Consider the following 115343-nt stretch of genomic DNA (forward strand, 5'->3'; position numbering starts at 1 on the left):
ACCAGGCGTGGCTCTGCGGTGTGGGCGAGAGACCGCATCCGGTCTTCGGCGTGGGGGACCAGAACCATGAGGTAACCGCGTAACCGCTGGACGAGCTGTAGCAGGACCGTGCTTTCCGGGAGTTCGGCATCGTCACCGATGAGTTGTGCGGCGTCGGCGCGCATCGCGGCGGTGTCGATCCGAATAGGAGGGTGGGTGTCGGGGCGGTGGAGGGCCATCTCCAGCGCACGGCGGAGCGTGGCGATCGGAGTCAGGCCGCACGAGGGCGACAGCAGCCAGTAGGGGCCGGGAGGAGCTTCGCGGTGACCCGGCGGGAGCACCACGTGCGTGGTGCATTCGGTGCTGTTCAGGGCCGTGGTGTCGGGGACGTTCCAGTTGGCGAGAGTGCCCGCGGGGACGAAGAAGTACAGCATCGGCTCCGGCGAATGGGGATCGACGGCGACGGCGCCCGGTTGCTCGATGTGCTCGATCGCCTGGAGGCCGAGGAACCGGCGCATCTTGACGACGTCCCACCTCACGCCGGTTTGCACGAGCCGCATGCCGGCCGCAGTCTCAACTCGGTCGTTGAACACGGTGAGTCCTTTGTCGTCGCGGTGCTGTTCCGCAACCGTAGACCCGCTGCGGACCGTCAACCCGAACTGTGAGTTCGGGCGAACCAGCAGTTCGGGTCCGGTGGTCAGCCAAGTTCCAGCCGTTCGATGAGGCCGGAGACCTGCCGGCGGAAGACGGGCCTGATCCGCTGCTGCAGTTGGAGGATCATGTCGCGGGCGAACGGGCTGCGTACCAGGTCTTCCGGGGCGAGGTCTTCCAGATCGAGCAGGTGCACCAGGACGGCAGCGTCGTCGCGGCGCAGGGCGTGGCAGCTGGCGAGTTCCAACTGGTGCGTGAACTGCCGCTCTCGGCTGGGAAGTTGCCCGATGTTGACCTGATCGGCCAGGCGCAGCCCTTCGGCAGCGTCACCGGCGAGCATCTCGACGCTGATAGCGTGCAGGGCGACGTTGGCCGGGCCGAACACCGTCCAGGCGACGTTGCCCTCACCGACCCGCTTGGCCAGCGGGTCGGCGCGCTCGGCCAGGCGCCGGCGGGCGTCCGCCCAGCGGCGCCGCCGCGCGTCGGAGACGACCGCCACCAGTTCCAGCGCTCCTTCCACAGCTGCCGCCTCTCGCGACGCGGGGGCCTCTCGACGTAACTGGCCGGCCGCCTGGAGCGCGATGTCCTTGGCCTCCTCCACCGCGCCCGGGTCGGTGTGGGAGAGCAGCACATGGCCCATGTTCCAGGTGCCGACGGCGATGCGGATGGGATCGTCGGCGTCCTCTGCGGCCCGGATGGCGCGGTCGGCGACCATGAGTGACAGGTCAAGGCGTCCCGTTCTGCGGCAGTACGAGCGCAGCAACCCGTACAGGCCGGCGGCCACCCGCAGGATCTCGCGCCGTGGGGCGGGGTTGCCCCCGCTGCGGTGGGCGCGTACGGCGTGCTCGACGTCCGTGATCAGCGCGGGCAGGACGTCGGCGATCTCGGTGAAGCGGTTCTTGGAGGACTGCCAGGTCCGCCACGCGCTTTCCACCCGTTCACGCAGCTGGGCCGGACCGAGGACGGTGGCGCTTGCGGGTGTCGCGTAGCCCATGAGCGCGCGGGCGATGGCGGGTGCGGTGCTCACCGGCGTTGCCGGTTCGTCGACCGGCGCCTCGGTGAACAGGGCGGCGACCGGCACGCCGAGCTCGGTGGCCAGCCGGGCCAGCACGTCGGCCGACGGCACCTTGCTGCCGGCCTTGATCATCTCCAGGTAGCGCTCGGTGATGCCGCACAGCCCGGCGACCGCGGTGATAGTCCGGCCATCCCGGCGCCGGTAGTACCGCACGTTGCGGCCGATCGGCAGTTGCGAAGCCGGCACCGTCGCCCCCCTTCTCCGCGCGGTCCTCGTACCGTCAGCGTAGAACCGAAAGCACGAGTGCGTGCACGCTCCGCACACGTTCGTGTGACCGTTGTGACCCTGTAGCAGTGGGAAGTTGGGGAGGGCACATGGCGAGGCTGGTCCTGTGGGACATCGACCACACGCTGATCGACACCCGCGGCGTGGGACGCGAACTGTCCGCCGCCGCCTTCGAGCAGACGCTCGGTCAGCCCATGCAGCAGCAGGCCAGGATCGACGGCATCACGGAGCCGGTCATTTTCCGCGAGACCGCCAAACTCCACGGGCTGACCACGGACCGAGCCGACTTTGAGCGCTTCGCCCACGCGCTGACCGACGGGCATCTACACCGAGCTGCCGACCTGCGGGAACGCGGTCATGCCCTGCCCGGCGCGGCCACGGCTCTGGACGCCCTGGACGCCGTCGGTGTGCGGCAGACTGCGGTAACGGGCAACATCCGGCCCGTTGCCGAGATCAAGCTCTCCGTCTTCGGCCTCGACCGGCACATCGTGTGGGACATCGGCGCCTACGGCGAGGACCACGATGTACGCGCCGAACTGGTCCGCCTCAGCTTGCAGCGCGCCAGTACGGCGGCCGCGGCCGCCGTACTGATCGGCGACACCCCAGCCGACGTCGAAGGCGCGCACACCAACGGTGTTCGGGTGATTGCAGTCGCCTCGGGACGCAGCGACGAGACGGCGCTCCGGGACGCTGGTGCGGAGACTGTGCTCTCCGACCTTCACGACACCGAACTCCTCGTCAAACTCATACGCGGCGACGATCAATGAGGCTGCCCGCCAGCCCGCTGTCACATACGCCAGCGACACCATCGACACTTTCGTGTACCTCAGGGGCCCACAGCAGAAGAAGGCCGGCACATGCCAGGACCGAATCAGTCCTCAATCAGCCCGGCCCTGCAGGCCACTCCGGCCGGACCGCGTGAAATCGTGCGGGTGTGCGCTGACAGGACCCCCAGCATGCCTCACACCTTCGGAGCCCCCGCCCCGGATCACTGCCGCAGACCCCGCCTGACCAGCCGCAACGCGACCGCGTGGGCACACGCCTCCGCGGCTGTGTTCTCGCCGTTTCTGCAGTTCAATCCCCACTTTCGACGCATCTGGATGCCTACCAACTGCGGAACTCAGGTATCTGACGGCCCACGGTGTGCGGCTGCCCGCCCGCCACCGCGACCTCACGGAGGGTGACCTCGGAGTCGGACTCTTCCAGCAGCCATTGAGTCGCGGCCCACCTGAAGGCCCGGCCGGGAGACACTCGGTGGTGTGGCATCGCCCGGCCTCACATGTGGGAGGCCACGCTACGGATCAGCCACCCCCGGGCCTTGAGTGCGTCGAGATGGGGCTCGACGCGTGCGCGATGCGCGGCGAGGGCTAGCAGATGCGTGGGGCGGGTGATCCCCACGAACAGCAGCTGAGCCGCCTTGCGCAGGGTGGGTGTGGCTTCGGCAACGTCTTTCGACGTCGCCACGAGCGCCAGTGTCTCGTGTACGTCGTACTTGCGGCCCCGGCTGTCGAGGCACTCGAGTATGAGGGTGGCCGCGTGGGTTTCGCCTTTGGCCCGCTGAATGGACGTGGCCACCGACATTATCGTGGCTGCATCATTCGCGACTGGGGCAACCGGCGTGACGGGCTGGGGAACGTGGCACAGGGCCTCGTTGAGGCGGTGCGGGGCCGGCAGCGGAGCGTCTGCAAGTTGCGGTAGCACTTCTCGCAGGCGGTGTGTCAGGGCATTCCACTCCGTCGAGTCGTCGAGATCGGCGGTGAGCAGGTCGTGTAGGAGCATGCGCATGCGCAGACCGGCCGATGCGGCGCTGCGCTCGATGCGCTGGATCGGGGGCAGGGCGCTGCCGGATCCCTGCCGGAGGGCTCTGCGTATAGCGTCCCAGGTCTGGACGGTTGCGGTGCGCCGATCGCCGGTAGTCAGGTGGGTGCGGGCTGCGCGGAGGGTGGTGATCAGTTCGGGGGCGGTCTGTGCGGTCGACTGGGCGCTGAAGGTGGGCAGGTAGCAGGAAAGCGACTGGGGGAAGGCTTTGGCCGTTCCTGGGGTGAGCCGTGATGCCAGGACCCGTGGTGGTGTTGTGGCTAGCAGGTGGTCGGGGACGGTTTCGCGGGCAAGGCGTTCGAAGGCGGGGATGACGCCGGGGATGCAGTCGTCGTCGAAGAGCAGGAGCGCGACGGTTCCCTGGGGCCGGCGCCGTCGATGGTCTGGCGGCGCTGGACGGTGAGCAGGCTGGCCAGGTCGGCGATCTGGGTGCCGAAACGGCGGCTGACGGGCAGCTGGGCTGCGGACGGTAGGGGGAAGGTCGAGGCCCGCGGAGGGGCTGAGGTGCGGTCGGTGAAGATGCCTTGGTTGACGTCGCCGACTCGCTGCACAACGGTGCCAGGTCCGCCGAAGATCTGGTCCAGGAGGTGCTGTTGGAGGTCGCTGGTGTCCTGCATTTCGTCGAGCAGGACGAACGGGAAGCGGTGGGCGGTGGCCTTGGCGATGTCGGGGTGGTGCACAAGGTGGTGTTCGGCGATCGCGAACATGTCGCTGTAGCGGAACAGGCCTTGGTCGGCGAGGTCGTTTTTGAGGCGGATCAGTTGCTGACCGCTGGGGCTGGTGCTCTTGAAGGGCAGGGTCCCGGTTGGTCCGGTGACGGTGAGTTTGCCGGCGTCGTAGACGTAGTGGGCGCCGGCGACGAGGTCGCGTCCGTCATGGCGGCGTTCAGTGTATGCCTTCAGCGTGAAGAAGCCGCGGTGGTTGTCTAGCAGACGCAAGGCTGCATGTTCGTAGGCGGTGTCGTCGATGGCCTGGATGTCGATGTCGCGGGAACGCAGGGCGGGCAGCGCGAGGAAGGTGTTGGTGAAGGACTGGATAGTTCCGATGAAGTGCGGGAATCTCAGCAGGCGGCGTCCGGCCGGGGAGTCGGAGAGGCGGTGGGTGATCTCGTCCTTGGCCGTGTTGGTGTGGGACAGGACGCAGATACCTCGGGTCGCTGAAGACCACCCTTGTGCGAGGAGGGTGAGTTTGAGGCCGATGAGGCTGGTCTTGCCCGAGCCGGGGGCAGCTTGCAGATCGAGCGACTCGGCGCTCTGCAGGAAGTCCCATTGCTGCGGGTGGGTGAGTTCAAGGCCGTGCTGTGCGGCCAGGGCCTCGGCCTTGTCCTTGGCGAAGGTGTCAGGGGCGAAGGGAAGAGTCATGGGTCAGGTCGCCGGGGTGCACAGGTAGTCGAACGCAGCCACCAGGTAGGGCGGAAGGTCGTCGTCCTTGACCGGGGTGGACTGCAGGAGCCGGGCGGCGTACTGGGCGGCAACGGTCTTGCTGGCTCGGTTCAGGCGCAGGGGCTTGTAGATGTCCAGGGCAGCATGGGCTAGCGACGTGCCGTTGTTCTTCCACTGCTGGACCTGGAGCCGGGCTTTGCTGTCGATGTCGGCGAGCCTGTCTGCGGTGGGCCACTTATCTCGGGAGGCAACGGCGCAGCGGACGGCTTGGTGCATGAGGGTGGCCATGGTCCAGGAAGCTGCTGCCAGGTCGTATTCGAGGGTCCAGTGGTCGGAGACGAAGGTGCGGACGTTTCCGCTGTCCTCGGCCGTCAGCGTTTTCACGTGCTCCTGGATCTGTTCCTCGCTCATCTCGGCCGAACAGTCCAGTTCTCCGCACATTTCCTTGGACGTGCCCGCGGGCACGAGGTCGCGGTCGCGGATGCAGGCCACGGTAATGGGGATCTGGGCGCCATCGCGCTGGAAGATGCGGCTGTAGCGGAACAGGCCGACGCTGCCGACGTTGACGATGCTCGCGCCGCGTTCGTTGAAGGACCGGCCCACCGCCTTAGCGAGGGCTGGTAGGAAGATGGCCTCCGCATCGCCCTCCACGATCGCAACGCCGCGGGCGAAGAACAGGTTGGCCTTGGTGACGTCTAGGAAGCGGGAGAGGAAAGCGTAGTCATCGGGGTCCAGGCGGGTCTGTCCCGGGGCTAGGCTGAAGGTCGCGCCGTGCGAGACGAGCGTGAGGTGCTCCACCGGTGTGGCGGAGGCGAGGTTGGGGCTGTGGGTGGTGCAGATGACCTGTACCGGCAGGGCCGGTCTGTCGTCGGTTTCGCCGGCGCGTTCGCGCAGCAGGTCCATGATGCGGGTCTGCAGTTGAGGGTGGAGATGGGCCTCGGGCTCCTCGATGAGCAGCAGCGGGGCAAGTTCGCTGTTACCCAGTAGGAGCAGCTCGGCCGCCATGAACAGCGCGTTGCTGTAGCCGAGTCCGTGTCGAGTCCATTCCTTGGTACCGGCGAACAGCCGAAGTTCCAGGCGTTCCAGGGCCCTGGCCAGGGTGGCGTCGCCGGAGACGCCGATCTCGCCGCGCAGAACGTCGCTGCCGATGGCGAACTTCTGCAGGTAGCGGGTGTTGATGTCGTTGCGGGCCGCGGTGATGGCCGTGTTGCGGCTGAGGTGGTGCTCGGTACGTTGCAGGATGCCGACCAGGGTCGTGGCGGTGTCTTCGACCGGGTCAAAGTCGCTTTTCTCCTGGTCCTGGATGGCGGGGTAGTCGGCGAGGATCTGCGACAGTCGCGAGCCACGGCCAGAACGCAACTCGGCTTCGGCATCCCGCAGCGGGCGCAAGTAGGTGGCTTTGAGTAGTTCTCGGGCGGTGCCGTCGAGGGTTGGCCCCTTGCCGTCGGGGCCAGTGCGGGTGACGAGGGAGACCCGGCTCGAGCGCAGGGGGTCGATCATCTGGGCTCGCACGGTGACGTACAGGGAGCTGCTGCCGTCCTCTTCGGTGGTCAGCAGTTCCAGGAAGACGGCCTGCTCTTGTGGCGTGAGGTCCTTGAACCCGCAGGTGAGAGTGAAGGTGTCGGCACGGTGGCCGCCACGGATGTGGAAGTCGTCGGCAGTGATCCGGTAGTAGTCCCCCGCCGTGGTCTGCAGACACAGGCGGATGGCATCGATGACAGCGGTCTTCCCGCTGCCGTTCTCACCGACCAGGACGTTGGTGGCGGGGCCGAAGTCCATCCGCAGACGGGTATCCGTCTCACCGTCCCGATTGGGAGCGGGACCGAAGATCCGGAAGTTTTCGGCATACAGACATGCCAGGTACATGAGACGGCCCCCCGATGGTTCTTACGTTCCCGCGTCCGGCACAACACAGGTGTTCCAAACCGCCCCGACTCCCCGTTTCCCGTCTGAGCGGATATCAACGCATCATAAACACAGCCTCTTCACTCTGTGCACACATTCCTGAAATCGCGTCACCTACTTCACACGCCACACCTGGCAACGTCCGACCCTCTCCCCGCCGGGAGCTCCCGGTGCTCGCGGCCCCGAATCCGGCGCCGCGAGCACCGCGCCGCCTGTTCTGACCCATGCGGGTCTCAGGGCTACAGGGGTCGATCACCGGCTGACCAGAGCGTTCCGCCACACCACGTCCAGGGCGGCGACCTTGAGGTATGGCTAACGGCGGGGCAGTCGCCCAAGGTGGGGCGGACAGAGCGACAAGTGCTCCGTCGAGCTCACTGACGAGATGTGCCAGGCTATGGACACCGTCCGGCGGAGGGACTGCAGAAGGCCGGCACGACGGCGCGGAGCCCGAGTGGCGGGCCGGAGTCGAGTGGACGCTGCTGTGGATCGAGAACACCACCAGCCAGCTGACCGAAGGCAGACCGTAGCCAAAGGCGTCGGCAGACGAGCAGCACGGTGACCTGCCGTGGTCGGGCTGATGGTCGGGGCTGGGGGCAGAGCGTGTCGCCGGAGCAGTAGAAGCGGCAGCTCACACCCGGGCCCGACATGCGGGGTTCGCCGGGCCGTGAATCGTGCAGGGCGCGGCCACCAGGCCACCACGACAGCTCGGTGGCCAGGGCTACGCCGTCGTCGACTTCCTCCGGCCGCCAGCCCGTGATGTCCAGCAGCAGCCCGTCCAGCAGCCTGCCTATGAGCGCGGCGTACGTCCGGTGCGGAAGCGGGCCGGGGTTGGGGTCGTCGTGGTCGTGGCCCTAGACCCGGCCGCGCAGCGGCTGGCCCGAGGGCCCGGAAGCTGGTGCGGACGGCGAGACGGCCGACGGCGAAGGCCAGGAGCAGGATGCCGAAGGATGCGGGGGCGTGGGTGAGTGAGGCGGCCGCTGGACTGCTGCGATCTGCCGAGCCCCGGAAGTCCGCCGTACTGGAGCAGTTTGTGCAGCTGCGGGTCATCGACCCTGAGAACTCCTTGGCCGTACGCCGGTACGCGGCGGGACGCCTATGAGGTGGTGCGGGGCCGGCCAACTCCTCGTCGGCACTCCCCGCACCGCTGCTCAGCTCTCGGGCACGGCCTCCTACTTCTGGGGCGCGAGGTCCGGGCCCAGGGAGGAGAACTTCTCCTGGGAGACGACCCGCTGGGGCGGCCAGGTGATGTTCTTCGGGGGCCACTTCTGGCCGGTTCTCTTCAGGAACCACTCCGGGGGCTCGTACATCGGCGGCTCGTACCCGCCGGGCAGTGCCGTCTTCCACTGCACCCCGCGCGTACGCTCCTTGAACTCGTCCTTGATCGCCTTGAGCCGGTCGGGCTGGGTGACGAGGTCGACGGCGGTGGCCGCCAGATAGCGCGCGGCCGCGAGCACGGCGGCCTGGCCGGGGGCGGCGGCGGCACAGGCCGCGGTGGACCAGGTGTGCATCTTGGTGCCGATGGGGGCGAGCGCCGCGCCCATCGAGACGGTCGGCACGTTCCAGCTGATGTCGGCGACGTCCGTGGAACCGCCGCCCAGGAAGACCGGGTTGGGCGGAGTGAGGTCGCCTATCGCGTCGTGCATGCCCTTCTGCGGCAGCCCCAGGGACGCCTGGAGGTCCTTCGCGAGCTTGTGCGCCTCGTCGGTGAACTGGGGCGGTCCGATCTGCCGCATGTTCTCGTGTAGCAGCTCCGCGAACGACTTGGAGGGCAGCTGGTTCCAGCAGGCCGAGGTGATGCGGTGGCGCACGCTGGTCTGGCTGGCCTTGGCCGCGGCCTCGGAGACCGCGATGACCTTGTCCAGGAGCACCTGCACGCGCGCGGGACTGCCCTCGCGGACGTAGTAGGAGATCTCGGCTATCTCGGGGGTGACGTTGGGGATGTCGCCGCCATTGTTGATCACCCAGTGGAGCCGCCCCGAGGGGGCCAGGTTCTCCTCCCGCAGGAACTCCGACATGGTCGCCATCATCACGGCCGCGTCCAGCGCGCTCTTGTTGCCGAGAGGGGAGCCGCCATGGCCCGCGACGCCGAGGAAGGTGAAGGTGACGGCGGTCATCGCGGTGGTGGAGCCCCACCCGGTGGCGTTGGCGGTCGACGGGTGCCAGTCGAGGAAGGCGTCCAGGCCGTCGTACACGCCCTTGCTGACGGCGTAGGTCTTGCCGATCAGCGCCTCCTCGGCCGTCGAGCCGAAGAACTTCACGGTCACCGGGAGCTTGTGCTTCTTCGCCGCCTGCGCGACGGCGGCCGCCGCGGCGGCCGCGGCCGTGCCGAGCGCGCTGTGCCCGCAGCCGTGACCGGGGCCATAGCTGGGTACGAAGGGGTCATGGACGTACTCGCGCGGGTCGTGGTGACCGACGCCCTTGTTCTGCGAGAGGCCGGGCAGCGCGTCGTACTCGCCGCTGAAGCCGAGCACCGGTCCGCCGCTGCCGGAGGTGAAGGTCGCGGTGAACGCGGTCGGGAAGCCCGCGGTGCCGAACTCGACGCGGAATCCGGCCTTCTCCAGGAACGCCGCCTCGGCGATCGAGGACTTCCACTCGCGCAGCGAGAGTTCGGAGTTTTCCCAGATCTCGGAGTTGAGCCCGGTGACCCGGTCGGTGTTGGCGCTGATCCAGGCGAGCGCGGACGCCTTGGCGGGGCTGTCCTGGGCGAGGCCCGTGGGGGCGTGGTAGCCGGCGGCCGGACTGTCGTCTGCGGCGGCTGCCATCGCGGGGTCGGCCTCCGCGGTCATCGCGGCGGCGGTCACGCCGGCGGCGCCGAGGAGCTGCATGATGCGACGTCTGCTGAGTGTGGGGCCGCTCATGGTCTGAGGTTCGTGCTCGTGCTCGTGCTGATCGTGCAGGTCACACACATGGCCCTCCGGGGGTGAGGTTAGGTGTAAGCGGCAAGCGAGCAGCAACATTGGCCCCAGAACTTTACTTCGTCAACATCCTGGGCAGACAAAGTTGTTACTCAGAGGGCATGAACGACCGCGTGGGGCTGTGGGATGGGAGCGCACAGCAGCCGGGAACGGTGAGCAGCGAGCGGGCCGGCGTCGACCTGCTGCGCGGGACGAAAGACCTCGTCATGGCCCGGGCTGTGGGCGAGGAGCTACTGATGTTGCAGGCGTGGTGTCGTCAGGGTGAGTCCGGTGCCAGCAGCACCGCATGCATAGGCACCTCCCCTGCGCAGTACGCGAGTTCGGCGCGACGCCGGAACGACTCAGGCCGACGCGGCATGAGTAATTTCAACCGATCCACAAGTCTTGACAATTAGCCTGCGGGTGGGCCCCAACACCGACATGATCGCGGCGCAAGTGTCCCTCCGGGAACGCAACCGGCGCGGCCGGTGGTCGCCCGAGTCGAACACCGCGGACACCGTCTACGACCGGCCCCACACTGATCCGCGCACCGACCCGCTGTCCAAGGTCCCCCTCGGGGGTCCGTGGAAGCCACCTGATCAAGGGACGACGAAGCCCCACCGCCCTTGAGCGGTGGGGCTGTTCGTGTACCCGCGGAGCCGACCGCGGGTACCGTTCTGATGTCGAAGCAGAACAGGAGCCAGTATGCACGCTCTGCCGCAAGACCACACCGGTACCCGAATCGCACGGCTACGCCGCGAACGGCACCTGACGCAGAAGGCCCTCAGCGAACTCGCGGCCATCCCGTACAGCACTCTGACGAAGGTCGAGCAGGGCGTCATCCTCGCCTCGCCCCACGTCGTGGCAGCCTGCGCCCGCGCACTGCGCGTAGAAGTGGCGACCGTCCAAGGCCAGCCCTACGCCCAGGAGCTGCGCGCCGACCAGCTCGACGTACTGATAAGGCCCATCCGCGAAGCTCTCGATGTCTACGACCTGGGCGCGGAACCCGACCTTCGCGCACGTCGGCCGGAAGAACTGCATCGCGAGGCCGAACAGCTCTGCGCCGACGTTCGAGCAGGTGACATCAAGAGCGCTGCGTCGCGCGTCGCGGGCCTCATCGAGGAAGGCACGACCGCCGCGCATACCGCTCAGACCCGCCAGGGCTGGCTGACCCTCGCGAGTTTCTACCGGACGGCCTACGATGTTGCGGCGAAGCTGGGATACCCCGACCTCGCCCAGCTCTCTCTGGCCCGGCTCGACTGGGCGGCCCAGAGGGGATCAGACGCCGTCCTTGGGGGCTTGTATCACTACCTGCGGGTACTGACCAACCTGCGCGAAGGTAAGTTCCGCACCGGAAGCCGCCTGGTGCGCCTAGGCCTGTCCACCATCGAACAGGCAGACGCCAGCCGTGAACGCCGGGTCGTCACCGGGCAACTCCATCTTGGCGCCGCGGTGCTGGCCGGCCGTGCGCACGACGCGGACCAGGCGCACGTCCACCTCGGCGAAGCTGAGCAGATCGCAGCCAACACCGGCGAGGCGATGAATGTGCACTGGCTCGCCTTCGGGCCGACCAATGTGGGCGTGCACCGTGTCTCCGTGCTTGCGGAGTTGGACCAGTACGGCGAAGCGGTGCAGGCAGCCGAGACAACGCACATCCCGCGGGACTGGCCCAACTCCCGCACCAGCCACCACTACGCGGAGGTCGCTCGGTCCCTTCTGTGGACGGGCAATCTCGACCGCTCCTTCGAGAATCTGCTCAAGGCGCGCAAGGCGGCCCCGCAGCAGGCGAAGTATCACCCAACCGTACGAGAGACGTACGCAGGCTTGGAGGCCGCTCACCGCCGACTCCCGGACAGCTTCCTGTCGTATGGTTCCTGGCTCGGTCCCGTACCTGCGCACTAGGTTGCGCTGAGTCAATCTCTGGCCTCAACTATCAACAGCTCTTGATAGTTGGGGCCTCTACGCGCCGCCACCATGTCGTCACACGCCATTTCGACATGGAGCCGACCATGACGACTGCCCACCTACCGGCCCTGGGGCGCACCCGTCGAAGCGCCGCCATGGACGCCGCTAATCCCTCCCTGCCAACCTCCGAGGTAGCAGATCACTTACGCCGCGATCGCCACCAAGCCAGGCGTGCGCCCCTGGCCCACGACCTGATGAGCGTGTCCTTCAAGGTGTCCCCGCGCCAGGCTGGAAACGGCCTCGCGGAACGCGACACGCGCCGTGTGCAGATGGCCCGACGGGTGACCGCGGCCCGGCTGCGGTACTGCGGCCTGGAGAGCCTGGTCGACGACGCCACGCTCATCGTCTCGGAGTTGGTCACCAACGCCATTCAGCACAGCGGCGGCGCACGGGTCACCTTCACCATGACGGTCCGCGACGGCTTCCTGCGCATCGCTGTGCACGACGAGATGCCCGGCCAGCCGGTCGTCCGCAATGCCGACGACAATGCCGAGGGGGGCCGCGGTCTCTTCCTCGTTGACTGCCTCGCCGTCGCCAATGGCGGTACTTGGGGGACCAGTAACGACGGGACCACCACCTGGTGCAACCTCGCCCTCCCCGGCGGCCAACCGTGACCGCCCCCGGCACCGTTCAACGCTTCACCCGCCCTGTACCGCGGTGGACACCGCCCCTATCCGGCGACGAACTAGCCACCGTCTTACACAGGATCCGCAGCTGGCAGGCATTCGACGGGGACGCCCTCCTCGACGACGTCGCGGCCGCCCTCGACGACGTCCCGCCGGCCGAAGAGGACGTCGAGGAGATCGCCCAGCGACTCCGCGGTCACCTCATGCGGCTCGTCACCATCGCCGTTGCCGCCGAGGCCGAGCAGGACGCCACCGCGGCACAGCTCATCGGCCAGGCCCGCACGCTGCGCGCCGAGGACGTCCCCGGCCACCACCGGAAGGCCATCGGGCACCTGCGCCGGATGGGCTGGACCGCCAACGAACTCCTCGAGCGGCTCGTCGCAACGAGGTGTCTGAAGGAGGTGGCATGAGCCAGTCCCAGGCGCCCGCCCGCTCCACTGCTCCCCACACGAGAGAAGGCAACGTGCGCACCGACCCGGCCCTGGTGCCGTTCGTCATCCAGCGAGAGGGCGAGGAAGCCGCTCCGGACAACCTCCGGTTGGTCACGGTGGGCCCGGACCGGTATCGCCTCCGCTACGCGGACGAGGACCCCCGGGACCGGGACCTGCGCGCCGTGCTGTGGGGCCGCTGCTCCTTCAACCCCGTCGACGAGCGCAAGATGCCGACGGGAAAGCCCCGGTGGCGGCTCATGCACCCCTTCCGGCAGCGGATGACCATGCAGGCCATGCGCTGCCAGGTCTGCACCGAACCCGCCCGCACCCCGCTCGGATACGTGTTCCTCGCCGGGCCCGGCACGGTGGGTGCCGAGCAGACTTCAGTGCTCACCGCCCAGCCGCCGGTGTGCGCCCGGCACGTCCGCGCCTCCGCCGAGCTGTGCCCGCACCTCCACGGCGGACCCATGGTGTTCCTCGCCCAGAGCGCCCCCCTGTACGGGGTACACGGCGTCCTCTACGGCTACGGCGGCCTGGGCGTGCAGGTCATCGCCCGCCCCGACGCACCCCTGCCGTACGGGCACCCCAACCTCTCGACGTTCCTCGCCTCCCAACTGGTCAGACGCCTCAGCTCCTTCCGCCTCGTGGACCTGGGCGAACTGGTCCAAGAGCTGAAGCGCGCCGCATAGGCCCCTGCCCGACGGTCCGGATGTCCCCCGGCCTGGGCCGCCGGGCAGGTCCAACTCCCGGCGCTGGCTGTCTGACGTGTTCCCCCACGGCTCACTGAATCCAGCGCCGGACTCCAGCCCCCTTTGCCGCCCCCGCTTCCCCGAGGGGGCGGCAAAGGGCACCCCCCCTCTCAAGGGAGGTACCTGTTGAACGCTCTACTCCCCGCCTTCGCAGATCAGCTCCTCCAGCAGGGCCGAGACCCCGCCGAGATCCCCGCGATCTCTTTGCCGGCTCCCACAGACTGGCTCGCGCCTCTCGCCACGCGCATCCTGAGTGCCCTGGCCATCGGCACGCCCCGGCCGGCCACCACGAGGAAGCCGAACAGGCGGGGCGGGAGGCTTACGACGAGTTCACCGCCAACGGCCCCCGGCAGTGGACCGCCCGCAGCCTGGAGATGCTCGGCCAGAGCATGGCCGCCGCCGGACGGGACGAAGACGCGGTTGCCCTCTACACACGGGCACTGGAGCAGTTCAGCAGCGTCAGTGCCGTGGACGCGGAGCGCGTCCGGCGGCTGGGGGCGGCCCAGTGAGCACCGAAGCCGTGGACTGGGTACGTCTCCTCGCCCACGCCAGGCGGCTACGTGGTTGTTCCGCCGGCACGGATAGGGCGGGCGCATCCCGCAGCGCCCTGGTCGGCCGGCACAACTGCACGAAGGTCCTCGCCCAACTGTTCCGTGACCGGCACGCGTGAGCTGACGGCCAACCAGATCCCGGGGGTAGCCGTATGAGCGGGTCTGCGTCGGTGCGCGGCGCCGCGCAGAGGAACGGGGAACTCGAGCGGATCGTGCTGGATGAGCTCAAGTGGTCGATGTCGGGGTTCGCCAAGAGGATCCGCGAGCATTGCGCGGCCACCGGCCGTCCCCGGTCCGTGAGCACGAGCACGGTGTCGCGATGGTGCGCGGGGGCGCAGCCGGGTCCGGAACTGGCGGCTGCGGCGTGCTACGTCCTGTCCCGGGCGTGCAAGCGCCAGGTGACCCCTGAGAGCCTGGGCTGGTCGTCCGAGGACACGGATGTCGCCGAGCAGGCGCTCCAGTACGGCGACTTGGGACACGCGGTGCGGATGCTGCGGCGGCTGTGGCAGATGGACGCCGTGCCCAGGAGTGCGGCGGTGCGAAGGATGCCGTTCGCCTCGATGCCCTCCGCGGTCGAGGCGCTGGTCATGCTGCCCGACACGGAGATCGCCGGGCGCGGACAGCGGCGGGTGACCGTGGCGGACATCGAGCTCCTGGACGCGCACACCGACCTGTACGGCAGGACGGACGCCCGGCACGGAGGCGGGCAGTTCCGCTCGGTGTTCGCCGCCTTCCTCGCCGCCCACGCCGTTCCGCTGCTCGAAGGGGGGTTCAACGCCGGGCGTGGCCGGCTGCTGTACGGCAGTGTCGCCGACGCGGTGCTCGCGCTGGCGAGCATGGCCTACGACGACCAGCTGCCGGGTCTGGCTCAGCGCTACGACCTGCAGGCGATGCGGCTGGCGCAGGCGATTGGGGATCGCGGCCGGCTGGCGCGCGGCTGCATTCACCAGGCCCGGCTGGCGGCGGTGCGGGGCGATGGCCAGGAGGTGCTGACCCATGCCCGCAGCGCGGTGGTCGTGGCGACTGGTGCGCCGGCGTTGGTGCGGGCCTACGTTGCGGTGACGGAGGCGAGGGCGTGGGCCTACAACGGTGACGGCGCGCAGTGCCGGGCGGCGGTGGAGCGGGCGCGTACCGCGTTCGATAAGGCCGGGCGCGGGTCGGACCCGAGGTGGCTGGCGTGGCTGGACCGCCCGGAGCTGGAGGGGCAGGCCGCGTGGGCGCTGGCGATGGCCGGGCTGGTCGAGGACGGTGAGCAGGCGCTGAAGGTGGCGATGGGCCTGCCGCCGGAGCGGACGCGCGACAGCGTGGAGTTGCTGATCACCGGTGCGGAGCTGGCGCGGCTGCGCGGCGACCGGGCCGAGTGGGAGGAGTTGCTGGCGAGGGCGACGGCGGCCGCTCAGCACCTCAAGAGCCGGCGTCTGGCGCGGCGCCTGGCTGACGCCGCCGCGGGCGGCCCGCTCCATGCCTTCTGACCCCGGTCGGGTCGGGTCGGGCCCGGCGCGAGCCGGTCGATGACATGGCGGCGTCAGCGGTCGGTGTCGCCGAGCCAGCTGAGCTTGGTGCCGACGTCGGCAGGGGCACGGGGCCGGGGCCCCTCACCGGGGACGGGGTGCCGACGTACAGGTATCCGAGCAGCTGCTCGCCGTCGCCGACGCCGAGGTGCTTGCGGACCTGGGGCGCGTCCGGGTAGGGCCCGCCGAACCAGACACCGCCCCAGCCGCGGGCGTCGAGGAGCAGCAGCAGCGTGGTGGCCATCGCGGACGTCGCGGCCAGCTGCTCCCAGCGCGGGACGGCCGGGTGGTCGCGGGGCTGGAAGACGAGGGCGAGCATCAACGGGGCACGCAGGTGTTTGGCGGCGATCCTCTCGGCCAGGTCGGCGGTGGACGCGGCCTGGGCCGCGGCTTCCCCGAGCCGGACGCGGGCGTTGCCGCAGATCGCGATCAGACGCCAGGGGCGCAACTGGCCATGGTCGGGCGCGGTGACCGCGGCCGCCAGGAGGTCGAGGAGTTCGTCCGGGCCCGGGGCGGGCTCGGTAAGCCGGATGGTGCTGCGCCGGGTGCGGATCGCCGTCTCGGCGTCGACCGCGGCGGCCCGTGCGGCGGGGACGGTGGTCATCGGGTCGCTCCCGGGGTGTTGGGCAACGCCGTGACCGGCACCCCACCGGGGGACGGGGCGGTGAGGTCGGGGGCGTTGCGAGTGAGGCGGTCGAGCAGTGGCGCGGTGGCGGCGGTGGTCACGACGGCCATGACGACCATGATCGTGAACAGGTTCGTGGAGATGACGCCGAGCTGGAGGCCGATGCCGAGGACGACGATCTCGGTGATCCCGCGGCAGTTCATCAGGGTGCCCAGCAGCGCCGACCACCGCCAGTCGCAGCCGGCGAGCCGGGCTGCTCCGGCGGCGCCGACCCACTTGCCCGTCACGGCGACGGCCAGGACGAGCGCGGCCCACCCCCATTGGCCGGCGGGGAGGGCGGCGAGGTCGGTGTGCAGACCGATGTCGACGAAGAAGAGCGGCAGCAGCACCGGGACGACCACCGCCTGGAGGCGAGCAGCGCTGCGTTCCACGGCTGGCACCCCGCGCGGCACGGTCGCGCCGACCAGGAACGCGCCGATCGCGGGGTGGACGCCGATCCGGTCGGTGGCGCACGCGGCCAGGAGCAGCCCGGTGACCAGCAGCACCGTCACCAAGTCGTCGGAGGTGCGGGCGGCGCGCTCCAGCGTCCGCTTCACGACGGGGCGCGCCGCCGCCAGCGCGGCGGTGAGGGCGGCGGCCAGGGCGAGGGCGGTGAGCGCGTCCAGCGGGGAGCCGGCGGCGGCCAGGGAGGTGACGGCGATGAGCAGGCACCAGGCGAGGGCGTCGTCTGCGGCGGCGCACGCGAGCGCGAAGGTGCCCAGCCGGGTGGTGGCCAGGCCTTTGTCGGTGAGGATCCGTGCGAGGACGGGAAAGGCGGTGATGGACAGGGCTGTGGCGATGAACAGGACGAACGGCAGTTGCTGCACGCCGGGCGGTGCGAGGGCCGGGTACATCGCGAGCGCGAGGGCGGCGCCGAGCGCGAGGGGCAGCAGGATGCTGCCAGCGGCGACGGAGGCGACGGCGCGGCGGGTGGCGCGCAAGGAGCCCAGGTCGAGTTCGAGGCCGATGAGGAAGAGGAAGACGAGCAGGGCGAGGTTGCCGAGCACGGAGGTGTAGGGCAGGACGGCGGGCGGCAGCAGAAGGTGCTGGACGCCGGGGCGAGCCAGCCGAGGAGGGAGGGGCCAAGGAGCACGCCGACGGCCATCTCGCCGATGACGGGCGGCTGGCCGAGGCGGCGGGCGGCCCAGCCGCCGGCCTGGCAGGCCAGCACCACGGCGGGGACGGCGGCGAGGACGAGTGAGAGGGGACTGGACAACGCAGGGATCCTCCGGGAACGGCGACGAGGGGCCGGCGGGCGTGCGCGAGCGGCCCGCAGGCCAGGAGTGGTCGAGCCGGGAGCGGACAGCTTCGGGAAGGCGAGCGGGGGTCAGGTGCGCAGCAGGGGCAGGGTGGTGCAGCGCAGGGAGCCGGGGATGCGGGTGACCTCGCCGTAGTCGACGGTCAGGACCTCGAGTCCGCGGGCGGCCAGGGCGGCGGCGATGCGGTCGCTGCCGGCGGCGACCACGATCGTGGTGGGGGCGATGGCCAGGACGTTGACCTGGACCGCGCGGGCCTCGGCGTCAGTGACCGGGAGAAGGTCGTCGAAGTGGGCGTCGAACCAGCGGTTCTGGTCGGCGGTGAACACTTCGCGGTGGATGAGGGCGGTGCCGGGCGCGACCACGGCGAGGTGGTCGTCGAGGTGGACGATCCCCTTGACCGCGAAGTGCACGGGGACGACCTCGCGGTCGACGCCGTGCCGGGCGAGGGCCTCCTGGAGGGCTGCCGCACCGGCGGGGCTGGTCTCCTCGCTCAGGCCGACGAGGACGCGGCCGGTGTCGGGGAGCAGGACGTCACCGCCCTCGATCGTGCCGCGCTCGAGGTCGACGGGCCGCAGTCCGAGCGCGGGGTCGGTGAGGGCGTCGGTCTCGGGAAGGCGGTGCGTGGAGTTCAGGCGGGCCCGGACCAGGACGTGGTCGACGGCGAAGGCGATGTCGCGGGGGTAGTGCTGGGCGGAGCAGCCCGGCGCCGCGGGGAGCAGGACTACCTCGGTGCCACGCTCGCGCAACAGACCGATCAGCTGATCCTGTTGCGCGCGGACGGCGGCGGGATCGTAGGCAGTCCAGGCGCTGGTGGCCTGCTGGCGGGCGAGGACGGGGTGAACGCCGGGGCCGGTCAGGGGGCGGGTGAAGTCGCCGGCGTGTCGCATGGCGACGCGGCGCAGGGTTCCGTACTCGGTGGCGACATGGGTGGCAGTGGGCACAGGTCCTCCCGGGGGCGGTCGGTGCGGGCGCTGGTGGTGCGGGGTGGAGGCGGCCCCAGCACGGCCCGGTGGCGGGGTGCCTGCGGGGGCGGGCGCTGTCAGGTGCGCCTGCCCCCGCAGGGTCCGGGGTCAGCCGGCCGTCGCGGGCTGGTTGTCGTACTGGGCGAGCCAGGGGGCGGCCTCGGCGAGCCGGTTCAGGTTGGTGGGTACCAGGGCCGGGTCGTTGTCGTGGTGGTCGAGGGCGGTGGCGAGGATGCCGATGATCGTGTCGTCGCCGTGGTCGCGGGCGGCGATGTGGCTGCCGCACGCGCCGCAGAAGCTGCGGGCGGTCTTGCCGGGGTGGGTGTCGAACCAGGTCGGCTCGGCGCCGGTCCACGTCAGCCCGGCCATCGGGAAGCCGAGCCACCACTGGAACGGCGCGCCGGAGCGCTTGGCGCAGTGCGCGCAGGCGCAGATGTGCGGGTCGTCCACCGGGCCGGTGACGGTGAAGCGGACCCTCCCGCACAGGCATCCGCCGGAGCGGACCTCGGGGCCGGAGGCGGTGGCGGTGGCAGTCTCGGACACTAGTTCAATTCCCTTGCGAGGTATGCCAGTTGGGTCCACCAGTGTGCCATCGCGTTGAAGATCTGCAGGAAGCCCTCCAGGGCCTGCGGCAGGTCCAGGTGGAAGAGGTCACTCTGACGGATGAACCGGGCCAGGCCCTCGATGTGCGCCTCTTCCACGCTCATGCCGCCGACCTGGGCGGCCTCGTGGCCCTCGTCGAGGTGAAGCCGGTAGTAATAGTCCAGGTTCTTCAGCTCCGCGCCGCTGGCCCCGATGGTCAGCTCGCCGTACCGGTCAGTGATGTCCCGCAGGATCTCGGTCTCTGCGACGGCGACGCCCTCGGTGGCGTAGTAGCCGCCGGCGATGAGGCCGGTCATGTGGGAGTTCACGAGTACCTGGTGCTGGAGGACGAGCTTGGCGGTCTCGTCGGCGGGGACGTGACCGTTGACGAGCAGGCCGAGGTCGGCGAGCAGCGCACGGGTGTAGAGGATGTAGTGGGCGGGGACCTTGCCGGGCTCGCCGCCCTCCTCCAGGAAGTTGCGGTCGAACTCGTGCCCGAGGGCGGGGCAGGAGCCGTAGACCTGCTGGGCGGCCAGGCGCAGGAACTGGGCGTTGTGCCGGGCGAAGACGGCGAGCTCGGCGATGTACATGCGGGCCTGGGCCGCGGTGAGGGTGCTGGGGTCGACCAGGGCGCGGATCTGCCGGTAGATCGTGTCGATCATGGGCTTGAGGTGCTTGTCGACGAGGTCGTCGCCGCTGGTGCGGGTGCCCTGGAGGGTGGCGTGGAGGTAGCTGCGGGTCTCCGGGTTCGCCTTCAGATACGCCTCGACGAGGCTGGTACCGCTGCGGCTTTCGAGCATGGGTGCGGGTGCGGTGGTGGTCACTCGGTCTCCTCGGGCGTGGTGGTGACGGTCAGGCCGCCGGTGGCGCCGAGCGTGCGGATCGCGGCGATCACCTTCGGGTCGTCGGGAAGGGTGGTCGGGCCGGTGTTGAGGCGCTCGACCAGGTCGGGGGTGAGGACGGCGGGGTCGGCCGCCGTCTCGCAGCCGCGGAGGAACGCCTGCTCGCCGGTGACCATCAGCCGGTAGGGTGCGCGCACCGCGACGCTGGCGCCGGGCACGAGGGAGGCGGCCGCGAATGCGGCGGCCTCGTCGCGGGCGAGGTCGTTCTCGGTCTGCTGCCAGCCGCCGTTGCTGAGGACGGTGTACCAGCGCTGGTGGGCGTGCTGCTCGGCGGCGGCAGGCGCCTGCTCGGCGGCCGCGGCAAACGCGGCGGCGGTCACCGTGCTCAGGCGGCGCGCGAGCTCGTCGGGGCCGGCGGTCAGCGGATGCATCGGGGACGGCCTGCCGGCATCGGTGTCCGGCTCGCTGGCCAGCACGGTGCCGAGGAGGTCCGGCGCGATCCAGGCCCGGGCGATCGCGGCGTCGGGGAAGGTGTAGAGGGGGATGGCGACGGAGACGGAGAACTCGCTCTGCCGGCCGACGTGGAAGACCCGCTCAGGTAGGAACAGCGCGTCGCCGGGCTCCAGGGCGAAGTGCTCGCCGTGCTCCAGGAGCCACGTGTAGTCGCCGTACAGCGGGTCGCTGCCGCCGGTGAGCTTGTGGTACTCCTCGGCCGGCCAGCAGTAGAAGTCCTTGGTGCCGGGCCCGTAGTGGGTGAGGAAGGCGTTCTCGTAGCCCTCGTGGACGCCGAACGCGGTCCCGCTGTAGTTGCCGACGAAGGCGACCAGTTCAGCGCCGCCGGCCGGGACGCCCCAGCCGTCGATCAGCGCGCCGACGAACTCGCCCAGTCCCGCTGCCAGCGGGGGGCTGACGCTCTCCAGGGTGTTGAGGACCAGGCTGAACCGCTCGGCGCCGACCTGCTCCTGCATCCACGCAGGAAAGCCGCCCTCCGGCCAGCCGTCGGCGGCCAGCACCTTGTCCACCAGGTCGGGGCGGTGCTCCTCGCCCACATACACGCGGGCGTTCGCGGTGATCTCCACTTCGGCGGCGTGGGCGCGGCGGATCGCGGCGAAGCCGTCCAGGACGGCGGCCGCGTTCGCCGCCGAGGCGGGGACGACGCCCTTGAACAGGTACGGGCGCCTCATGCTGGCGGTCTTCTCGGGCAGGATGTCGGTCCAGAAGGCGCGGGGCGGGGGCCACGCTCCGGTACTGCTGCTCATGGCCGGGTACTCCTTGGAGTTCAGGCCGCGCGGGTGGCGGCCGGACGGACTTGTAGGGGTGCGGACCGGGGCGCTCAGGCCGCGAGGTAGTCCTCGAGGCCGCCGTCGCGGACGGTGTCGAGGGTGAAGCAGTGGTGCCCGCCGCCGAACAGCCGCCGGTGGCGGTGGCGGACCGGGACGACGGTGAAGCCGCGCTGCTCCAGCAGCTCGATCAGCTCCGGGTAGAAGGAGTTGACGACCACCGTGTTCTCGTCGATCGACAGGACGTTGATGTCGATGTACCGGGACGCGGTGGGGATCACGAACCCGAACGCGTCGTAGTCCTGCTCGGCCACGGCGCTCGGCGGCGGGTAGATCGCCTCCCAGCCGCGCATCGCCTCCGGCAGGAACTGGAGGTACTGCGGGGAGCGCAGCAGCATCAGGCCCGGGCGCAGCGGGACGACGATGGAGTCGACGTGGTTGTCGGCGATCCCCGGCAGCCGGTGCAGGCGCAGGTCGGGGAAGGTGCGGGCCAGCCACCGGTAGGCGAGCTCGTGGTTGTGGTTGGCGACGTTGACCAGCACGTCGCGTCCCAGGCGGATGCACTGCGCGCCGTCGAAGACCATCTCCAGGCCGAGGCCGTCGATCGGCAGAGCGGCCTCGCCGGCCATCGCCGCGGCGACGTCGATGCCCTGCTGGTCAAAGTAGGCGGTGTCGAGGGAGCGGGCGGCGAGCGCGGGGCGCGGCATGGACAGCCAGTTCGCGCCCTGCTCGAAGTAGCGGGTGAAGTGGGGCTTGAGGTGGTCGTTCTCGAAGATCCGGCCGCGGATGTGCGGAGCGGTCTCCACGATCGTCTCCCCGAGGATGATCGCGTTGTCGCGGACGTTCAGCGGCGGTGTCGCGCCGCTGCTCCACCACGGGGAGGACACCTGGACGTTTTTGCCCGGCGCGGAGGGGCGCAGCACACGCACTCCGCAGCCGGCGAGGGCGTCGGCGAAGCCGGCGACGTCCTCGTTCAGCTCGTCGACGATCTGCTGCGGGATCGACAGCTGCCGCTGTCCGTCGGCCAGGTGGGGGGCGACGTTCTCGAAGTAGAACAGCCGCCAGGTCGGGTCGGCGTCGTGCTCGGTGTAGTGGTCGGCGCGGCCGACGACGACCTCGCGCAACCGGGTGAAGTCGTCGAAGCTGTGCACACCCTTGGCGGGCGGACTGAGCTGGGGATGGGTCATGGGTGGCCGCCTCCTCGGCGGCAGGGTCCGGCGCGGCACGGGCGGGCACGGGGTGCCGCCCGGACGGCACTGCGGCAGACCGGTCGTTGGACAGGGAGAAGGGATTGGTCAGGCGGCCGTACGCTCGGTGGCCACGGCCTGCTGGGGTGCGGGCTGGGAGGTGAGGCGGGAGATGATGTCTTCGATCACGCACGGCACCTGGGGGGTGGAGCGGCGGCGGAAGAAGTAGCCGGAGCACCACGGCACCTCGTCCCAGCGCTCCAGGCGCTCGGAGAGGAGGGCGGTGGCCTCGGGCAGGCGCCGCCAGGGGATCTTGGGGCACCAGTGGTGCACCGGGTGGAACATGTCGTCGAGGTGGCCGCCGAGCAGGTGCCGGGTGAGCCAGTGCGAGGACCAGCCGCGGGTCTGCAGCAGCACATCGTCGCGGTTCTCGATCAGCCCGGCGTGGTTGCCGAGGTCGGTGATCCAGGTGACCACCGGCCGCACGAACACCAGCGGGACCAGCCAGTACAGCAGCAGGTCGCCGAGGACGCCGAAGGACCAGCACACGGTAGCGACGCCCGCCCACAGCACCGCGCGGGTGGCCGGCGCCCACCGGCTCTCCCGCGGGCCGCGGGTCACCAGCACTTGAAGCGCCGACGTCGGCAGCCGCCACAGCGCGGCCTTGACGATCACCCGCAGCACGAACCCGGTCCGGCTCATCGGTGCCCGGACGGTATGAAGGCGCCCGGCCCGGTACGACTGGAACATCGGATCGTCCCCGGTGCCCAACTGCGCGTGGTGCACCCCGTGGGTGGCCCGGTAGGGCCGCAGCCCCTCGCCGAGCATCCCGGTCAGCAGGTACCCCACCACTCGGTTGCCGCGCGCGGTGGCCAGCAGTTTCGCGTGGACGCACTCGTGCGCCAGGTTCGACAGGTGCCGCTGGCGCACCCCGATGTACAGCACCGCGAGCAGCGGCCCGACGACGTGCCCGACCAGGGAGCCGGCGAGCGTCGCCAGGACGATCGCGCTGACATCGCACGCGACGTCCCGCAGGCCGACCCTCGGAGCGCCGCACAGGCCCTCCAGCTTGCCGATCAGCTCCGGCCCCAGCGCCTGCCGGACCGGGCCGGACGCGCCGGTCGTGTGCCGGGTGCGTCTCGGTGTCTTCTCGCGCCGGCGTACCGACCACCGGCTGGGCCTGCCCATCTGCTCTCCTCCGGACATCACTGGACTGGAACTGGACATTGGCCTTCCGTGAACCGCTGCCGGTGGGGCGGGGCGCCCCGCCCACCGGCAGCAGCACGTCAGCCGATCAGGACGATCGGGGTCAGGCGGCGGCGGGGCGCATGCCGAGCTTGACGCCCGGGCGCTGACCGAGCTTCACGGCGTCCGCGCCGGGGCGCATGCCGAGCTTGACGCCCGCGCCCGGGCGCATGCCGAGCTTCAGGCTGTGGTCCATGTGCTCTCCTCTCGGGCCGCGGGCATGCCGCGGCCACGTGTGGTGAATCGGATGGTCGAGCCAGAGATGAGCGCGGCTCGAAGAAGCCGGCCGGGCGCTGCGCCGAGGGCGCCGGTGAAGCCGTCGCGCCGAGTGGCCGTGCCATCACGCTAGGGCCGCACCAGGGGCACCGGCAACGGGTCATGACGTTGCGCCAGGTGCGCCGGGGCGTTGCGTATCCGTTGCGTCCGCCTTGTCGCTGACCTGGGAAAACGCATCTGCGAGCCGCTGGAATCGTGGTCACCTGCCGCGCACCGGCCGAACGGCCCGGTGTGCGCGGTCTTCTGTGCGTCGGCGGCGTGCGGCTACCTTGAGGCGCTCCGAGGGGGCCGCGCCGCCCAGGCCGCACCCGGTTCACCAACTCCCTTCCTGTGTAGACGAGTTGAGAGGACGCATGCATGTCCGCACTGTCCGGTCCCATCCGCGCCAAGGCCCACGTCCTGCGCGGCCTGCGGGCCCTGCTGCACGACGAGGGCTTCACCGAGGTCGTCACCCCCGTCGCGCGCCGCGCCGACCTCGGGCCCGGCCGCCGCGCACCCGCCGGCCTCCACGAAGGCCGGTACCTGCGCGCGATGATCGGCCCGGCGCTGCGCGTCAACGTGAGCACCGACCTCCCGCGGGTGTACGAGATCGGCCCGTGCTTCCGGCCCGAGCCCCCGGACGCCCTCCACGCCGCCGAGTTCACGATGCTCGACCTGTACGCCGCGCACCTCGGCTTCGAGGACCTGATCAGCCTCGCCTGGCGCCTGGTCGGCCCGCACCTGCCCTCCTACGCCCCCGAGAGGGTCTCGATCGCCGACCACGTCCACGACAAGTTCGGCATCGACCTGCGCACCGAGCCCATCGATGGCCTGCACCCGCGCATGGCCGCCCGGATCGGCGCCGACGCGGGCGAGCCGTTCCGCGACGTCCTCGGCCGCTACATCACCCTCGAACTCGAGGCCGGCACCACGGGCCGCGCGATGTTCCTGACCGACTACCCACCCGGCGGCGACGAGCCGTGCGCCCGCCTGGCCCCCGGCACCACCGCCGTCCTGGAGCGGTTCGAACTGATCGTCGACGGCATCGAACTCGTCCACGGCTACACCGACGAGACGGACCGAAAGGCCTTCACCGAACGCGCCAAGGCCGTCGGCCTCCACGACGACGAGCAGCGGCTCGCCCAGGAAGCCGTCGAGGCCGGGGCCGTACCCGCGGACACCGCCGGCCTCGGCATCGGCATCGAGCGGCTGTGCGCTGCCGCCGCCGGGCTGCGCGACATCACCCCGTTCCTCCAGTCCCCCAGTTCTAACCGCCTGCCCCTCGGCCCGGAGGCACGATGGACCTTGCGATCACCCCGCTGCCCGGCGGATTCGGCGCCCGCGCCGAGACCGACCTCGCCCGCACGACCGGCCCGGCCGCAGCGCGCGCTCTCACCGACGCCCTGCACCGCCACCGCGTGCTGGTCCTGCCCGGCCAGCACCTCAACCACGCCGACCTGCTCGCCGCCGCCTCCCTGTTCGGCGCCGTCGACACCGCCACCGACCGCCGCTACACCGTCCCCGGATTCCCCGGCCTCACCGTCGTCTCCAACATCCACCAGGACGGCACGCCGATCGGCATCTACGACGGCGACCAGGAGGAGGAGTGGCACGCCGACAACTCCTTCAAGCCGCAGCTGACCGCCGCCACCCTGCTGTACTCGGTCGTCACCCCCGGCGAGGGCGGCGAGACCCGCTTCGCCGACGCCACCCGCGCCTACGCCGGGCTTCCCCCGGCGATGCGGCAGCGGATCGAGGGGATGCGCGCGGTGCACTCCGCCGAGTGGCTCGGTGTCCTGCAGAGTCAGGCCGGCGGCGGCCAGTCGTCGGTCGCGGCCGGGAGCCTGGCCGGTCACCCGGAGGTCGAGCATCCGCTCGTCCTGACCCACCCGGCCACCGGCGCCCGCTCGCTGCTGCTCGGTTCCATGGTGATCAGCGGCATCACCGGGCTCGCCGAGCAGGAGAGCCGGGCCCTGCTCGACGAGCTGCTGGCGCACACGACCAGCGCGCCGTACGTCTACAGCCACCGCTGGAAGCAGGGCGACCTGGTCGTGTGGGACAACCTCGCCACCCTTCACACCGCCTCCCCCTGCGACAGCTCCCGCCACCGCCGGCTGCTGTACCGCGCCGCCGTCCGATAGCCGAAAGCCCCGCGTTCACGCCGCCGGATGACCCGCGGCGAGAACACGAGGTCTGCCCCCGTAGCCGGCCCTAGGGTTTGCCCATGACCGTGAAGGTTCCCCTGAAAGAGACCGCCCTCAACGCCGAGCGCATCGCCCGCATCGGCCGCGAAGTCCAAGCGGTCTGCCCCGAGTTCGACGCCGACGGTTTCGTGACGTCGGTGATGGCGGACCTTCCCCGGCTGGAGCTGGGCGCCCGGATCGCCCGGACCAGCGAGGGCCTGCACGCCCACCTTCCGGTCACCGGCCCCGATGCGCTCGACATCCTGCTGCGCTCCCTGCCGCCGACGCCCGAGGCGGCCGGTGTGACCAACGACTTCGGCCTGCACCTCTACGCGCCCCACTCCGACTACGTCTCCCGCTACCTTCGTACCGCCGAGCACCTGGACCAGGCGCTCGCCGCGCTGGCCCGCATGACGGGCTACTTCTCCGCCGAGCTTCCGGTGCGGCACTTTCTCGCCGACTTCCCCGACGAGACGATGAAGGCCGTCGACGCGTGGACCCGCAACGAGGACTTCCGGGTCCGCCGGCTGGCGAGCGAGGCCACCCGGCCCCTGCTGCCCTGGGCCCCGCGGATCACGCTCCCCGTAGACGCGGGCCTGCCCGTCCTCGAGCACCTCTACGACGACGCCCACCTCTACGTCCGCACCTCCGTGGCCAACCACCTGGGTGACATCGCCGCCACCCAACCCGACCTCGTGCTGGCCACCCTTCAGCGATGGAAGGAGTCGGGCCGGCTCGCCGGTGAGCAGTTCGCCTCCCTCGCCCGGAACGCCCTGCGCAACCTGCTGAAGGAGGGCTGGCCGCCCGCCTACGCCATGTTCGGCTACGCCCACGACGCGCCCCTCACGCTCACCCCGCTCACCCTGGAGCGCACCGAACTCCGTGACGGCGACACCCTGGACTTCTCCGCCGCTCTCACCGCCACCACGACCTCCCCGGTCCACGTGATGATCGTGATCGCCACCACGGGTCAGAACGGCCGGCCGCGGGAGAAGGTGTCCTTCCTGCGCCGCGCCACGGCCAAGCCGGGCCAGGAACTACGGCTCGTCAAGGCGCACCCGTTGCGCTCGACCGCACGGTGGAAGGTCTCACCGGGCTCCTACTCCCTCGCCCTCCAGGTCAACGGCCGCCGCTTCCCCTCCGTCGCCTTCACCGTCCTCGACACCTGACCCTCCCCCGCCCCTTCCTGATCCGATCGACCATCCCAAGGCCGCCGGCATCGTCCGCTGCGGCCCGGTCCGTGCTGTCCGCAACCCCTCACGGAGTATCGGTTGGATCATGATGCACCGCCGGCTCGCCCGCGACTACGAGACCCTCGCCGCCAGCTCCGAAGCCATGATCCACCTCGCGTCGATCGACAACCTCGCCAAGCGCATAACGGACGAGACCACACCAACCTGGCGAGGAACCTACTAGGTCATAAGTGGCAATCCGCCCACGCTAAATGCCCTCTGAGAAGTTGATGCCAGAATGCTTTCGTGAACAGTCTCCGTCACGATCCTCGTACGTCTGTTGCACTCCCTGGCAGCGGTTGGCTGGCCAAATCGCTGCAGGGCGACCAGTTGCTTACGTCCTTGGCGCCCGGCGAGCAGGTCGATCTTCTCTTCACCACGCTCCGGTACCAGGGCGCGCTGACCCGCCAGCGACTCTTCCTGTGGCGAGGCACCTTCAAGATGACGCACCTGGAACTACGACGCCCTCTTCTACTTCTTGGGCGTCATGGGAATCTCGCGGAGACAGTCGTCCTGGCTGGTCCCGAAGGTCCGATCGAACTCAAGTCCTTGTCCGCCCGTGTGGCTCGCACGCTGATAGACGCCAGCTCGAAGGAAGACGGCGACGCCCCAATTACTCACATGCATGGACCGCACAGCCCCGAGTCTGCGACTCCTGGAGCAGAATCGAAGGGAAGTAGGCGGACACGCCTTCCTCCGCCCGCGGAGTTGATGCGCGCACAAGAAAGCGGATTCCGGCCAAGAAGCATCCGGACCTGGCAGGACGCCGAACTCGCTGCCGTCGACCATATGCGCAGTATTGGCTTCTTCGATGCACGGACGACAGCCGCTGGTGCTGACGGGGGTATTGACGTTATCGCCGACCACGCCGTCGCCCAGGTCAAGCACCACAGCCAGCCGATCAGCGTCGGCCCGGTGAGGGAACTGCGGGGAGTAGCGGATTTGGGCCAGCACTTACTCTTCTATTCATCTGGCGGCTACACGGACAAAGCCTTTGAATTCGCCGAAGAGAGGGGCATCGCATTACTCTCCATCCTGCCATCCGGCGATATCCTTCCGCTGAACACGACGGCCCGAAACCTGTCGGCTCGCCTGGGCGCCACGTCCGGGTGGAGCTCGGCGCCCGGCACACGCGCTCTCCAGCGCGCGGCCGAGCTGGCGGCCCAGCGGGAGACCGTGCACAAACAGATCCGCCGCATTCTTGCACGCACGAATGAGCGTCGCGCTCTGCCGTTCAACCGATACACCAAGGACACCATTAAGGCTTTGGAAGCGGCATACAAGCTAGCGGAGCAGGCCGCTTCCCTCCTGCGCAAGTCGCAGGCGGACTTTCAAACCCACGGCATGCGGAGGAGGCTCATAGCAATGGCCGACGAGAAGGCCCGAGAAGCGTTCCTCAAGTTGGGAATGCGCCCCTGACAGGCGGCCCCCACGCCACCCCGCACGCGGCTGCGGGCACCTCGCCGCAGTGGTTAAGATTGGGCATACTCGCGCTTGTACCGTCTACTCGCAGTCTCCGCCAGCCCCCGGAGTTGTGGGAAGGTAAGCTGTCAGGTCTCGTCGAGTCTGGAGAGAAGTGCGCCAGCGCACAGTGCGTAGTTTCCCGCCGCCAGCAGGATGCCGACTTGATTACTGTTGCGGTCGCCAGGCAAGCGCAGTGACAGTTTCTCCAGCATCCGGCAACTGAGCCCTAGAGCAGAGACCAGGCCGTCAAGCCCCTCACCGTGCTCGGAGGCATTTTGCACTGCGGCTACCAGCATTGATTCAGCAGCTTTCCGGTGAAGATCCGGGAGGGACGCTGCGGTCGCATTTGCTGTGTCCGTAACATACTCCAACACCTTGTCCGGACGTTTATCCAAACGCTCTGCGTACTGGAACGACCATTGCAGCGTCATCGCGAAAAAAGCAAACAATATGGTCTCCTGCGCGAGCATCGAATCTTTCCCGCTCTCACGCCGTTTGCGGTACGACCGCCGGGCAATCGGTCCCATACGCATGTCAGCCATCGTCTGGTAGACGGCCCACACCTGGACCGTGAGGAGCGGAACATTGCACTCAGGCGATCCGTCCGCGGCAGCTGCCAAGGCCTCCAGAGCTACCCTGACGGCGTCTGGGTCGTGACCCGTGGCATTCCAGTCGAGGTGATGCTTACGTGCAGGCCAGAGTGGATGCTCGCCTTGGCAGCCGGAACACTTGCCGAACGTGTCTCCAAAGAGATTGAACACAGATCCATAGGGACTCTTCACAGACGCTCCAGCAGTGCGCAGCAGACGAAAACGAAGAGAGCCTGTCAGACGAGTACACCCGCATGGAAGACTCGCACGGGGTCCGAACTCGTCTCTGGTAGCAGGATTTAGCACACGCCGCCTCGGGCGCTGCTGTCGTTGCGCTGGTGCCGCCCGCCGTCGCTCACGTGCCGCCGCAGTGAGCACCGCCCTGGAGACGGAGAGCACGCCGCTGCGGCTGTCCCTCGGCAACGACTCCACTGACGTGCTGCCCAGCGGGTGCGAGGGACCCTGCTATCGGCTGGTCACCGAGGCCGGCGGAACCTGGAGCCGATACGCCTCCAGTGATCATGAACGGCGCCGATGACTGACAATGCCGGGATGACCCGACCCAGAATCCGTGTCGCCGCATACGTGATCCAGCATCGCGCCGTCCCCGAGCTCCTGGCGTTCGACCACATCGGTATGCCGGAAGCTGGCACCCAGGTTCCTGCGGGAGGAGTCGACTCAGGAGAAGAACTCGAAGAAGCGGTCCTTCGAGAGGTCACCGAGGAGACCGATCTGCAGACAGCCACCGTGCTCCGGCAGATCGCCGTGGAGGACAAGCCTCACCCCGACACGGGGCAGCCACGACGAACCGGCTTCTTCTACCTCCAGGCACCCGCAGACACCCCGATGCCTGGGAGCACCACGTCCACGGCGACGGAGACGACGCCAGCCTCATCTTCGCCTGCCGGTTCCTCCCACTTCCCCCTGAAGCAGCCACTGGCAGACGGCCAGGACGCGTGGTTGGGCCGCATCGACCCGCGCTGGCCCACCGTTACCGGCACAGTCAGTAATCAGCCGCCGAATCCGCACGCCGCATACGCGACACCTCAACATGCGAGCTCACCAATCCCAGGGCCGTACAACTTGCTTTCCCTCCTTCGGAGTGGGCCGCGTTCGTCCGCTGCGCCGTCGAACGCGGCCCACTCGCGAGGCCGTGACGCGGCTCAGACCGGCAGGTACGGGCTCGGCTTGTCGTGCCAGCTGATGCGGAGCGCGTCGCGGGCGCGGGTCGCGGCCACGAAAAGCAGCGAGCGCGCCCTGAGCTCCTCGCGGGCACAGCGCTGGGGGTCGGTGGCGCGGTAGCGCTCGATGACATCCGTGCGCGGGATGACACCGTCGCGGGCGCCGACGATGGCCAGCTTCTGGTACTCGAGGCCCTTGAAGCGGTGCATCGTGCCGACGTGCACCTCGCCGTCTCCCTTGGGGCCGTCCTTGGTGAGTTCGGCGACGGTGATCCCCGCCTTGGTGGCCAGGTGGAACATCACCTGGCTGACCATGTCCCGTTCCGCGACGCAGACGGCGATGCTGCCGCGCGGGTCGCGGCGCGGACCGGTGCCGCCGTTGCCCGTCGCGATCTCCTCGCGCCAGGCGGCCAGCGCGGCGGCGAGCCGGTCGAGCTCGTCGTCCCAGGAGGTGCAGGGCACCAGGTCGGGCACGGGGCCGCGCAGGACGGAGCGGTACCCGTCGAGGGTGTCGGTGCTGTCGTCGAGGTCGTCGTAGGCGAGGTTCTTGCCGGTGAGGTTCACCACCTGCATGGCCCGGGAGAGGATCTCCTTGGTGGTGCGGTAGCTGAGGGTGAGCCGGGAGGAGCGGCCCCGGATGTTGACGCCGACGGTGCCGAGGGTGACCTGCTGGTCGTAGATGCGCTGATGCGTGTCGCCGGCGATGAACAGGTCGCTGGGGCCGGGGGCGACCATGGCGCGCAGCATCTTCCAGTGGGCGGCGCGCAGGTCCTGGGCCTCGTCGACGACGATGTGGCGGTAGCGGTGGTGGAGGAAGCGCATGCCGGAGCCGTCGTCGCGGTGGATGAGGTCCTTGCCGCCGACGGCTTCCTTGTGCTCCTGTCGGGCCCTGATCTTGGCGTCACGCTCCATTTCGAGGCGGGCGGCGCGCTCGGCGGCCTGCCCCCAGGTCTCCAACCCGTCCGTGTCCAGGCGGGCGGTGAACTGCTCCAGGATCTTCCAGATCTGGGCGCGCTCGGGACGGGTGACGGAACGGCCGCGACCGGCGCGACGGGCGTCGAAGTACGCCTTCCGGCTGCCGATGGACTGGCCGAGGATCACCTGGTCCCACTCCTCGTAGAGGAACTCGGCGTCCCAGCGGCGTTCGTCGAGTTCGAGCAGGAGCTGGCGCAGCACGTTGAGCGCGGCGTTGTCGTAGACGCGCTGCCTGGCCGTGCCCTTGACGGCGTTCTCGCTGAGGACACGCGCGGCGAGCTGGTCGATGTGGGCGATCTCGACGCGGGCGAGCAGTTCGGGCTCTATCAGTGAGGCGAGCCGGGCACGCAGGTCGGTGGTGAGGTTCTTGGTGAACGTCGTCAGCAGGATGGGCTTGTTGTGCCCGGGCGGCAGCTGCTGTGCGAGGTGCTTGACCCGGTGCAGGGCGACGATCGTCTTGCCGGTGCCGGGGCCGCCCGAGACGCGGGCCGGACCGTTGTAGGTGCGGTGGACGAGCTTGGCCTGGGTGGGGTGCAGGAAGATCTTCCAGGCGCGGAAGTCGCCCTCTTCCAGGGCGGCCTGGATGTCGGCGTCGATGGTGGTCACGGTGGTGCGGGCGAGCGCGGCACCGAGGTCCTGCTCGTAGTCCTGGCCGAGGTCGACCCTGACCGGGGCGGTGATCTCCTTGCGGACCTCGTCGAGGGGCATGCCGGCGGCGAGCCCGTAGAGGATGTCCTTGGACAGCAGCGGTGCGCCGGCGACCAGTTGGTCGAGCTCGTCGCTGTCGGTGACGGCAAGCGCGAGGTCGATGAGCTGGTCGGCGACGCCCAGGTCGCGCAGGTCGTCGGCGGTGACACCGGTGAGCAGGGGCTCGGCGGCCGGGGCGGGCTCGGGCGTGGCCTCTTGGGCGGGCTGGGGTTCGGGTTCAGTGGGGGTGAGGGTGATGCCCGCGCGCTGCAGCACGCTGTCGCCCACGACGGAGAGGTCCACGAACTCGATCTCGCCGGTGATCCGGTTGATCGCGACCGAGAGTTCCTCGTAGACGTGCTTGCGGTGGCGTACCGCGATGACGAGCCAGTTCTCCTGGCCCGTGTCGTCGATGCCGGCCTTGGCCAGCAGGGCGCGGTAGGAGGGGTCGATCTTGGCGCGGAAGACCCGGCCGTCGCCCTTGAGGGGTTTGAGGTCCAGGCTGGGGTGGTCGGGGTCTTCGCGGAAGCGGTGGCAGAAGTCGTAGAACTTGCCCTTGACCGAGCGGTCGAGCTTGTACAGCTCCTGTTCGGCCTTCTGGTACAGGCTGAGCCGGGCGGTCATGGGATCAGTGCTGCCTTCCGTTGCCGTGGGATTCGTGGGAGTTGTTCGCGGCGTGTGCTTCCGGGGCGTCGGGAAGCCTGTCGATGAGCGAGTCGAGGTGGTCGAGCCAGTCGGCCGCCGGACGGACCGCCCATCCCGCGTCGGCGTAGGCCTTGTCGCGTCGGAGGGCTTCCTCGTCGTCCTCGCCGTGCGGTGCGGCGACGACGGCGACCTGGACGGTGGGGGCCTGCCAGGCGAAGTCGGCCTGCCAGCGGCGTTCACCGAGCTCGTAGCCGAAGACGGGGGCTTGCTTGCCGTGTGCGGCGAGCTTGTGGGCGAGCCGGGTGAGCGCGGAGTCCGGCTCGTCCTCTTCGAGCAGGGGAAGGATGTCCTCGTCCCAGGCGGCGTCGCGCAGCAGCTGGGCGACGGCCTGCTCGGCTGCGGAGTCGCCAGCTTCCGCCTCGGGGGTGGTGGTGTCGGGCGCGTCCTGCGTCACCGCCGTCGCCGGTTCCTGCGGCCGGTGTACGGCGATGAGCGAGTCGAGCTCGCCGATGCCACCGGTGACGGCCAGTACGTCGACCGGGAAGGCGGACGCACGGCTGCCGGCCAGCTGAATGCCGTCGCCGCCGGCGAACGCCAGGAACTGCAGCAGGTTCGACCAGTAGAGCCAGGCACGCCAGCACCGCTTGTGCGCGTCGGTGCCCAGGACGTTGTCACGGTCGTCCAGCACGGCCAGGGCGCTCCACCGCACTGCCTTCGCGTCCTCGCCGCCGGTCGCGTCGACGGTGAAGAGCAGGGGCAGGCCCCACCGGTCGGTGGCCTGGAGCACCAGGATGGCCCCGTCGCCCGTGACCGGCTCCGCGGACGGCTCGCGGCCCGCGCCGTACGCGTCGAGCGCGGACCTCAGCACCTGGCGTGCCTGGCCACGGTCCGCCTGCATCGCCAGGGCGGTGGGCTCGGACATGAGGCCGCCCACCAGGGCCCTGGCGCGGCGCCCCCACCGCTCCTTGACCGGCTCGCGCAGGTAGGCGAGGAGCGTGTCGACGGGGTTGGCGAACACGGCCTTGGCGAGGTCGGCACGCTCGCCGTCCATCTCCTCGTACCAGTCCTTGGCCGTGTCCTGCGCGCTGCGCGGGTACGGCGGCCAGACCGGCTCGGCCTTCGCGGCCTCCCCTTTCTCGAACAGCTCCAGGTCGTCCCAGGTGATCTGGAAGACGACGTGGTTCCTGTCCCGCAGCTGGTTGCGCTTGTCGCAGTCCGCGGCGATCCGGTTGTGCGCGCGGGTGGCGTGGTAGCGGTGGCCGTCGAGGTAGACGGTGACGTACTCCTTGGGGCCGTCCGTGGACTCGAAGGTGAAGTCGGTGCGGGTGAACTCCATGTCCCGCTGCGCGGTGAGCCGCCAGTTGGCGCCCTGGCTGAAGCGCAGATAGCCGCTGGCGGTGCTGCTCTCCTCCAGTACGGCGTCCTGCTCACCGCCGGTCCAGGTCCGCAGGGCGGCCAGGAACCGGGCCTCGAGATCGGACTCGACCTGCTTGTCCAGGCCGATCAGGTCCGTGCTGGGCAGCTCCGCGACCTTCCAGAGGTCGACGGGCCGGCCGTCCTCGCCGAGGACCGGCTCGCCGTCCTGGTCGACCGGGCCCAGCAGGTCGTTGATGATCTGCAGGGCCTCAAGACGGGAGACGGTGTCCTGGTGCCGCTCCTCGGTATAACGGTGCAGGCAGCGGTGGCACGCGAGCCGTCCCTCGTCGCGGCAGGGGCACTTCAGCAGCGCCCGCCGCGCGTCGGCGAGGGCGGCCCGGAAGTGGGCCGGGTCGGTGAGCCGGTGCAGGTAGCCGGTGCCGCCCGGCAGGCGGTCGAAGAGCACCAGGAAGTGCCGCGTCTCGCCGGTGGCCTTGTCGGGCATGCGCGCCAGGGTCGAGTCCAGATGCTGCGGATCACCGCCGAAGTGGTGGTCGACGCCCAGCCGCAGAGCCGCCCGGAAGGAGTGGATCTTCTCGTCGACCAGGACGGTGGCGGCCGGCAGCAGCACCCGCAGCGCCTCGGTGCGCAGCTGGTGGGCCAGCAGCACCGATTCCTGCGGCACGTCCTGCGGCTTCTTGCCCCGGCGCAGCGGGCACCACGGCTGGTGGTGCTTGAGCTTGGGGTTGCGTGCCGCCGCGGAGTCCAGGGCGTCGGTGTCGTGGTCGAAGACGGGCCGCCCGTCGGCGGTCGCCGCGCCGCAGCCCGTGCACACGTAAAACGGCGCCATCCGCACGCTGTGCCCGGCGAAGTCGTCCTCCGCCCTGGCGTCGAACCGCATCGGGCCGACGTTGACCCGCCGGATGACCGCCGTGCGGCAGAAGTCGACACCGAACGTCTGCGTCGCGTGCCGCCAGGACGTCTTCGGCTCGATGTCCTCCAGCGCGATGTCGACCGCGTCGATCACCGTGTAGTGGCGCTGCTCCCGGTCGTCCTTGTCGTCACTGATCCGGGCGTCCTCCCGCTTGTCCCGGGAGGTGACGACGGCGGGCTCGACGACCTTGTGCAGGCAGGAGCCGTCGTCCGCGATCCGGGCGCTGCCACAGCGCGGGCACGGCGAGCGGTCCTCCTGGGCGTTCTGGGTGCGCACGTACCCGCACTCCTGGCAGAACCGCCACAGCCGCCAGTCGGGATCGGTGGCGGTCCCGATCTCCAGACCGGTGATCTGGTGCTTGTAGCCGTTGACGTAGAACGTGTTGCCAGGCGCGAACTCGGACAAGGCGTAGCGCCGGGGCCGCTCGTAGGCGCGCGGCTTGGACTTGTACCTCTCCCTGCCGGTCTTCTCGTCGACGCCGTCCGGCCAGTACAGCGTGGCGTTCAGAGTGGTCACCGCGTCAATGAGGGCGTAGTTCGGCAGCAGCCCGAGGTCGCACAGGGCCTGCTGGGCCGTGGTGAGCCCGAGCGACAGCAGCCGCTTGCCGACCGACCGGTGCTCGGCGTCCAGCTCGGCCTTCTGCCGCGCCTGTTCGTCGTCGCTGTCGTGCAGTTCATCGCGCGCCTCGCCGATCATCTTCAGCCGGCGGCGCAGCACCTCCTCGCCGCGCCGCCACTGGCGTTCGGCCTCCTCCACCGCGCTGCGCAGCCTGCGGATGGCGTAGTCGCGAAGTTCGGCCCGGGCCTGGTCGCTCACCCCGGTGGGGAACAACTCCAGGAACCCGTCGACCAGTTGATCACCACGGGCAAGGGCGGCCTCGACCAGGTCGGCGAGATAGCCCGAGGGGCCGAACAGCTCCGGCGCCCTGGGCGGGATCGCGGGCAGGGGCTTGCCGTCGGGGCGCGGCAGGCGCCCGCGCGCGGCCAGGTCCAGCAGATGAGCCAGGTACTGGCGGCGCAGGATCTCGATCGCCGACAGGTGGCTACCCGGCGGCACGATCCGCCCGGCGATCATCTCCCGCGGCTGGTCCAGAAAGTACAGGTCACGGCGGCTGCGGTCGGGAATGGTCAGCAGGAACGCGTTGCCCGTACGCCGTCCGGCCCGGCCCACCTGCTGGGCGTAGTTGGCGGGACGGCGCGGCAGCGCGGCCAGCACGACGGCGGACAGGTCGCCGATGTCGATGCCCATCTCCAGCGTGGGCGTGCACGATAGCACGTTGGGGTCCTTAAACCCGGTGCCGTGCTTGAACGCCGCCTCGACCCGTTCCCGTTCCGGCCGGGTGAGCATGCCGGTGTGCTCGGCGGTGACCACCTGATAGGTGCCCGCCTTGCGGTACAGCCGCCGGTAGTAGTCGCCCCGGTAGTCCCGGTCCCGGTAATGGACGCCCAGTTCCTCGGGGCGGTCCCCGGCGACCAGCCGGCCCGGCGGCAGCGGTACGACGGGCACGGCTGCCCGTGCCACTGGTCCAGCAGCTCCGGGTGGACCGTCTGCTCCCAGAAGCAGACCGGGCAGCGCACGAAGGCCTCGTTGACGACGTCGTCGGAAAGGAGCCGCACGTCGATCGCGCCCGGCTGCAACCCGTAGATCCGCACGCTGCCGTCGGCCGGGGTGCGCACCGACAGCAGCCCGGCCGTGACCAGCTCGGGCAGCAGCCGGTTCCAGAACCCGGCCGCCTGCTCGCGGGGCAGGTCCAGGCAGCGCTGCGCCCAGCGCTCGCACCAGGACAGCCGCCCCGTCGCGAAGTCGAACTCGCTCCTGGCCTTGGGCTGGTCGAGCAGGAACACCGGGGCCGCCACCCCCCTGGGGAAGGCGCGCATGCCGACCGGCCGCTTGCCCCAGATGAAGTAGCGGCTGGTACCGGCCTCCTTCAGGTATCCGCCCAGCCACGTGTGGCCGATCGCGCCCCTGGTGCGCAGCCGCTCCAGGAAGATCCGCAGGAAGGCAAGGTAACGAGCGTCGTCCTGCGCGACGGGCGGCAGCCCGCCGCGCCGGCCCTCCTCGGCCAGATGCGCCGCCTTCACGACCGCGACCGCCGCCTGCGCGTCCGCGATGCGCACCTGGGCCGCCGCCGTACGGGTCAGCTCCAGAGTGCGGCCGTTGCGGGAACGGAACCCGAACTCCATCAGGGCCTCGAACGCGAAGCGCTCCCCGATCAGGTTCCACGTCTTGCGGTCGCCACCGCGCCCCTTGCCGGACAGCAGCCGCTGGACGCCCAAGATGTTGTGCAGGTCGGTCGGTACGACGGCGGCGAGCGTCGTGCGGTCGGTGGTGGCCGCGACGACGTTGGCGACCAGGTCGTTGAGCGCGGTCGGCCGGTCCTCCGACAGGTGCTTCTTGAACAGGGCGCGCAGCGAGAAGGTGTACGAACGGGAGGCGACGAACCCGGCCCGGTGCGCGGCGTCCTGCACCGAGTCGTTGAACATCAGCGTCTTGTCCTCGCCCTGCTCCTCGTCGAGCTCGCCACCCGTGAACAACTGGGTGATCGAGGCCGCCGCGAGCGCCGCCGCGCCGGTGCCGAGGAAGCGGATCGCGTTGCGCGACCCGCACGCCGGGCACCAGTCCTCCTCGGCCGCCGTGTTCGCCGTCTCGCCCAGGTTCACCAGGACGAACGCCGAGTCGCCGGCGGCCGGGCGCGGCTCCCCGGTCGAGGGCTCGTAGTCCCGGACCGGATCGGGCAGGCGCAGCCTCCGCTCCGGCCCGTCCAGCACGCGCAGCTGCCCGCCCCTACCGGAGGAGAGCGCGGCCGTGGCCCGTCCGCCGTCCGCCCCGCGGCCGGCCGACGCCATCGGCGCGGCACCGGAGCCCTCCCGGGCCTCGGCGTCCGTCGCCGCGATCAGGTTGCGCACCCGCATCTTGTCCTGGCTGACCGAGGCCCGCCGGATCTTGTGCGAGTCGACCTGGACGTGGGTATCGTCCGTCTCCGGGGAGAACACCGCCCAGCCCGAACGCCCGCAGTCACGGCAGTAGACGGCAGGCAGGAACAGGTTCGCGGCCTGCCCCGCCGTCACCGTGGTGACCGGCGCCGTCCGGGCGTGCTGGTCGCCCTGCCGGTCCGTCGAACCGGCCGCGTCCCACTGGAACTCCGCCTTCGGCCACGGCAGCACGCCACGTACGAGGCGGGAGACCGAGCGGGCCCACTGGTGCACCTCGATCTGCACCAGGGGCCGCGGACGCTCCGGCGTGGACTTGGGGTCGCGGGCGACGGCCAGCAGCGCGACGAAGCGGGCGAGAGCTAAGGCGGCGACCTCCGGCCGCTCGGTAATGGTCTTGCCCCAGGAGCGCGCGCCCCTGCGCCACATCAGATCGAGCACTTCGCCGGTGGTGCGGACCTCACCGTCGAGCGCCAGCATGACAGCGGAGGTCAGCGTCTGCCGCTTCAGATTCCGCCCCAGCAGGAACGGGTCCGGATCGCGGGTACCCGTCACCGCTTCGACGAGATCAGCGAACTCCTCATCACCGAGGGACGGATCGGGCAGCAGCGCCAGCTCATCGGGGGAGGGATACGGCAGCGTCGGGTCGAAGTCGTCCGGCGGAAGGAACTCGTCGACGCTCTGCCGGTCCTCACCGATGATCGCGTCCTCGGTGAACTCGGTCCCGAAGACCTGGGTGGCGACAGTGAGGAGCTGCCGCACCCCGTCCCCGTCCGTGCCGGAGGCGAGCGTCGCGGACGTGGCGACCGGACAGATCCGGCCCAGCGGCCTCCCCGGCTGCGAGGCCCCGACGGCGGCGGCCAGCCGCCGCAGCAACATCGCCACATCGGTGCCCTGGGCTCCGTCGTAGGTGTGAAACTCGTCCACGACGACGTACCGGATGTCCGCGCCGTTCCACAGCGCGGCGTCCTGGGAGCGCTGGAGGAGCAGGTCCAGCATCTTGTAGTTCGTGATCAGGATGTCCGGCGGCGACAGCCACATGTCGGAACGGCGGGTGTAGACCCGGTCGTACCGCGTCTCCGCCCGGTCGCCGATATACAGGCCGGCGCGGAGCTTGCCGAGGTCGGCGTCGTGCTCGCACAGCAGGTCGTTGATGCGCTGCGCCTGGTCGGTGGCGAGCGCGTTCATCGGGTACAGGAACACGGCCTTGACGCCGCTGTTCCCCGCGTCGCGCTCGCGCGCGCAGTGGTCCAGGACCGGGTAGAGGAACGACTCCGTCTTGCCGGAGCCGGTACCGGTCGTGACGAGCGTCGGCCGCGGGGTTCGCCCATCGGCCGACGACAGCCGCTCGAACGCCCGCGCCTGGTGGGCGTACGGGGTCCAGTCGTCCGTCCGCCGCCAGTCCAGCAACTCCTTCCACGAGTCGTCGGCCCGCGTGAACGGCGTCCGTATCCGCAGGAACGGCCCCCGGAACATCCCGGACGTCTCGTCCCCCAGGAACCGGTGCAGCGACTCCCGCGCGCCCTCGTCGGTCAGCGCGTAGGTCGTCGACAGGTACTGCAGCAGGCTCTCCTTGAGCCCCTGCGCTTCGAGCGTCGGCCTCACGGCTGGGGCACCTCCTGCTTCACCGGGTCCCACTCACCCCGGTCGACGGCCTCATCGAGTCGCTTCTGGAAGTACGCGTGCGCCTCGCGCATTTCCTTCTCCCGGTCGGCCTTGTGGAAGGGGGCGGTGTAGCCGTCGGGGGCGGGGTTGTTGTCGGGGTCGGCGAGGTACGCCTCGAACTGGCCCCAGGTCTCCTTCGTCTGGCGCTGACCGATGGTGCGGGCGTTACCGGCGAGCTTCCAGCCCTCGGCGTTGAACCAGGTGACGGCCTCGTACTTCTGCAGCACGGGGAACCGACCCCGGTACGCGGCGATGAGCGCGTCAGCACTCATGCCGAGCCAGACGGCCACGAGGGCGTCGATCTCCACGAGGGCGGCCCGGCGGGCGCGTTCACTGCGGAGGGGGGTGTCGGGACGCCAGTCGGGGGTGACCCCGTGAAGCGGCTGCAGGCCGGGCCAGGGCAGGGCCCAGGGTTCGTAGGCGGGCCAGGTGGGGTCGTACAGCTCTCGCCAGAAGTCGGCGTAAGCGGTGGTGAGGCAGTTCAGGCGGAGAGTACGGAGGAGAAGGGCAGAGGCTAGTGGGTGGTGCTCTGCAGGGGCGGGAAGCTGCCCGGCTCGCCCGACGTCTAGGTGACCGGTTCCGGTCACCCTGAGAGGGCGTTAAGTCCGTTTCTGGTAGCGGCCCCGTCCGGGCTGGGTGAGGAAGCCTTGGCGGGTGAGGCGCCCGAGGCGGCTGCGGGTGACGTTCATGCATGGGTCGTCGGTGGGCATGCCGAGGAGTTCGTGCAGTTCGCGGACCCGGAATGCCTGGTCGGGGTGCTGGTTGAAGGCGTTCACGATGGCCTGGTAGGCGGTGGTCGACTCGGACGGACCGGCCTCGTCTCCGTCTCTGGTCGGCGTGAGTTCGACGATGACCTTCCGGGTGGTGGCCAGGTCCATGAGACGCGCTTCGGTCTCGGCGAGCACGGCGGTCAGGTGCTCGATCTGGCCGCGGAGTTCACCGGCCCGGGCGGTGGCCTCGTCCTGCTGGGCCTGGAGATCCGTCAGGAACTCGGTGATGTTCACGCGGCCGCCCGGACGGTGTCGCGCCAGGCCGGTGTGGGTGTGGTGAGGCGGCGGGCCATGTTCGCGGTGGCGGCCCAGTAGACGCGCGAGGCGGCGTTGTCGGGACGGTGGTCGTACTCGCGGGCCAGGCGCCGGTGCAGCATCAACGTGCCGTTGACCTGCTCGACCACCCACCGTTTCGGCTGTGGGACAAAGCCCTTGCCCTTCTCGTCCGGGTTGCGGCGGACGGTCTCGACGGTGATGTCCAGCAGGGCGCCGTGGATGATGACCTCGTCCTTGAATCCCTGGTCCACCAGGGCCTTCTCCAGGCGCATCCCGCACCGCTCGGCCACCTGGTCGAGCAGGGCCACCCCGGCGGCGTTGTCGTGCGCCGACGCGGCGAGCACGACGACCCCGATGATCAGTCCCAGCACGTCGACGGCCAGGCCCCGCTTGCGCCCCGGCGTCCGCTTGCTGGCGTCCAGCCCCGTCGTGGTCTTCGGGACTCCCGCGGCCGCGCGCACGGACTGGGTGTCGATGACCACGAGGGACGGGTCCTCTAATCGGCGGGCCTTCTCCCGCACCTGGCAGCGCAGGAGTTCCTGGATCCGCTGGTCGAGCCCGTCCTTGCGCCACAGCGTGAAGTAGTAGAACACCGCCGACCAGGCGGGCAGGTCATGGGGCAGGTAGCGCCACTGGCAGCCCGTCCGGTTCTGGTAGAAGATCGCGTTCACGACCTCCCGGAGATCACAGGTCCCGGGATCCTTGGTCGCCGACCGCGCCACCCGGTCCTGCTTCCAGGACGTGATCATCGGCTCGATCAACGCCCACTGCTCGTCCGATAAGTCGCTCGGATACGGCTCACGCTCCATGCCGATATCCGAGCATGCACATGCCCAACCGCTGCCCCGAACGGCAACCAGTCACACGAACGAGCGATCGCGAACCCAGAGAGATGGGACTTAACGCCCTCTGAGAAGGTAATCGACTGGTATTGCGGCCCACATTCCAGCGGTGAGGGCAGTGCGGCAGTTGTCGATCACTCGTGCGCTACGGAGGACGTTGGTGTGCGCCGGGCCGGGCGGGAGAACCGCAGCATAGAGACTGCGTTCAGTGTTCGGGGCGATCATTTCTCGCCACGCTAGGCGGTAGAAGATTGTGAAGCGCCGCTTCGCTCGTTCGGCAAGTGCAGCGTCGATTTGAGCGGAAGTTACAGCGTTGGTTGTCACGCTGTGTGTCCGTGCGATCTGCGTGCGGGCGCGAGACAGTGCCTTTTCGTCAGAGCGAAGGCGTGCCAAAGCGCGGTAGTCGATCCACCGGTCCTGATGCTCCAGGTACTCCCGATTCCGCCCCTTTGGTTGCACGTACTCAGTGTCGGGCACGAAGTCAGATGACAGAGAAGTCAGGTCTGCTCCGTATGGATCGTTGCTGTTGGCGTCGTGGCGCTTGAAGATTGGCGTGGCGACGCTGATTTGCGTGCCCTTGAGGATTACATGGCGCCAGCGGTCCGGCTGATATCCCAGGCCGGTGGAAGCGTCTGGACGGTTGTAGTCGATCAGGTTGTCCTTCTTGGCCCCAGTCTCGTCATAGCCACGTGTCACTTGAGGCGCAAGCGTACGCAGCCGCAGCGGATAGTCCGCCAGCGCACCAATCGCGCTGGCTTCCGCAGTGCTCACCGGGAACAGCAACCGTGCCCGCTCGACCGGCTCGCCTTCTTCGTCCTGCAGGCGCTGCCAGACGGCCAGCAGGTCCGAATCAACGTGGATGACCCGCGACCGATGCGGACGCTCGTCGAACTCGCCGTTGCGGTAACGGACGCCGGGCACCTCGCCGCTACCGTCATGTCCGGCAGAGAAACGCAGGGCGTCTGTCGACACCAGCCAGGACAAGTGGTCGAACCCGATTTCCTGCTGGCGGCCGTACACGTGCACGCCGAAGTGAGCGGTGTGCCCAACGGGCTCAGGGAAGAACCTCTGTCCCGCGTTGACGAAGTCGCCGTGAATGCAGAGTCGCCGGTAGGCGGCTTCTCGCAGCGCGCCTTCCTTGTCGCCGGTGAAGTGAGTGTCGGGGTGAACCAGTCCCGTCGTTCCCCACGCCGACGCGTGGCTCCACACCTGGCACATGAAGGCGCGGTACAGGTCCGGCTGCGTGCCGGTGAGCAGGGGATAGACCTGCGTTGCTCCGAAGACTGCGACCTGCCCGCTGACATTGGTCAGTTCGTCCAGCATATACTGACGGGCCTTCGGAAGCCGCAGCAGCTCGGCACGCCGCTTGTCCTTCTCCGCCGTAGAAGCCCGCTCCGTGAGTGCGAACCACGGCTCGTGCTCGGCGAGTACCACACCCTCGTTCCACCGGGGCCGCACCCACGGCGGATTACCCACCTGCAGGTCGAACCCACCGCCCTGCGCGAAGACGAGTGCGAAGTCCAACTCCCAGTGCAGGAAGCCCTGTTCCTCCGCGATGTTGGTGACCGTGTGCATCCAGGGGAAGCGGGTCTCCGGGTCCGCGAGGTCCATCCCCATCAGGTGCGGGAGGTTCTTCTCGAAGTCCTTGAGCGCGTCCAGGTTGTCGAACTCGGTGACCAGGTTCTGCTCGTCGGGGTCGACGGTGCCCAGGAGGGCTTCGAGGAAGTCCAGCCAGTCGTCCAGCTCGACCAGCGGGATGGTGTTCCGCCAGGTCCGCTGCTTGGACTGCTTCGGCGCACTGCGCTTGGACTGACCGGCCGCCTCCACCGTCTGCAGGGCGATGAGCGGCTCGTCCCCGGCCAAGGCGGACACCAGGGTGTCCTGCGTCGGCCCGGACGCGAACAGCATGGTCTGCTCGGTGAAGCGCGGGCCGGGGATCGCCGCTGTCGTGTCCTCAGCCCGCGCGGTCTGCTCGGCACGGCGCTGACCGGGGATCGCCGCCGCTTCCCCGCCGACCAGCGGCACATTCAGCAGATCGCCGAGTGCGTCAGCGGTGGCGACCGCCACCGCCGTGTCGTCGTAGACGCCGTCCGTGCCGTCCAGCAGGGACGCCTTGTCGGCCGGCCAGAACCACAGGGCGCACCAGGCGTCCATGACCTTCTTCAGGCGCCAGTACGGCGTCTCGGTCGCCAGAAACAGGTCGGCCATGACCTGCTCCTTCGGCGTCGCGCCCGCCGCCGTGCGCAGGAAGCCGTACTCGGGGTCGTCCGGCTTGGCGCCCCACACGTTGATCTTCCGCGCGATCGCCGCCTCGGAGAGCCGCATGCGCTTGATGACGAGCGACCACAGGAACTCCGCGCGCTTGGCCGCGTCCCGCAGCCGGGTGAACTGGGAGGGTGCTTCCTTCCTCGGCTTACCCGCCTTGTCCAGCTTAGGCGTGCCGTCCTTGTTCAGGTGCGCGGTGCTGCGCTTGGGCCGCTGGAGGATGCCCTTCTTCCAGGCGGCCAGCTGCGCCACCTGGTCCTTGGCGAGTTCCTTGGCCTCCTTCGAGCCGGTCACCGCCGCCCACCCAGGACTCGGCAGCAGGAACTGGTGCACCGCGTCCTCGGGCAGCGGCTGCGGCTCGCCGTCCTTGAGGAACGGCAGCGGTGTCGGCGCCAGGGTGTTCTTCGCCGCGAGCCAGGCCTTCGCCGGGGAGACGACGTCCTCGCCCGCGTACACCGCCCGCCGCCCACCGATCAGCGAGTTGCCCCGCCGCAGATGCAGCCCGAACCAGGGCGCCCGCATGCCCGGGTGCATGGTGTTGAGCCACAGCGAGACCTCGGCCAGCTCCACGCCCGTGGCGTTCAGGTCGACGCCATAGGCGTTGTGCAGGGCGACGTACGCCTTGACCTTCTGCTTCTCCGTCAGCGCATCCGCGGCCGGAATGGAGACGCCCAGCTCGTCCTGCCGGCGGCGCAGGTACTCCTCGGCGACCTGGTTGATCGCCTCGTTGAGGAACGCGCCGGAGCCCAGCGCGGGCTCACAGATCTTGTACTGCAGCAGCTTCGAGGCCCGCGTCCGGACGACCTCGCCGTTCTCATCGCGCTCCTGGTCGAGGAGGTGCTTGAGCGCCAGCTCGACGGTGACCTTGGTCAGGGACTCGGGGGTGTAGTACGAGGCGGACGTCTCGCGGTCCCGGCCCGCCAGCCGGTAGACGAATTCACCCACCTTGTACTTCTTCGGCCCGCGCAGGCCCCTGACCGCGTCGTGCTCGTCGTACAGGACCCAGGTCTTCTCCGGGTACTCCTTCCGGCGGGGTGCGGGCACCAGCCAGGAGCCCTTCTCCGGGTCACCGCCCTTGGCGACCTCGCACAGCTCCTCCTCGGCGATGATGCCGGTGTACGACATCAGGCCTTCGTACACGGCGCCGAGCTGGTTGATGCCGAGGTTGCGGTAGGAGATGAAGCCGCCGCGCTCCCCGCGCCGCTTGGCCTTCTTCATCGTCAGCAGCCGCAGCACCTCGTGCAGGGCGCTGTTGCGCAGCCGCAGGTCCAGCCACTTCGGCTCGGTGTCCTCGTCGCTGCGGGGGTCGAGGACACCCCGGCCGATCAGACGGATGGACTTGGGCTCGAAGAGCTCGCTGCGCAGCGGCTCGAAGCGCAGGCCGCGGTCCTCGCTGCGGCGCTTGGCCTTGAGCTTGCGGGTCTCCTCGTCGTCGTCCGGCAGTGCGTCGTCGGGCTCGGTGCCGTACGGGCGGTGACCGTGGTTGACCTTGTTGAACAGGACGTCGAGGGAGGAGAAGAGATGGAAGCTCTTCCGGGCCTCCTCCTCGACGAGCTGCTCGTCGCGTTCAACGAGTTCCCGCAGCCGCGCCACCGAGTAGCCGGCCTCGTAGGTGCCGTCGTCGGCGGGCAGGATGCCCAGCTCCGGGCGGGCCTCGGCGTACAGCAGGAACAAGATGCGGTAGAGGTAGCGCAGCGACTCGCGGGTGAGTTCCTTGGCGAACGGCAGCCTCGGGTCCTCGATCTGGCGCGGCTCGACACCGGCCTCGTCCAGCCGGGCCAGGACCTCGTTGGCGATGATCTCGACCGAGCGCCGCAGTCCCTCGCGCAGTTCCCCGGACACACCGACCGCGTTGTCGCGGGAGGCCTTGATCAGGGCGTCGATGGCCGGTCCCTTGCCGTCCTCGGCGGGGGCGAGCATCTCGTGGCTGAACAGGGCGGCGATGGTGGCCAGTTCGCCGCCCTGCTTGCGGTCGTTGCGTTCCAGCGCGGCGTCGAGGTTGACGGCCAGGAAGCGGCCCTCGCCCCACACCTGGCGGTCGGCCAGGACGAGGACGCCGCCGCACAGCAGCAGCACGAAACGGGGCGGCTCCCCGCCGGGCTCGCCCAGTTCGCTCTGAAAGAGCCAGGTGGCGAGGGACTGGCCGGTCTCGTAGCTCTCGCTGCCGCTCACCCGCAGCGGGCGCAGCAGCCGGCCGGAGCCGTCCGCGTCCAGGGCGGTGTCGTTTCCGGCGGCCCAGCCGCACTCGACGGCCACGATGCCGTCACCGTGCCAGGCGGTGGCCACGGTGTGCTCGCGCCCGGCGCGGTGGACGGTCAGCTGCCGCCGCTCGGGGGCGCCGGAGAAGCCGAGGGCCGCCAGCACCTTGTCGTGCCAGGCGCTGAGCCGCTCGCACCAGTCGCCGTCGGCGTAGGTGTTGAGGCGGGCTCCGGCGACGGCGCTGTTCTCGTCGGCGTCGTCCTCGGCGTCCAGCTTGGCGCGCTCGGCGAAGAAGTTGCGGAACTCCTCCGACAGGTACGTGCCGCGCAGGGCACGCAGCATCTCCCTAGGGGTGGGACGCGGGTCCTTCTCGTCAGTCTCGCGACCGGTCCAGGTGGCGAAAAGGCCCTTCTTGAGGTCCTGGCCCAGCTGCTCGGCGAAGTAGTGCGCCGACAGGTACTCACCGCGGTTGGAGAAGGAGTCGAAGTCGGTGCTCATCGGGTGGTCTCTCCAGCGGCAGCGGCCAGGGCGTCGGTCGAGGCGGGGTCCGCGGGGGCGGCGGACAGGGGTTCCAGTACGCAGAGCAGGCGCAGCATGGGCGCCCCGGAGGTCTTCAGCGACTTGATGAGCGTCTTGCGACGGCTCGCCGTGAGGTTCACGTTGCTGCGGCCCTTCGCTGAGCGGGCGGAGGCGAACAGGGCGTCCTGCTGCCACTGCGTCACGCGCTTCTCGTACGGGGCGAGCATCTCCTCGATCTGCCGCGCGTACTCGGCCTCCTGCTCGAGCAGGTACCGCGCGGCCTCGCCGATGGCCTGGGGGACGAGCCGCTGCAGCGTCTCGCGCTCCTCCCGGGGGACGGCGCGGCCGGGCATCTTCGGGCCCACGCCGCACGCGTCGAGGAAGGCCGCGTCCACGCGCACGACGCGGGGCGCGTAGGGCAGCCCGACGACGGCCATCCACTCCACCACGGTGGGGCGGCCCAGCGCGTTGGAGTGGATGCCCTGCACCAGGTAGACCGGGCTGGCCAGCTCGGCCGGCAGGCGGGGGTCCAGCTTGGCCGCCGCGGCGGCGTCAGGGCGGTGGGCGAGGACGAACGCCTCGTCGTGACGCAGGGACGCCAGGGCCTTGTCGGTCACCCAGTCCAGCACGGGATGCACGTCCGAGACGTAACTGACGTTGGGCCACTGAGTCTTGGACGACTCACGGGCCGCCCTCAGCCGCTGCTCACCGAGCCGCTTGTCGAAGGTAATCCGCAGCCGGCCGGGGGCCTTGCTCGTGGGCAGGATGTTCTGCTCGGTCAGGTACGACTTGGGCAGTGCCTTGAAGCGGTACTGGAGGTCGGCCGGCGGCTCGAACGCGATGGTGCCGTCGTCCTCGTGGCGCAGCTTCAGCTCGTTGTCCGCCCCGGTGGGGCAGATCTGGCGCAGGGCCTCCTCGAAGTAGGCGGAGGTGGAGCGGAACACGCTCGGGACGGTCGCGTACGCCACGTCGTCCTGGGCCGACTTGGCGCCGATGTTGCCCATCATCTTTCTGAGCATCGACGGGGCGCTGCCGCTGGACCGCTTGATGGACTCCTCCACGGTGCGGCCAGCGAGCAGGTCGCGCGTGAGGCGGTTCTCCTCCTCCTGCGCCCGGTACAGGCCGGTGACGGCCTCGGTCGAGCCGTCGATCCGGTGCGCCTCCTCCTCGCGCTTGAGGAGCTTCGCACCGACCAGCCGGTCGTCGAGCGGCAGGGCCTCGCCGGTTGCCGGGTCGCGGCGCCATTCCACGTCGCTGGTGAGGACCAGGGCACGGAACTGCGGCTTCTCCTTCTGCCCGTAGCGGTCGATACGGCCGTTGCGCTGCTCGATGCGTATCAGGGACCAGGGCAGGTCGTAGTGGATGAGCTGGTGGCACTCCTGGTGGAGGTTGACGCCCTCGGAGGCGACGTCGCCCGTGAACAGGATGCGCACCGGGTCGTCGCGCAGTCCGAACTTCTCGACGATCCGCTTCTGCTCGTCCTCGTTGGTGGCATCGCCGTGCATCACCTGCACCGCTCCGCCGTACGCCAGCCAGGGCCGGTCCTTCTTCTCGCCCGCCTCGACGGTGCCGCTCCTGCTGAACCCAAGCCGGGCGGGGACGACTTCGGCCAGCCACGTCAGCGTGGGTATTCGCTCGGAGAAGACGACAACGCGGGTGTCTGAGTCCGGGCCGACGCCGATCTTCTTCAGCTGTTCGACCAGTGCGTGAAGCTTCGCGGAGTCCTCGTCCCCGATCTCGCCGACCAGCCGCTCCAGCTCCACGATCGCCTCGCGCTCGACCTGCAGGGCGGCCTCGCGGGCGGCCAGGTCCTCGTCCTTCTTCACCTTCGCGGGCTTGGCCAGGTAGCGGCGCCGTGCCTCCAGCGACTTCTGGAGCGCCTTGTGGGAGGAGAGGAAGGCCTTGAAGAAGTTGTAGGCGGCGAGCGGATCGGCGCAGATCGAGGAGGCGGACGGGTCGCGCGGGATCCAGCGGGCGGCCAGCTCCTCGAAGACAGCGCGCTCCTTCTCCGTGGCCTGCGCGGGGATCGGCTCGGACGGGCCGCGGTCGGCCCACACTCCCTTGAGGGAGTCCCTCACCTCCTTGTTCGTCTTGGTGCGCCGGATGTACAGGTGGTCGAGGTCCTTCACCTCGTAGTCCGACGGGTTTGCGATCGCGGCCTCGTCCAGCATCCTGATCAGCTCGGCGAACGACTCGGTGTCGCCGTTGTGTGGAGTGGCCGAGGCGAGGATCAGCGCGTCGGTGCGGCGGGCCAGCAGGCGGGCGAGGTCGTTGTTCTTCGTGCCGCGGTTGACCAGGTTGTGGGACTCGTCGATCACGACGGCGTCCCACTCGGTGGAGTCGAGGTGGTGGGCGTACACGTCGCTCTTGAGCGTGTCCACGGAGATGATCGCTCGCTTGAAGTACGCGAACGGGTTCCGCCCCGCGGGGATGTCCTGCTGGATGCGCTGGATGCCCGTGGAGTCGAGCCTGACGAGCGGGATGGAGAACCGGGTCCACAGCTCACGCTGGAACTGCTCCAGGACGTGGGCAGGCGTGACCACGAGTATTCGCTCGCCGCGCCCGCGCCGGATCAGCTCGGCCAGCAGAATGCCGATCTCCAGCGTCTTGCCGAGGCCCACGACGTCGGCTATGAGCACCCGTGGCTGCGGGTTCTTCATCGAGAGGGCGAGTTCGGCCGGACGCAGCTGGTGGGTCTGCTTGTCCATCAGGAAGCTGTCGGCCAGCGCGAGCCCGTGCTCGGTCTGGGGCAGTGCCGTCTTACGGATCACGGCCTCCAGGTAGAGGCGCGCCTTGCGGTGGTTGGCGGAGTCGTCGGGAACCAGCCTGGTCTTCCGTGGGTCAAGGACCTGGATGTCGTCGAGCAGGCTGTAGAAGACGGCATCAGTGCCCCGTACGAACGGAGAGACGCCGGTGACCTCCACCATCCAGCCGTCCCGTGCCGTGGGCGCGACCTTCCGGACGAGCCACTGCTCGTCACGGACCCGGACCTGGGCCCCCGGCGCGTAGGCGACCACCCCGCCGCCCGGCCGCGCCACGTCCCCCGACGCGTCGAGAACGATTCCGTCCTCGCTCACCACGTCGTCGAGCACGCCTTGGCCGTCACCGGCCTCCGCAACGGTGGTCACGTGCTGCTTCATTCCCCGCCCCTTGATGTTCCTGAACTGCCGTCATGCACGGCTCGTCAGTGTTCCTGTTGCCCACACTTATCGCACGCCACTGACACCGTGCCCCACGGTGCCGTTGGAGGCCAGACTCAGAGGCCAGGCTGTGCGGCGTACCGGGCCCGCAACTCCTCGGCCACGCGCAGAGATGCGGGTCGTCGCCCCGGCTTCCGGGTCGCGGGCACGGGGACTTCGGCCGCTGGGTCCTGGGGTGCCGCACTGCTCACCGACGAGTCGGACACGTCGGGAACCTCGGTGGTCTCGGTGACCCTGGCGGCGTCTTCCTCGTTCGGTTCCGGCGCGGCCGGCGGGGGGCTGTCCAGGGGGCTGGCCGACTCGTCCTCGTCGAGTGGGACCGCCCGTTCGGCGAGCTGTTTCCACACAACCGGCGGGTTATTGCCGGGTGCTGATGCCGCCTTGTCCGTTGTGGTGGCGTCGATTAGAGCGTGCCGGGCTTCCATGGGGGACAAGCCCGCCGCGGACAGTACGCCCGTGCATCCGGCCATCACCGCATCGAGGGAAGGCCGGTCGGCCGGGTCGTAGGCCAGCATGGCGCTGATCAGCGGCACCAAGGCCTCGGGGAGGCCGCTCAGGTCCGGGGTGTGGTCGGGGTTGGCGACCTGTCCGACGATCGCCTCCCAGCGTGCCCCGTCGTAGGGGTAGTGCCCGGTGGCCGCGTACAGGAGAGCCGTGCCGAGTCCGTACACGTCGGCGGACTCCTTGACCTTCGTCCGTCCCAGAGCCTGTTCGGGTGGCATGCAGCGCACGGTGCCGATGATCATTCCGCTGTGGGACAGCGTGTCCTTGGCGGTGTCGAGGAACGCCCCGAGGCCGAAGTCGATCAGGACGGGGCCGTACACGCCCAGCATGACGTTCTGCGGCTTGAGGTCCCGGTGGAGCAGCCCCACCGCGTGAACGGCATGAAGTCCCTCCGCCAACAGCGCGCCGAGGCTCGCCACCAGGGGGGTGGGCAGCGGGCTGTGCCCGTCCACGTACGCCAACAGTGTCTGGCCCGGCACGTACTCCATAGCCAGCCAGGGCCGCTCCGCGTAGGGGTCGGCGTCCAGGAACCGGGCGACCCGGTTCGTCCCCACCACCGTCCTGGCGATGAGCGCTTCCTTCTCGAAGCGCGCCCGGGTAACCGGGTCCAGCCGGTCTGGGCGGATTAGCTTCACCGCGACCGGATCGCCGGCGGGTGAGAAGGCCAGATAGACCTCACCCATTCCCCCCGAGCCCAGCTCCCGTTCGACCGCATACCGGCCGATCTGCTCGGGCACCCTGTTCATGAACCGTGCGTATCCTCTCGTGCGCCGCATATCCCCCAAGCGGCCTTCACTGGGCCCACAGCTTAATCCCACGAATGAACCGGAGTGACCCCATCCCGCCCTAACTTCGCTCTTGTGTGACGGCTCGTCAGTTCTACTGGCGGGCCGTTTCGGCTTGTTGGGGCGGTTGCGGGCAGGGTGAGGGCCCGGCTGTCGCACCGGGTGGGCGCCGGGTTCCACGGCTCCGGGAGTTCGTTCAGGCTCGTCGGGACGGGACGCTGCTGGTCAGCCGGGTTGGGTAGGGCGTCGAGCCGGGCCAGGGCGTCGATGATCACGTTTGTCCAGGGCCAGTGCCGGGCAAGGCGGAGGATGCGACGCCGTCCGGTGGTGACGAGCTGGGCGGCGGCGGAGAACAGCCGCCGCAGACGGCGGGGCTCCCACAGCCGGGCGCCGCCGGTAAGAGCGAGCATCGGCATCCAGGCCAGCAGGCCCAGGACGATCTGAACGATCTCCAGCCAGACCTGGTTCTGCGCGGCGTCGTGCAGGGGCAGGTTACGCAGGCCGGTGGCCCGCCCGGCGCGGATGCGGTCCTCGGCGCCGTCCAGGCGCTGCACCGTCACGGTACGCTGCGCGGTTGCCGACTGGCACTGAGGCGTCTGCTGCGCTGCCGGCCGGCAGCGGCCCGGCGACGGGGATTTCCTGACCCGGTGCCCGCTGACGGACGCAATGCCCAGACGTGACGAGGGGCCCGGCTGATGCTGGGCCCCTCGTTCTCGTAGCGGGGACAGGATTTGAACCTGCGACCTCTGGGTTATGAGCCCAGCGAGCTACCGAGCTGCTCCACCCCGCGTCGGTGATGCCACCCTACACAGTCACTCTCGCGGGGCGGTGCGCAGTTGCCGTCGTCAGCCGCGCACGATGTTCTCGGCCTGGGGGCCCTTCTGGCCCTGCCTCGTTGTTTCACCGCGACGGCTGGTTGATCTTGTGCCCGTGATGTCGCATTGATCCCTGTCCGTGGGCGGTTCCGGTCAGGGGTGCGCGTCGGCTGTCGTGCCGGATACGCCGGGTTCCACGGGCCCGGGGGTTGCGGGTGTCCTCCTCTCGGGTGCTCGCGGGGTCGTTTCGTGCTGGTCAGGTGGGGCGGGGCAGGGCGAGGATGCGGGTGAAGGCCTGCACGATCGAGCTTGCCCAGGGCCAGGTGTCGGGGATCTTGAGACGCCGTTTGCGCTGGCCGCGTACCAGCCGTGCGGGGACGTGCAGGATGCGGTAGCGCAGGGTCTTGGGAGTGGCCTTGGCCTCCTCGCCGTCCAGAGCGAGGAGTTGGAGCCAGGCTCGCAGGTCGGCGGCCAGAGCGGTGGCTGTCAGCCAGGCGGCGTTCACGTTCATCTCACGGGAGGGCAGCAGGCCCATGCCGGAGGCCTTCTGGTCGCGGATCTTCGGCTCGACGCGGGCGTGCTTGCGGTGCCGGGCGTCGAGAAAGGCGATCTGGCCTCGGCGGCTGTTGGTAGCGAAGGTCTGGTAGCGGGCCTGTTTCTTGCTCTCATAGTCGGAGGCGTCCTTCGCATAGCGGGGGTGCAGGGGCTCCTTCCGGGCGATCACGCGGTGGCCCTTCGGCCAGCCGGTCAGGTCGCCGAGCAGACCGGTGATGTCGGCTACGAACGCGTCCTCGCGTGCCTGGCCCGCCTCGCCGGTGGCCGGCTGCCACAGGTTCTTGCGGTCCACGATCTCGATGGCTCGCTGTTCGCGTTCGGTGACGGCCCAGCCGATGGAGTACTCCCAGCGGAAGGTGGGGCTGGCCCGACCGCCCGCATCGGCGATCCAGTCCAGCAGTTCATGGGAGAACCCGGCCCCGTCCACCCGGAACAGGATCTTCTGCCTTCTCCACCAGGGCAGTTGGGCAACCGCCCGGGCCAGGATGTCGATGTTCACGGCCGCGTCGTTGGCGCTGACATTGCCCTCGTGCAGGACCTGGGCCAACTGTTCGCCGGTGTTGTCGCAGGTGGCGACGAACACGTGATGCCCGAAGGTGCCCTTGTAGTGCCGCGTCAGGCAACGTTCGCCCTGTCGACGACCTTGCACAGACGTTGGTGAACCCTCCGTGGTACGTTCTGCGTCACTGTGCGCTGCTGCGAACCGAGGAGGTGAGACCGATCAACGCTGTGACAGGTCGGGGCTCCCTCTCTCGCATGGCCTAGGGAGTGCCCGCAGAAGGCATCCCGAAAGGCTTGAAACGCTATGCGCTTCAGCTCTGAGAGGGCGTTAAGTCCGTTTCTGGTAGCGGCCCCGTCCGGGCTGGGTGAGGAAGCCTTGGCGGGTGAGGCGCCCGAGGCGGCTGCGGGTGACGTTCATGCATGGGTCGTCGGTGGGCATGCCGAGGAGTTCGTGCAGTTCGCGGACCCGGAATGCCTGGTCGGGGTGCTGGTTGAAGGCGTTCACGATGGCCTGGTAGGCGGTGGTCGACTCGGACGGACCGGCCTCGTCTCCGTCTCTGGTCGGCGTGAGTTCGACGATGACCTTCCGGGTGGTGGCCAGGTCCATGAGACGCGCTTCGGTCTCGGCGAGCACGGCGGTCAGGTGCTCGATCTGGCCGCGGAGTTCACCGGCCCGGGCGGTGGCCTCGTCCTGCTGGGCCTGGAGATCCGTCAGGAACTCGGTGATGTTCACGCGGCCGCCCGGACGGTGTCGCGCCAGGCCGGTGTGGGTGTGGTGAGGCGGCGGGCCATGTTCGCGGTGGCGGCCCAGTAGACGCGCGAGGCGGCGTTGTCGGGACGGTGGTCGTACTCGCGGGCCAGGCGCCGGTGCAGCATCAACGTGCCGTTGACCTGCTCGACCACCCACCGTTTCGGCTGTGGGACAAAGCCCTTGCCCTTCTCGTCCGGGTTGCGGCGGACGGTCTCGACGGTGATGTCCAGCAGGGCGCCGTGGATGATGACCTCGTCCTTGAATCCCTGGTCCACCAGGGCCTTCTCCAGGCGCATCCCGCACCGCTCGGCCACCTGGTCGAGCAGGGCCACCCCGGCGGCGTTGTCGTGCGCCGACGCGGCGAGCACGACGACCCCGATGATCAGTCCCAGCACGTCGACGGCCAGGCCCCGCTTGCGCCCCGGCGTCCGCTTGCTGGCGTCCAGCCCCGTCGTGGTCTTCGGGACTCCCGCGGCCGCGCGCACGGACTGGGTGTCGATGACCACGAGGGACGGGTCCTCTAATCGGCGGGCCTTCTCCCGCACCTGGCAGCGCAGGAGTTCCTGGATCCGCTGGTCGAGCCCGTCCTTGCGCCACAGCGTGAAGTAGTAGAACACCGCCGACCAGGCGGGCAGGTCATGGGGCAGGTAGCGCCACTGGCAGCCCGTCCGGTTCTGGTAGAAGATCGCGTTCACGACCTCCCGGAGATCACAGGTCCCGGGATCCTTGGTCGCCGACCGCGCCACCCGGTCCTGCTTCCAGGACGTGATCATCGGCTCGATCAACGCCCACTGCTCGTCCGATAAGTCGCTCGGATACGGCTCACGCTCCATGCCGATATCCGAGCATGCACATGCCCAACCGCTGCCCCGAACGGCAACCAGTCACACGAACGAGCGATCGCGAACCCAGAGAGATGGGACTTAACGCCCTCTGAGACGTCGGCCGACGGCGTCTGCGAACAGCTCTTTACCCTCGGTGAGATTCCCGGCGTGCTGTGGACTCCAGCAGGTGCCGCCGGTACTCGGCCCCTCATCCTGATGGGACACGGCGGCGGCCAGCACAAGAAGGCTCCCGGCATCGTGGCCCGCGCGCGCCGCTTCGTGGCCGAGTGCGGTTTCGCGGTGGCGGCGGTGGACGTGCCCGGCCATGGCGACCGACCGGTGGATGAGGAGTACAACCGGATCGCGACCGAGAACCAGGCTCGCGTGGCTGCCGGGGAGGAGCTGGCTCCGCTGGTCGCCGGTTTCCAGGCACTCGTGGCTCGCCAGACCGTCCCGGAATGGCAGGCGGTTCTGGACGGGGTCCAGAATCTCGACTACGTCGGTGCTGGTCCGGTGGGCTATTGGGGGGTGTCGTTGGGGTGCGGACTCGGCGTTCCGTTCGTTGCCGACGAACCCCGGGTCCGCGCGGCGGTGCTGGGCCTGGGCGGGGCGTTGGCATCAGCGGAGGCCGCCGCGCGGATCACGGTCCCGGTGGAGTTCCTGGTGCAGTGGGACGATGAGCGGGTGCCGCGGGCCCACGGCTTGGCGCTGTTCGACGCCTTGGCCTCAGCCGAGAAGACCCTGCACGCCAACCCTGGCAGGCACGGGGAGATCCCGGCATTCGAACTGGACAGCACACTACGGTTCTTCACCCGGCACCTCGGCTGACAGCTACGCCTGCAGTCCGCGACGCGCCGATCGGGATCCGTTCCCGATCGGCGCGTTCAGCGAACACTGGCGGCGTGGCCGACAGAGTTCAGGTGCGGGAGATCGATGACGGCGAGGGCCGACGGCTGCTGCGGATCATCCGCAGAGGCAGCGGATCGGTGGTGACCTGGCGGCGGGCCCAGATGGTCCTGCTGTCCGCACAGGGCATGCCGGTGGTGAAGATTGCCGAGGTCACGTTCACCAGTGCCGACCGGGTCCGGGACGTGCTCCACAACTTCAACGCCGACGGCTTCGACTCGCTGTATCCGAAGTACTCCGGTGGTCGGCCCAGGACGTTCACGCTGCCCGAGCGCCGCGAGATCAAGAAGATCGCCAAGTCCAGGCCGACCGAACACGACCTGCCCTTTTCGACCTGGAGCCTGACCAAGCTGGCGGACTTCCTGGTCGCCGAGGGGGTGGTCGACGACATCAGCCACGAGGGCCTGCGCATCCTGCTCCGCGAGGAGGGCGTCTCCTTTCAACGCCTGAAGACCTGGAAGACCTCCCGCGACCCCGACTACGCGGCCAAGAAGGCCCGCGTCGAACACCTCTACGCGATCGCCGACGGCGAGGTCATACCCGAGGAGGGCGAGCCCGACGTCGTTTTCTGCATGGACGAGTTCGGGCCGCTCAACCTGATGCCCCACCCGGGCCGGCAGTGGGCCGAACGCTCAGGCAAGCACAAGGACCCCGACCGCGAACCCCGCCGCAGGCGGCGGGCGACCTACACCCGCCCGCACGGGGTCCGGCACCTGTTCGCCGCCCTGGACCTGACCAAGGACAAGCTCTACGGCCACATCAAGCCGGTCAAGAAGCGCACCCAGTTCCTGGAGTTCTGCCGCTACCTGCGAATCCTCTACCCGCCCGCGGTCCGCATCGCCATCGTCTGTGACAACTTCTCCCCGCACCTGACCACGAAGAAGTGCCAGCGGGTCGGCACCTGGGCGGCAGCGAACAACGTCGAGATCGCCTACACCCCCACCAACAGCTCCTGGCTCAACCGCATCGAGGCCCAGTTCACCGCCCTGCGCTACTTCACCCTGGACGGCACCGATCACGCCGGCCACACCGAGCAGGGCAGCATGATCCGCCGCTACATCATCTGGCGAAACCGCCACGCCGACGACCGGCGCCTACGCGCCGTCGTCGACAGGGCGAACGTTGCCTGAGGCGGCAGTAGGTCCCGCGCGCGCCCTGCTTGTCGGAGGGTGCGTTGATCAGCGTCCCGTCGCTGTCGATCACCGTCCACCCGCGAAGGGGCACACCGTCGACCTCTACCTCGGGGAAGCCCTCGGGCCGGTCCCGCAGCAGGGCGTACACGTGGCGCCGCACGGCCGCGCGGGCCCGCTCGATCCGCCGCCGCGCGAGCTCGTCGGCCTCCTTCAAGGCCCGCCACGCCGTGGGGAAGGACGCCACCGGCCCGAACACGGCCCGCTGGTGCTCCAGCAGCCGGACATCCCGGATGCACGTGGCACCGAGCGTGATCGCCACCGCGAGATCGACCAGCACCTGGCCCCGGTCGTGCACCGGATCGAAGTCCTTGCGCGCGAGTGCGGTCGAGAGTGCTCCGGTCAGGCCCGTGCGCTCCGCCAGCAGCCGCAGGTGCACCCCGCCTACATGCCCGACCTGGCCCCGCCCGTCCGCCGACATGGCCAGACCCCGGCTCCACTCGCCATCGTGCACGTGAAAGGTGCCCCCACCCGCTCATGATCCAAGCCTTCGACAAGCCGGATCATCGCAGGTCACGGGGCACCTTTTCCATGCCGTGACAGACCGTCACCGCTCTTGGGATTCATGGTGAAACACCGAGGCGGGGCACGATCGTGTCCGCGACCGGGTCCGGGAAGACGATCACGGCGGCCGCGTGCGCGCGGGAGTGCTTTTCGGGCGGGCGGGTCCTGGTGATGGTGCCGACCCTGGACCTGCTGGTGCAGACCGCCCGGGCGTGGCGGCTGGTGGGCCACCGGGTGCCGATGGTGGCGGTGTGCTCGCTGGAGAACGATCCGGTGCTCGACTCGCTGGGGGTGCGCACCACCACCAACCCGATTCAGCTGGCGCTGTGGGCGGGGTCGGGGCCGGTGGTGGTGTTCGCCACGTACGCCTCGCTGGTGGACCGCGAGGACTTCGAGGATCCGATGGGCCAGGGCAAGGTGCGCGGGCCTTTGGAGGCCGCTCTGGCGGGCGGGGAGCGGCTGTACGGGCAGCGGATGGCAGGGTTTGACCTGGCGATCGTGGACGAGGCCCACTCAACCGCAGGTGATCTTGGCAGGCCGTGGGCGGCGATCCACGACAACCAGCGGGTCCCGGCGGACTTCCGGCTGTACCTGACCGCCACCCCGCGCATCCTCGCCTCGCCCCGGCCGCAGAAGGGCAAGGGTGGCCAGGAGCTGGAGATCGCGAGCATGGCCGACGCCCCGGACGGGACGTACGGCGCGTGGCTGGCCGAGCTCGGGCTCTCGGAGGCGATCGAGCGGGGCATCCTCGCCGGATTCGAGATCGACGTCCTGGAGATCCGCGACCCCTCCCCGTCCTCGGGGAGTCCGAGGAGGCACAGCGGGGCCGGCGCCTCGCCCTGCTGCAGACCGCACTGTTGGAGCACGCCGCGGCGCACAACCTCCGTACGGTCATGACGTTCCACCAGAAGGTGGAGGAGGCCGCCGCGTTCGCAGAGAAGATGTCGGAGACGGCAGCCGAGCTGTACGCAGGCGACGCCTCCGACGACGACCTGGCGGCCGCGGATCGGCTCCCCGCGTCGTCGATCGACGCGGAGTTCTACGAGCTGGAGGCCGGACGTCACGTGCCCCCGGGCCGGGTGTGGGCGGCGTGGCTGTGTGGCGACCACCTGGTGGCCGAGCGGCGGGAGGTGCTGCGGCAGTTCGCGAACGGCATCGACGCGGCCGGCCGCCGGGTGCACCGCGCGTTCCTGGCAAGCTGTCGCGTGCTCGGGGAAGGCGTGGACATCACCGGCGAGCGAGGCGTCGAAGCGGTGTGCTTCGCCGACACCCGCGGCTCCCAGGTGGAGATCGTGCAGAACATCGGCCGGGCACTCAGGTTGAACCGGGACGGCTCCACGAAGGTCGCCCGGATCATCGTGCCCGTGTTCCTTCAGCCCGGCGAGGACCCGACCGACATGATCGCCTCCGCCAGCTTCAAGCCGCTCGTAGCCGTATTGCAGGGCCTGCGCTCGCACGATGAGCGCCTCGTGGAGCAGCTCGCCTCCCGCGCCCTCACCAGCGGACAGCGCACCGTGCACATCCGGCGCGATGAGGACGGGCGGATCGTCGGGGCCGGCGGCGAGGGTGACGGCGAGGACCGGGAGCAGGGCGGCACCGACGGTGTGGTCGAGTCGGCGCTGCTGCACTTCTCCTCTCCCCGGGATGCGGCGACCATCGCCGCGTTCCTGCGTACGCGGGTGTACCGGCCGGAGTCGCTGGTGTGGCTCGAGGGCTACCAAGCCCTCATCCGCTGGCGAGCCGAGAACGAGATCACCGGCCTGCACGCCGTCCCCTACGACGTGGAGACCGAGGTGGGGGTGACGAAGGCCTTTCCGCTGGGCAGGTGGGTGCACCAGCAGAGAAAGGCCCTGCGGGCCGGAGAGCTCGAGGAGCGGCGCAAGCTGCTGCTGGACGCGCCGGAGGCCGGGATGGTCTGGGAGCCCGGCGAAGAAGCCTGGGAGACCAAGCTCGCCGCGCTCCGGTCCTACCGGCGGGTCACCGGACACCTCGCACCCCGCCAGGACGCCGTCTGGGACGAGGACGGGGCGATGGTGCCCATCGGGCAGCACCTGGCCAACCTCCGCAGGAAGGGCGGCCTCGGCAAGGACCTAGAGCGGGCCCGGGTACGCGCGCAGCAACTGACGGCCATCGACCCCGACTGGAACTGCCCCTGGCCACTTCACTGGCAACGCCACCACCGCATCCTCACCGACCTCGCCGCCGACGAGGCCGGCGGCGTGCTGCCCGACATCCAACCCGGTGTGACGTTCGACGGTGACGACCTCGGACGGTGGCTGAAGCGGCAGAAACAGCCGGCCACCTGGAAGCTGCTGTCGCCCGAGCAGCGGGAACGACTGACCCGGCTGGGCATCAAGCCCGCCCCGACGCCGACTGGCTCCCCGGCAGCCGGGCGTGCGACGCCGGGGCCGGGCAAGGCACAGCAGGCATTCCAACGCGGACTCGCGGCCCTCGCACAATGGGTCGAACGGGAAGGCCCGGACCGGCCGGTACCAAGGGGCCACGCTGAGCAGATCACGGCCGACGGCGAGACAGAGCCGGTAGCCGTGAAACTGGGCGTATGGGTCTCCAACACCAAGTCGCGGCGGGACAAGCTCACCCCCGAGCAGCGCGCCGCGCTCACCGAGCTCGGCGTCGAATGGGTCTGATGCCCTCGACGGGCGGTACCCCTTCATTCGGGGCACCGCGTCCTACAGCAAGAACAGGAGCGGGAAGCTGAACTGACGAGCTCCAGGTGCTGTCCGCCCTCGGGCTGGAGTGGGCGGCGGCGTAACGCCGCGCTACTGCGTCCGGGCGGGCGATTGTAGGAAAAGCGAAGTTGCCCGGAACGGTGTGCGTCCCGGCAGCATGCGCGGAGCGCAGTCGCGAAGCTGCCGGGAAAGCCGCAGGTCCCAGCCGTGTCTCAGGCCGCGGCCGTCGGGTTCGCCGATGCGGCGGCGCGGCGGTATGCGGCGTGGAGGCGCCGGGCCTCTTCGAGCTGGTCTTCGAGGATGACGATGCGGCAGGCGGCCTCGACGGGGGTGCCCTGGTCGACGAGTTCCCGGGCGCGGGCGGCGAGGCGCAGCTGGTAGCGGGAGTAGCGGCGGTGGCCGCCCGCGGAGCGCAGCGGGGTGATCAGGCGGGCTGCGCCGAGGGCGCGCAGGAAGCCCGGGGTGGTGCCGCGCAGCTCGGCGGCCCGACCCATGGTGTAGGCGGGGTAGTCGTCGTCATCGAGTCGGCCGAAGGAGTCGTCTGCGGTCATTGCACCTCTCTGTAAAACGCGGGGAGGGGCCCTGGTGCCGTATGGCACCGGGGCCCCGAAGGAACTGCTACACCATCTGCCGGCTCTGATCCTGCGCCGGCCCTCTGTGTCCGCGGACCCGGCCGGGATGCTGCCGGGGGTGCGGGGATCGCGGTTGCCTGACCGGAGACCACCTCACTATCGATGTCCTGCGGTACCCGGGCCCAAGACGTCCGCCCGGGCGATCCTGATGGCGCTCGGCTCCTCCGTTCTTCCCTCTTGATCAACTACTTACCAAACGGGGAACTGCGTACTGCTGGTACTGCTCTCCTGCGTACTGCTGGTGGCCTGTGACAGCGCCACCCTTCGGCAGCCGGCCCCGTCGCCCGTCCTGCGTCTGCTCCGGCTTGGAACCCCACTGCCGAACTTCCCGGTGCGCGCGTCCGCAGCCGACGCCTTCACCGGGGTGCTGCTCACGGACTTCGCTGCGGGGTCCTGCTCACGGCGGCCCCTGAGCACTGCGGGCCACCCGGTGCGGTCGTCAGCCCTGTCGCCGTCCTGCAACCGCTCTGGCTCCGGAACTCCACCACCGCACCGTCCTGCGCACTGCGACTGCGGGTACTGCTGCCCGGCAGTTCGTCTCTGCCGGGCCCTGTTGATCTCGGCTACGGGAGAAACCGTAACCACACCACCACCCAATGTCTACTCCGGCCGCCATAGATTTCCGCGCGTTCGGCGGTGAGGTAATCGACCTCGAACAGCGACGGGGCAGGCGCACGCCCGTCACCGCCCGGTTGACGGGCCAGGCCGGGGCACCAGCACCACGCAGACAGGACCCCACGAGCCGGCAAGGGAGCCAAACCGCCCCGTGGGCAACGAGCGTCACGAAACGGTGGCTGCTCCCCCATACCGGCACAGCCGTCCATCGAACCGCTGGCCTCCGCGCACCTGATTACCGCCCAGGGGGACGACGTGACCAGCCCATACACCGCACCGCAGCCACCGCGCCCCGTCCCCCGGTGGACGCGGAAACGCCATGTGCTTCCCGCTCTTGGCCTGGCCCTCCTGATCGGCCTGGGAGCCGGGTCCGACTCCCAGGCCGAGGACGCCGGACCGGCCTCCGCCACGCCGCAGCCGACGGCCACCGTCACGATGACCGCCACCGCGGAGGCTGAGCCTGCGCCCACGGTCACCGAGACCGTCGAGGTCACCGAAACCGTCACCGCTCAGCCCGCCTCGGGCAGCGGCGGTGGCGGCAGCGACGACAGCAGCGGGGAAAGCGGCAGCGGTGCCGGGCGCGTCTGCTGCGCCGACTGTGCGGCAGCCCGGGCCGCGGGAGCCGCACCCGTCCACCGCGGCGAGCCCGGCTACGGCCGCCACCTCGACCGCGACGGCACCGGCTGCGACTGGGGCTGACAAACAACGGGCCGCCTCGACGGGGGAGACGAGGCGGCCCTGTGCCCAGTCTGCACGAACCGTGGGCAGAGGCCCACTGCGTTGCCCCGTCCCCACAGCGGCGGGGACGGGCAGCCAGGGCAGCGCTATCCGGCAGGTTCGTACGTCACGGCCTGCTCGGGGCAGGCGCCGGCGAGGTCATCAAGGGTGGCGAGTTCGGCGCTGTCGGCGGCCAGGTTCCAGCGGAGCTTGGTGGCGACCCACGGCAGTCTTGGCGGTTGCGGTGGCCCGGCCGGAAAGCACCGCCTGCGCGGCGGCTGCGGCATCGATCGCGTCCGTCTTGCCACTTCTAATAGTCGGGTCGCCCGGGGGAATCTCACCCCCGGGCTCCCACGGAACCGTACGTGACAGTCTCCCGTCATACGGCTCTTGTCGTTCTGGGCCTCGACCCCGCCGGGGCCGCCCAGGTCCAGTGAGCGAAGTACTTCGGGCGCAACGTGTGGCCACGGGCCAACCGTCGCAGGGCCTGTTTCGTCCCGACCCGGTACTTCTTCTGGATCCACCGCAGCAAGTAGGTGTTGATGCGGTCGAGCAGCGGATACAGCGCTGAGCGGTAGAAGCGCCCGTAGTAGTTCATCCATCCCCTGACCACCGGATTGACCATCCGTGCCAGGTCAGATGACTCCTGCGCGGTGCGCCGGTGCAGTCTCCAGGACCGCACCGTCCTGCTCAGCCTCTTCAGGGCTTGGTGACTGATCGCGGGCAGGAACGCGGTGAACATCACCCCGTGTCTGTCCTTGGCTCCTCGTGGCCGGAACGTGAACCCCAGGAACGTGAACTCGGTGACCGGAGACCGGCCCCGACGGTTGTCGTCCCTGCAGTACACGATCCGGGTCTTGTCCGGATGCAGCTCCAGACCGACCTCGGCCATCCTGGACCGCAGCGCGGCCAGGACCCGTTCCGCTTCCGCCAGGGTGCGGCAGTGCACCACCGCATCGTCGGCGTAACGCTCGAACGGGCAGCCCGGGTACTCCCGGACCATCCACGCATCGAACGCATAGTGCAGAAACAGGTTCGCCAAGACGGGCGACACCGCAGAACCCTGCGGCGTGCCCTCCACCCTCTCCGTCGTGGACCCGTCGGGCAGGCGCAGCCCCGCGGCCAGCCACCGCTTGACGTACAGCACCACCCAACCGGCGTCGGTGTGCGCCTCGACCGCGGCCACCACCTTGTCCCACGGGACGGTGTCGAAGAACTTCCGGATGTCGAACTCGACCACCCAGTCGAACCGCCAGCACCGCTCCCGGCAGGACGCGACGGCGTCCAGTGCCGACTTGCCCGGCCGATACCCGTAGGAGTCCGGGTGGAAGACCTGCTCCACCCGCTCCGACAGATGTCCGGCCACCACCGTCTGCGCGACCCTGTCAGCGACGGTGGGCACCGCCAACACCCTGGTGCCACCCCCGTTCTTGGGGATCGGCACCGCTTTGACGTCCGGCGGGAAGTATGTGCCCGAGGACATCCGGTTCCAGACCTTGTACAAGTTGTTCTTCAGGTCCTTTTCGAACGCCTCGATCGACACTCCGTCCACCCCGGACGAGCCCTTGTTTCCTCTCACCTTCACCCAGGCGTCCCACACCTCCTGCTTGGAGATGTCGAACGGCTTGGCCGACGCTTTCAACTCGTTCATCCCGCTCCTCCCGGAGTGCTTCCGGTTGACCGAACAAACCAGTCACGAACGACCCGGCCCCTTCACTCCACCCCGATTACCGGGGCTTCCCCACTACTACGAGCCGGTCCGCCGGCGCGCCGCGCGACGGTACTCAGCACCCGGCCGGAGGGCTTCCGCACCGGGTTCTCCCTGTCGCCCCGGCCGCTGAGCCAGGGCAGTATCGCGACACGCCTTCCCACGTTCCGTACGGAAGCCGCAGACCGGGCTCGCGCCGCCTTCATGCCGGACACCGCCTGGCCAATAAGCGGTCACCCGCCAGGCTTGTCCCGGGATCCTGAAGTCACCCCGGTTTCGATGTCACCTACTACTTACGACACGTCATCAGCGGTTCACTCGCGTTCGCCTTCCCGGTCCCCACCTGACGCCTGACCGGCGCCTTTTCCCCGGACGCTCACCACGACGGTCTTCAACCAACGCAGCTCGGGACGGTTTGACGCCTCCCACCGCAGGGCGACGCCGAAGGGCCACAAGACCTTCATCTTCCGCACAGCACCACATCAAGCAGGGTCTCTGCCTACATCAACCTCACTCTCAGCGTTCGTGGCACACCTCCAGCTGTAGTTCGTGATGCTCCGTGGGACAGAGTGGGGGCATGACTACGTACGAGACGATGCCGTTCCACCTTGAGACCGAACGGCTGACACTGCGGCCGTGGGCCGAGTCGGACGCCGCTGAGTTCTGCGCCCTCCTCTCCGAACGCGGCAAGGGGACCCCTACGGTTGAGCACATCCGGACGTCCATCGCGGAGCTGCTCACCGCGACGGCGACTACGGGGATCGCCCTGTTGCCCATCCAGCGTCGCGACGAAGGCGACTTCATCGGCTACTGCGGGCTGATCATCGGCCGCTCCACCCTAGAGGAGCCTGAAATCGCGTATGAGCTGTTCCAGCGCGCGCATGGGCGTGGCTACGCCACCGAGGCGGCCAGCGCGGTGCTCGATGCCGCTGTCGCGACCGGGCGGAAACGGCTCTGGTCGACCGTCGGCACGTGGAACACACCGTCGCTCCGTGTCCTTGAGAAGCTCGGGTTCGAGCGGGACCACGTTTCCACGGAAGACAACGGTGAAGTGGTCTGGCTCACACGCTCGTTGCCGTGACGCGAGAGCACGCTCCCGGGGCTTCACGCTCACATGCTCGAGTGCGCTCCGGCGGAGCGCCAGGCATGCCGAGATCGGTCAGTACTCCAGGTGTAGATCGTGATCTTCATGTCTGGGATGCGGTTTGTCGTCGGTAATGACTGGCTCGTGATCGTGCCTGGTGGCGGCGTCGCCAGGTGGACCAGCTGAGCCGGTGGGCCGGGCCGTGATCGGCTCGGACGGCGACCGTGATGAACAGGCGTTGGATCTCGTTGCAGGTCAGCGGGATCAGGTCATCCGGTGTGGGGCGGTGTGCGTATTCGTCGGCGCGGACGACGGCGAGGAAGGCATGGGCCAGCATCGCGAGGGTGACCCAGCGGGTCCAGGAGGGGTAGCGGCGGACCTGGTGCTCATCCAGCCCGGCCAGGCCCTTCTCACTTTGGAAGGTCTCCTCTACCCGCCATCTGGAACCTGCGACCCTGACCAGGGTGGCCAGGGATGCCGGCGTGGTGGAGTGACAGCGGTAGTAGGCGAGTTCACCGGTGGTGCGGTTGCGGCGGATCAGGAGCTGGTGCTTGCTCGGCGTCGGGTCGGCGAGGTCGATGACGGCCCAGTCGTAGAACCGCTGCCCTTTCGCGCCGGGCCCGGCCGAGAGCTTCTGCCAGGCTCGCTTCGGCACCTTCTTCACCAGGACGTCAGCGCGGAACCTGCCCGCGCTGGTGGGGACTTCGGCCGAGCAGGCCACCGCGAGGACATAGCCGATGCCGCGTTCCTCCAGAGCCGCCCGCAGTTTCGGGTTGCCGCCGTAGACCTCGTCCCCCGTGACCCAGCCGACGCGGTGTCCGGCGGCCAGGAACCGTTCGATCATCACCCGGGCCAGTTCCGGCTTGGTCGCGAAGACGGTGTCCTCGCCGAGCCCCGCTGCCCGGCAGCGATCCGGATCGCACGTCCAGGAGCGCGGGATGTACAACTCCCGGTCCACCGCCGCGTGCCCCCGCTCGCCCGCGTAGACGAGGTAGACCGCGACCTGGGAGTTCTCGATCCTCCCGGCCGTGCCGGTGTACTGACGCTGGACACCGACGGTGTGCGTGCCCTTCTTCACGTCCCCGGTCTCGTCGACGACCAGCACCGCGGCCTCGTCGCGGAGGTGCTCGACGACGTATTCGCGCACGTCATCACGGACGGCATCGGCATCCCAGACGGCCCGGCACAGCAGATGCTGCATGCCGTGCGGGCTGGCCTCCCCGGCCCACTCCGCGATCGTCCAGCAGTTCTTCCGCGGCAGGTCCGACAGCAGCCCGAGCAGCAGCCGCCCGGCCCGGCGCCGGGGCTCGACCCGCTTGAACCGGCACGCGATCCGCCCCATCAGGCCCTCGAACGCCTCCCGCCACCGGGCGGGATCTATGCTGTGACCTGCGGCCACCGTCTCTTCGTAAGTCCACACAACTCACGATGATCAACGGTGGCCGCACCCGTCTCCGCACCGGCCCGACCAGCAAGATCACGATCTACAGCTGGAGTACTAAGAGTTCGCGCGGATAGGTCACGGGCGTCGGGCGGTCCGTGTGTCCCATCGGTAGACCGTCCATGCCTTGCGGATCAGGCGCCGGATCACGATGACCGCGCTGGCCAGCGCTACCCACGCGGCCTGCACCACCGCACGCCGGTCCGTGACGATCGCCGGCGACTTGAAGCCCCGTGTGTGCCAGGAGTTCGTCCGTTCGACACCCCATCGGTGGATGTGGTGGATCGGCAGGAACGCGCCCTTCGGGGTGATCCGCCATCCGCAGCCCAGCTCGGTCAGCAGGGTGCGGGTCACGCCCGAGTCCAGGTGCACCGTGATCCGGTCGGGCAGCTGGAAGCCGAAGCGCCCAAGGATCTCCAGGGTGGGGCGTAACAGCGGCGAGTCGTGCCGGTTGGCGCCGGCGAGCGCGCACCCGATCGGGAGCCCGCCGCCTTCGACCAGCAGCGACCGTTTGGTCCCCGATTTCCCGCGGTCCACAGGCGAGCGGCCGGTGTTCTCCCCGCCGCCGGGGGCTTTCACGATGCACCCGTCCACGGCGAGGTTATCCAGGTCCAGGCCGATGGCCTGGTCACAGGCCTCCAGCGCGGCCCGGTGCAGGGCTTCGAAGACTCCCGCGGCGATCCACTCGTCCCGCCGGGACCGCAGCGTGGTCGCGGAGACCCGGTGGTCGGCGTGCTGCTGGTAGGTGCCGCCCAGCACGAGCCGGGCCAGGAGCTTGTCGAACACGACCCTGTCCGGGACGCGGGGCCGATGACAGCCCAGCGGATGAACGACCTGGCGGCGCGGGATCAACGCGTGGAACTGCTCCCACAGAGGGGCGGTGATGGAGGAAGGCAGGACGGGCACGTGACCTCCTGCTTGCCCGGTGGTGATCGTGGACCTGTTGTTTCCCGGGCTGCGCCCGGCCGGGCCGCCGGACGGGCGCAGCCCTGCCCAAGATCACCCGAGCGTCTCCTCCGTCACCGCGGCGGGCAGGGAGATCCGCCAGGCGACGCACCCGGCCGCGGCGAGCCCGGCGACGGCCAGGAAACTACTGGCGAGGAACGGGTCGGTGCCGTCCAGGGCGGGAGCGAACCCGATGCCGACGTAGAGCGTGATCCCGATGGAACCGCCCAGCTGGTCGGCGGCCCGCTGGACGCCGGAGGCGATGCCGGCGTCGTCCTCGGTCACGCCGGTCACCGCGACGTACTGCAGCCCGACGATCCCGAACCCCATCCCGGCCGCGATGAGCACCATGGCCGGAATCATCGCCGGGCCGGTGGCCCCCAGGGAGGAGACCAGGGCGATGGCGGCCATCGCCAGCGCGGTGAAGCCGATGCCGGCCAGGACACAGGCCCGGGCGCCCCACCGTCCGAGCAGCCGGGGCACCAGCACCGAGGCCGCGATCAGGGACACCGCCAGGGGCAGCATCGTCAGACCGGCCCGGAGCGGGCCGGCGCCCACCGGTCCTGCAGGTAGTAGGTGAACAGCAGGAACGAGGTGGACAGCGCCGCGCTCAGCAGAGCGGTGGCGAGGTTGGCCAGGACGCGCGGCCGGTTGCGGAAGAACCGCAGCGGCACGAGCGGGTTCCGTGCACGGCGCTCGACCCCGACGAACAGGGCCCCGGCTGCCACTGCGCCGGCCAGCGCCGCCGGCGGCAGCCAGGGCAGCGGGCCGTCCGCCCCTCCTGCCTCGATGACGCCGAGGGTGAACAGCAGCGGGGCCGCGACCAGCAGGAGCGAACCGGGAAGGTCCAGCGGTGCGGGCCCGGCAGGCCGTTCGCTCGGCACGAGAATGGCCGCAGCCGCGAGCACGACCAGGATGAACGGCACGGACACCAGGAAGATGCACCGCCAGCCGAGCAGCTCGGTGATGATCCCGGAGACCACGAACCCGAGGACGAGGCCACAGCTCGCGACGGCCGCCCACACGCCCAGCGCCCGCGACCTGCGCGGCCCCTCGGGAAACATGAGCACGATCACCGCCATCGCCGCCGGAAGCGCGATCGCTTCTCCGGCACCCTGCAGCAGCCGGGCCGTCACCAGCACGGCGAAGGACGGCGCGAGCCCGGCCAGCAGGGACGCGGCACCGAAGAGCGTGGTGCCGAGCAGGAGGATGCGGCGCCTGCCGAGCACGTCGCCCAGTCGGCCGCCGAGCATCAGCAGCCCGCCGCCGGTGATCGTGTACCCGACCACGACCCAGACCAGGGCGTGCCCGTCGACCCCGAAGGCGGCGCCGATCGAGGGCAGGGCGACGTTGACCACGGTCACGTCCACCGCGATGAAGAACTGCAGCATGGCCATGCAGCACAGCACCAGCCACGCGCGCACCGGGGACGATTCGTCCCGGCGCGAAGAGGGAATGCCTGAAACCATCGAGTGCTCCGTTGCCCGGAAGAAGTTCCGAGCAGCACGAACGTGCCGCTCCGGTTCAACCACGAAGCAGCAGAACGTTCAACAGAAGTGAGAGGAACGCCCCGCCGCTAGCGGAGCGTCCTCGTCACCGCGGCACAAGCCGCGCACGAAGCACCGGACATGGCGCCGATGCTACCGGAGCCGACGGCAAGTGATCCTTTGACGTCACTCCGCCGCAGACCTGTCAGCCACCCCCGCACCACACCCAGCCCCTGTCCCCCGTCACGCCCGGCCGAGCCGGCGCCGTCGGACAGAACTCCCGCCTATCCGCGCGACCTCTAGGGCCTGTCCGGTGGGTCAGGAACAGAGGCGCCCACCCCGGCTGCCATGGGGCGCTTTAATGCCCAGGTGGTGAACTGGACGCAGATGCACGACTGCTACGGGGATGTCGATCGCGTCCCCGCGCTTCTGGAACGGGTGGAGCTCGAGGACAACGCCGAAGCATGGGAGGAGCTGGGATACCGGCTGGTCCTCGAACACGACCTCGTCTTCCCCGCCGGCTTTGCCGCCCTGCCGCGCCTGGTGCGTCTCGCCGCGAGGAGCGCACGGGCGCGTGGACTGGCCGGAGCGGTCCTGCGACGCGCGGCAGGACACCACGGCTGCGACGATCTGCTGGCGGACTGCGCCGACGCGATCGCAGAGTTCCGCAAGCTGTTGGACCGGCACCTGCAATCGCGGCCGGTCGACTACCTCGCGACCTTCCGCGATTCGCTCGCGGCCAAGGAGGAGTACCACTGGAGTGCCGTCCTGGGGGACTTCGCGGACGACTTCTACCACCTGGCCTGCCCCCACTGCGCCGTGGAAGTGACGATCGCCATCGGGGACCACGGGCGCTATTCAGCGATCCGGGACTGGCACCTGGGCGATGTGGACCGTCGCGGCCTGCGGCCGGCGTCCTTTGAGGAGCTCTCCGGCACCGGCCGGTGGATGCACGGGACTGCCGTCCGTGACGGGCGCGAGGCCCTCGCCGACGGAATCGCCCACCTCTTCGGCAAGGCCGAATGCCCACACTGCGCCAGCGTGTTCAACATCGCGGACGAGTACACATCCGCCAACTGCCCCGTCCTGCGGTAGGCCGGGGTGAATCGGAAGCAAGCGGGAAGGGCTCAGGAGCGGAGCCACAGCCGGATCGCGGTGACGGTCACCGTGCCGTGGAAGACGTAAGCCCGTTTGTCGAATCGAGTGGCCACGGCGCGGAAGCCTTTGAGGGCGTTGATCGTTCGCTCGATCTCGTTCCTGCGGGCATACCGGGCCCGGTCGAAGGCGGCGGGCCGACCGCCCTTGCTGCCGCGCTTTTGCCGAGGGGCCCGCTGGTCGCGGCGCTCGGGGATGGTGGGCTTGATCTGCCGACGTCGCAGATAGCGGCGGTTGCGGCGGGAGTTGTACGCCTTGTCGCCGCTGAGGTGGTCCGGCCGAGTGCGAGGACGCCCGCCGGCCGGGCGCGGCACACGGACGCTCTTCGGCACCGGGATCATCCGCGGCCCGTCGCCTGTCTGCCCCGGTGTGATCAGCACGGCCAGCGGACGCCGCCCGCCTTCACCCACCAGATGAATCTTCGTGGTCAGCCCTCCCCGAAAGCGGCCCAGCCCTTCGTCGTCCCGATGATGAGCGGGCCGACTCCGCTGACCGGGGACCCGCGGAGGCTGCTTTCGTGCACCGGCCGCGTGCTGGTGCGCCCGGCAGACCGTCGAGTCCCCCCGCCATCGTCCAGTCGAGACGGCCCTCGATATCGGCGTCGGCCTGGACGGCCCGCAAGATCCTGTCCCACGTGCCGTCCACCGACCACCTGCGATGCCTGTCATGCACCGTCTTCCACTTGCCGAACCGCCTCGGCAGGTCCCGCCACGGGATGCCGGTCCGTTGCCGAAAGAGAATGCCGTTGATCACCACACGGTGGCTCTTCCACCGCCCGCCCCGGCCTGCGTTCCTCGGCAGGTGCGGTTCCAGCCGGGCCCACTCCGCATCTGTCAGATCACCGCGCCCCACACGGGACGGAACGATTCACCGGTCAGCCTGTCACGCAACCCCTCGGACAGGTCCTAGGTCCTGTCTGGAGTCCGGATCACGGATTCGGTAGATCGCCTGCGCCATGAGGGCCGGTTTTGATAGGCCATCAGTCATGGCGCGAGGCGATCTCACCGACGACCAGTGGGCCCTGATCGAGCCCCATCTCCCGGTCGCTGCGGTCGGGCCCATCCCCGACCTGCGGAAACACTTCAACGCGGTGATGTGGCGGTTCCGCACCGGCAGCCCCTGGCGCGACCTGCCGGATGAGTTCGGCCCCTGGCAGAGCGCGTACGACCGCTTCCGGATCTGGGCGACGCAGGGCATCTTCCAGTACCTGATGGAGGCCGTGATCGCCGAGGCCGCCGCCCGCGACCAGGTGGACCTGGGCCTGGTCAGCGTGGACTCGGCGACCGCCCGGGCCCACCACCACGCCGCCGGGATGGCCCTCGACCCTGAGCAGTTGGCGGCCCTGGAAGCGGCCGCCGAGTCCGAAAAGGGGGTGCCGCGAAGGGACAAGAGCCGCAAGACGGGCCGGCCGAAGACAACCCGCGCACCGAGCGGCGACGCCTCCGCCGACGACACCGGGCCCGCCTGACGGCCGCCGAACTGGGGCGTTCCCGGGGCGGACTGACCAGCAAGATCCATCTGGCGGCCGACCGGCGCTGCCGCCCGCTGGCGTTCGTCCTGACGCCCGGACAGGCCGGCGACAGCCCGCAGTTCGTCCCGGTCCTGGAGCGGGTGAAGGTGCGCGGGCCGGTCGGGCGTCCCCGGACCCGACCGGACGCGGTGGCCGCGGACAAGGCCTACTCCTCCCGCCGCAACCGCCGCTACCTGCGGCGTCGCGGAATCCGGGCGGTGATCCCGGAGAAGGTCGACCAGGCCGCCAACCGCAAGAAGCGCGGCTCGAAGGGCGGCCGCCCCGTCAGCCACGACGCGGCCTTGTACACCGAGCGCAACACCGTGGAGCGGTGCATCAACCGGCTACGGAACTGGCGCGGCATCGCGACCCGCTACGACAAGACCCCGGAGAGCTACGCGGCCGGACTGCACCTATGCGGTGCGATGCTCTGGCTCCGCAGCATCGCACCACAATCATGATCCGGACTCCAGACAGGACCTAGTGTGACGGTCATGCCTGATGAGGTTCGCATGACGACGACGGTCCACATCGAACGGTCTCTGTTCGGGCTCACCGCTGAGGGCAGCACTGTGGTGTGGACGGACCTGCCGATGGGGCCGACCGGTGCAGTGCATGTCGCGGACGGCACTGTCCTGTTCATCAGTAACGCGCGGGAGCACGACGCCACGCTCACGCTCCAGGTCAGCGACCGCATGTCAGAGCATGGGGGTGAGGGGTTCGTGCTGGCCGGGAGCTGGCCCTTCAGCAGCCGTCTGGGGAGGATGGTGCTCGACACGCCCAACGCAGGGGGAATATCGGCTTCCGTCTGGAGTCGAACACCGCCTACACGATGTACGTGTGGCGCAGGGGCGGGGAGAGTGCCCAAGAGCGTTTCTACGGCGAGTTGCGTGGCGTCACGCCGAAAACGGGTCTTGAGGACTATCTGATCGAGTTCGTGTCCGCCGGCTCACCGCATGCCGTCACTCCGCACACGCGGTCCCGGTCTCATCCTCCGGTGGATGAGACCGGGCAGCGTCCGGCGAACTGGATGGGCTGACCGGTGGCACGCCCAAGACGCCCGATGGCAACGCCAACCCGTACCTCGTCAACAATGGTGAGGAGTGCGTGCAGACCTACGAGGGCGTCGCATCCGACGGCACGCTGCACTTCCGTGACGACGGGCGTTACCCGAACCGGACCGGACGAAAGTCAAGTGCAGGCGGTCATCCATGTCGCTGGAGGTCAACTCGGGGGCGATGCGCCTGTTCGGCCAGTTCGCGTCGTCGAACCGACTGCTGGACGCCGACGGCTACTACTTCTGGACGGGCCTGACGGCCGCCGGATGCAACTGGACCGCGGAGAAGGTCATCTGCGACGCGTGGGCCAACGGTTTCCCCGAGTGGAGCCAGTCGGCGACGAAGCTCAGCGCGCCGCGCCGCTGACACCCTCGAAAACGACAACCCGATAACAACCACCCCGCCCGTTGCAGGATCGACTCCTCAACGGGCGGGACCCGTTCGGCGCCGTCAGTGAAGTGCTCGAAGTTCGTCGGCCACCTCAGCCAGGTATCCGGTCAGGGTGCTGCCATCCTCGTAGAGGTGGGAGACGTCCTGCCGGTTCCACGACCCGATCAACCCCGTCGCGGCGTCGATGAAGGTCCCGGAGAACGGGTCGTCAGGTTCGTCGGCGGTGAACGGGATCCATGTCGTCCCCCAGACTCCGGGGTGATTCAGCAGGTCGTAGGCGTCCAGGGCTCGGCGCACTCCGAGCAGTACCTCACCCTCGGGCGTCAACGGCCCGACCGGCCCGCCGCATCGCCGCCACAGCGTACGAAGGTCGGCGGGGAGGCGGAACCCGAGCTCGGCCTCTGCCTCGGCGATCAGCTCGTCGGAGGCGCCGGGAGACAGCGGGGCAGCCGGCGGGTGGAGCCTCAGCCAGGATTCGATGCGTTCCCAGGCCACGATCACACCGTTGCTCATGTGTTCATGCTATCGACAGGCGAGGAACCGGAGTTCTGAGGCAACAACTGCCACACCGCAGCGAGCACTTCCTGGACGACACCCGCTACACCCCGCCCACCTGGGATGAGAACTGCGGCCGCTCCTCGATGTCGAAGTACATCAATTCCGGTGCCATGAGCGGCTTCGGCAACACCTTCGTCCCCGGGTTCCGCCTGCTGGACACGGATGAATACTGGGTCAACCCCGGTGACACCCCCGGCATGAGCTGGTTCAACTCCTGTGACACCACCAAGTCCGAGGTGATCTGCACCATGAGCACGCCGTAACCGGCTAGCAGCACATGCCTGGGGCCCCGTCAGGCTGACGGGGCCCCAGGCATGTCAGTGGATCGGCGTCCAGTGCGGGAGGGCTTCGTCCAGCAGGGGATATTTCGGGTTCTGCCAGATGAGGCAGCCCCACACCAGGCCGGGCACATCCGGGCCCATCGCATCGGCCGGCCCTTCGGTCACGGTGCGCAAGACGGCATCCAGGTAGGCGGCGATCGACGGGAACGCGGGCTTGGCGCTGACGCCGGGCAAGCTGTCCACACTCCACCGGCCGACACCGATGGCACCCACCCAGTGGCCGGACTCGGCCCCTGCCTCATCCCCGGTCAGCCACGGCACCACCGGCGCGCCTTGCCACCAATCCTGTCCGGTATGGTCCGGCAGGCGCGGGCGCAGGGCATCTATCGGCGACATGATCACCCCGCCGGGCAGGAATGCCCCCGAGCCGACCTCGCCTTCCTCGTCATGTTCGATCTCCTGGTGCTCCACGCCGCCGCACAGCCGCCACAGCGCGGCCAGCTCGGCGGGCAGCCCGAAGCCGAGGTGCTGCCTCAGCTGGGCGTCGGCGGCTGTGATCTCCTCTTCCGCCGCGGGCGGCAGGAGGGAGGCATACGAGACGGGAGCGTGCTCGGCAAGCCAGCCGGTCAGGGCCTGCCAGGCCGCTGTGACCCGCTCGGCCTCATCATTTCGTTCAGCCATTCGCCCACCGTAAGGGGAAGAGGATGTTTCGCACCGCTGGCCTGTGGGCCGCGGCCATGGCCGTGTTCTGTCTCGGCGTGATGGCTGTGATGTGGGTGATGTCCCCGGGCATGGCCGCCCCGCCGCCGGCACCATCCCCGGACTGCGCCAAGGTCGTGGCCGACGTGCTGAAGGGCCGGGCCGAAGCCAAGGAGGCCGGCCGGTTCGAGGACTACGCGATCCCGGCCGAGTGCACGGATGAAGTCAAGTCCGAACTTTCCCCGTGATCTTGGACATGTTTCCGTCACGCGGCGAGAGCGTGGTGCGATATCTCGGCCTCGTGTCAGTGACCCACCATGGGATATACCGCGTCGTGACAGTGAGCCCCGCTGCCCGTGTCACCCTCATGGCAGCAGCAGACCGTCACCCGTCCCCACCGTGACCAGCGAAAGGCGACGGAAAGTAGCCGACATCGACTGCCGACCACTCCACTGACACGAACCCGACACATCGTACCGGAGAAGGGAAAACGCATGTGGAGTGCTCAGGACGTGGCGCGGGATCAGGTCCGGCGTCAGGCGAACGGCCTGGACGTCGCCGCCGTGGCGGAAAAGGTCGCGGAGGCCGCTGTCCGTGAGCGGGAGACCGCGGAGCAGTTGAGGGGGAACGGTTCCTTCTACGCCTTCGAGATGGACCGGGAGCGGTTGGCTGTCATCTGGCTGGCCCAGCACGCCGAATGGCGGCGCGTCAGGGACTTGATGACTGCAGCCGGCTGGAGTGTGTACGAGCCGGAACGGGATGCTCAGGGCTCGGTGTGGGCTCGCGAGCGTGAGGAACGGCTTGCCGGTGCTCTTGCGGCACAGGCCGCCGTCGGGGCACGGCGGGGGAGAAGGCGGAGGACGCGGATGAGCTGCGGGCGGAGGTCCGGCTGTCCGCCGCGCCCGGCCGGCTGGTCCAGACGGTGGCCGGCCGGACGGGGCTGCGCCCCTGTGAGGTCCTGGCCCAGCTCGCCGAGCGGATCGTGGTGGGCGAGGACGGCACGGTGTCCGTGCCGCCCTTCACACCGTCCTGGTGATGTCCCAAGCGAGCGGAGAAGAAGGCAGAGGAGGGGCGGGGAAATGCCGGGTATGCGGCTTCGGGAACACCAGGTGGCCCAGAAAGCGAGTTTCCGTCGGTGGGTGGGATTTCCTGCAAGATCATCCGTACCGTCGGAGGGGGCCCGGGGCACGATCGTGTCCGCGACCGGATCGGGCAAGACGATCACCGCCGCCGCGTGCGCGCGGGAGTGCTTTTCGGGCGGGCGGGTCCTGGTGACCGTGCCGACCCTGGATCTGCTGGTGCAGACCGCTCAGGCGTGGCGCCGGGTGGGGCACCGGGCGCCGATGGTGGCGGTGTGCTCGCTGGAGAAGGACGAGGTCCTGGAGCGGCTGGGGGTGCGCACCACTACCAACGCGATCCAGCTCGCCCTGTGGGCCGGGAGCGGGCCAGTGGTCGTGTTCGCCACGTACGCCTCTCTCGTGGACCGCGAGGACCCAGAGGACCCCTTGGGCCAGGGCAAGGTGCGCGGGCCGCTGGAGGCCGCCCTGGCGGGCGGGGAGCGGCTCTATGGGCAGCAAATGAGCGGTTTCGACCTCGCCATCGTGGACGAAGCCCACTCAACCGCAGGTGATCTTGGCAGGCCCTGGGCGGCGATCCACGACAACCAGCGGATCCCCGCCGACTTCCGGCTCTACCTCACCGCGACCCCGCGCATCCTCGCCGCGCCCCGGCCGCAGCAGGGCATCGGCGGCCAGGAGCTGGAGATCGCCTCGATGGGCCAGGACTCCGAAACCTACGGGCCGTGGCTGGCCGAGCTCGGGCTGAGCGAGGCGATCGAGCGGGGCATCCTCGCCGGATTCGAGATCGACGTGCTGGAGATCCGCGACCCCTCCCCCGTCCTCGGGGAGTCGGAGGAGGCGCGGCGGGGCCGGCGCCTGGCGCTGCTGCAGACCGCACTGTTGGAACACGCCGCGGCGTGCGACCTCCGTACGGTCATGACCTTCCACCAGAAGGTGGAAGAGGCCGCCGCGTTCGCGGAAAAGATGCCGCAGACCGCCGCCGAGCTGTACGCCAGTGACGCCTCCGATGACGACCTGGCGAAGGCGGAGGCGCTGCCGAAGTCGTCGATCGGCGCGAGCTTCTACGAGCTGGAGGCCGGCCGCCACGTCCCGCCGGAGAGGGTGTGGTCGGCGTGGCTGTGCGGCGACCACCTCGTCACCGAACGCCGCGAAGTGATCCGGCAGTTCGCCAACGGGATCGACGCGGCCAGGCGCGTCCACCGGGCGTTCCTCGCCAGCTGCCGCGTGCTCGGGGAGGACGTCGACATCACCGGCGAACGGGGCGTGGAAGCGATCTGCTTCGCCGACACCCGCGGCTCGCAGGTGGAGATCGTGCAGAACATCGGCCGGGCCCTCCGGATCAACCGCGACGGCTCCACGAAGGTCGCGCGGATCATCGTGCCCGTGTTCCTTCAGCCCGGCGAGGACCCGACCGACATGATCGCCTCCGCCTCGTATGCCGGACTGGTCGCCGTGCTCCAGGGCCTGCGCTCGCACGATGAACGACTCGTGGAGCAGCTCGCCTCCCGCGCCCTCACCCACGGACAGCGCACCGTGCACATCCGACGCGACGAGGACGGCCGGATCATCGGCGCCGACGGCGAGGGTGACAGCGAGGACCAGGAGGACGACAGCAGCGATGCCGCCGCCGGGTCGGCGCTGCTGCACTTCTCCACACCGCGCGACGCCGCCACCATCGCCGCGTTCCTGCGCACCCGGGTCTACCGGCCGGAGTCCCTGGTGTGGCTGGAGGGCTACCAGGCCCTGATCCGCTGGCGGGCGGAGAACGAGATCACCGGCCTCTATGCCGTCCCGTATGACGTGGAGACCGAGGTCGGGGTGACGAGGGACTTTCCGCTGGGGAGATGGGTGCACCAGCAGCGCAAGGCCCTGCGGGCCGGAGAGCTGGAGGAGCGGCGCAAGGAACTGCTCGACCTGCCGGAGGCCGGGATGGTGTGGGAGCCGGGCGAGGAGGCGTGGGAGGCCAAGCTCGCCGCGCTCCGGTCCTACCGGCGGGCCGCCGGGCACCTCGCTCCGCGACAGGACACGGTCTGGGACGACCCCGCCAGCGGCCGGCCCGTCCCGGTCGGGCAGCACCTGGCGAACCTGCGCCGGAAGGGCGGCCTCGGCAAGGACGCGGAGCGGGCCCGGGTGCGTACGGAGCAGCTGGCGGCGATCGATGAGGACTGGAACTGCCCGTGGCCGCTGGACTGGCAGCGGCACTACCGCGTCCTCGCGGACCTCGCCGCCGACGAACCCCACGGCCACCTGCCCGACATCCAACCCGGCGTCCTCTTCGACGGCGACGATCTTGGGAAGTGGCTGAAGCGGCAGAAACAGCCGGGTACCTGGGCGCAGCTGTCCACGGAGCAGCAGGAACGGCTGACCAGGCTGGGCGTACAGCCCGCCCAGGCACCGTCTCCCGCCCCGACGGCCGGGCGTGCGGCGAAGGGGGCAAGCAAGGCGCAGCAGGCGTTCCAGCGGGGCCTGGCGGCCCTCGCGCAGTGGGTCGAGCGGGAAGGCCACCGGCCGGTACCACGCGGGCACAGTGAACCCATCACACTCGAGGGCGAGACGGAGCCGGTGACCGTGAAGCTGGGCGTATGGGTCTCCAACACCAAAACCCGACGCGACAAACTCACCCAGGAGCAGCTCGACGCGATCCGGGAACTCGGCGTGGACTGGGCGTAGATCCGTAGGTTCCGCTGAGACGTGGCCGAAGTCGTGTGGCCATCGGGCCGGACAGTGATCGAGGACGCACGGGAGCTCGAGGTCAGTGTGGAGTCGCTGCGGGGCTGGGTGAAGAAGGCCCGCCCACCCCCAGGGCACCGGATCGGGACTCGATGCAGTGGGGGTGGGACGGGGCCGTCGATCGAGTCCCTACCGAATCCGGGGCGGTTCACCCGTCTCCCGGCGGATCGTGTAGCCGTACTGCTTGTCCGGGTTCGTGTCGAAGTACAGCTTCGGGCGGTCGCCCTCCTCCTCGACCTGCAGAATCGTGGACTCGGAATCGTCCGAGAAGGAACCCGCGGCGGCGAAGTTCAGCTCGATGGTGCCGCTGCGGCCGTCGTCACCGCGCAGGTTCCAGTTGCCGCGCCCGGAGAGGTTTCCCTTTCCGGGCGGGGGGTCGATGAAGCTGAACTCGATGGCACTCCGTGGAATGCCCGACATCGTGAACGTGCCGTCGCCATCGAACTCGACCCGGCCGCCGCCGGTGCCCTTCCAGACCCCGGTGCGATGTGCCGTCTTCGTGGCAGCGAGCCAGCTGGGGATGTACCGCCCAACGACAGCCAAGAGGTCGCGAAGTACCACCGCCGTGTCAGTGGCACGCCGCGGCCACGGACCGACGACCTGCAAGAACACAGTTCTCCCGCTCAACCGTGACTGACGCGCTCTCACTGACACGAAGCCGACACATCGCACCCGGGTCCGAGACCGGCTCGGTCTCATACGAGGCCGCAGCCCTCTCGGTACCTGCCGGCGAGGCGGCCGGGCCCTAGGGCCTGTGTGATGTTGTGATCAATCGGCCGCTTGCAGGAGATCTCCGATCCAGATCATCGAGGCGCGGAGTTCGAGGCCGGCGAGGTAGCTCTCGGGCGTCTTGTCGAAGCGTGTGGCGATGCCGCGCCAGTCCTTCAGCCGGTTGATCAGTCGCTCGACGGTGTTGCGGTCACGGTAACGATCGGCGTCGTAAGTGACGGGACGGCCGCCCCTGCTGCCCTTCCTCTTGCGGTTGGCGGCCTGGTCCTTCTTCTCCGGGATGACCGCCCTGATGTGCCGTTTGCGCAGGTAGGCGCGGTTGGCGCGGGACGAGTAGGCCTTGTCCGCGGCGACCGCGCCGGGCCGGGTGCGGGGTCGGCCGACCGGCCCGCGGACCCGGACCTTGTTCAGCACGGGGATGAACTGCGGGCTGTCCGCGGCCTGCCCGGCGGTCAGCACGAACGACAGCGGCCGGCGCTTTTGGTCGGCGGCGAGGTGAATCTTGCTGGTCAGTCCGCCGCGGGACCGGCCGAGCAGGGCTTCCTTCAGGCGGAGCCTGCGTCGGCGGCGGACGCGCCGGCGTTCTTCCCGCTCGGGCCCGTTTCCGCCGTCCCGCCCGTTCTGTTCCGCCTTGTCGCCCCCTTTTGCCGGGCCTGTTCCTGCTCGGCGGCGGCCTCCTCGAGCGCCTCCATGACCTCCTGGCCGACGAGCATCCCGGCGGCGTCGTGGTGGGCGCGGACGGTCGTGGAGTCCACGCTGACCAGGGACAGGTCCGTTTTGCCCCGGCGGGCGGCCTCGGCGATCAGGCCCTCCAGCAGGGCGGTGAAGACACCGGCGTTCCGCCAGAGCCGGAAGCGTCCGTAGACGGTCGGCCAGGGGCCGAACTCGCCCGGCATCTCCCGCCACTGCGCGCCCGTCCTGAACCGCCAGATCACCCCCTCGAACTGATCCCGCAGCCGCTCGGGGTACGGGCCGTACTCGCCTATCGGCAGGAACGGCTCGATCAACTTCCACTGTTCTTCGGTGAGTTGTCTGCGCGTCACGATTGTCTTCCTACCGGATCCGCCTTCCAGGCGGATCCGGACCGGCAAGACTGATCACAACATCACACAGGCCCTAGTGGCTCGTCACGCAGCCTTGGCCGGGTAATCGACCTGCTGCCCGTCGGCCCGCAGACTGTCCCCAGGATCGGATCTTGGAGGTGGTCGTGGGGCGTCGACCGAGTGTGTTCGTCCGGCCGGTGAGCATGGAGGAGGGCCGGAAGCTGCAGCGGATCAGCCGGACCGCGAAGGACCCGGTGAAACTCCGCCGGGCGATCGTGGTGCTGATGTCCGCCCAGGGCCAGACGGTCAAGGACATCACCGTGCTGATGCAGGTCGGCGAGGACTACGTCCGCGATGTCATCCACGCCTTCAACAAGCAGGGGCTGGACGCGCTGGACCCAAAATGGAGCGGGGGACGCCCCAAGACGATCAGTGACCAGGTGCGCGAGCACATCTGCCTGATCGCCCGGACGTCCCCCGCCGACTGGAAGATCACCGCGTTCTCCACCTGGAGCCTGAGCAAGCTCGCCGACCACCTCATCAAGCAGAAGGTGACCGCGGCCATCAGCCGGGAGAGCCTGCGCCGGATCCTGCACGCCGGCAAGATCTCCTGGAAGACCACCACCACCTGGAAGGCGTCCACCGACCCGGAGTTCATCGCCAAGATGCACCGCATCCTGGCGCTGTACGACACCCCGCCCGCGGACGGACGGGTGATATGCGTCGACGAGTTCGGGCCGCTGAACCTGATGCCCCGCAAGGGCAAGGCGTGGGGTCCGGTGAGGCGTCCGCGCCGCCTGCGGGCCACCTACCACCGTTACGGCGGCGTGCGGCACATGCTCGCCGCCCTCGATCTGGCCACCGGCAAGCTGTACTACCGCATCCGCCCGCGCAAGCGGTGGCGCGAGTTCCTCGACCTCCTCAAGGCCCTGCGCGCCCGCTGGCCCGGGCAGAGGCTGTATGTGGTGCTGGACAACTTCTCCCCGCACAAGCACGCCAAGGTCCGTGCCTGGGCGGCCGGCAACGACATCGAGCTGGTCTTCCTGCCGACCTACGGCTCCTGGCTGAACTGGATCGAGGCCGAGTTCGCGGCCCTGCGCTACTTCGCCCTCAACGGCACCGACCACCGCAGCCACGACGAGCAGAACGCCGCCATCGCCGCCTACGTCCGCTGGCGCAACACCCGCGCGGAACCGAAGACGAACTTCGCGCCCGACTCACCGATCCGGTCATGGACGGATTACCCGGCCAAGGCTGCGTGACGAGCCACTAGCCACAGCGCTTGCGGTCCCCTTGCAGGTCGCCCCGGGCGTGGACTCGAACAAGGGCCACGGCATCGGCCTTGAACTCGCCCGAGTAGCCCTTCATCGCCATCGGCGGTCTCTCGCTTCCTCCTCCCCCGGATCAGCCAGATCCAGTACCAGCGTGCCCACCACTCAGGGGAGGCTCCGAGCTCGCGGTGGGTCTCAGACGAGGCGCTTACGGCCCCAGAAGAAGAGGAACACCGTGACGGCGGCCGTCAGGGCCAGCAGGATCGATGCGCCGAACCACTGCATGCCGTTCATCTGAGAGATCGGCAGGTAGTCGACCTGCCAGCCCACGACATCGGCCTTCTGCAGGCACACCACTCGCGCTCGTTCCGTCTGCGCGTCCGCGCAAGTGTTCCAGCCGAGGAGTTTTCCGTCGCCGGTGAGGTACGGGTGCGACCCGTCCATCTGGTGCGCGCCTGCGGGCAACGTCTGGGCCGGGGTTTCGGTCATGACGCCCCTGCTCGTCGTGCTCGTGACGACGTTGCCGAGCGACAGCAGGAAGTGGGACCAGACGAGCTGGACGACGACGGTGAAACCGAGGGTGACCACCATGGCCATCAGCGTGCGGCGCAGCACCACGCCGATCGCCACCCCGCTGAAGACGGAGAAGAGGGCGAGGGCGACGGGTACGGGTCCCGTGTTGTTGAAGGTGGATTCGGAGATCCACTGTGTGGCCGTGACCTCGGACTTGTAGAGGTTCCACCACCAGCCGAACGCGGCCGACAGTGCGACCGTGCTCACCACGACCACCAGCGCGGTTAGGGCCAGTTTCGTGGTCAGCCAGCGGGTCCGGCTGACGGACTGGGTGACGACCAGCTTGGCGGTGCCGTTCTCCAGGTCGCCGGCGAACAGCGGGGCCCCGAGAAAGACACCGAGCAGGATCGGTACCAGCCGAAGTCCCGTGGACACGGGGGTGTACCCATCGAGCTGCAGCTGGGAGCGCTGGAAGACGATGCACGCCACGGCGAGCGCGGAGGCGCCGAGGACAGTCCAGAACACGGCCCGGTGCTGGCGCCAGACCAGCCAGGGCATGCCCTTGAGGAGCTGGGGGAGTTGGCCGGTGCCCGTGGCCTCGGGCCCAGTCGTCGTCGAGGTGCCGGGGAGAGAGCTCATGCTGCCACCGTCCGTGTGTTGTACGCCTGGTCCTGGGCCTGGGCGGTGGGGGTGATCAGAGGTGGTGCGTCGGGTGAGCGGAGATAGGTGAGCAGGAGTTCTTCCAAGCTCAAGCTGTCCGTCTCCACGGGGCCAGCGACCGGGCCCTCGGGGCGGATCAGGGCGGTGAACTGCCGTCCGCTGGTCCGGTACTCGACAAGGGGGTGGTGCGCGAGGGAGGCGGGCAGGTTCTCGCCTTCCTTGGCACCGGTGGCCATGGTGTGTACGGACAGCAACTCGTCCACGTCACCGGCGAGGCGTACTTCGCCGCCTGAGAGGACGACGACGTAGTCGCACACGCTCTCCAGTTCGGCCAGGACGTGGGTGGACATCAGGACGGTGGTGCCGCGCTCGGCGGCCTCGGCAAGGAGCGTACCCATCAGTTCTTTACGCGCGACCGGATCGAGGTCCGACATCGGCTCGTCGAGCAGCAGCAGGTCGGGGCGCTTGCCGAGGGCGACGGCGAGGGCGACGCGGGTGCGCTGGCCGCCGGAGAGGGTACCGATCTTCGTGTCTAAGGGCACATTGCCCGCGCGGACGATGTCCTCCGCGGCGCGCTGGTCCCAGCCGGTGTTCAGCTCTCGCCCCAGCCGCAGGGTCTCTGCCACGGTGAACCGGCGGTACAGGGGCTTCTCCTGGGCGAGGAACGAGGTGCGGCCTGAGTCCACCGAGCCCGGTGCCGCGCCGAACAGGCTGAGCGTGCCCCGCGTCGGCTCCAGGACGTGGGCCATGATGCTCAGCAGCGTGGTCTTGCCTGCCCCGTTGGGACCGACCAGCCCGCAGATCCGTCCCGCCGGAAGCCGGAAGGAACAGTCCTTCAGCGCCCATCCCCGCCGGTATCGCATCCCCAGGCCGTGCGCCTCAAGCGCCGGCTCCCCCGCGTACATACCGTTACTCATCAGTGCTCCTGGTTGTTGTGGCCGCCGTCGCCGTGCCGGTGGCGTACTCCTTCTCCATGGCCGAGGCGACCAACGCGGCCACGTCTTCCTGTTCCAGGCCCGCCTCGGCCGCCCGGGAGACCCACGCCACCAGCTCCCCGTACAGCGGTGAGTCGGTGCTTGCCGAGGGGCGGGCCAGTGTGCGGCGTACGAACGTGCCCTGGCCGGGTCGCGGTTCGACCAGACCCTCACGCTCCAGCTCGCGGTACGCCTTGAGGGTGGTGTTCGGGTTTACCGCGCTGACCTCGGCGACGTCCTTGGCGGTCGGCAGCCGATCACCCGGCACCAGTACGCCCAGCCGCAAGGCCTGCTTGGTCTGCTGCACGATCTGCTGGAAGGCAGGGACTCCGTTCCGCCTATCGATGCGGAACTCCATGACCACCACCACCATTCCACTACTTGATTAGTGGAATGATGATGAAGGGGCGCATGGGCGGCTGTCAATAGCAACCGGAGGGGCTCCCTGGGCAGAATTTCGGTAGGCGGTCGCGACCCCCGTCACGTCAGCGCCCACTTCGACGCCGTATGCGTCGCGGGCGTACGCGCGTCGACCTGGCCGATGAGGCAAAAGTCGGCGCCGACACCTGAAGTACCGGTCGTGGAGGCGGGGTTGCTGCCGGATTTCTGCGCGAAGTGGTGGGTCGCGCGATCGATGCAGTACGACGACCACGACATCGCACTCCGTACGCAATCGTGTACGGACGGCCCCGGAGGCGCGGGACGCCGACCGAGGACCCTCACCACCGAGGGGGCCTCTAGGAGTAGTCTTCAACTGCCACGCCCACATCAGGAGTGAGGCGAGGATGACGGCTGCCTGGTAGGACTCGGTGGTCTTGTCGCAGCGGGAGGCAATGCCGCGCCACTGCTTCAAACGACTGAAGCAGCATTCGACCAGGCGTTGTCACGTTGTTGGGTGTGCGGGTGTCTGACGGTGTGTCGAGGTGTGGTGGGGCCGGGTGCCGGCCCTGGGCTCAGGCCGCGGCAGGTCGGCCGGTGACGCCGGTGATCTGCTCCCAGATGGTGAAGCGGGTGGTCATTTCTGCGCGGTAGTTCGGGGCGGTCATCCGGTGGCGGCGGGGTCGGAAGTGCGGTGAGATCCTGCTGAACGCGGACAGGAACCGCTGGGCTCCGCCGACGGAGCGGAAGCCTTTCATGGCGCGTTCGCGTTGCCGGGTGGGCTGATGACTGTTCTCCGCCCGGTTGTTCAGGCCCTTGTGGGCACGGTGCTCGACGGAGGGCATGACCTCGCGGTGGGCCGCGCCGTAGGAGCGCAGCTTGTCGGTGACGACCACCCGCGGCACCGTACGGGTCGTCTTGAGCAGTGTGCGGAAGAACCGCTTGGCCGCAGCGGTGTCCCGCCGGTTCTGTACGAGGATGTCCAGGACGGCGCCGTTGGCGTCCACGGCCCGCCACAGGTACTTCCGCTCTCCGTTGATCTTGATGAAGACCTCGTCCAGATGCCATTTGTCGCCGGGACGGGGCTGCCGGCGGCGCAGCGCGTTGGCGTAGGCCTGTCCGAACTTGGCGCACCAACGCCGCACCGTCTCGTACGAGACGAGCACACCGCGCTCGAGCATCAGCTCCTCGACCTCACGGAATGACAACGGGAAGCGGAAGTACAGCCATACCGCGTGCGCGATCACCTCCACCGGGTACCGGTGGCCCTTGTACGACGGCGACGCGGACGACACGAACGAACCCCTCCCCGGCACGATCAACTCCAAGATCATCCCAGGCCGGTCAGCCAACGTGACAACGCCCTCGCTCAACCTGACAACGCCGACCCCGCAGATAGCCATCGATCCACAGGTCTTGACAATTACTCGGGAGCGGATCGACACCTGAAACGGATGGAAGACAGGCTGACCTACCGAGGCCGCAGCACTGGCTGAGTCGGCCGGTGGATCCCAGGCAAGCTACGCGAGGGCCGGAGCGGCTGTGTCTTCTTGGATCGCGGCACGCCCGGGGGAAGCCGCTTCGAGGTGCACCGGTGGCAAGGCAGCTGTGTCCCACGGCCCGTGCCGAGGCCTGGCGGTGGGCGTGGTGTTGGTGGCGTGACGCGAGCGCAGGCGCAGTGCGTGCCAATCACCGATGCGGTGTTCAGGTGGTTGGGGCGCGGCTGCCACAGCGGGCCCGGCGGTCGCTTGCCGCGCGGGCCGTGCGGAGCAGGGCCGCGCCGGCCAGGAAGATGGCCAGGGCTGCGGTCGGCAGCCCGAACGGGCCGTGGTCGGCGGGACCGGCGTCGGCCACCCCGAGCAGGCCCAGCACGCAGGCGGCATAGCCGACGGTGGTCGCGGTGGCGCGCGGCCTGGGCCGGCCGAGCGCCCCCGGCGTCCACCAACTGCGCGACGTTGCGGCGCCGCGCCGCAGGCCGCGCCGCTCGATCCGGCCGAAGACCGCCACGAGCGCGCCGAGCACGGGGAAGAGCACGACCAGCCACGGCAGCTTCCACAGCAGCCACGCTCCCGTGTCCGCGGGGGGTTGGGGCAGCGGGACCAGGCCGGAGGCGTCCACGGCCACGGCGGCGAGCACGAACGCGCTCATGTGCCACAGCAGCACGGTCAGGATCACCGAGTTCACGGCGATCACGGCCATCCACGGCCCACACCGTTGCAGCCGCCGAGTCCCCGCGTCGCGCAGCAGCAGCACCAGCCCGAGCTGAGCCGTGGCCAACGCCAGCAGCGCGAGCGTCGGCGGCGAGAGGTTACCGAACGGCGCGCCGGGAATGTCCACCATGCTGACCGGGTAGGGGCCGGCCACCGTGAGCAGCACCGCCACCGCGGCACCGCCCAGCAGCAGCGGCACGGCCACCGTGGGCCGGACCGGCAGCGTCCCGTCCTGCCAGGCGAAGCCGATCTGGTGCACCGCCAGCCAGGCGAACAGGTAGTTGCCCAGCTGCAGCGTCGGCGCGTCGAACGCCAGCCGCGCCACGTCCCCGGCGGCGACCAGCCCCACCAGGACCAGCGGCACGACCGGCCCCGCCCGCCGGTGCAGGCGGTGCATCAGCGGCGTCAGGAAGACCACCACGAGGTAGACCAGCAGGAACCACAGCGGGATCGAGGCCAGCCACACCGCCCGGCCCACCTGAGCGGGATCGACGCCCGCCAGCCGGGCGATCAGCGCGGCAGCGGCAAGCGTCACCAGGAGTGCGGTCGTCGGCCGTACGAGCCGCGCGCTGCGGTCGAGCAGCCAGTCCGCGACGCCGCCGCCCCGACGGGTGCGCGAGGTCAGCGAGGCGGCGTTGGCGAACCCGCCCACCATGAAGAACACCGGCATGACCTGCCCCAGCCAGGTGATCGGGCGGCCCCACGACAGCACTTCCAGGGCGCTGAAGCCCTCCACGCCGCGTGCCCCGCCGGTGACTACGATGACCATCCAGTGGCCGAGCACCACGATGAGGATGGCGAGCGCCCGCAGCAGGTCGACGTAGCGTTCCCGCCGTGGCGGTGTGCGCTCCGCGAGCTCGCGCAGGCCGGGCATGTGGCCATCATAGGAACGGGTGGCCGACGGAGATCGCAGCCACCACCGGGCGGGCGCGCGGACGCCACGCCGTCGTCTTTGAGCCTCATATCGACTCTGCTGCGCAATTCGGCTCGTGGAGCCCTGCGGGTACGGGATGATCGTCCGTGCGGTCTTGTCCTGTCGTGCGGCCGCGGGGGTGGTGGATGTCGTTGCAGCCGAAGGGGTTGCCGAAGATCCCGGAACAGACCGCGGTCGTGGCCCGCGCCGCGTTCCCGAAGGGCAGTCTGGCGATCCGGGTTCGGGATCATCTGGCCGAGGTCTTCGCAGACGAGCCGTTTGCCGACGCGTTCGGGGTGCGCGGGGCGCCCGGCCTGTCGCCTGCGGTGCTGTCGCTGGTCACCGTGTTGCAGTTCGCCGAGGACCTGACCGACCGGCAGGCCGCCGCGATGGCCGTGCGGGCGATCGACTGGAAGTACGCGATCGGGGCGGAACTCACTGATACCGGCTTCGATGCGAGCGTGCTGAGCCGGTTCCGTGCCCGGCTGGCCGACCAGGGCCTGGAGCGCGTTGTCTTCGACCGGCTCCTTGAGCACTGCAAGGATGCCGGGCTGGTCGGTGCCGGAGGCAAGCAGCGCACCGACTCCACCCATGTGATCAGCGCGGTGCGGGAGTTGAACCGCCTGGAGCTGGCCGGGGAGAGTATCCGCGCGGCACTGGAGGCCCTCGCGGTGGCGGCCCCGGCCTGGCTGGCCGAGACAATCGACGTCGCGGAATTCGCCCACCGCTACGGGCTCCGCGTGAACGGCTGGACGATGCCGGTGTCGAAGACCAAGCGCGACCGGCTCGCGCTCGTATTCGCCCAGGACGGCTACACGCTGTGCCGGGCCGCCTGGGCCGCCGACACCCCCGCGTGGATCCGCGAGATCGAGGCCGTGCAGATCCTGCGGCAGGTCCTCGTGCAGACCTACTACCTGCGCACCGACACCCGGGGGCGGGAGGTGATCTGCAAGCGGGAGGCCGACGACGAGGGCGTCCCGCCTGGCCAACTGCGCCTGGCCTCGCCGTATGACACCGATGCCCGCTGGGCGGCCAAGGGCGAGGCCCTGTACTGGATGGGCTACAAGGTCCACCTCACGGAGACCACCTGCCACACTCCCGCCGAAGCCGAAGCCGAAGCCGAAGCCGGGAGGAAGGCCGTCCCATCACCGAACCTGATCACGGACGTGGCCACCACCGACGCCACGGTGCCGGATGTGAAGGCGACCGCCACCATCCAGCAGCGCCTGGCCGCACGCGGCCTGAAACCCGCCGAGCACTACCTAGATGCCGGTTATCCCTCCGCCGACCTGATCACCGCTGCCCGCGCGCAGGGCATCACCATGGTCACCCCGGTCCTGCTCAACCACTCCGCCCAGGCCCGCGCCGCCGCCGGCTTCGACAAGAGCGCCTTCACCATCGACTGGAAGACCCGCCAGGTCCGCTGCCCCGCCGGCCGCATCAACCTCAACTGGAACCCCGTCAAGCAGCACGGCCAGGACGCGATCGTGATCACCTTCAGCGTGCTGACCTGCCGCCCCTGCCCCTTCCGGGCACAGTGCACCACCTCCAAGATCGGCCGCCGGATGCTCACCCTGCAGCCGAGAGAACCCCACGAGGCCCTCGTCCGAGCCCGCGCCGAGCAGAAGACCGACACCTGGAGGGACAAGTACGCCCTGCGCGCCGGCATCGAGGGCACGATCAACCAGGCTCTCGACGTCACCGGGATGCGCCGGGCCCGCTACCGCGGCCTGCCGAAAGTCCGTCTCCAGCACGCCTTCTCCGCCACCGCGATCAACATCATCCGGCTCGACGCCCACTGGAGTGATCACCCACTCCGCCGCACCCGTACCAGCCAGCTCGAGCGCCTCAGCTACCGACTCACCGCCTGACGGAATTGAGCAGCAGAGTCACTGCTCTCGCCAAAGATCTCGTGAAGTGGCGGGCCCTGCTTGGCCCTTGTTGAGTTTTGCCATGCATTGAACCAGAGCGCGAGCAGCGGATACGCCCCGGAATGCCCCAGAGTGAATGTGACATGGTTCACTCGAGTCAGATCCATGATCCACTGCACGGTTCGCGGATCTCACCGCCTATTACTGGTGACGGCGCCTCGATAGTGGGGACGTCCTCAAGACGCGCGCTGGGACAGCTCATGCGCGCTACTCACCCGACGGGTGATGGAAGGTCTGGGAGTCCTTGCTCTCGCCAAAGATCTCGGGATCTCCAGGCCTCTGCGAAAACGATGGGCCCCGGCAGCGTCCAGATGCTGCCGGGGCCCATTGCTTTCAGCGTCGCTGAGGCCCGGCCATACGATGGATCACCGTGACCACCCGCCGCACTCTTGGCACCGGCCCCGAGGCTCCTGCCCAGGGCATCCGCGCCCCCCAGGCCGATCTTCTCGACTCGCTGCCGGGCATTCGCCTGCCGGATCTTGGCGAGCTGCGAGCTCGCGGCGTGGTCGGAGGCCAACCACCCGCGCCGCGGACTGTGCGGCGCAGTCTCAGGGCCGGGCGTGCGGGCGACGACTCAGTCGACGCTCCGGCCAACATCTAGACGCAGGGCGGCGGCCCTGGCGAACCGGGACCGCCCCTCGTCATTCGCCGCCACCAGGCTCGGTGGGGGCGAAGGACTCTCCTCGGTCGGTGCGTGCCCGCGGGCGCCCTCGGTCCCGGTGAACCTGGAGAAGGTCAGCTGGGTGGCTCGTCTGGTCCGATGGCGCCGGGAGGCGTCCGGCGCGCCTGCCGCCGGGTGCGGATGCGCTGCCATCCGGCGGTGCCGGCCAGCAGCACCAGTCCGGCGATGACATTGCCGGCCACGTCGTGGAGGACGAAGTCGTACAGCGCTGCCAGGACAGTGCCCTTGGTCATCGCCGCACCCCCGCCTGCCGCGCCTGCTGGGCGCGCTGCTGAAGGGCCGCGGCCATGCGGTGGTCCGCGCCGGCCCTCGGGAGGTGGCCCGTGAGCTCCAGGTGCTGCTGGCGGAAGAGTTCCCTGCGTTCTCGCAGGCGCAGGCGGACCCGGTAGATCCGGTCGGTGACCATCTTGGCGGTGATGCCGAGCGTCTCGCCGATCTCGGCGTAGTCGTACCCCTCGTAGACCATGCGGAGCATGTGGCGCGTGTGCTCCGGCAGGGACGCCAAGAAGTCGTTCAGCCAGGCGTTCACGAGCACGGACTCGTCCTCGAACGGGGAGTTGCCGGTCCACCAGGGCGTCAGGTCCACGGCCCAGTCGTCCATCACGCCCAGCTCCGCGAGCCGGCGGTCGCGCTGGTAACACCACCTCCAGTAGTGGCGGGGGAAGGACTGCAGGACCCCGCGGGTGAAGTAGGTGCGCAGCCCGGCGGCCGAGGGTCGCCGGTCTGCGGCGGGCTCCGGATCCGCCGGCTCCCACCGCGGATTCCAGGCCTTGCCGTGCAGCGCGTGCTTGACGAAGGCGGGCCACGCGCCGCTGACCGCGGTGAGGACGAGGTCGATGCGCTCCTGCGGGTCGGTACGCAGGACGTCGCCGTGCCGGGCGTCGATGTCGAACTTCGCGTGGGCGGGGGCCGATGCCCGGACGCGTTCCACGATCTTTCGGTTGGAGCACCAGGAGTTCAGCGAGACCGTGGCGTACGCCCACAGCCGCTCCTGTGTCAGCTTCATCTCCGGGCCGCGGAACTCGGCCTGGCGCAGCCGCTCGACGAGCGCGGCGTCCTCGGCGCGCTGCCGCTCCGCCCGGACCCTCGGGCCCTCGTCCGGAATCATCCCGATTCGCGCGGAATCAGCACCCTTGAGCTGTTCGATCATTCGCTGTGATGTCATGAGCCCCTCCCCCTGTCGTATCGCGTTGCCTTCGGCACGACGTAGCGGGGGATGGAAAAAACATCGCGCGTGATTCGCGGAAGATTTTGAGCCCGATTCATTTGGCGGCGTCAGCGGTTCCGCACGGCGGGATCTGGCTCTTGATAATGTTCCTTCTCCAGAGCCAGACGTGAGGGAGGGTCAGTGAGGGACGAGACGGCCGAGCAGAACCGTTACCAGCGCGCGCTCATCGCGAGCGGAAGCCAGGCCCCGGCCACCGCCGGGCACGCGGTCTTCTGGGAGTTCAACGGCAAGACTCTGAAGGAGCACCCGCCGGCCGACGGGCCCGATCCGTTGTGCCAGGGGTGCGGGAAGCGCTGGCCGTGCGAGATGGCCGAGTCCGCCATGCAGCAGGTCGGAGTGAGGTCGTGAGCGGCCACCTCGCCGTCGTCACGGCCGCCGACGTCGTCGACGCGGAACTGGTGGACGGCGAGACGACCGGCGCCGAGCTGGTGCACACGGACCGGGACCGGCACCTCTCCCCGGAGACCGTCGCCGCCATCGAGGCGAGCGCGGCTGCCTCCACCCGCCGCGCGTACGGCGCCGACCGCGACCTGTTCGCCGCCTGGTGCCAGGAGCAGGGCCGCACGGCGGTGCCCGCGTCCGGCGAGACGATGGCGGAGTGGGTGCGGCACCTGACTGTCACCCCCCGGCCGCGCACGAACCGCCCGGCCGGGCCGTCGACCATCGAGCGCGCCATGTCGGCGGTGACCTCCTGGCACCTGGAGCAGGGCCGGCCGAAGCCGAACATGCGCGGCGCCCGCGCCGTCCTCAACGCCTACCGCGACCGGCTCGCCCGGGAGAAGGCGGAGGCCGCCCAGGCACGGCAGGCGACCGCGGCCCTGCCCCCGCAGATCCGCGCCATGCTCGCCCCCACCGACCGGGCCACCCTCGCCGGACGGCGCAACGCCGCCCTGGTGCTCCTCGGCTTCGCCACCGCCGCCCGCGTCTCCGAGCTGGTCGCCCTCGACCTGGCGGCCGTCGTGGAGACCGAGCACGGCTACGACGTGACCCTGTACCGCAAGAAGGTCCGCAAGCACACCACGAACGCCATCCTGTACGGCACCGACCCGGCCACCTGCCCCGTCCGCGCGCTGCGCGCCCACCTGGCCGCCCTCGCGGCCGCCGGGCGCACCGCGGGCCCACTGTTCCTCCGCATCGACCGCTGGGACCGCCTGGCCCCGCCGATGACCCGCCGCGGCCGCACCATCGGGGACCCAGCCGGACGCATGACCGCGGAGGCCGCCGCCGAGGTCATCGAGCGGCTGGCCGTCGCCGCCGGCCTGACCGGCGCCTGGTCCGGGCACTCCCTGCGCCGCGGCTTCGCCACCGCCGCCCGGGCCGCCGGGCACGACCCGCTGGAGATCGCCCGCGCGGGCGGCTGGGCCGACGGCTCCCGCGTCCTCGCCCGCTACATGGACGACGTCGACCGCGTGCAGAACTCCCCGCTGGTTGGCATCGGCCTGTAGCCGCACGACCAACCCCGCCACCAGGAGGACACCCGCCATGACGACCAACGTCGTGATCCCCGCCGCACCGCTCGACCAGGAGCCGCGCCCCGACCAGCCCTGAGCCGACTACGAGACCGCGCTCCGGGAGGTGCTTGCCGCGGCCGGGGTCGAGCTCGGCGCCCACAACGACCACGTCGCCACCCAGTGGTACAGCCGTGCCTCCTCAGCGGGCATCCCGGTGATCCGGGTCCGTTTCCCCGCACCCACCTGTCGCGCCTGCCCTAACTTCCAAGCCTGCGATCCCTCGAAGGTCGGCCGGGGACGGGAGATCATGCTGCGGGAGAAGGACGCGCACGACGCCCTGCAAAAGAACCGGGCCCAGCAGGACGCCAAGGAGTGGCGGGCCCTCTACCAGCACCGCCAGGGCATCGAGGCCACCGTCTCTCAGGGCGTCCGGTCCTTCGGTCTTCGCCGTTCCCGCTACCGCGGCCAGAAAACCGAGTTCCAGCACTTCTTCACGACCGCGGCGATGAACCTCGCCCGGCTCGACGCCTGGAACACAGGAACTCCCCGCGCCGCGACCCGCATCTTTCGCTTCGAATGGCTCTGTCCCGCCGCCTGAACGGCGGCGGGACAGAGCCAGGGGCCCACCCTTTTACCAACAGTGTCCGGCCGGGGGCGCCCCTCCCTTCGCCCGCAGCCCGGCCACACCCGTCCCGACATGCGCCTCCCCCACCCCGGTGAAACACTGAAAGCGCTGCCCACGCCGGATAGTTGAGCGGCGAACGACCCGGGGGCTGCCCGTTTGGACTGCCAGTTCACAGCGCAGCTCCGTGAGGTGGTGAGTGTGGATTCCTTCGACGCCGTGGTCGTCGGATCGGGTTTCGGCGGATCCGTCACCGCGTTCCGGCTCGCAGAAGCCGGAATGCGCGTATGCCTCTTGGAGCGCGGTAAGGCCTACCCGCCCGGCTCCTTTCCCCGCAGTCCGCACGAGACCGCGAAGAACTTCTGGGCCCCGGACTCCCGGCTCTACGGCATGTACGACCTGTGGAGCTTCTCCAAGCTCGACGCCCTCGTGTCCAGCGGGCTCGGGGGCGGCTCGTTGATCTACGCGAACGTCCTCATCCGCAAGCCCGAGACGTGGTTCGTGAACGAGACCTTCGACGGCGGCTACGAGCGGTGGCCCGTGACGCGCGAGGATCTCGATCCCCACTACGACAGCGTCGAGCGGATGCTGGACGCGCAGCGGTACCCCTTCGACCAAAAGCCGTACCAGGACACCCCCAAAACCGTCGCCATGCAGCAGGCGGCCGCCCGGCTCGGGCTCTCGTGGGGGCTGCCCAAGCTCGCCGTCACGTTCTCCAATCCGAACGAGGCGCCGACGCCCGGCGCCGAGATCACGGGCGGGGACGACAATCTGTACCACAGCCCGCGCTATACCTGCCGGCTCGTCGGCGAATGCGACCTCGGCTGCAACTTCGGCAGCAAGAACAGCCTGGACTTCACCTACCTCAGCGCCGCGCAGCGCCTCGGCGCCGACATCCGCACGTTCTGCGAGGTGCGCGCGTTCGAGCCGGTGGACGGCGGCTTCCAGGTCTCGTACATCGAGCACCGTCCCGGCCAGGAAGGCGATCCGGCCGCGCCTCCCCCGGTGCACCGTCAGGGCCAGGCGGCTGATCCTCTCCGCCGGCGCGCTCGGCACCCCCTATCTCCTGCTCCGCAACCGCAGCGCGTTCCCCGCGCTCAGTCCCGCCCTCGGCACGCACTTCTCGGGCAACGGCGACTTCCTCGGGATGATCGTCAAGGCGCGGCAGCTGCAGGAGGGCGGCGACGGAGAGCTCGTGCCGCGGCTGCTGGCGCCGAGTCTCGGACCGGTCATCACCAGTGCGATGTTCATGCGCGACGGGCACGACGAGGGCGGCACGGCCCGGGGCTTCTACATCGAGGACGCCGGGTACCCGGAGTTCCTCAACTGGCTGGTCGAGAACAACGTGCTGACCATGTCCCACCGGGTCGGGCGCTTCCTGCTGCGCCGCGCGTGGTCCGCAGCGACCCGGAGCCCGAAGAGCCAGGTGGACCGCAACGCCGCCGACGCCCTGAGCAAGGGGCTGCTCACGGCGACGTCCCTGCCGTTGCTCGGGATGGGCAGAGACGTGCCCGACGGCCGCGTGTTCCTCAGGGAGGGGCACCTGGACCTGGACTGGGATCTGACCGCGTCGAAGCCCTACTTTGACCGGCTGAACAAGACCATGGGCGAGGTGTCGCGGAGTCTGGGCGGGCGGTACGCGGCGAGTCCGCTGTGGCTGCTCAACCGGCTGATCACCGTCCACCCCCTGGGCGGCGCGCCGATGGGGCGCGACCGACGGGAAGGCGTGGTGGACTCCTACGGGCAGGTGTACGGCTATCCGGGCCTGTCGATCGCCGACGGATCCGTGATGCCCGGGCCGGTCGGCCCGAACCCCTCCTTCACCATCGCCGCGCTGGCCGACCGATCGGCCGAGCGGATCATCGACGACCATCGGCGTAACCCGGCAGGCAGGCCATGACGAACGACCAGGGCGCCCGTCCCGGCGCCGACTCCCCTCGCAGGTCGCTGCTGCTGGCGGGCGGCGGACTGAAAGTGGCCTTCCAGGCCGGCGTCCTGCAGGTTCTGCTCGACGAGGCCAGACTCCGCTTCGACCACGTCGACGGCGCGAGCGGGGGCGTGTTCAACCTGGCCATGTACTGCCAGGGGATGTCCGGGCGCGAGATCGCCGACAACTGGCGGGAGCTGCGCCCGCTCAAGGGCGTCAGCCCAAACTGGCGCGAGCTGGTCAAGGGTCCGTACGCCCGCTCCCTGTTCACGCTGGAGGGATACCGGCGCCATGTGTTCCCGGGCTGGGGGCTCGACTGGCGGATGATCCGGGCCAGCGAGCGCGAGGCCACCTTCAACCTCTACAACTTCAGCGCCGACGAGCTCGAGACGGTGAACCCCGACCACATGGACGAGGAGCGCTTCAGTTCCGGGGTGTCCCTGCCCATGTGGTTCCCTCCGGTCGTCATCGACGGTCAGACGTACATCGACCCGGTGTATCTGACCGACGCGAACGTGGAGGAGGCGATCCGACGCGGCTGCGACGAGCTGTGGATCATCTGGACGGTCAGCCGACGGCAGCGCTGGCGGAACGGCTTCGTGGCGAACTACTTCCACATCGTCGAAGCGGCGGCCAACGGCGGGCTGCTCCACTGGCTGCGACGGATCGAGGTCAACAACGACGCCGAACGCCGCGAGGAGGGCGGGGAGTTCGGGCGCGTGATCGACGTCAGGCTCCTGAGCTCCGAGGTGCCGCTGAACTATCTGATCAACTTCAGCAGATACCGGTTCGCCCAGGCCGTGGAGCTCGGAGTGCACAAGGCGCGCCGGTGGTGCGAGAGCCAGGGAATCCCGCTGGCGCCCCGTCCCGATCCGAGCGAGCCGGACGACGAGACGCGCATCCGGTTCACCGAGCGCATGACGGGCTCGGTCGCGTTCGGCGAGAGCGCCTTCCAGCCGACGGCAGCGCCGGAGGACGGAGCGCGCGCGGACCTCGCCGTAGAGCTGACCATCGACATCCGCGGCGTGGACCGCTTCATCGTCAGCCCGGAGCACAAGGCGTCGGCGACGGGCTGGATCGAGTGCCAGGAGCTGGGCGGACGGCTGCCGGTCGACAAGGGCGACTTCCAGCTGTTCGTGGAGCGGTCGGACCCGGACGGCGCCGACCCGCCGGACTCCGATCCGGAGCATCTACGCATGCTGTACCGCCTGTACTTCGCCGACCGCGCCGGCCACCGGCTCACGCTCACCGGCCACAAGGAAGTCAGCGAGGACTCGCGCCAGGGCGTGTGGAGCGACACCTCCGTCCTCTTCACCCGCATTCTGCGGGGCCACGTCGAAGCCCACGAGGAGGACGGCGCGCAGACGGTGGCCTCCGGGGTGATCCGCATCCGTCCCGCCGACTTCCTCAAGCAGCTCACCACCTTCCGCGCGGATGCCCCGACGATCCCGGGCCGCGTGACCGCGCTGCGCCGCTTCGGGCAGTTCTTCTTCGGCAAGCTGTGGGACGTGTACGGGCAGAAGGTGCTGCCCTGGTCGCCGCTGTGACCTGAGGCCGTGAGTGTCCCGGTGTGCGCGCATAACACGGCCGCCCCACGGGCCCTGGTCACCGCTGCCAGGGTCTGCAGCCCCCCGCCTCACGCCCGGCGTCCTGAGGAAAAGCAGCAGCGGGCTGTGCAGGAGGAGCAGGAGCGCGGCGAGCGGTGCGGGTACGCCCGTAAGGAGGCCGCGCTCGCCGAACGTACGGCGCGCACTGATCCCGATCGGGAGGCCCTGGCCCGGCACTCCGCCCGGCTGCCCGGGATCGAGCGGGCCACCGCCCAGGTCGCCGCAAGGTACCTCGGGCGCATACGCGTGATCGTCGGCTGGAGCGTGGGAGACAGCCGGTACGCCTGTGGCGTCCCCCTCGTCAACGAGCACGGGTCCCTCCTCGCCGTCTTCGATCCGCTCCCGCAGCCCGGCCCTTGCCCCGCGTTCCTCCTGGACGTCGACCTGCCGCTGCTCTTCCCCACGGAGGAGCGACGCGAGCGCTTCGCGCAGTACCGGGCTGTCAGTGAGCGGGTCCGGGAGGCCGGCTACTCCGCCGACCCTGAGTAAGGGGGCGCGGCAGTGGGGTGTCTGCGCCCCGCCCGCGCTTCTGGCGTCACGTGACGATTGGGCGAGGAGCCGATACCGTGTTCACCCAAACGTCACGTGACGTTTGGCCAGGAGGGTTCATGACGACGTGCCCGGTATGCGGCGGGCCCCTTCCCGCGCAGCGCGGCCCCCGCGCCCGCCGCTACTGTTCGCGCGCCTGCCAGGCCAAGGCGTACCGCGCCCGCCAGCGGCAGCACCAGGAGCACCGGATTCCCCCGGCGAGGAGCAGGAACTGCTGGAGGCGTACGCGGGGATGCCCGCGACGGAACTCGCCGACAGCCTGGCCGCCGCCGCCCGGCGCCTGGCCGGCGCCCTGAACGCCGGACTGCCCGCCGACGGCTTCGACCTCGGTGCCGTGGCACGGATCCCGCTCGTCCTGGCGGCACGCGCCCGCCAGGCCGCGCCCGCTGCCCACGCATCGCACGGCATCCCCGATCGCCAGGCCGCCCCCACCGTCACGGTCCGCCGCCTTGCCGCTCCGCCTTCCGAGCAGCACGGCGCGCCGGAACCCCTGTCGTCACGTGACGCTTCGCCCCTCCCCGCCGACTCCGCCGCTGCGCACCCTCACACCGAAGCATCACGTGACGATCCGGTCTCCGCACCCACAAAGAAGGGCGCGCACCGGGACGCTGCTGCTCCCCGGCCACGACGCCGCACGCAATCGTCACGTGACGGTTCCCGCCCGTCTGCGGCACCGGAGAAGACCCAGGAAGGAATCCGCCCACGGCCACAGGAGCTCTCCCAGCGCGCGGCGCGGCAGATCGCAGACTCCGCCGAACTGGTACGCAACCCCGACTACCGGGACACCCACCGTGCGACCGTGCGCAGCGGCGCCACCGTGCTCGGCTACGTCGAACCGTCCTACGGCGGGACCTCTTCCTCCGGCCGCAACGGCTGGATCGGCTCCGTAGCACCCGGCCACCACGGTCCCGTCCGCAAGACGCAGCAGCAGGCCGCCGTCGACGTGGCGCTGAGCTGGATCCGGATCGTGACCGCGAAGCCCCGCCCCGCAAGCGACTGAAGCGGCCGCCCCGCCCGCCTGATCAGATCCGGCCCGCCCGACCCCGGCGAACGGCTACCGTGATCCCCGGCAGGACGCGCACGCCGCTCGCCGCCGCTCCCGGCGCCCACGCCGCCCCGAGGAGCACAGTCGGCCAAGGTCTCTCGGGGCTCGTGGAGTTCTCTCCTGCTGTCGGCTCCTGCCATGGCCGGCGGACGCGTGGGACCGCCGAAGCCTGGAGGACCTGATGCCGAAGAGGCAGAGCACCGCCGCCCGCCGCGCCCGGGCCCCCGCCCGCGCGGGCGAGAAGTACACCACCGCCCTCCGCTCCGAGGGGACCAACCCGGAGCCGTCGCTGCGCACCTTCCCCGGGACCGGCGGCCCGTGGGTGTCGTCGTGGATCGGCGACCCGCACGACGACGTCAACCCGGCCTGTGGGCACCACCTCCGGGCCCTGTGCGGGGGCTGCGGGGTCTGCACCACCTGTGACGGCTGCTACTGCGCGGAGGCCGCCGAGGAGGCCCGTATCGAGGCGGAGATCACCCGGGCCTACGCGGACCAAGCGGAGCACGACGACCACACCGCCGGCTGCTACCTGTGCGAGGGCGAGCGCGACCGGTCCGAGGGCTACGCCCGGTGCTGGAAGTGCGGGCTCACCTTCCCCGACGGCCGCTTCGACCTGACCAGCCACCAGCCCGGTTACTGCTTCCGCCTGTACGCGCAGCCGTCCGGCATCGACTGGTCGTATCTCCGGGGCCAGGACGTCCGCCTCGTCGGCACGCACTACACGATCACCGGGCACATCCCCGCCGACCAGGAGGCGCCCGACCCGGCCGACCTGATGCCGCACCTGACGATCGTGCGGACGGATGAGGGCTACGAGGGCGAGACGGGCCCGTTCAACCCGCGCGAGTGGCTGGAGGTCCACCCGGCGCCGCCCGTACGCCCAAGCACCTGACACCCGAACACCACGACCAGAAAGACGACAACATGACAGAGATGGGCGGGGCCCGGGCCTCCCATACGCGGACGGAGGTCCGTTGGCTCACCGTGGCGAGCGTGGTCGTGGCCGCCGGGGTGTGGCTGGTGTGCGGGACGCTGGTCGGCCGGGCGCTGCACGACGCGTACAGCCGGACCGTGCTGGAGTCCGTGGGCGCGGCAGTGCTCGCGTGCGGGGCGCCGGTCGCTCTCGCCGCGTTCGTCGCCGCCCGTGAGCAGGCGCGGCAGCTCGGGGCGGCCCCTGGTCTCCGGAGCGACGTGCTGCTCGTCCTCGCACACCTGGTCGTCATCGTGCCCGCCGCCGCCTTCCTGGCGCGGCCGCACGGCGTCGTCCTGGCCGTGATCCTCGTCGGGGTGCTGTTCATCCCGGAGGCCCTGGCGGTCGGTCTGCTGCGCCTCGCCGCCGCCCGCCGCGCGGCCACCTGACCGAACAGACCGAAGGGCTCCACGTCACCTCGGTGCGCGACATCCCGCGGGTTCGTCCTGGCTTTCATCTCCCCTTGCCGCAGGTCAGCTCGGCAGACGGGAGCGAGGGACCCGCATAGATCATGATGGACCTTCGGGACTCCTGAAGAACCATCATGATCCCTGCACAGACGTGCAGGCCGCGAGAGCGGCGAGGTGCCTGGTCAGGCACCATGCCGAGGAACCGAGGGGCACGGCGAACTCGCGGGATGTTGCACAAACCCGGCGCTTCCCTTGGCGACGGGTTGTTCTGCGACGGCACCGGGTGGCCGTGGGTGATGATGCCGTGCATGGACATGGAGATAACGGTTGCGCTGATCGGCGCCGCTGGCGTGTGCGGCACGATCGTGGGCACCGTCGTGGGCGCGCGAATCCAGGCCCACAGTGGGCACGCCCAAGCGCAGGCGGCGCGGGATGCGGCCGCCACGGCGGCACAGGCCGCACGGCGCCAGGCGTTACAGGAGCTGCGTTGGACGACTCTCACGGCGCTCCTGCGAGCGGCCGGTGAGTGTATGGAGGCAACGGAGCAGCTGTACACGTCGTCGCAAGCTCGGGTGGATGCCGAACTGACGGAGGTGAAACGGGTATATCGCGCATTCCGTCTCGTACACGCCGAGGCCGAGCTCGCCGCGCCGCCGGGTATGGAAGGCGTGCTCGCCCATATGAACCGGGTCGTGATGGGGGCCTATGACGGTGCGCGGATGCGGGCCCCGACGGAGCGGGCGTTGCAGGCGCTGGACGAGCTGAGCCGGGAAGGGGATCCGGCCGCAATGCAGGCGAAGGAGGCCCTTACTCGTCTACGTAGGGCGGGGGCACCCTTGTGGAGCCCTCACCGTGGGGATCCGCCACCTGAGTACGAGGAGGTGATCGAGGCACTGAACGCGGTCCCCCGACTGGACCGTCATCAGGTGCGGTTGCTGCTGGCGAACGCGGTGGTTCCGCTTGAGTACGAGCGCAGTCGGCTTGAGAACGTGCGCGGTGCGTTGCAGGAGCGGACCGCGCGGCGGCACGCCCACCAGGATGCGCGGCAAAAACTGATCACAGCCGCCCGGGAGGCGCTGAGCACGAACGAGCCGTAGGGCGGTGGGGCTGCCTGTGTGGGAAGCGCCGGTTTTCGTTCCGATGTCCCATCTGTCCGCCGTTACCCGGCGGCTGCGGCGCAGTCCGCCGCGACGCCTGCACTTTCGGTGCCGAGCTGTTCCGTGATGGCCTCTTCGTGGTCCGTGCCCTGAGCAACGGCCAGGACGATCGGGCCTGTACCTGCGGCGTAGTGGTCGATGAAGATCCGGTACTGCGGGGTGTTCTCGACCATGTTGGCGTCCATGAACGCCTGGAGCAGCTTCTTGTCATCCTGATCGAGCGGCGCCTTGTCCTCCCGCCACTTGAGCGCCAGGGCCGCAAGTACGTCGCGTGTGCAAGCCTGTGCCGGCGAGTCCTCGACCGCAGCCGCCGACGGGTCCCCCGGCTTGGTCGCGCTGCTGGACTGGCCGTTGGAGCATCCAGCCACGAGCAGCATCGTACCCATCGTGAATACCAGTGTTCTTCGCACTTTCCCCACCTTAGTAGCCCCAGACGGAGCATTAGGCACATCATGCCGAACGGCCCGATCAGCTGTCGACAAACTTCGGTGTCGACGACGCTGCCGTCCTCGAGCGCTGGCGGGTACTCGACGGCGAACAGGCTCTCGTCGAGGCGCTCGGCGAGAGCTGACAGGTCGACGGGCTGCTCGTCACAACGTCGGCTGGTTCCGGGGCACACCCCTCGGTGCTGAACGGCGCGCGTTTGCCGCGAGCAGTTCGGCGCCTGCAGCAGCTTGTGAACGTGCTGACAGAGGACAGGCCAACGGAACGACGGCCTGCGGACTCATTCGAAGTGGTGGCTCGACACTCGTCGTCACCATGCCGACTCGGTCACGCCCGCTTGATGCCGGCGCGACGAGCGCTGAGGACGGACCGCGCGTCCCTGACACGTCTTTGCCTCACATGCCCGCGCCCCGCAGGCCAGCCAGCCCGCTCTGACCACCTGTCCGCGCTCCTGGGCGAGATCGGAGTCCCCGTTGCGGCCGCCCGCGGTGCCGCCATCCAATAGCAGCTCCTCGAACTACCTGCCCCCGTCGTCGCTGATGCTCTCGGCTACCACGACAAGGTGGCCCTGGAGCCCTAGCCCAGACACCAGTCGCAAAGTAAGTCGTGGGTAGCCGGAGGAACTCCATTTCGCCGGCGGTGTGGTCAGAGTGGGTCGGCCCGTTCCGCTACCGGCCGACGGCTGTGGGCCGGTAAGGTGACGCCCAGGCCCTTTCTCAAGCTCACCGGCCCCTGGCTCAGCCGGGGACTGGCCAGTTGAGAGGGGAAGTTCCTTGAACAGTGAGAAGCAGCACCAGTGGTCCCGCCTTCGTCGCGGAGCCATGAAGGTCGCATCCAGCGTGGTGACGGGTGTACTCGTCCAAGTCATCGCCCACTGGCTCGGCCTGTAACACCGAGGAAGGGCTTAGCCTCGATCCACCGACGTAGTCTGAAGTTGATCTTCTGGTGGGTCTCCGGGCCGGTGGCTGGGTGCGGGCAGGTGGTATCCGCTGGTCTGCCCAGCATTTCCACGGTTCGGTTCCGGTCGGGCCCTTGCGGACGGGGCGGACAGGGACTGTTCGTATCAGCGCAGGCCCGTGGGCGGTGGAGAACAGGTGTGTCCAGGCGGGCTGCCAGGGCCAGTTGTGCGGCAGGTGCAGGGTGATGCGGCGGGCGGAGCGGGCGATCCGGGCCGGAACGTGGACCAGGTGGGTACGGATCGTGGCGGTGGTGGCCCTGGCGTGGAACGCGGAGGCCAAGGAACCGGTGGCCCGCAGCAGGTTGTAGGTCATCGCCCACAGGGTGAGCCAGGCGGCGTTGGCATGGAAGTGCCCGGACGGCAGGTGGGCCAGTGCCCCGGCCTTGCTGTCCGCGATGACCTGCTCGATGACCGCGTGGTGGCGGTGTTCCCGCTCGGCCTGGAGGGTTTGTGCGGGCTGGTCGGTGAAGAAGGGGTGGTAGCGCCATACGGGAAACAACTCGCCCTGCGCACCCACGACGGCGGGTTTGGCCAGGTCACGGACCCGACGCACGATCAGCCGCGCGGTGACCCGCTCCGCTTTCCTGCGGCCGGCGAACGCGGTGTAGGCGGGTATCTCGGCGACCTCGGCGTCCGAGATGAGGTCACCGGTCTCGGGATCGGGCACCGCGGTCGGGTACGTGATCGGCTGCCAGGCCTGGTCGGGGATGCCGAGGACGGCCCGCTTGACGGAGGGGTTCATGCCGGTGGTGATCGAGAAGTGGGCGCCGGCCCGGCGGCAGGCGGCGATCACCCCGGCGTTGTAGAACTGCGAGTCCGCGCGCAGGATCCGGGTGCCGGTGCAGCCCGCCTCGACGGCGGTGGCCAGGGCCTCACTGACGAACTTCGGGGCCCCACGGGAATCGGCCGCCTTGCCCCGGCGCATCCGCACTCCGGCGATCACCGGCCGGGAATGCGGGGTGCAGACCGTGGCGAGCAGGGGGTGCAGGGTGCGGATGCCCCTGAACCGGCCGTACTCGGCGCCCTGCTTGGCCCGGCCGTAGACCCGCTTGTGGGTGGAGTCGACGTCGATGAACGCCTTCTCGCCGGAGCCGGGAAGCAGCGGGGTGTGCGCGGCCAGTTGACCGAGGAACCTGCGGTGCACGGCGTGGAGTTGGAGGGCGTGACCGTGGGTGAACGCGCGCAGGAACGTGCCCAGCGTGGACGGCGCACGGACCCCTTGGAACAGGGCCGGCAGCGCGCCGTGCCGCAGGGTGTGGAGGTCGTCAATGCTGTTCGCACCGGCGGCCATGCCGGCCACGATGCTGCTGACCTTGGCGTCCGCCGCGGCACCCGCCCCGTTCTTCGCCCCGGTCAGCTTCACCCTCTCCGCCACCAGCCGCGACAGCCCGCACCGCTCGGCCAGCCGCAGCACCGGAACCAGCCCGGCCTGCGCGACCAGGTTCGGGTCATCGAACGCAGCGGAGACCGCCGCTGGGGTATGGGAAACTTGCATCTCGGAAGTGCCTTGCCGATCGTGCGTACTGGAAGCCTCAAGAACTCCCATCATCGCAGGTCACAAGGCACTTCCTCGTTTCTCGAAGAGTCATCCACAGCCATCAGGTCGGTGGATTCAGGCTTAGGGCCACCCGGGAAGTACACCGGGCCCCGCCCTCTCAGTAGTCGCCGTCGAAGCCCCACACGTTGAGGGTGTCGCCACAGCAGGCCGGGCACATGCACCGGCAGGAGTTCTCCCGACCCGTGCACGGCCCCGGCCGCCCCTTCTCGCCGTCCTGATGCGCCAGCCTTCCCGGGCAGTACGGGCCCAGCTCGGGGCAGTCGGCCACGGCCATCTCATGGGTGTCGCACCACGTCGTCATGGCGGTTGCCAGCTGCACCTCGTCCTTCGCGCCGGTGTAGCGCATTGCCTGGTCGTCCCACAGGCACAACGCCTCTACACCGGGGGCGGATAGGAAGGCGTCGGCTCCCCAGGAATGGTCATCCAGGTGCGCTCGTCCAGGGCCCGCCAGTCGATCCACCGTTTCTCGTACTGACTGCGGGGGTTGTATTGCGGTTGGTGACGATCCTGCTGGCTCATTCCGTGCCTGATCGGACTGACGGCTCGTTGTACGGGGCACCGACCGTCTTACCGTTCCGGTCGCGGGTGGGTGCTGGATGTCGATGCAGCCGAGGCCGTGGCCACGGATTCCGGACGTGACCGCGCAGGTGGCGCGGTGCCGGCGGACCTGGGAGGCCCCGGGATCTCCGCTTTGGCCGCCTTGTCCGATAACCTGACCGACCATGCCCATATCACTTGATCGCCGCCGCCGTACCGCCGGGGCTCCGGCCCGAAGATCGGCCGCCGTCGCCGCCGTATCCGGTCTGCTGCTCACCACCGGCTGTTTTCTTACCTCCGGCTCGGGATCCGACTCCGAGGACGCCTCAGGACTGTCCGCGGCGCTCGGGAAGGTCTCGTCCGAGCATGGGACACCGATCGTCGAGTACACGGACAGCGCGAGGCTTCGGGAGCTGACGAAGGAGGACCCGAAGAGGTTCGCCGTCTTCCGGTCGTTCACCGATCCGATGCTCTCCACCGAGCTCAGCAGCTCGGCTGCCTCGAAATACGGGATCGACCCGGACAAGATCGAAGAAAGGTTGAAGAACACGCCGGCCGACTTCCCGGTCAGCGCCGGTTACTGGCGTGGCGCCTTCGACTCCGAGTCGATCACCAAGAAGCTCAAGGCCGAAGGGCGTCCGGAGCGCGAGCAGGGCGGGGCGACGGTCTGGGTCGGACACGAGAAGAGCCAGATGGACTTCGAGGTGTCCGACCAGGAGTTCACCTACGTCAATCCGGTGGGTACCCGGGTGTTCCACCCCGCCGACGGCAAGGCGCTCGCCGACAAGGCCGAGTACCGGCAGCTTGTCGCCTGTCTTGGCGACGTCTACTGGGTGAGCATCGAACCGCGCCAGGGCGGCAAGGAGCTCTCGCACCTGGCGATCGGCCAGCTCGCCCGGTCCGCAGACGACACCTCCGGAGTCGTCTGCGCGGTCGCCCGCAGCAGGGAGTCCGCGCTGAAGGGCTCCGAGACCGTCAAGGCCGTGCTCAAGAGCCAGCCGCAGTATGAGGGGTCTGAGGTGACGGTCCTCGAGGGGGACGAGGGGGAAGGGCAGCCATCCGTGGTGAAGGTGACCGTTCCCGACAATCCGGACGACAAGAAGGTCGGCAAGATCATGCGCGGCCCGCTGCTGGAGGCGCTGCTGAAACTGTGACCGGGGCCGGGTATGCGCCGGTGAACACCGCCCGCGGCGACAGGCCGTGGGCGGGGCCAGACGTACGGGGGGCCAGGGCCCGACGGACAGATGGCCAGAGCGACGCCCTTGCGGCCCAGCAGTAGATGTTCGTCGTCACCCAGAAGCTGGTGGCGGTCGGCGTGAGGCGCCCATCGACATCCAGCACCCACCCGCGACCGGAACGGTAAGACGGTCGGTGCCCCGTACAACGAGCCGTCAGTCCGATCAGGCACGGAATAAGCCAGCAGGATCGGTGACAGGGTTCTTACCGGGGTGTGAGTAGTTGCGGTACAGAAAGTGCCGTTGAGATTGATCTTGCTGGAGTTGGGCTACCGCGTGGGCGCTTCGAGCTGGCGGGGGACGGCGCCAGCGCGTAGTTCGCGTAGGTCCGGGATGTGGTTGTAGAGGGTGCCCGGGGAGACGCCGAGGAGTTTGGCGATCGAGGTGATGGAGCGGCCGGGGTCGGGGAGCAGGTCGCGTGCGGCGCGGATGATCTCCTCGGTGGCGACGCTGGGGCGTCCGCCGACCCGGCCGCGGGCGCGGGCAGCGGCCAGGCCCTCCTTGGTGCCGATGACGATGAGTTCGCGGATGAACTCGGCGAGCGCGGCGAAGACGTGGAAGACGAGGCGACCACCGGGGGTGGTGGTGTCGAGGTTCTCGTGCAGTGAGGTGAAGCCGATACCGCGCTGGCGCAGCTCGGCAACCATGTTGATGAGGTCCTGGAGGCTGCGGCCGTAGCGGTCGAGCGAGGGGACCACGAGCGTGTCGCCCGCGTCGAGGAACGCGTGGCACGCCTTCAGCTCGGGGCGGAGCGCGTCCTTGCCGGACTTCTTGTCCGCGAAGATCTTCCGGCATCCGGCGACGGTGAGCGCGTCGAGCTGCCGCTCCAGTTTCTGCCCGCCGGTCGACACCCGGGCGTACCCGATCTTGATCTCGGTACGTACGAGCGGCTCGGCGACGAGGACGTCCGCGTCGTCCGCTGGCCCCTGAGTGGTCGTCATGGCCCCGGATCATGTCAGAAAACGGCAGTCCGGGGTTCTTGAACGCCCGAGGTTTTTGAAGGGTTTTCTGAAGGCCCGGAGGGCGTTGGGTACCCCTTCGGGAGGGATCTTCAGAAAACGAACGTTTATTGAAGATCGGGTGCCGGGCGGAGCAGCCCTGTGCGGAAGAGGCCAGCGGCGGCGTCCTCGATGTCGGCGCGGGCGGTGGACGGGAAGACGTACCGCCGGTGGGTGTTCGCGACCACCGCCCGCTCCAGGTCACCGTCGGCCGATACCGATTGGAAGATCTCCAGGCACTCGGTCCCGAACAGCACGCCGGACGGCGTTGTCAGGTTCGGCTCGGGCCGTGGGATGATCTTGGTGTAGATCGTCGTGAGGAGAGGCTGCGGGTGGAGAGCGGGACGGCACCGTCGTACCGGGGTTACCGGTTTCCGCCCGAGGTAATCGGTCACGCGGTGTGGCCGTATCACCGTTTCCCGCTCTCCTGCCGGGAGGTCGAGGAGCTCCTCCTGGAACGCGGCATCGTGGTCTCCTACGAGACGGTCCGGGCCTGGTGCGCCGCGCTCGGCCCCGCCTACGCCGCGCAGGTGCGCCGCCGGCGGCCGCGTCCCGGCGACACATGGCATCTGGATGAGGTGTTCATCAAGGTCAACGGGAAGATGCGGTACCCGTGGCGCGCGGTCGACCAGGACGGCAACGTCCTCGACGTTCTCGTCCAGGATCGCCGCGATACGGCCGCAGCCAGGCGCTTCTTCCGCAAGCTCCTCAAGGACCTCGAGTACGTACCCCGCGTGATCGTCACGGACAGGCTCCGCAGCTACGGTGCCGCCCACCGCGAGGTCATGCCGTCGGTCGAGCACCGCAGTTCGACGTACTTGAACAACAGGGCCGAGAACAGTCATCAGCCCACGAGGCAGCGCGAGCGCGCTATGAAGGGCTTCCGCTCCAGCGGAGCGGCCCAGCGGTTCCTTGCCGCCTTCAGCCGGATCTCCGGCCACTTCCGGCCCCGACGCCATCTGATCACAGCGAGTGACTACCGCACCGAGATGACCGAACGGTTCCGCATCTGGAGGACCGTCACCGGAGCCCTCACGACCGCCTGACCAGGATGCCCCCGGCCCGGCCGAACGCACCTCCAGCACACCTCAACTCGCCTGCCACAACAGCAACTTGACAACACCAGATGCCTTTCTGCTGCGGGTCGTGGAGGTCTCTGATCTCCTGGACGATCTCCAGGGAGACGGCGGCCTCCCCGGAGTCGGCGAGTCGCCCGAGGGCAGCGGCGAGCTCCGGCCCCCATCCGACGACCACCGGCTCCAGCTCCTCCGGCCGCGCGCAGCCGTCCGCCGCCCCGACACGGCGGATCCAGGTCGCATGCACCCGCGGAGGCGACTGCGGGTGTCGGCGACTTCCGAGCGATGTCGACTCGTCGGGCTCCGCCCCCAGTCTCTGGGAGATCTCCTCCGGCGGCAGAGCCTGGCTGACCACCCTGAGGTACATGCGAAACGCGCTCATGGCACGTACCGGTAACTCGCCGGAACCAAGATCTCTCCATCCTTGCGTACCAGAATGCGTCGACGGCGATCTGCCGCCTGCGGGACCGCGCCCCGGCCCGCCACCCCACCCCGCCGGCCGCACGATCGCGCAGCACCGCCCCAGGCCAGCAGCAGGCCCCCGCCGCACACGACCGAATGAAAACCGCGGAAACCCCGGACAACCAGCGACACCGCACCGCCGCACCGCCGCACCGCCGCACCGCCGCACCGCCGCACCGCCGCACCGGCGGAGCCGACGCCGACCAGGCCGCCTATCCGCACGACACGCCCGTGACCCAGCACAACGCCATCAACCCCAGGTTCCGCAGAAGTCGGCCCGCCTAGCGACACAAAGTGGGCTGTGACCTGCGACTTCACCACCTCCTGTCCGAATTGCCCGTGTCACTAGGCGTTGACATCTCCGCTGGTCAGGGAACTGACGAGACGGGCATCCTCCTCCGACAATGCCGTGAGAAGCGAGGGACTTTCGCAACCTCTCATCCCTTTTGTGGGCCTACCTCGGCGCAGCGTGACTGGGCTCAAAGCGCGCTACGTGATCGAGTAGCGTGGGGGCAAGCCCCAGCATCAAGGGGCTACTTGGCGGTCGTCAACGCGCTGACCAGCGAGAATGCCAGCCCCTAGTGACACGCCTTCTCTCTATACCTCGCTGCATCCTCCCTGGTCAGCCCGCATTTTGTTGCTCTAGGTGACGGGAGTTCTGCGGAACTCGGGTCAACCGTCACCACACAAACGACAAGCCCCGCGCAACAACCGCAGCTCAACCGCCCGCGACCAGTGACACCCCATGACACCACCCCACTGACAAACCAACGACGCCCATCACTGTGCGGACATCTGCGAGGCCACCGGCAAGATCCTCTCCCGGCACACCGGCTACGACGCCAACATCACCCGCACCCAGCTCCAGGCCTGCGCCATGGTCTGCAAGTCCTGCGCGGAGGAGTGCGAGCGCCACGCCGACATGCACGAGCACTGCCGGATCTGCGCCGAGGCGTGCCGCCGCTGCGAGCAGGCCTGCAATGAACTCCTCGCCACCCTGGGCTGAAGCCTCGCCGATCCCCGGACGGACCGTGAAGGTGCCGTGTCCGGGGACGGACGGAGGGGCCGCCACGACGATGTCGTCGTGGCGGCCCCTCCGTCACCGGCCCGGGAACCGTCAGGACGAGCAGGTGTTCTTCCGAGCGGGAGAGCGAGGTTGTTCCTGCGCCCGGCGGGCCATGGCGGTGAGCAGGCAGGCCAGCAGGCAGCGGGTGGCCGGATGGTTCGCCACACGGCGCAGGTCGGCGGCCGTCGGGATGGCCTTCACGTCGTCTCCTCCTTCTGCTCTGTACCGGCTGCGGTGGCGAGGCGGTCACGGAGGTGGTCGTCGGTGGGCTCGACGAGGACGGTGCCGTCGGCCAGGACGAGGGTGGGAACGCGGCGGGTGCCGCGTTGCAGGCGGTACACCGTCTTCGCGGCCTTCTTGTTGGTGTCGATGTCGTGATAGCGGTAGGCGACGCCGGCATGGTCGAGTCGGGCCAGGACCTCTGTCACCTGCGGGCACCAGGCGGTGCCGTAGACCTCGATCTCCTGCACGGAGGACTCCCAAAGGTGCGGGTGCCGCCGGGCACGGACCGCGGGTCCGTGTTCGGCGGCACCGGTGGACGGATCGGACACGGGCGGGACGTCAGTGGACTTCGGCCGTCCGGGACTGCCCCTGCCCGGCCTCGGGCTCCGCGGTCGCTGCGGCGGGCGCGGGGCGCAGGGTGAGCCAGGCGATCAGGGCTCCGACGAGGGCGATGACGGCGGCTCCGAGGAAGGCCGCGGAGAAGCCGTCGGTGAGTGCGCCGGGGTTGCCCAGTTCCTGGGCGCCGCGGGAGGCGGCCACCGCGGTCATGGCCGCCAGGCCGAGGGCGGAGCCCACCTGGTAGCTGGTGTTGACGATGCCGGAGGCCAGGCCGCCTTCCTCGGGGCGGGCGCTGGAGACGGCGGTTCCCAGCGAGGGGATGAACGCCAGGGACATGCCGGCCGCTGCCACCAGGGAGGCCGGCAGGACGTCGACCCAGAAGGTGCCGTCGGGGCGGACCAGGGACAGCCAGAACATTCCGGCGGCGAGCACCACCAGCCCCGCGACGACCAGCGGGTTGGGGCCGAAGCGGGCGATCAGGCGCGGTGCCAGCACGACCATCATGATCATGATGGCGACCGTCATCGGCAGCAGCGCCGAGCCGGAGGCGAACTCGCCCAGCCCCAGGACCTGCTGCAGGTAGAGGTTGAGGAAGAACCACATCGGGATCCAGGCGCCGGCCAGCAGCAGCTGGGCGATGTTGGCGGCGGCCAGGTTGGGGGCGCGCCAGATGCGCAGGGGCATCAGCGGTTCCTTGCGGCGGGCCTGGAGGACGACGAAGGCGACCAGCAGCAGCGCGCCGGCCCCCAGCATCAGCCAGGTCTGCGCCGTTCCCCAACCGGTCTCGGGGGCGCGGACGATGGCGTAGACGACGATGGCCAGACCAGCGGTGACGGTGGCGGCGCCGAAGACGTCGATCGCGCCGCGGCGGGCCGGGGCGGAGGGCATCAGGGCCGGGGTGACGGCCAGTACCAGGAGGGCGATGGGGATGTTGATGTAGAACACCCACGGCCAGCTGGCGTACTCGGTGATGACACCGCCGAGGAAGACCCCGGCGGTACCGCCGGCCGGAGCCGCGGCCCCGTAGAGAGCGAACGCCTTGGTGAGTTCCTTGGGGTTGGCTCCGAAGAGCATCATCAGCAGCGTCAGTGCGGAGGGCGCGATCAGCGCGGCACCGGCACCCTGCACGGCGCGCCCGACCAGTTCCACCCACACCTCACCGGCCAGACCAGCGATCAGTGAACCGGCGGCCAGCACGACCCATCCGGCACTGAACAGTCGCTTGGCGCCGAACAGGTCCGACAGCCGACCCCCGAGCAGGAGGAGCCCGCCGAAGGCGATGACGTAGGCGTTGAAGACCCACGACAGGTTCTCCTGGGAGAACCCGAGGTCGACCTGCATCTGAGGCAGCGCCACACCGATGATCGAGGTGTCCATAATCACCATGAACTGGGCCAGGGCGATCACCCAGAGCGCCTTCCAGCGCCGCGGATTCGGTGGGGACGAGGTAGACGACATCATTTACTCCTATACCGGAGGGGGGTATGTCTCGAGCATCAAAAGGTACCCCCTGGGGGTATGTGTTGGCCAGTCCGATCGCAAGAAAAACTCCGCGCCGGGGGTGTGAACGGGCGAGGAGGCGCGTCCGGACCGCTTCCGGCCCCCGCTCCGCACCACCGGCTGGGCCTGTGAACGCCTCATCCGGCCGGGTGACAGCGCCGAGCCGTCAGAGCGGCTCTTTCGCATGAGTGCCGGAGGTGGCTGGCGGAGCGTCCCCTGTCACCATCGCAGCGGAACACCGCACCGCCGTCGAGCATCTGGGGCGGTCGCCCTCATCGCCCGGTGCGAGAGGCCGAACGAGGAGAACCATCTCGTGCGTCGACCAGGTGCGAACCCACGTGGCACACGGTCACAGGGCGTGCCGTCGGCTTGATACGGGCTCCGGGCGACACGGTGATCACCATCTTCGGCAGGGGTGGCGGAGCCGTGACACCCGTGGTCGCACGCCCGTCGTCAGGACGGATCGGCTCGCCGCCGTGAGCGCAACCGCACGGCCAGGACGATCACGATCAGCGGCGCGGCAGCCGCGTACAGAAGCAGCCCGGTCGGCGTTCCGCTCTCCGGACCGGTGCGCAGCAGGTCGGCGTGCGCCTGCTGGTTGATCGTCAGAGCCGTCAGGGGCAGCAGCGCCAGGAGGAGGGCGGCCCGGCGGTGGGTCACCCGCAGGTTCAGCCATCGGCCGCTCACACGGCCGACGGTTTCACGCGCCAGCGCGAGAACGGCTCCCGGGACGAGCACGAGACTGAGTGGGTTGTAGCGCCACGCCTCCTCCAGTCGTCCCAACGGCATCGCGTGCGCGCCACGGGTCCCGCCGCACAGCGGTCCCATCACCCCCAAGTAGTGCAGCGGCCCGTGCAGATCCACCGGAGGCAGTCCGACGACGGCCAGCACCGCGCCCGCGGTGATACCGACAGCCGCCAGGGGGCCCATCCACCGATGGCGGTCCCGGTCCTCCCAGACCGGACGGCACGGCAGCCACTGTCGTCCGCGTCCACTCGTCACACGTTCTCCAGGGGTACCGGTCGCCGGCTCCGCACCCATCCCGGCACGGCTTGTCCGGAACCATTGTCGGCACCGGTCGGTTTCGCTCACCCGTCGGGGTGCTCCCACGGCGCGGGGGCGGGACCGAGACGGCCGCCCCGTCCCTGGGATCACATCCTTGGAGAACGTCACGGTCCGGGGCGATCAGCGCGATGCCCGCAGCCGGGGCCTCGTGCCGTGCGGCAACAACAGTGTCGATTCTGCCGCTCCGCACCGCCCTGCGGTGCGGCCTCGGTGGGCACAAGGCCGGGCGCAGACGTGCCGCTGGAGAACACCCTGCGGCACCCCCGCACCGCCTCGGACGACGAACGGCGTAGGTTGTGACCGGCCGCGAACACTCCGGCCGGTGTTGTCAAGTTGCTGTTGTGGCAGGCGAGTTGAGGTGTGCTGGAGGTGCGTTCGGCCGGGCCGGGGGCATCCTGGTCAGGCGGTCGTGAGGGCTCCGGTGACGGTCCTCCAGATGCGGAACCGTTCGGTCATCTCGGTGCGGTAGTCACTCGCTGTGATCAGATGGCGTCGGGGCCGGAAGTGGCCGGAGATCCGGCTGAAGGCGGCAAGGAACCGCCGGGCCGCTCCGCTGGAGCGGAAGCCCTTCATCGCGCGCTCGCGCTGCCTCGTGGGCTGATGACTGTTCTCGGCCCTGTTGTTCACGTACGTCGAACTGCGGTGCTCGACCGACGGCATGACCTCGCGGTGGGCGGCACCGTAGCTGCGGAGCCTGTCCGTGACGATCACGCGGGGTACGTACTCGAGGTCCTTGAGGAGCTTGCGGAAGAAGCGCCTGGCTGCGGCCGTATCGCGGCGATCCTGGACGAGAACGTCGAGGACGTTGCCGTCCTGGTCGACCGCGCGCCACGGGTACCGCATCTTCCCGTTGACCTTGATGAACACCTCATCCAGATGCCATGTGTCGCCGGGACGCGGCCGCCGGCGGCGCACCTGCGCGGCGTAGGCGGGGCCGAGCGCGGCGCACCAGGCCCGGACCGTCTCGTAGGAGACCACGATGCCGCGTTCCAGGAGGAGCTCCTCGACCTCCCGGCAGGAGAGCGGGAAACGGTGATACGGCCACACCGCGTGACCGATTACCTCGGGCGGAAACCGGTAACCCCGGTACGACGGTGCCGTCCCGCTCTCCACCCGCAGCCTCTCCTCACGACGATCTACACCAAGATCATCCCACGGCCCGAGCCGAACCTGACAACGCCGTCCGGCGTGCGCTGGGTCAGGGGCGTAAGCGCGAGAGCCAGGAGCTGCTGGGTGAGGGCTTGGGTGACGGGAGCGTCTAGGAGCGCACGAGGCGTGCGATGGCGTCGCGGGCTTCCTTCAGCTTGAGGTCTCCGTCTTCGCCGCCTTCGGCCACGGCGGTCCGTACGCAGGTGTCCATGTGCTCGTCGAGCATCTGCAGGGCGAAGGACTGCAGGGCGCGTGTGGTGGCGGAGACCTGGGTGAGGACGTCGATGCAGTAGGTGTCTTCTTCCACCATGCGCTGCAGTCCCCGGACCTGTCCTTCGATCCGGCGGAGCCGCTTGAGTACGTCATCCTTGTGGTTGCTGTAGCTGACCATCGCCTTGTCCCTCGTGTCTTGTCGCGTGTCTCGTTGTGCGAAGGCGGCTGTTCCCGCCGGCGTCTTGGCCGCCGTAGGCGGTTGCCCTCGCAGATCAGGCAGGTCTTCGCTCTGCGGCCGAACCACTCAGCATACCCCCGGCCCGTATGCAGCTGGGTGTCTAAGTCCAGCCGAGCCGCGCCGGTCCGCAGGGGCGTCCCGTCCCGGGCCGGGCCGTCAGGACGGACCCGCATCGACGGTGCTCGCCCGATGGGTCAGTGCTGGTGATTGCCGTGCTCCTCGCCGTCCGCCGGTTCCGGTGCGCCGGCGGTTCGGTCGGCCTGGACGGTGAAGGCTGCGGTGCGGACGGTGCCGTTGTGCTGGAAGTCCAGGAAGAGGCGGTAGGTGCCCGCGCTGGGCGCGGTGGCGGTGAAGGAGATGGAGGGGCCGGGCTTGGTGGTGCCGTCGCCGGGTTCGCCGTTGGGGTGGACGTGGAGGTAGGCGAGGTCACCGGAGCGCAGGGCGACCAGGTGGCCGTAGGCGCCCAGGTAGGGCTGAAGGTCGGTGACCGGGCGGCCGTCCCGGTTGACGGTGAGGGCGAGTTCGGCCGCCTTGCCGGGGCGCAGGTCGCCGTCGAGGGTGACGGTGTAGCCGTCGACGGTGGCGGCGGTGGCGGGTTCGGGCAGGGCGGGGGCCTTATAGGTGCCGGCGGCGGCGAGGTCGGCGCCCAGGTGAGGTTGGTGGCGCCTTCGGTGGCTGGGGTGAAGTCGGCGAAGACGCGGTAGGAGCCGGCGGCGGGCAGGGTGACGGGGGTGCTCCAGGTGCCGTCGGCGGCCCGGGTGGGGTGCAGGTGCCGGTAGGTGACCAGGTCGCGTGAGGCGAGGATGAGGTGCAGTTCCTTGCCGTGCTCGCGGCGGTAGGTGGTGACCTGCCGCCCCTCCTGGTCGCGGATGGCGAAGCGGAGCTCGTTCTTCTCTCCCGCGGTGAGGCGGGGGGTCTTCAGGTCGAGGGTGTATCCGGCCTGGGAGATCTGCAGGCCTGCGGGCGTTGTGTCCGCGTGGCCGCTGTGTCCGCCGGCGCTGCGGCCGGGGGATGCCGGCCGGTTGTGCCCGGCGTGGGCTGCCGGCTCCGGGTCGGAGGCGAGGGGGCCGGTGGCCGCGCCGACACCGTAGGCGGCGGCGAAGGTCGCCGCGACGGCGGCGGTGAAAGCAGTGATCTTGACGCCGGTGTTCATGATGGGCCCTTTCTCGGCGGTGTCGCCGCGTTCCTTGGCCAACACCCCTGACTATATACCCCCTAGGGGTATCCGCAAATGATCCGCAGGCGTTTGCCAAATATACCGGGTGGGGGTATATCTAGTGCGTCAGCGGTACCCCCCTGGGGTACACCAGTGATCGCATCCTCCGGGAGGAACCCATGTCCTGCTGCACCCCCGACGGCAGCTGCTCCACCAACGCCGCCACGGCTGCGGCCACCGAGGGCACCACCACCGTCTACAACGTCTCCGGGATGACGTGCGGGCACTGCAAGGCCACGCTCACCAAGGAGATCGGCGCCCTGGACGGCGTCCTGGCGGTCGACGTCGACCTGGAGACCGGCCAGGTCGCCGTCACCAGCTCCGGCGAGCCCGACGAGGCGCTGCTGGCGAAGGTCGTCGACGACGCCGGCTACGAGCTCACCGGCCGCGCGGCCTGACGGCTCTGCTTGTCTGCCGGGCCCGCCCGCGGGCCCGGCCCTCTTCTTCCCCTTGCCCCACCCAGTCCCAGGAGCAGTGATGGCTACCACGGTCCCCGACACAGCCGAGGTCGAACTCGCGATCGGCGGCATGACCTGCGCCTCGTGCGCCGCCCGGATCGAGAAGAAACTGAACCGGATGGAGGGGGTCAGCGCCACCGTCAACTACGCCACCGAGAAGGCCAAAGTCACGTTCCGCCCCGACCTCGACGTCGCGGACCTGATCGCCACGGTGGAGGCCACCGGCTACACCGCCCGCCAGCCCGAACCGGACCCCGCGCCCGGCGCGGCCGGT

95 protein-coding genes, 1 tRNA gene and 14 pseudogenes (2 of these 110 running past the window's edge) are annotated in these 115343 nt (G+C 69.6%); 46 read left to right on the forward strand and 64 right to left on the reverse strand.

Annotation, left to right across the window (positions count from 1 at the left end):
• Together WJ438_RS00325 and WJ438_RS00330 are read right to left on the reverse strand one after the other, a co-directional pair.
• A protein-coding gene (locus tag WJ438_RS00325) for a DUF6415 family natural product biosynthesis protein (protein ID WP_406723434.1) crosses the window boundary here: on the reverse strand, positions 1-539 show its 5' portion. The gene continues 190 nt to the left of window position 1, outside the view; only the first 539 of its 729 coding nucleotides appear in the window; it begins with the start codon at positions 537-539; its stop codon lies beyond the left edge, outside the window.
• A gap of 137 nt (positions 540-676) precedes the next feature.
• Positions 677-1891, reverse strand: a complete 1215-nt coding sequence (locus WJ438_RS00330; RefSeq protein WP_406723435.1) for a helix-turn-helix domain-containing protein — start codon at positions 1889-1891, stop codon at positions 677-679.
• A gap of 128 nt (positions 1892-2019) precedes the next feature.
• Here WJ438_RS00330 and WJ438_RS00335 point away from each other — a divergent pair, with 128 nt between their 5' ends.
• Positions 2020-2697 carry an HAD family hydrolase gene (locus WJ438_RS00335; RefSeq protein ID WP_406723436.1) on the forward strand — a complete coding sequence of 226 codons (678 nt, stop codon included), beginning with the start codon at positions 2020-2022 and terminating at the stop codon, positions 2695-2697.
• 508 nt (positions 2698-3205) lie between these two features.
• On the opposite strand, the gene WJ438_RS00340 is transcribed toward WJ438_RS00335, so the two are convergent.
• From WJ438_RS00340 to WJ438_RS00355, 4 genes and pseudogenes are all read right to left on the reverse strand, one after another.
• Positions 3206-3715: a hypothetical protein gene (locus WJ438_RS00340; RefSeq protein ID WP_406723437.1), complete on the reverse strand. Its 510-nt coding sequence runs from the start codon at positions 3713-3715 to the stop codon at positions 3206-3208.
• Positions 3716-4008: 293 nt separating this feature from the next.
• On the reverse strand, positions 4009-5109 hold the full coding sequence (locus WJ438_RS00345; RefSeq protein ID WP_406723438.1) for a UvrD-helicase domain-containing protein: 1101 nt from the start codon (positions 5107-5109) through the stop codon (positions 4009-4011).
• A 3-nt stretch (positions 5110-5112) separates the two neighbouring features.
• On the reverse strand, positions 5113-6996 hold the full coding sequence (locus WJ438_RS00350; RefSeq protein ID WP_406723439.1) for an ATP-dependent nuclease: 1884 nt from the start codon (positions 6994-6996) through the stop codon (positions 5113-5115).
• Between the two features lie 638 nt (positions 6997-7634).
• Positions 7635-7904: pseudogene (locus WJ438_RS00355) on the reverse strand (hypothetical protein); the annotation flags it as partial.
• 92 nt (positions 7905-7996) lie between these two features.
• On the opposite strand from WJ438_RS00355, the gene WJ438_RS00360 reads away from it, so the two are divergent.
• Positions 7997-8134: a hypothetical protein gene (locus WJ438_RS00360; protein WP_406723440.1), complete on the forward strand. Its 138-nt coding sequence runs from the start codon at positions 7997-7999 to the stop codon at positions 8132-8134.
• 70 nt (positions 8135-8204) lie between these two features.
• On the opposite strand, the gene WJ438_RS00365 is transcribed toward WJ438_RS00360, so the two are convergent.
• Positions 8205-9893: an amidohydrolase gene (locus WJ438_RS00365; protein WP_406723441.1), complete on the reverse strand. Its 1689-nt coding sequence runs from the start codon at positions 9891-9893 to the stop codon at positions 8205-8207.
• 741 nt (positions 9894-10634) lie between these two features.
• Between WJ438_RS00365 and WJ438_RS00370 the strand changes: the two genes are divergently transcribed.
• From WJ438_RS00370 to WJ438_RS00395, 6 genes are all read left to right on the forward strand, one after another.
• Positions 10635-11831, forward strand: a complete 1197-nt coding sequence (locus tag WJ438_RS00370) for a helix-turn-helix domain-containing protein (RefSeq protein WP_406723442.1) — start codon at positions 10635-10637, stop codon at positions 11829-11831.
• Positions 11832-12088: 257 nt separating this feature from the next.
• Entirely contained in the window at positions 12089-12508 is a 420-nt protein-coding gene (locus WJ438_RS00375) for an ATP-binding protein (RefSeq protein ID WP_406723443.1), read from the forward strand.
• Complete coding sequence (locus WJ438_RS00380; protein ID WP_406723444.1) at positions 12505-12930, forward strand: DUF6415 family natural product biosynthesis protein; 426 nt, start codon at positions 12505-12507, stop codon at positions 12928-12930. The genes WJ438_RS00375 and WJ438_RS00380 overlap by 4 nt, the downstream gene beginning before the upstream one ends.
• A complete protein-coding gene (locus tag WJ438_RS00385) occupies positions 12927-13640 on the forward strand; it encodes a hypothetical protein (RefSeq protein ID WP_406723445.1) in 714 nt (237 codons plus the stop codon). The genes WJ438_RS00380 and WJ438_RS00385 overlap by 4 nt, the downstream gene beginning before the upstream one ends.
• 434 nt (positions 13641-14074) lie before the next feature.
• Positions 14075-14209, forward strand: a complete 135-nt coding sequence (locus tag WJ438_RS00390; protein ID WP_406723446.1) for a hypothetical protein — start codon at positions 14075-14077, stop codon at positions 14207-14209.
• Positions 14210-14403: 194 nt separating this feature from the next.
• The gene (locus WJ438_RS00395; RefSeq protein WP_406723447.1) at positions 14404-15723 is read left to right on the forward strand and encodes a transcriptional regulator; all 1320 of its coding nucleotides are present in this window, start codon (positions 14404-14406) and stop codon (positions 15721-15723) included.
• Here the strand turns inward: WJ438_RS00395 and WJ438_RS00400 are convergent.
• From WJ438_RS00400 to WJ438_RS00440, 9 genes are all read right to left on the reverse strand, one after another.
• Positions 15656-16366 carry a nitroreductase gene (locus WJ438_RS00400; RefSeq protein ID WP_406723448.1) on the reverse strand — a complete coding sequence of 237 codons (711 nt, stop codon included), beginning with the start codon at positions 16364-16366 and terminating at the stop codon, positions 15656-15658. The two genes, WJ438_RS00395 and WJ438_RS00400, sit on opposite strands and share 68 nt — an antisense overlap.
• A complete protein-coding gene (locus WJ438_RS00405) occupies positions 16363-17433 on the reverse strand; it encodes a cation:proton antiporter (protein WP_406723449.1) in 1071 nt (356 codons plus the stop codon). The genes WJ438_RS00400 and WJ438_RS00405 overlap by 4 nt, the downstream gene beginning before the upstream one ends.
• Before the next feature lie 320 nt (positions 17434-17753).
• Positions 17754-18626, reverse strand: coding sequence for a dimethylarginine dimethylaminohydrolase family protein (locus WJ438_RS00410; protein ID WP_406723450.1), 873 nt, complete (start codon positions 18624-18626; stop codon positions 17754-17756).
• A gap of 129 nt (positions 18627-18755) precedes the next feature.
• Entirely contained in the window at positions 18756-19190 is a 435-nt protein-coding gene (locus WJ438_RS00415) for a GFA family protein (RefSeq protein WP_406723451.1), read from the reverse strand.
• Complete coding sequence (locus tag WJ438_RS00420) at positions 19190-20053, reverse strand: DUF3865 domain-containing protein (protein ID WP_406723452.1); 864 nt, start codon at positions 20051-20053, stop codon at positions 19190-19192. Before WJ438_RS00420 ends, WJ438_RS00415 begins: the two co-directional genes overlap by 1 nt.
• A complete protein-coding gene (locus tag WJ438_RS00425) occupies positions 20050-21330 on the reverse strand; it encodes a hypothetical protein (protein ID WP_406723453.1) in 1281 nt (426 codons plus the stop codon). The genes WJ438_RS00420 and WJ438_RS00425 overlap by 4 nt, the downstream gene beginning before the upstream one ends.
• A gap of 74 nt (positions 21331-21404) precedes the next feature.
• Positions 21405-22538 carry an inosamine-phosphate amidinotransferase 1 gene (locus WJ438_RS00430; protein WP_406723454.1) on the reverse strand — a complete coding sequence of 378 codons (1134 nt, stop codon included), beginning with the start codon at positions 22536-22538 and terminating at the stop codon, positions 21405-21407.
• 108 nt (positions 22539-22646) lie between these two features.
• Positions 22647-23726, reverse strand: a complete 1080-nt coding sequence (locus tag WJ438_RS00435) for a fatty acid desaturase family protein (RefSeq protein WP_406723455.1) — start codon at positions 23724-23726, stop codon at positions 22647-22649.
• 121 nt (positions 23727-23847) lie between these two features.
• Positions 23848-23979, reverse strand: a complete 132-nt coding sequence (locus WJ438_RS00440; protein ID WP_406723456.1) for a hypothetical protein — start codon at positions 23977-23979, stop codon at positions 23848-23850.
• Between the two features lie 437 nt (positions 23980-24416).
• Here WJ438_RS00440 and WJ438_RS00445 point away from each other — a divergent pair.
• From WJ438_RS00445 to WJ438_RS00465, 5 genes and pseudogenes are all read left to right on the forward strand, one after another.
• A pseudogene (locus WJ438_RS00445) lies at positions 24417-25223 on the forward strand (amino acid--tRNA ligase-related protein); the annotation flags it as partial.
• Positions 25224-25336: 113 nt separating this feature from the next.
• Positions 25337-26179 (forward strand): TauD/TfdA dioxygenase family protein, encoded by an 843-nt coding sequence (locus tag WJ438_RS00450; RefSeq protein WP_406723457.1) that lies wholly within the window; start codon positions 25337-25339, stop codon positions 26177-26179.
• A gap of 83 nt (positions 26180-26262) precedes the next feature.
• Positions 26263-27390 (forward strand): hypothetical protein, encoded by a 1128-nt coding sequence (locus WJ438_RS00455; protein WP_406723458.1) that lies wholly within the window; start codon positions 26263-26265, stop codon positions 27388-27390.
• 91 nt (positions 27391-27481) lie between these two features.
• A pseudogene (locus WJ438_RS00460) lies at positions 27482-27637 on the forward strand (IS5/IS1182 family transposase); the annotation flags it as partial.
• Positions 27638-27699: 62 nt separating this feature from the next.
• The gene (locus tag WJ438_RS00465; protein ID WP_406723459.1) at positions 27700-28872 is read left to right on the forward strand and encodes a restriction endonuclease; all 1173 of its coding nucleotides are present in this window, start codon (positions 27700-27702) and stop codon (positions 28870-28872) included.
• Between the two features lie 131 nt (positions 28873-29003).
• Here WJ438_RS00465 and WJ438_RS00470 read toward each other — a convergent pair whose 3' ends face one another.
• The gene (locus WJ438_RS00470) at positions 29004-29699 is read right to left on the reverse strand and encodes a hypothetical protein (RefSeq protein WP_406723460.1); all 696 of its coding nucleotides are present in this window, start codon (positions 29697-29699) and stop codon (positions 29004-29006) included.
• A gap of 178 nt (positions 29700-29877) precedes the next feature.
• Here WJ438_RS00470 and WJ438_RS00475 point away from each other — a divergent pair, with 178 nt between their 5' ends.
• Both WJ438_RS00475 and WJ438_RS00480 read left to right on the forward strand, forming a co-directional pair.
• On the forward strand, positions 29878-30045 hold the full coding sequence (locus WJ438_RS00475) for a hypothetical protein (RefSeq protein ID WP_406723461.1): 168 nt from the start codon (positions 29878-29880) through the stop codon (positions 30043-30045).
• A gap of 14 nt (positions 30046-30059) precedes the next feature.
• Positions 30060-30497, forward strand: a pseudogene (locus WJ438_RS00480) (NUDIX domain-containing protein); the annotation flags it as partial.
• Positions 30498-30670: 173 nt separating this feature from the next.
• Here WJ438_RS00480 and WJ438_RS00485 read toward each other — a convergent pair.
• The 14 genes and pseudogenes from WJ438_RS00485 to WJ438_RS00550 form a co-directional block, all read right to left on the reverse strand.
• The gene (locus WJ438_RS00485) at positions 30671-32974 is read right to left on the reverse strand and encodes a UvrD-helicase domain-containing protein (RefSeq protein ID WP_406723462.1); all 2304 of its coding nucleotides are present in this window, start codon (positions 32972-32974) and stop codon (positions 30671-30673) included.
• Positions 32975-32978: 4 nt separating this feature from the next.
• Positions 32979-36791 (reverse strand): helicase-related protein, encoded by a 3813-nt coding sequence (locus WJ438_RS00490; protein WP_406723463.1) that lies wholly within the window; start codon positions 36789-36791, stop codon positions 32979-32981.
• A 2267-nt stretch (positions 36792-39058) separates the two neighbouring features.
• Positions 39059-39691: pseudogene (locus WJ438_RS00495) on the reverse strand (DEAD/DEAH box helicase); the annotation flags it as partial.
• A 125-nt stretch (positions 39692-39816) separates the two neighbouring features.
• Complete coding sequence (locus WJ438_RS00500; protein ID WP_406723464.1) at positions 39817-40467, reverse strand: hypothetical protein; 651 nt, start codon at positions 40465-40467, stop codon at positions 39817-39819.
• A 12-nt stretch (positions 40468-40479) separates the two neighbouring features.
• Entirely contained in the window at positions 40480-40884 is a 405-nt protein-coding gene (locus WJ438_RS00505; RefSeq protein WP_406723465.1) for a hypothetical protein, read from the reverse strand.
• Positions 40881-41735: an IS5 family transposase gene (locus WJ438_RS00510; RefSeq protein ID WP_406723466.1), complete on the reverse strand. Its 855-nt coding sequence runs from the start codon at positions 41733-41735 to the stop codon at positions 40881-40883. Before WJ438_RS00510 ends, WJ438_RS00505 begins: the two co-directional genes overlap by 4 nt.
• Before the next feature lie 90 nt (positions 41736-41825).
• Positions 41826-46730: a hypothetical protein gene (locus tag WJ438_RS00515; RefSeq protein WP_406723467.1), complete on the reverse strand. Its 4905-nt coding sequence runs from the start codon at positions 46728-46730 to the stop codon at positions 41826-41828.
• Complete coding sequence (locus tag WJ438_RS00520) at positions 46727-49891, reverse strand: DEAD/DEAH box helicase (RefSeq protein ID WP_406723468.1); 3165 nt, start codon at positions 49889-49891, stop codon at positions 46727-46729. Before WJ438_RS00520 ends, WJ438_RS00515 begins: the two co-directional genes overlap by 4 nt.
• A 116-nt stretch (positions 49892-50007) precedes the next feature.
• Positions 50008-51201: a serine/threonine-protein kinase gene (locus tag WJ438_RS00525; protein ID WP_406723469.1), complete on the reverse strand. Its 1194-nt coding sequence runs from the start codon at positions 51199-51201 to the stop codon at positions 50008-50010.
• A 269-nt stretch (positions 51202-51470) separates the two neighbouring features.
• Positions 51471-51788, reverse strand: a pseudogene (locus WJ438_RS00530) (transposase); the annotation flags it as partial.
• Between the two features lie 168 nt (positions 51789-51956).
• Positions 51957-52030: transfer RNA gene (locus WJ438_RS00535), tRNA-Met, on the reverse strand.
• A gap of 281 nt (positions 52031-52311) precedes the next feature.
• Positions 52312-53259, reverse strand: a complete 948-nt coding sequence (locus WJ438_RS00540) for an IS1380 family transposase (protein ID WP_406723470.1) — start codon at positions 53257-53259, stop codon at positions 52312-52314.
• 180 nt (positions 53260-53439) lie between these two features.
• Positions 53440-53844, reverse strand: coding sequence for a hypothetical protein (locus tag WJ438_RS00545; RefSeq protein ID WP_406723465.1), 405 nt, complete (start codon positions 53842-53844; stop codon positions 53440-53442).
• Positions 53841-54695 carry an IS5 family transposase gene (locus WJ438_RS00550; RefSeq protein WP_406723466.1) on the reverse strand — a complete coding sequence of 285 codons (855 nt, stop codon included), beginning with the start codon at positions 54693-54695 and terminating at the stop codon, positions 53841-53843. Before WJ438_RS00550 ends, WJ438_RS00545 begins: the two co-directional genes overlap by 4 nt.
• A 207-nt stretch (positions 54696-54902) precedes the next feature.
• Between WJ438_RS00550 and WJ438_RS00555 the strand changes: the two genes are divergently transcribed.
• Both WJ438_RS00555 and WJ438_RS00560 read left to right on the forward strand, forming a co-directional pair.
• A complete protein-coding gene (locus WJ438_RS00555) occupies positions 54903-55514 on the forward strand; it encodes an alpha/beta hydrolase (RefSeq protein WP_406723471.1) in 612 nt (203 codons plus the stop codon).
• A 74-nt stretch (positions 55515-55588) separates the two neighbouring features.
• Positions 55589-56722 carry an IS630 family transposase gene (locus WJ438_RS00560; protein WP_406723472.1) on the forward strand — a complete coding sequence of 378 codons (1134 nt, stop codon included), beginning with the start codon at positions 55589-55591 and terminating at the stop codon, positions 56720-56722.
• On the opposite strand, the gene WJ438_RS00565 is transcribed toward WJ438_RS00560, so the two are convergent.
• A complete protein-coding gene (locus WJ438_RS00565; RefSeq protein WP_406723473.1) occupies positions 56652-57236 on the reverse strand; it encodes a hypothetical protein in 585 nt (194 codons plus the stop codon). The genes WJ438_RS00560 and WJ438_RS00565 overlap by 71 nt on opposite strands.
• Before the next feature lie 128 nt (positions 57237-57364).
• On the opposite strand from WJ438_RS00565, the pseudogene WJ438_RS00570 reads away from it, so the two are divergent.
• A pseudogene (locus tag WJ438_RS00570) lies at positions 57365-59934 on the forward strand (Helicase associated domain protein); the annotation flags it as partial.
• Positions 59935-60188: 254 nt separating this feature from the next.
• Here the strand turns inward: WJ438_RS00570 and WJ438_RS00575 are convergent.
• Complete coding sequence (locus WJ438_RS00575) at positions 60189-60527, reverse strand: MerR family transcriptional regulator (protein ID WP_406723474.1); 339 nt, start codon at positions 60525-60527, stop codon at positions 60189-60191.
• Between the two features lie 951 nt (positions 60528-61478).
• Between WJ438_RS00575 and WJ438_RS00580 the strand changes: the two genes are divergently transcribed.
• On the forward strand, positions 61479-61922 hold the full coding sequence (locus WJ438_RS00580; protein ID WP_406723475.1) for an excalibur calcium-binding domain-containing protein: 444 nt from the start codon (positions 61479-61481) through the stop codon (positions 61920-61922).
• Between the two features lie 125 nt (positions 61923-62047).
• Here WJ438_RS00580 and WJ438_RS00585 read toward each other — a convergent pair whose 3' ends face one another.
• Complete coding sequence (locus WJ438_RS00585) at positions 62048-62227, reverse strand: hypothetical protein (RefSeq protein WP_406723476.1); 180 nt, start codon at positions 62225-62227, stop codon at positions 62048-62050.
• Positions 62228-62319: 92 nt separating this feature from the next.
• A complete protein-coding gene (gene ltrA, locus WJ438_RS00590) occupies positions 62320-63591 on the reverse strand; it encodes a group II intron reverse transcriptase/maturase (RefSeq protein WP_406723477.1) in 1272 nt (423 codons plus the stop codon).
• Positions 63592-64225: 634 nt separating this feature from the next.
• On the opposite strand from ltrA, the gene WJ438_RS00595 reads away from it, so the two are divergent.
• Positions 64226-64729, forward strand: a complete 504-nt coding sequence (locus tag WJ438_RS00595; protein WP_406723478.1) for a GNAT family N-acetyltransferase — start codon at positions 64226-64228, stop codon at positions 64727-64729.
• Positions 64730-64835: 106 nt separating this feature from the next.
• Here the strand turns inward: WJ438_RS00595 and WJ438_RS00600 are convergent, their stop codons facing one another.
• The 3 genes and pseudogenes from WJ438_RS00600 to WJ438_RS00610 form a co-directional block, all read right to left on the reverse strand.
• Positions 64836-66074, reverse strand: coding sequence for an IS701 family transposase (locus WJ438_RS00600; protein WP_406729546.1), 1239 nt, complete (start codon positions 66072-66074; stop codon positions 64836-64838).
• Positions 66075-66251: 177 nt separating this feature from the next.
• The gene (locus WJ438_RS00605; protein ID WP_406723479.1) at positions 66252-67079 is read right to left on the reverse strand and encodes an IS5 family transposase; all 828 of its coding nucleotides are present in this window, start codon (positions 67077-67079) and stop codon (positions 66252-66254) included.
• A 93-nt stretch (positions 67080-67172) separates the two neighbouring features.
• Positions 67173-68515, reverse strand: a pseudogene (locus WJ438_RS00610) (MFS transporter).
• A gap of 438 nt (positions 68516-68953) precedes the next feature.
• On the opposite strand from WJ438_RS00610, the gene WJ438_RS00615 reads away from it, so the two are divergent.
• The gene (locus WJ438_RS00615; protein WP_406723480.1) at positions 68954-69700 is read left to right on the forward strand and encodes a hypothetical protein; all 747 of its coding nucleotides are present in this window, start codon (positions 68954-68956) and stop codon (positions 69698-69700) included.
• A 32-nt stretch (positions 69701-69732) separates the two neighbouring features.
• Here the strand turns inward: WJ438_RS00615 and WJ438_RS00620 are convergent.
• A protein-coding gene (locus WJ438_RS00620; RefSeq protein ID WP_406723481.1) for an IS5 family transposase occupies positions 69733-70612 on the reverse strand; the annotation gives its coding sequence in 2 pieces (ribosomal slippage) (positions 69733-70321 and positions 70320-70612; 882 coding nt in all).
• A gap of 133 nt (positions 70613-70745) precedes the next feature.
• On the opposite strand from WJ438_RS00620, the pseudogene WJ438_RS00625 reads away from it, so the two are divergent.
• The 3 genes and pseudogenes from WJ438_RS00625 to WJ438_RS00635 all read left to right on the forward strand — a co-directional run bounded on the left by WJ438_RS00625 (position 70746) and on the right by WJ438_RS00635 (position 72694).
• Positions 70746-71731 (forward strand): annotated as a pseudogene (locus WJ438_RS00625) (IS5 family transposase).
• Positions 71732-71782: 51 nt separating this feature from the next.
• Positions 71783-72199 carry a hypothetical protein gene (locus WJ438_RS00630; protein WP_406723482.1) on the forward strand — a complete coding sequence of 139 codons (417 nt, stop codon included), beginning with the start codon at positions 71783-71785 and terminating at the stop codon, positions 72197-72199.
• A 282-nt stretch (positions 72200-72481) separates the two neighbouring features.
• Positions 72482-72694: a hypothetical protein gene (locus WJ438_RS00635; protein ID WP_406723483.1), complete on the forward strand. Its 213-nt coding sequence runs from the start codon at positions 72482-72484 to the stop codon at positions 72692-72694.
• Between the two features lie 84 nt (positions 72695-72778).
• Here the strand turns inward: WJ438_RS00635 and WJ438_RS00640 are convergent, their stop codons facing one another.
• Positions 72779-73231 (reverse strand): SMI1/KNR4 family protein, encoded by a 453-nt coding sequence (locus tag WJ438_RS00640; RefSeq protein ID WP_406723484.1) that lies wholly within the window; start codon positions 73229-73231, stop codon positions 72779-72781.
• 128 nt (positions 73232-73359) lie between these two features.
• Here WJ438_RS00640 and WJ438_RS00645 point away from each other — a divergent pair, with 128 nt between their 5' ends.
• A complete protein-coding gene (locus WJ438_RS00645) occupies positions 73360-73539 on the forward strand; it encodes a hypothetical protein (RefSeq protein ID WP_406723485.1) in 180 nt (59 codons plus the stop codon).
• Between the two features lie 54 nt (positions 73540-73593).
• Here the strand turns inward: WJ438_RS00645 and WJ438_RS00650 are convergent, their stop codons facing one another.
• The gene (locus tag WJ438_RS00650) at positions 73594-74238 is read right to left on the reverse strand and encodes a hypothetical protein (protein ID WP_406723486.1); all 645 of its coding nucleotides are present in this window, start codon (positions 74236-74238) and stop codon (positions 73594-73596) included.
• A 23-nt stretch (positions 74239-74261) separates the two neighbouring features.
• On the opposite strand from WJ438_RS00650, the gene WJ438_RS00655 reads away from it, so the two are divergent.
• Positions 74262-74504 carry a hypothetical protein gene (locus tag WJ438_RS00655; RefSeq protein ID WP_406723487.1) on the forward strand — a complete coding sequence of 81 codons (243 nt, stop codon included), beginning with the start codon at positions 74262-74264 and terminating at the stop codon, positions 74502-74504.
• Between the two features lie 831 nt (positions 74505-75335).
• Positions 75336-78005, forward strand: a complete 2670-nt coding sequence (locus WJ438_RS00660; RefSeq protein WP_406723488.1) for a Helicase associated domain protein — start codon at positions 75336-75338, stop codon at positions 78003-78005.
• A 189-nt stretch (positions 78006-78194) separates the two neighbouring features.
• Here WJ438_RS00660 and WJ438_RS00665 read toward each other — a convergent pair whose 3' ends face one another.
• Positions 78195-78608: a hypothetical protein gene (locus WJ438_RS00665; RefSeq protein ID WP_406723489.1), complete on the reverse strand. Its 414-nt coding sequence runs from the start codon at positions 78606-78608 to the stop codon at positions 78195-78197.
• 225 nt (positions 78609-78833) lie between these two features.
• Positions 78834-79837 (reverse strand): annotated as a pseudogene (locus WJ438_RS00670) (IS5 family transposase).
• Positions 79838-80040: 203 nt separating this feature from the next.
• On the opposite strand from WJ438_RS00670, the gene WJ438_RS00675 reads away from it, so the two are divergent.
• Positions 80041-81099, forward strand: a complete 1059-nt coding sequence (locus WJ438_RS00675; RefSeq protein ID WP_406729547.1) for an IS630 family transposase — start codon at positions 80041-80043, stop codon at positions 81097-81099.
• Positions 81100-81303: 204 nt separating this feature from the next.
• On the opposite strand, the gene WJ438_RS00680 is transcribed toward WJ438_RS00675, so the two are convergent.
• From WJ438_RS00680 to WJ438_RS00705, 6 genes are all read right to left on the reverse strand, one after another.
• A complete protein-coding gene (locus WJ438_RS00680; protein WP_406723490.1) occupies positions 81304-82260 on the reverse strand; it encodes an ABC transporter permease in 957 nt (318 codons plus the stop codon).
• On the reverse strand, positions 82257-83198 hold the full coding sequence (locus WJ438_RS00685) for an ABC transporter ATP-binding protein (protein ID WP_406723491.1): 942 nt from the start codon (positions 83196-83198) through the stop codon (positions 82257-82259). Before WJ438_RS00685 ends, WJ438_RS00680 begins: the two co-directional genes overlap by 4 nt.
• Positions 83191-83613 carry a GntR family transcriptional regulator gene (locus WJ438_RS00690; protein ID WP_406723492.1) on the reverse strand — a complete coding sequence of 141 codons (423 nt, stop codon included), beginning with the start codon at positions 83611-83613 and terminating at the stop codon, positions 83191-83193. The genes WJ438_RS00685 and WJ438_RS00690 overlap by 8 nt, the downstream gene beginning before the upstream one ends.
• 122 nt (positions 83614-83735) lie before the next feature.
• The gene (locus WJ438_RS00695) at positions 83736-83912 is read right to left on the reverse strand and encodes a hypothetical protein (protein WP_406723493.1); all 177 of its coding nucleotides are present in this window, start codon (positions 83910-83912) and stop codon (positions 83736-83738) included.
• Positions 83913-84208: 296 nt separating this feature from the next.
• On the reverse strand, positions 84209-84967 hold the full coding sequence (locus tag WJ438_RS00700) for an IS6 family transposase (RefSeq protein WP_406723494.1): 759 nt from the start codon (positions 84965-84967) through the stop codon (positions 84209-84211).
• 370 nt (positions 84968-85337) lie between these two features.
• Positions 85338-86717: an acyltransferase gene (locus tag WJ438_RS00705; protein ID WP_406723495.1), complete on the reverse strand. Its 1380-nt coding sequence runs from the start codon at positions 86715-86717 to the stop codon at positions 85338-85340.
• A 185-nt stretch (positions 86718-86902) separates the two neighbouring features.
• Between WJ438_RS00705 and WJ438_RS00710 the strand changes: the two genes are divergently transcribed.
• Complete coding sequence (locus WJ438_RS00710) at positions 86903-88627, forward strand: IS1182 family transposase (protein WP_406723496.1); 1725 nt, start codon at positions 86903-86905, stop codon at positions 88625-88627.
• Between the two features lie 795 nt (positions 88628-89422).
• On the opposite strand, the gene WJ438_RS00715 is transcribed toward WJ438_RS00710, so the two are convergent.
• Both WJ438_RS00715 and WJ438_RS00720 read right to left on the reverse strand, forming a co-directional pair.
• Positions 89423-89602: a hypothetical protein gene (locus tag WJ438_RS00715; protein ID WP_406723497.1), complete on the reverse strand. Its 180-nt coding sequence runs from the start codon at positions 89600-89602 to the stop codon at positions 89423-89425.
• Positions 89599-90534: a sigma factor-like helix-turn-helix DNA-binding protein gene (locus tag WJ438_RS00720; protein ID WP_406723498.1), complete on the reverse strand. Its 936-nt coding sequence runs from the start codon at positions 90532-90534 to the stop codon at positions 89599-89601. Before WJ438_RS00720 ends, WJ438_RS00715 begins: the two co-directional genes overlap by 4 nt.
• A gap of 183 nt (positions 90535-90717) precedes the next feature.
• Between WJ438_RS00720 and WJ438_RS00725 the strand changes: the two genes are divergently transcribed.
• From WJ438_RS00725 to WJ438_RS00775, 11 genes and pseudogenes are all read left to right on the forward strand, one after another.
• Positions 90718-90945 carry a hypothetical protein gene (locus tag WJ438_RS00725; RefSeq protein WP_406723499.1) on the forward strand — a complete coding sequence of 76 codons (228 nt, stop codon included), beginning with the start codon at positions 90718-90720 and terminating at the stop codon, positions 90943-90945.
• A complete protein-coding gene (locus WJ438_RS00730; protein ID WP_406723500.1) occupies positions 90942-92042 on the forward strand; it encodes a tyrosine-type recombinase/integrase in 1101 nt (366 codons plus the stop codon). Before WJ438_RS00725 ends, WJ438_RS00730 begins: the two co-directional genes overlap by 4 nt.
• Positions 92043-92172: 130 nt before the next feature.
• Positions 92173-92646 carry a transposase gene (locus WJ438_RS00735; protein WP_406723501.1) on the forward strand — a complete coding sequence of 158 codons (474 nt, stop codon included), beginning with the start codon at positions 92173-92175 and terminating at the stop codon, positions 92644-92646.
• A 243-nt stretch (positions 92647-92889) separates the two neighbouring features.
• Positions 92890-92964, forward strand: a pseudogene (locus tag WJ438_RS00740) (NAD(P)-binding protein); the annotation flags it as partial.
• An 853-nt stretch (positions 92965-93817) separates the two neighbouring features.
• Positions 93818-94570: a GMC family oxidoreductase gene (locus WJ438_RS00745; RefSeq protein ID WP_406723502.1), complete on the forward strand. Its 753-nt coding sequence runs from the start codon at positions 93818-93820 to the stop codon at positions 94568-94570.
• Complete coding sequence (locus WJ438_RS00750) at positions 94567-96144, forward strand: patatin-like phospholipase family protein (RefSeq protein WP_406723503.1); 1578 nt, start codon at positions 94567-94569, stop codon at positions 96142-96144. The genes WJ438_RS00745 and WJ438_RS00750 overlap by 4 nt, the downstream gene beginning before the upstream one ends.
• Before the next feature lie 126 nt (positions 96145-96270).
• Complete coding sequence (locus tag WJ438_RS00755; protein ID WP_406723504.1) at positions 96271-96693, forward strand: hypothetical protein; 423 nt, start codon at positions 96271-96273, stop codon at positions 96691-96693.
• Between the two features lie 292 nt (positions 96694-96985).
• A complete protein-coding gene (locus WJ438_RS00760) occupies positions 96986-97753 on the forward strand; it encodes a hypothetical protein (protein ID WP_406723505.1) in 768 nt (255 codons plus the stop codon).
• Between the two features lie 226 nt (positions 97754-97979).
• Complete coding sequence (locus WJ438_RS00765) at positions 97980-98690, forward strand: hypothetical protein (RefSeq protein ID WP_406723506.1); 711 nt, start codon at positions 97980-97982, stop codon at positions 98688-98690.
• Between the two features lie 32 nt (positions 98691-98722).
• Positions 98723-99157, forward strand: a complete 435-nt coding sequence (locus WJ438_RS00770; RefSeq protein ID WP_406723507.1) for a hypothetical protein — start codon at positions 98723-98725, stop codon at positions 99155-99157.
• 329 nt (positions 99158-99486) lie between these two features.
• Entirely contained in the window at positions 99487-100275 is a 789-nt protein-coding gene (locus tag WJ438_RS00775) for a hypothetical protein (protein WP_406723508.1), read from the forward strand.
• Between the two features lie 62 nt (positions 100276-100337).
• On the opposite strand, the gene WJ438_RS00780 is transcribed toward WJ438_RS00775, so the two are convergent.
• The 3 genes and pseudogenes from WJ438_RS00780 to WJ438_RS00790 all read right to left on the reverse strand — a co-directional run bounded on the left by WJ438_RS00780 (position 100338) and on the right by WJ438_RS00790 (position 103641).
• Positions 100338-100712 (reverse strand): hypothetical protein, encoded by a 375-nt coding sequence (locus tag WJ438_RS00780; protein WP_406723509.1) that lies wholly within the window; start codon positions 100710-100712, stop codon positions 100338-100340.
• Between the two features lie 1122 nt (positions 100713-101834).
• Positions 101835-103232 (reverse strand): annotated as a pseudogene (locus tag WJ438_RS00785) (IS1380 family transposase); the annotation flags it as partial.
• 160 nt (positions 103233-103392) lie between these two features.
• Positions 103393-103641 carry a hypothetical protein gene (locus tag WJ438_RS00790; protein ID WP_406723510.1) on the reverse strand — a complete coding sequence of 83 codons (249 nt, stop codon included), beginning with the start codon at positions 103639-103641 and terminating at the stop codon, positions 103393-103395.
• 376 nt (positions 103642-104017) lie between these two features.
• Between WJ438_RS00790 and WJ438_RS00795 the strand changes: the two genes are divergently transcribed.
• On the forward strand, positions 104018-104986 hold the full coding sequence (locus WJ438_RS00795) for a hypothetical protein (protein WP_406723511.1): 969 nt from the start codon (positions 104018-104020) through the stop codon (positions 104984-104986).
• Positions 104987-105336: 350 nt separating this feature from the next.
• Here WJ438_RS00795 and WJ438_RS00800 read toward each other — a convergent pair whose 3' ends face one another.
• Positions 105337-106008, reverse strand: coding sequence for a recombinase family protein (locus WJ438_RS00800; protein WP_406723512.1), 672 nt, complete (start codon positions 106006-106008; stop codon positions 105337-105339).
• Positions 106009-106133: 125 nt separating this feature from the next.
• Positions 106134-106460 (reverse strand): hypothetical protein, encoded by a 327-nt coding sequence (locus WJ438_RS00805; protein ID WP_406729964.1) that lies wholly within the window; start codon positions 106458-106460, stop codon positions 106134-106136.
• On the opposite strand from WJ438_RS00805, the gene WJ438_RS00810 reads away from it, so the two are divergent.
• Positions 106398-107111, forward strand: coding sequence for an IS6 family transposase (locus WJ438_RS00810; protein WP_406723513.1), 714 nt, complete (start codon positions 106398-106400; stop codon positions 107109-107111). The genes WJ438_RS00805 and WJ438_RS00810 overlap by 63 nt on opposite strands.
• On the opposite strand, the gene WJ438_RS00815 is transcribed toward WJ438_RS00810, so the two are convergent.
• Positions 107098-107523, reverse strand: coding sequence for a DUF4279 domain-containing protein (locus WJ438_RS00815; RefSeq protein WP_406723514.1), 426 nt, complete (start codon positions 107521-107523; stop codon positions 107098-107100). The genes WJ438_RS00810 and WJ438_RS00815 overlap by 14 nt on opposite strands.
• Positions 107524-107699: 176 nt before the next feature.
• Between WJ438_RS00815 and WJ438_RS00820 the strand changes: the two genes are divergently transcribed.
• A complete protein-coding gene (locus WJ438_RS00820; RefSeq protein WP_406723515.1) occupies positions 107700-107888 on the forward strand; it encodes a hypothetical protein in 189 nt (62 codons plus the stop codon).
• A 499-nt stretch (positions 107889-108387) separates the two neighbouring features.
• A pseudogene (locus tag WJ438_RS00825) lies at positions 108388-108609 on the forward strand (four-helix bundle copper-binding protein); the annotation flags it as partial.
• A gap of 111 nt (positions 108610-108720) precedes the next feature.
• Here WJ438_RS00825 and WJ438_RS00830 read toward each other — a convergent pair.
• The 7 genes and pseudogenes from WJ438_RS00830 to WJ438_RS00860 all read right to left on the reverse strand — a co-directional run bounded on the left by WJ438_RS00830 (position 108721) and on the right by WJ438_RS00860 (position 114548).
• Positions 108721-108870 (reverse strand): hypothetical protein, encoded by a 150-nt coding sequence (locus WJ438_RS00830; protein WP_406723516.1) that lies wholly within the window; start codon positions 108868-108870, stop codon positions 108721-108723.
• Positions 108867-109220, reverse strand: coding sequence for a glutaredoxin family protein (locus WJ438_RS00835; RefSeq protein ID WP_406723517.1), 354 nt, complete (start codon positions 109218-109220; stop codon positions 108867-108869). Before WJ438_RS00835 ends, WJ438_RS00830 begins: the two co-directional genes overlap by 4 nt.
• Before the next feature lie 10 nt (positions 109221-109230).
• Positions 109231-110688: an MFS transporter gene (locus WJ438_RS00840; RefSeq protein ID WP_406729548.1), complete on the reverse strand. Its 1458-nt coding sequence runs from the start codon at positions 110686-110688 to the stop codon at positions 109231-109233.
• A gap of 495 nt (positions 110689-111183) precedes the next feature.
• Positions 111184-111660, reverse strand: coding sequence for a DUF2752 domain-containing protein (locus WJ438_RS00845; protein ID WP_406723518.1), 477 nt, complete (start codon positions 111658-111660; stop codon positions 111184-111186).
• Between the two features lie 534 nt (positions 111661-112194).
• Positions 112195-112908 (reverse strand): IS6 family transposase, encoded by a 714-nt coding sequence (locus WJ438_RS00850; protein WP_406723519.1) that lies wholly within the window; start codon positions 112906-112908, stop codon positions 112195-112197.
• A 145-nt stretch (positions 112909-113053) separates the two neighbouring features.
• Positions 113054-113335, reverse strand: a complete 282-nt coding sequence (locus WJ438_RS00855; protein ID WP_351366409.1) for a metal-sensitive transcriptional regulator — start codon at positions 113333-113335, stop codon at positions 113054-113056.
• A gap of 254 nt (positions 113336-113589) precedes the next feature.
• A pseudogene (locus WJ438_RS00860) lies at positions 113590-114548 on the reverse strand (hypothetical protein).
• A 182-nt stretch (positions 114549-114730) separates the two neighbouring features.
• Between WJ438_RS00860 and WJ438_RS00865 the strand changes: the two are divergent.
• Together WJ438_RS00865 and WJ438_RS00870 are read left to right on the forward strand one after the other, a co-directional pair.
• Complete coding sequence (locus WJ438_RS00865) at positions 114731-115009, forward strand: heavy-metal-associated domain-containing protein (protein ID WP_406723520.1); 279 nt, start codon at positions 114731-114733, stop codon at positions 115007-115009.
• A gap of 79 nt (positions 115010-115088) precedes the next feature.
• Positions 115089-115343 carry the 5' portion of a heavy metal translocating P-type ATPase gene (locus WJ438_RS00870; protein ID WP_406723521.1) on the forward strand. It continues 2016 nt past the right edge of the window, so the window shows 255 of its 2271 coding nt (coding positions 1-255); it begins with the start codon at positions 115089-115091; the stop codon falls past the right edge of the window.

Source organism: Streptomyces sp. GD-15H (genome assembly GCF_045291515.1).
Lineage (GTDB): Bacteria > Actinomycetota > Actinomycetes > Streptomycetales > Streptomycetaceae > Streptomyces.

Bases quoted from the DNA above. Each gene is read 5' to 3' on its own strand.
- WJ438_RS00335 (WP_406723436.1), top strand. From the start codon at position 2,020: ATGGCGAGGCTGGTCCTGTGGGACATCGACCACACGCTGATCGACACC.
- WJ438_RS00340 (WP_406723437.1), bottom strand. From the start codon at position 3,715: ATGCGCATGCTCCTACACGACCTGCTCACCGCCGATCTCGACGACTCG.
- WJ438_RS00345 (WP_406723438.1), bottom strand. From the start codon at position 5,109: ATGACTCTTCCCTTCGCCCCTGACACCTTCGCCAAGGACAAGGCCGAG.
- WJ438_RS00350 (WP_406723439.1), bottom strand. From the start codon at position 6,996: ATGTACCTGGCATGTCTGTATGCCGAAAACTTCCGGATCTTCGGTCCC.
- WJ438_RS00365 (WP_406723441.1), bottom strand. From the start codon at position 9,893: ATGAGCGGCCCCACACTCAGCAGACGTCGCATCATGCAGCTCCTCGGC.
- WJ438_RS00370 (WP_406723442.1), top strand. From the start codon at position 10,635: ATGCACGCTCTGCCGCAAGACCACACCGGTACCCGAATCGCACGGCTA.
- WJ438_RS00375 (WP_406723443.1), top strand. From the start codon at position 12,089: ATGAGCGTGTCCTTCAAGGTGTCCCCGCGCCAGGCTGGAAACGGCCTC.
- WJ438_RS00385 (WP_406723445.1), top strand. From the start codon at position 12,927: ATGAGCCAGTCCCAGGCGCCCGCCCGCTCCACTGCTCCCCACACGAGA.
- WJ438_RS00390 (WP_406723446.1), top strand. From the start codon at position 14,075: ATGCTCGGCCAGAGCATGGCCGCCGCCGGACGGGACGAAGACGCGGTT.
- WJ438_RS00395 (WP_406723447.1), top strand. From the start codon at position 14,404: ATGAGCGGGTCTGCGTCGGTGCGCGGCGCCGCGCAGAGGAACGGGGAA.
- WJ438_RS00400 (WP_406723448.1), bottom strand. From the start codon at position 16,366: ATGACCACCGTCCCCGCCGCACGGGCCGCCGCGGTCGACGCCGAGACG.
- WJ438_RS00425 (WP_406723453.1), bottom strand. From the start codon at position 21,330: ATGAGCAGCAGTACCGGAGCGTGGCCCCCGCCCCGCGCCTTCTGGACC.
- WJ438_RS00430 (WP_406723454.1), bottom strand. From the start codon at position 22,538: ATGACCCATCCCCAGCTCAGTCCGCCCGCCAAGGGTGTGCACAGCTTC.
- WJ438_RS00435 (WP_406723455.1), bottom strand. From the start codon at position 23,726: ATGGGCAGGCCCAGCCGGTGGTCGGTACGCCGGCGCGAGAAGACACCG.
- WJ438_RS00440 (WP_406723456.1), bottom strand. From the start codon at position 23,979: ATGGACCACAGCCTGAAGCTCGGCATGCGCCCGGGCGCGGGCGTCAAG.
- WJ438_RS00450 (WP_406723457.1), top strand. From the start codon at position 25,337: ATGGACCTTGCGATCACCCCGCTGCCCGGCGGATTCGGCGCCCGCGCC.
- WJ438_RS00455 (WP_406723458.1), top strand. From the start codon at position 26,263: ATGACCGTGAAGGTTCCCCTGAAAGAGACCGCCCTCAACGCCGAGCGC.
- WJ438_RS00485 (WP_406723462.1), bottom strand. From the start codon at position 32,974: ATGACCGCCCGGCTCAGCCTGTACCAGAAGGCCGAACAGGAGCTGTAC.
- WJ438_RS00510 (WP_406723466.1), bottom strand. From the start codon at position 41,735: ATGGAGCGTGAGCCGTATCCGAGCGACTTATCGGACGAGCAGTGGGCG.
- WJ438_RS00515 (WP_406723467.1), bottom strand. From the start codon at position 46,730: ATGAGCACCGACTTCGACTCCTTCTCCAACCGCGGTGAGTACCTGTCG.
- WJ438_RS00520 (WP_406723468.1), bottom strand. From the start codon at position 49,891: ATGAAGCAGCACGTGACCACCGTTGCGGAGGCCGGTGACGGCCAAGGC.
- WJ438_RS00525 (WP_406723469.1), bottom strand. From the start codon at position 51,201: ATGAACAGGGTGCCCGAGCAGATCGGCCGGTATGCGGTCGAACGGGAG.
- WJ438_RS00550 (WP_406723466.1), bottom strand. From the start codon at position 54,695: ATGGAGCGTGAGCCGTATCCGAGCGACTTATCGGACGAGCAGTGGGCG.
- WJ438_RS00555 (WP_406723471.1), top strand. From the start codon at position 54,903: ATGGGACACGGCGGCGGCCAGCACAAGAAGGCTCCCGGCATCGTGGCC.
- WJ438_RS00575 (WP_406723474.1), bottom strand. From the start codon at position 60,527: ATGACCGCAGACGACTCCTTCGGCCGACTCGATGACGACGACTACCCC.
- WJ438_RS00585 (WP_406723476.1), bottom strand. From the start codon at position 62,227: ATGCCGCAGCCGCCGCGCAGGCGGTGCTTTCCGGCCGGGCCACCGCAA.
- ltrA (WP_406723477.1), bottom strand. From the start codon at position 63,591: ATGAACGAGTTGAAAGCGTCGGCCAAGCCGTTCGACATCTCCAAGCAG.
- WJ438_RS00595 (WP_406723478.1), top strand. From the start codon at position 64,226: ATGACTACGTACGAGACGATGCCGTTCCACCTTGAGACCGAACGGCTG.
- WJ438_RS00600 (WP_406729546.1), bottom strand. From the start codon at position 66,074: ATGGGGCGGATCGCGTGCCGGTTCAAGCGGGTCGAGCCCCGGCGCCGG.
- WJ438_RS00615 (WP_406723480.1), top strand. From the start codon at position 68,954: ATGGGGCGCTTTAATGCCCAGGTGGTGAACTGGACGCAGATGCACGAC.
- WJ438_RS00630 (WP_406723482.1), top strand. From the start codon at position 71,783: ATGACGACGACGGTCCACATCGAACGGTCTCTGTTCGGGCTCACCGCT.
- WJ438_RS00635 (WP_406723483.1), top strand. From the start codon at position 72,482: ATGTCGCTGGAGGTCAACTCGGGGGCGATGCGCCTGTTCGGCCAGTTC.
- WJ438_RS00640 (WP_406723484.1), bottom strand. From the start codon at position 73,231: ATGAGCAACGGTGTGATCGTGGCCTGGGAACGCATCGAATCCTGGCTG.
- WJ438_RS00645 (WP_406723485.1), top strand. From the start codon at position 73,360: ATGTCGAAGTACATCAATTCCGGTGCCATGAGCGGCTTCGGCAACACC.
- WJ438_RS00650 (WP_406723486.1), bottom strand. From the start codon at position 74,238: ATGGCTGAACGAAATGATGAGGCCGAGCGGGTCACAGCGGCCTGGCAG.
- WJ438_RS00655 (WP_406723487.1), top strand. From the start codon at position 74,262: ATGTTTCGCACCGCTGGCCTGTGGGCCGCGGCCATGGCCGTGTTCTGT.
- WJ438_RS00660 (WP_406723488.1), top strand. From the start codon at position 75,336: ATGCCGGGTATGCGGCTTCGGGAACACCAGGTGGCCCAGAAAGCGAGT.
- WJ438_RS00675 (WP_406729547.1), top strand. From the start codon at position 80,041: ATGGAGGAGGGCCGGAAGCTGCAGCGGATCAGCCGGACCGCGAAGGAC.
- WJ438_RS00680 (WP_406723490.1), bottom strand. From the start codon at position 82,260: ATGAGCTCTCTCCCCGGCACCTCGACGACGACTGGGCCCGAGGCCACG.
- WJ438_RS00685 (WP_406723491.1), bottom strand. From the start codon at position 83,198: ATGAGTAACGGTATGTACGCGGGGGAGCCGGCGCTTGAGGCGCACGGC.
- WJ438_RS00690 (WP_406723492.1), bottom strand. From the start codon at position 83,613: ATGGAGTTCCGCATCGATAGGCGGAACGGAGTCCCTGCCTTCCAGCAG.
- WJ438_RS00695 (WP_406723493.1), bottom strand. From the start codon at position 83,912: ATGTCGTGGTCGTCGTACTGCATCGATCGCGCGACCCACCACTTCGCG.
- WJ438_RS00700 (WP_406723494.1), bottom strand. From the start codon at position 84,967: ATGATCTTGGAGTTGATCGTGCCGGGGAGGGGTTCGTTCGTGTCGTCC.
- WJ438_RS00705 (WP_406723495.1), bottom strand. From the start codon at position 86,717: ATGCCCGGCCTGCGCGAGCTCGCGGAGCGCACACCGCCACGGCGGGAA.
- WJ438_RS00710 (WP_406723496.1), top strand. From the start codon at position 86,903: ATGTCGTTGCAGCCGAAGGGGTTGCCGAAGATCCCGGAACAGACCGCG.
- WJ438_RS00715 (WP_406723497.1), bottom strand. From the start codon at position 89,602: ATGACCAAGGGCACTGTCCTGGCAGCGCTGTACGACTTCGTCCTCCAC.
- WJ438_RS00720 (WP_406723498.1), bottom strand. From the start codon at position 90,534: ATGACATCACAGCGAATGATCGAACAGCTCAAGGGTGCTGATTCCGCG.
- WJ438_RS00745 (WP_406723502.1), top strand. From the start codon at position 93,818: ATGATCGTCAAGGCGCGGCAGCTGCAGGAGGGCGGCGACGGAGAGCTC.
- WJ438_RS00750 (WP_406723503.1), top strand. From the start codon at position 94,567: ATGACGAACGACCAGGGCGCCCGTCCCGGCGCCGACTCCCCTCGCAGG.
- WJ438_RS00760 (WP_406723505.1), top strand. From the start codon at position 96,986: ATGCCCGCGACGGAACTCGCCGACAGCCTGGCCGCCGCCGCCCGGCGC.
- WJ438_RS00765 (WP_406723506.1), top strand. From the start codon at position 97,980: ATGCCGAAGAGGCAGAGCACCGCCGCCCGCCGCGCCCGGGCCCCCGCC.
- WJ438_RS00770 (WP_406723507.1), top strand. From the start codon at position 98,723: ATGACAGAGATGGGCGGGGCCCGGGCCTCCCATACGCGGACGGAGGTC.
- WJ438_RS00775 (WP_406723508.1), top strand. From the start codon at position 99,487: ATGGACATGGAGATAACGGTTGCGCTGATCGGCGCCGCTGGCGTGTGC.
- WJ438_RS00780 (WP_406723509.1), bottom strand. From the start codon at position 100,712: ATGCTGCTCGTGGCTGGATGCTCCAACGGCCAGTCCAGCAGCGCGACC.
- WJ438_RS00790 (WP_406723510.1), bottom strand. From the start codon at position 103,641: ATGCGCTACACCGGCGCGAAGGACGAGGTGCAGCTGGCAACCGCCATG.
- WJ438_RS00795 (WP_406723511.1), top strand. From the start codon at position 104,018: ATGCCCATATCACTTGATCGCCGCCGCCGTACCGCCGGGGCTCCGGCC.
- WJ438_RS00800 (WP_406723512.1), bottom strand. From the start codon at position 106,008: ATGACGACCACTCAGGGGCCAGCGGACGACGCGGACGTCCTCGTCGCC.
- WJ438_RS00815 (WP_406723514.1), bottom strand. From the start codon at position 107,523: ATGAGCGCGTTTCGCATGTACCTCAGGGTGGTCAGCCAGGCTCTGCCG.
- WJ438_RS00820 (WP_406723515.1), top strand. From the start codon at position 107,700: ATGAAAACCGCGGAAACCCCGGACAACCAGCGACACCGCACCGCCGCA.
- WJ438_RS00840 (WP_406729548.1), bottom strand. From the start codon at position 110,688: ATGTCGTCTACCTCGTCCCCACCGAATCCGCGGCGCTGGAAGGCGCTC.
- WJ438_RS00845 (WP_406723518.1), bottom strand. From the start codon at position 111,660: ATGGGCCCCCTGGCGGCTGTCGGTATCACCGCGGGCGCGGTGCTGGCC.
- WJ438_RS00855 (WP_351366409.1), bottom strand. From the start codon at position 113,335: ATGGTCAGCTACAGCAACCACAAGGATGACGTACTCAAGCGGCTCCGC.
- WJ438_RS00865 (WP_406723520.1), top strand. From the start codon at position 114,731: ATGTCCTGCTGCACCCCCGACGGCAGCTGCTCCACCAACGCCGCCACG.